We start from the raw sequence: 115,343 nt of genomic DNA on the forward strand, positions 1-115,343 counted from the left end.
CCGCACGGACCTGGTCGCCCAGCGTCGGCATGCCCAGCTCGGCCATTTGCCCGCCGAACATCTCGCGGATGTCTTGGCTAATGCGCATGGAGCAGAACTTCGGCCCACACATGGAACAAAAGTGTGCGGTCTTTGCTGGCTCAGCAGGCAACGTTTCATCGTGATAGGCCTGCGCGGTCTCTGGGTCGAGGGAGAGCGCAAATTGGTCATTCCAGCGAAATTCAAAGCGGGCCTTGCTCATGGCATCGTCCCAAGCGCGGGCGCCTGGATGTCCCTTGGCCACGTCCGCTGAATGCGCCGCAATCTTATAGGTAATGACGCCAGTTTTTACATCATCGCGGTTGGGCAGTCCCAAGTGCTCCTTCGGCGTGACATAGCACAACATGGCTGTACCACCCATTGCGATATGGGCGGCACCGATGGCGGAAGTGATGTGATCATAGCCAGGGGCGATATCGGTAACTAGAGGGCCGAGGGTATAGAAGGGGGCATCTGAAGCCCAGTCCTGTTCGAGTTCGTTGTTTTCTTGAATCATGTTGAGAGGCACGTGTCCGGGGCCTTCCACCATGACTTGGACGTCATACTCCCAGGCGCGGCGGGTAAGTTCGCCGATAGTCTTTAGCTCTGCAAATTGGGCGGCGTCGTTAGCATCGGCAAGGCTGCCGGGGCGCAGGCCGTCGCCAAGCGAAAATGCAACATCGTATTGAGCGAAAATCTCGCATAGCTCATCGAAGTGCTCGTACAGAAATGACTCTTTGTGGTGAGCAAGGCACCATCCCGCCATGATGGAGCCACCACGGCTGACAATGCCGGTCACGCGATTGCTTGCTAGCGGTACATACGCCAAGAGCACACCGGCGTGAATGGTCATATAGTCCACACCCTGTTCGCATTGCTCGATGACGGTATCGCGGAAGATTTCCCAGGTCAGATCCTCTGCCACGCCATTGACCTTTTCCAATGCTTGGTAAATGGGCACGGTGCCAATGGGAACTGGGGAATTGCGGAGGATCCACTCGCGGGTGGTGTGGATATCGTCACCAGTGGAAAGATCCATCACGGTGTCCGCGCCCCACTGGGTAGCCCAGCGCAGTTTGGACACTTCTTCCTCGATGGAGGAGGTAACCGCGGAGTTACCAATATTGGCGTTGATTTTGGTGAGAAATTTTCGCCCAATGATCATGGGCTCAGACTCGGGGTGGTTGACATTATTAGGGATAATGGCGCGGCCGCGAGCTACCTCAGCGCGAACGAATTCCGGATCGCAGTGCTCACGCAGTGCTACGAATTCCATTTCGCGGGTGATGATTCCTTGGCGAGCGTAGTGCATTTGAGTTACGCGGCGCCCGGGCTGAGCCTTAAGCGGCGGGCGCTTAGAGCCTTTCCACTCTTGGGAAGACGCCCCGCGGCGCTGTGCGGCACGTCCATCGTCAGCCAGCTCGCGGCCGCGACCGGCGTACTCTTTGGTATCTCCGCGCTCGCTAATCCACTCGCTGCGCAGGGCCGGTAGCCCCACTTCAGGTGCGCATTCTGGCCCACGCGTGCGGTAGACGCGGAAGGGCTCATTGGGGCCTTGTGGGGAATCATCCAGTTGGATTTCGGTCTCTGGAACTTCTAGACCGTCGTGGTGAATGGGGGAATAGGAATGCTTAGGGTGGTTTTCTGGGGCAGCCGTCATGGCAAGCGCTCCTCTCTTCCTTCGTAGGTATTAACCAAACAGGTTCGAACGGTCTATGCGCAGCTTTAGCGCACTCTCAGCCCGTGCTCGGGCACCCGTGGGGACGCAGATCACCCTATAACAATCGTCTCGCATAGCGCAGAGCTTTCGCCATTTGGGTGGAGACGTATTTGTCGAGGTGAGGTAGTAGGAGCCTTGGTGGCACAATTCAACAGGAAACTTTCAGGTACCTGACACCCGGATCCAATATCGGCATTCCATACTTAATTCATGCGTTTGAGAGAGCGCATGCGAGAGAGATAGAGAGAACCCCTCCTGTTTCCAGAGGGCGGCTGCATTAGCCGATACATGGAAACACCTTGTAGAGAGACGCCAGCGGCCCTCGGACCAGATTCGGTTCGAGGGCCGTAGGCGTCTTCATGTGTTTAGCAGATGGTGGCGCCGGCAGCGGCTAACTCTTGCAACGCGGCTTCGCCGCGTGCTTCGTCCACTGGGGAGCAATACTCACGCAGCACTCGGACGGTAAAGCCCTCTTTAAGGGCGTCGGCAGCCGTGGCACACACGCAGTGATCGGTGGCAATGCCCACGATATCCACGGCGTCTATGTGGCGCTCGCGCAACCAGTCGGCGAGCAAGGTGCCGTTCGCAGCGCCCTCGAATCCGGAATAGGCGGCGGTGTATTCGCCCTTGCGGAAGTAGGCTTGCGCCGGCCCGATGGCCTCATGCATGGCTGCGCCGTGGGACTCGGCTACGCAGTGCACCGGCCATGAATCGACAAAATCCGGGTCCTTAGAAAAGTGAGAACCCGGATCGATGTGCCAATCCTGCGTGGCTACGACGGTTTCGTAATCCTGTTGCAGGGAAGCGATTTTTACAGCGACCTCATTGCCCCGCTCGGTGCCTAAGGCGCCGCCGGGGCAGAAGTCATGTTGCACGTCAACGATGATTAAAGCAGGCTTCATACTTCTAGGATTCTAAACGCACTAAGCCTGCTGTGGTGCTACTTTAATTCAGCAATCTCGCGCAGGGCGGCAACCACTGTGCGGGTGGGCACGCCGGTGCCCATCTTCGGGGTGTATCCATAAGCGCCCGTGGTGTTGAAGGAAGGGCCAGCCACATCGATATGGGCCCATTCGATTCCCTCGCCCACGAAGTGCTGGAGGTAGGTGCCGGCGTATTCCATGCCACCCTCACGCTTGGCGTTGATATTGCGGATATCGGCGCTGGCAGATTTCACTGATTCTTCGTGTTCTTCCAGGAGCGGCATGGCCCAAGCCTTCTCGCCCACCTCGCGGCCGATCTCGGCCATGCGATCGCGGAATTCTTCCGAGCCCATCACGCCGGCGGTGCGCTCACCCAGGGCGACCATCTGGGCGCCGGTCAAGGTCGCGGTTTCGATGAGGAAATCGGGGTTGTCCTCGCTGGCGCGCGCAATGGCGTCGGCAAGCACGAGGCGTCCCTCCGCGTCAGTGTTGAGTACCTCGGAGGTAATGCCGCCGTAGTGGGTGATGACGTCACCCGGGCGGGTGGCATCGCTGCCCGGCATGTTTTCTGCCAGCGGCAGGGTAGCGGTGATACCTACCTTGAGGTTCAGCTTTGCTGCGGCGATGATGGCTGCGGCCATTGCAGCGGAACCGCCCATGTCAGAAATCATGTCCCACATCTTGGCGCCCGGCTTCAGGGAAATACCGCCGGTATCAAAGGTAATGCCCTTGCCTACTAGGGCGACGTGGCGCTTGGCTTTCTTCGGCTTCCAGCTCAAGCGGACCAAGCGCGGCGGGCGGGCGGATCCGCGGCCGACGGCCATGATGCCACCAAAGCCCTGCTTTTCCAGCGCCTTTTCATCCAAGACCTCTACCTCAAGGCCGGCCTCTGCCGCTTGGGCAGACAGGAACGCCGCGTAGGTTTCTGGATAGAGCAGATTGGAAGGGGTATTGACGAGGTCGCGGGCGATGAGGACGGACTCGGCGGTAATTTTGGCGCTGTCGAACTCCTTTTGAGCGGACTTCTCCGCCACCACGGTGTAGGTGGTGGTCTCCGTTGCCGACTCGGAGCGCAGGCCAGAATACTTATAGCCGCCGAGGATAAGGCCTTCTACCACTGGGGTGATTCCAAAATCGCCCAGGGAGGTGGCTACGGCCCCCACCTTGGTGATAGAGCGGGCGGCTTGGCCGGCAGCGCGGCGCAGCGTCTCATCGTCAACTTCTTCCGCATCGCCCAAGCCAACGGCGATGATGGATGCTACGCCCGCCTTGGATGGGGCCGGCACGCGCGTGACCTCACCGGCCTTGCCAGAGGCCCCTACGGTCACCAGTGCTTCATAAGTGGAGCGCAGCGCCGCGCCCCCAAGCAGATCGGTGCCTGGCAGCTCTAGGCCGCCTTCGCCCTCGAAAGCGGCGATAAGTAGAGCTTCCGCCTTCTTAGGAACCTTCTTTCCCAGCTTTACCTGGGGAAAGTGGCCGCGTGCTGGTAGATCGGACTGTGCCATTTGTCTCCTCCTTTGTGGAAAGGCTTATCAATCTTCCCACCACTGTACCGCGCGGCGATGAACTTATTCCTGCCTCGCTATAGATAAAGGGGTAGATTGTGGGCATGCTTGATTACACGATTACTCGTACCGATAACCCCACGTCCGCGGAAGAATTGAGCGATATCCTCGCCAACCCCGGCTTTGGCAAGCACTTTACAGACCACATGGTCACCATTGACTGGACCGAAGAAAAGGGGTGGCACAATGCTCAGGTGCGTCCGTACGGTCCGATGAGTATGGACCCGGCCAGCAACGTATTCCATTATGGCCAGGCGATCTTTGAGGGCATCAAGGCCTACCGACAGCCGGATGATTCTATCGCTACTTTCCGGCCGGACCACAATGCGCAGCGCTTAATCAACTCCGCTGAGCGCCTGGCTATGCCGGAGCTTCCGCAGGAGGAGTTTATTGAGTCCCTGCGCCAATTGGTTGAGGTGGATCAGGACTGGGTACCAGAAGCCGGCGGGGAAGCAGCGCTGTACCTGCGCCCGTTTATGATCTCCACCGAGGTCTCCTTGGGCGTTCACCCCGCCAATTCCTACCGCTATGTGCTCATTGCCTCCCCAGCGGGTTCCTACTTCAGCGGCGGAATCAAGCCGGTTTCGGTGTGGCTATCCACTGACTACGTGCGCGCAGCCCCTGGCGGCACCGGCGCGGCCAAGTTTGCGGGCAACTATGCAGGCTCGCTCTTGGCGCAGGCCCAGGCAGATGAAAAGGGGTGTGACCAGGTTGTCTGGTTGGATGCCATTGAGCGCCGCTACATCGAGGAGATGGGCGGAATGAACCTGATGTTTGTGTATGGCTCTGGTGATAGCGCGGAGATTGTTACACCAGAACTATCGGGCTCTTTGCTGCCCGGCATTACCCGCGAATCCCTATTGCAGGTAGCACAGGATGTGGGCTACAAGGTCACCGAGCGCCGCATTACTGCCGAAGAGTGGCAGCGCGATGCTGAATCCGGCGCTATGTCAGAGGCCTTTGCTTGTGGCACTGCCGCGGTTATTACGCCGGTGGGTCACGTGTTGGGAGACTCTGCCGACTTCCAGGTCAATGGCAATGAAGCGGGGGAGATCACCATGGCCCTGCGCGAGCGCCTCACCGGTATCCAGCGCGGCGCAGTGGAGGATACCCACGGTTGGCTCCATACCCTAGTGAAGTAGTCCCCGGTTAGGCGTCCGCAGCGATCTCCACTCCGGTCAGCAACATTGGCAGCGCCGCGAGCGCGCCTAGTGCAGGTTGTGGCTCCATTCCCAGTTCAAGCAGGGGGTGGAGCCCTAGCTTTTCCAGTGCCAACTTATGCGCAGGGGCAGCGGACAGGGTTGTGGCGAAGAGCCAGTCTTTCACACCGGGATTATCGCGCTCGGCAAGGAGCGCGGCGGTGGCGGTCAAGGGGGCGTCGATAAGCAGGGGCGTGCGGCGCTCCGCGGCTCGGGCAATGAACCCCACCGTGGCTGCCAGCACCGTGGACTGGCACGATTCAACCAGCTCCATGCCTTCGAGGTTACGGGCGCGAAACATAGCGTCCCGGATAGCGCAGACCTCGCGCTTCCAGTCTTCCACGCTGCGCTGCTTGCCGACGATCACTACCGGCTCCGTCTGCGTCATAGTTGCCATTACCACGGCCGGTACTCGGGCGAGCTCTTCGCCGCCGGGAATCAGTAGGTCAGCCCCGGCATCAATTTCCGCATCCGCTGTTGCGGCTCCAAGGCTGTAGGCTTGGGAATAATCCGTCACGGTGACTACATTCAGCCCGGCCTCGGCGCGACGCGCAGCGGTCTCAGCGGCCGAAAGCGAGGTCTCTTGATCCGCGAAAATCACGGCCCGCACGCGCCGCGGCTCATGGGCAGGTGCCGCGCCTTGGCAAGCAGCCAGCCATTGAGCGGCGTCGGTCAGGCGCCCCCAAGGGGCGAGCTGCGCGTCCTGTGCGGTATGTGCCTGCTTATCGGGCTGCGGAATGGCCATGAGTAGTCCCCCTAAACGTCAGCGCCGAGCTCCACGCGGGGGCGCGGGATGCGCCACTTGCGCGGCTGGCTGGCGCGAGAATACGCATAAAAACCAAGACTAAAGCCGGCTTCGGTGGTGCCAGGGAACTTGGCGCGCACGGCATTATTGCAGCGGCGGGCCAAAATGACGCCCTCGATGGCGAAGATTACGAGGATAACCATCGCTACCGCGTTGATGATTGTTGCAATGCTGGGTACCGCGTAGGTCAAGAACATGACCACGATGAGCACCAAGGCCATCGGCATGACCCAGTTGCTCAGGCTGCGGCGGGCATCCACCCAATCGCGCACATAGGCGCGCACTTCACCCTGGTCGCGGGCGGGGAGGAAGCGCGGATCGCCTTCTGCCATGCGGGCCTGCTGCTCGCGGTTGGCCTGCTGGCGCTCTTGGCGCTCCTTCTTCTTATATTCCTTCCACTCGTCCTTGCTCATGGACTTCTTCATGTCCTTGCGGTGCTGGTAGCGCTGCGCATCGGACATGCCATTGGGATCACGCTTTACGCCGCGCGCAATCTCTTGCTCTGCGCGCTTTGGCGTAGGACGACCCTTCGGTGGGGTGTAGCCCTTGCGCTGGGGCTCTTCCTGAACTTTGGCCTGAGCTTTGTCCTGTACAGGGGCGGGTTCAGTGGAGGTCTTGTCATCTTTTTGCCACGGGAGTTTCACGCTCCTCACACTACAAGGTTTAGGTGTGAATAGGGGAATAGGCCCGGCCCAGATGGTGTTGTAGGTATGGGCTACCTTTTCCCACCTGAACTAACCGGGTAGGGTAGTGGCAACGAATCCAATACTTATTGAGGAGAAGTGATGACCGCTCCAGCTTCCGCAACCGGCGTCATTCTGACTGAAGCAGCAGCCGCAAAGGCAAAGGCGCTGCTTGATCAGGAAGGCCGCGACGATCTCTCTCTGCGCATTGCCGTCCAGCCTGGTGGCTGCGCTGGCCTGCGCTACCAGCTCTACTTTGATGACCGCACCTTGGATGGTGACAAGGTTGACCAGGTAGGCGGCGTAAACCTCGTTGTGGACAAGATGTCCGTTCCCTACCTGACCGGTGCCAAGATTGACTTCGCTGACACCATCGAGTCCCAGGGTTTCACCATTGATAACCCGAATGCCACCGGCTCTTGCGCTTGTGGCGATTCCTTCAACTAAATAGAAGGACAGAAAAGAGGGTGGGTGCCACTGGCACCCACCCTCTTTGTATGTGTGGAAGGCTCTTAGAGCTTGACTGGGTAGTCGCGCTGCTCGATCTGCGGATCGATGCGCTTTTCCACAAAGATGCCGTGCCAGATCATAAAGGACAGCACGGTCCACAAGCGGCGGGAGTGATCGGAAACGCCGTCGCGGTGCTCCTTGAGCATCTCGAGAACTTCCTTCTTATTGAAGATGTCCTCGGTCTGGGATTCATTGATGGTGTCCTGGGCCCAGCCATAAAGCTCATCGCCGGCCAGCCAGTGGCGCATCGGCACTGGGAAACCCAGCTTCTTGCGGTGTAGAACATGCGCCGGCACGATCTGTTCCATGGCCTTGCGCAGGGCGTATTTGGTGGTGCCGTGCGAGATCTTCAGGTCATAAGGGATGGACTCGGCAACCTTGAAGACTTCCTTGTCCAAGAAGGGCACGCGCAGCTCCAGCGAGTTGGCCATATTGATCTTATCGGCCTTGACCAGGATGTCACCGCGCATCCAAGTGAATAGATCCAAGTGCTGCATGCGGGCAACCGGATCAAAGTTCTCGGACTGGGCGTAGATGGGGGCGGTAACCTCACGGTGGTCCCATTCGCGCTTTGCCCACGGGATAACGCGCTGCATCTGCTCAAAGTTGAAGGAACGAGCGTTGCCGTAGTAGCGCTCTTCCATCGTCATCGAGCCGCGATTAAGCAGGGACTTGCCCTTCATGCCCTCGGGCAGAACCTGCGAGAGCTTGCCCAGACCGCGACGCAGTGGGGACGGAATCTTCTCAAATGGGGCGAGGGACAGTGGTTCCTTGTAAATGGTGTAGCCGCCAAAGAGCTCGTCTGCGCCCTCGCCGGAAAGAACTACCTTGACGTGTTTGCGGGCCTCCTGCGCCACAAAGTAGAGCGGTACCAGCGAGGGATCAGCCACCGGATTGTCCAGGTACCACATGATCTTCGGGATGGACTCGGCATATTCTTCAGGGGATACAATCTTGACGATGTGCTCCACACCAATAGCTTCCGCAGACTCTGCCGCGACATCGACCTCAGAATATCCCTCGCGCTCGAAGCCGGTGGTAAAGGTCAGTAGATCTGGGTTGTGGCGCTTGGCCAGTGTGGCAATAGCGGTGGAGTCAATGCCGCCAGATAGGAAGGAACCCACGGTGACGTCGGCACGCATGTGCTTAGCGACGGAATCTTCCAGCGCCTCTGCAATGCGGTTAAATAGCTGCTGCTCCTCGCCTTGCTTTACCTGCTGTACAGGGAAGCGGGGCTTGAAGTAGCGCTCGGCGACAACATCTTCGCCCGGGCGAAGAGTGACAGTGCAGCCGGATTCAACGCGGCGAATATTCGCGTGGAGGGATTCTGGCTCCGGGACGTACTGCAGGTCGACGTAGTGCTCAATGGCGCGTCGGTCAAGGTTGAGCTCTAGACCAATCTCGTCCGCCATTTCAAGGATGCACTTCATCTCCGAAGCGAAAACGGTGCCTGCCTCGGTAGTGGCGTAATACAGCGGCTTGATGCCAAATTGGTCACGAGCAGCAAACATCGTCTTGGTGTGGGTATCCCAGATGACGATGCCAAACATACCGCGCAGGTGGTTGACTACGTCCTTGCCCCAGTGGTGGTAGCCCACCACGATGGGCTCGCCATCGCCTTCGGTGTGGAAGGTGTAGCCGAGGCCCTGGAGCTCCTCGCGCAGCTCCACGTAGTTGTAGATTTCACCATTAAAGGTCATGGCGTAGCGGTCAGGCTGGTCCTCTGGGCCCCAGCGGAGGGGCTGATGGGAATGCTCCAAGTCAATAATGGACAGACGATTGAAGCCGAAGGCGGCATCGCCGTCATGCCACGTGCCGGCCGCGTCTGGACCGCGGTGGCGCATGCAGGGCAGGGATCGTTCCAGTGCATCAACGTACTTATCTACGTTGCCTGTGGCGGCGAGCATGCCAAGAAGTCCGCACATGTAAAGATTGCTCCTTATATATAAGCGTCTATTGCTAGTCACCCACTTTACGGCTAGAGAGCGTGAAACCAGAACACGCCACGGCTTAAGGAAACCTGCCGACTGCCTTGGAATTAGCTTCCCCGATAGGGGTGCGAACTTTCGGATGATGGCTCCATGAGAATCCTGTGAATTGGCGCACACGAAGTCTATGGATACTGGGGGTGCGGTTGGAACATTGTGCAGGTGGGGCGGTAACCTACCAGAAGGAGAATATGAAATGAGCACACTAGGTGCCCTTTTGTGCCTTTAAACAGGCTGGGAATCTGGCAATTATCCTCTATTCTGATTGGGTAAGAGTGCTCTGTGAGTATTCGAGAAGTTTTGTGTGGACAGAAAGGCAGAACACACGTGGGACAGCGTAATAAGCGCACCTTTGCCCGCAAGGCGGGCGTAGCTGGCGCACTTGCCCTGGGTGGACTCGCTCTGGCAGGTTGTGACGTTCAGGCGCCAACTGCTGTAGAGAACCTCCTTGGATTCGGTTGGCCGAAGGGTATTACTCCTGAGGCAGAGGCCATGTACAACTTCTGGATTTGGGTCTGGGTTGCCGCATGGATCGTTGGTTTTATTATGTGGGGCCTGTTCCTCACTGCAATCTTCCGCTGGAGCGCGAAGAAGGCGAAGAAGGATGGCAAGGGCGAGTTCCCGCGCCAGATCCAGTACAACGTTCCGCTGGAGATGGTTCTGACCATCGTCCCGATCCTTATCATTATGGGCCTGTTCTTCTTCACCGTTCAGACTCAGCAGAAGGTCACTGCCTTGGATAAGGATCCGAAGGTTGTCGTCGACGTCACCGCGTTCCAGTGGAACTGGAAGTTTGGTTACGCCGAGAACCATGTCAATGGTGAGAACTACGACGGTGCCGACAAGGAGCGTCAGGCTGAGGCAGAGAAGACTGCTCACGACCCTGAGGGTGTGGACAACCCGAACCCAATCCACGGCAAGTCCATGGGCGACCTTTCCTACCTGAACTACAACAAGATTGAGACCGTCGGTACCACCGAAGAGGTTCCGGTTCTGGTCCTTCCTTCCGATACCGCGATTGAGTTCCGTCTGGCTTCCGGCGACGTTTCCCACGCATTCTGGGTACCGGAGTTCTTGTTCAAGCGCGACGTCTACGCACACCCCGAGGCAAACGCTCAGGAGCGTAGCTTCCAGGTAGAAAAGATTGAGAAGCAGGGCGCATTCGTTGGCCGTTGTGCTGAGATGTGCGGTACCTACCACTCGATGATGAACTTCGAAATCCGCGTTGTCTCTCCGGAGGACTTCAACACCTACCTGAAGTTCCGCGAGGACAACCCAGAAGCCACCAACGCGGAAGCTCTGGAAGAAATCGGTCAGGACCCATACGCGGTAACCACCCAACCGTTCTCCGGCGAGCGTGACACCGCTAAGGGCGATAACTACGTGAACACCGCGGCATAAGAGATAAGGACACAACACAATGCGTGCAACATCGAAAGTCTTTTACTCAATCGCGACGTACCTTCTTGTCTCGCTGATTGTCTACATCTTCGGCGTCACCTTCGTTAAGGACGACGGCTACCTTTACGGTGCCGAGTGGGTTGGCATCGTGGGCATGTTCCTCGCCTTCCTGCTGTGCATGATGCTGGGTGCTTACCTTCACTTCACTGATGACCGCAGTGACGTCCTGCCAGAAGATTGGGAAGAGGCAGAAACTGAAGATGCCGCTGGCATCCTGGGCTTCTTCTCCCCAAGCTCCATCTGGCCGCTGGCTATGACTGGCGCCATTGGCCTCCTTGGCTTGGGTATCATCTTCCTCTACTTCTGGCTGATTGCCCTCGGCGCTGTCTGCCTCATCGCGGCCTGCACCGGCCTGTCCCTGCAGTACGGCCTGCCGAAGGAAAAGCACTAATTCCAAGATGTAAAGGAATCCCTGCCTAAAACTTCTCCGCCCTCCTAGTCATCATGGCTAGGAGGGCTTTGGCGATCCTGCGTCGTCTGTCGCGTCATAAAGTTCCCGAGATTTCTAAAAAGTTTTGCCGGTGGGGGAATGGCACCTGACTGTGTGACGTATTGTCGACTAGTCTTCTTCTGCATTCTGGCACGTAGAAGCCGATTTTAGCGGGGGTCGTTCGAAAGTTGTAAAGCTGGGCGTTTAGGGGGCCCGTGGAATGTGATTTATCTCTCTGGAGGACTGGGATCGGGTGCACTAATTGGCGCATCGACAAGCGTGGGCCGCAGGCGTCTGGGATGCTTAGGAATTTCAGGGTAGGGCCCAGCTGGTGGTGTCACCTGCATCAATGGGGCGTCGGAAAGCGGGGTAAAAAGTTCCCGTTTGGAGGAATATTGTTTTTGGCCCTCACGAGCTGAACGTTCGCTGGATGAAGCATCAAAAACGAATAGAGAAAGCGGGGGGAATCGAGGTGACTTTAGCGCTCAGAACAGCCATAATAGCCACTGTGACGAGCGTAGTTTCTAACCAAGGTATGACAGCACCACGTGCTGCCTCGCTGAACCGACCCAATATGGTCAGCGTGGGCACCATCGTGTTCCTGTCTCAGGAATTGATGTTCTTTGCCGGACTGTTCGCGATGTGGTTTACCTCGCGAGCAAACGGTCAGGAAGGCGATTGGGCGGAGCACACCGCCCATATCAACCTGCCCATGGGTTTCCTCATTACGGCAGTGCTGATTTCTTCTTCTGTGACCTCGCAGTTCGGCGTGTTTGCCGCAGAAAGGGGTGACGTTTACAAGCTTCGACTCTGGTACACCGTGACGCTGGTACTGGGCGTTGTGTTCTTGGGCATCATGGCGTTCGAGTGGGCCGAGTTGATTCACGCAGGTGTGACTGTCCAGGCCAGCGTCTTTGGCTCGGTGTTCTACATCATCACCGGCTTCCACGCCGCGCACGTGACCGCGGGCCTGATTTCTTTTGCAATCATTCTCGCGCGCGTTGCTAAGTCCAAGTTCACGCCGGCACAGGCGACCGCAGCAATGGCAGTGTCCTACTACTGGCACTTCGTTGACGTTGTGTGGATCGGCGTTTTCACCGTTATTTACTTGGTTCAGTAGCACTGGCCAAGATCCCCAAACAGTCCTCCCGTGTTCGAGTTATCTAAAGGAAAATGATGGATAACAATTCGCAGTCCGTGGCAGTGGAGCAGACCACTGCGGCGGCTAAGAAGACCCGCCGTCGCCGCAAGGCGAAGCGCACCCTTGCCGGTGGCTTCGCTTTGGCGATTGGCCTGTCCGGTGCGGGCGTCTTGGCTTCTGCCTTGACCCCGGATGCACAGGTCGCCACGGCGGAAAAAGATGACCAAGCCCTCGTCCAAGAGGGTAAGGACATCTATGACACCGCTTGTATCACCTGCCACGGTGCCAATCTGCAGGGCATCGAAGGTCGCGGTCCGTCCCTCGTTGGTGTCGGTGCTGGTTCCGTGTACTTCCAGGTGCACTCCGGCCGTATGCCGATGATGTCTAACGACGCACAGGCAGAGCGCAAGGCTCCCCGCTACACTGAGCAGCAGACTCTGGCGTTGGCTGCATATGTTGCAGCTAACGGCGGCGGCGCTGACATTGTCTACAACGACGACGGAAGCGTTGCCCAGGAATCGCTGCGTGGTGCTAACTACAACGGCGAAATCCAGGCAGAAGACATAGCGAAGGGCTCCGAGCTCTTCCGCATGAACTGCGCATCCTGCCACAACTTCACCGGCCAGGGCGGCGCACTGTCTTCCGGTAAGTTCGCTCCGGAGCTGGCTCCGGCAAGTGAGCAGGAAATCTACCAGGCAATGCTGACCGGCCCGCAGAACATGCCTAAGTTCTCTGACCGCCAGCTGACCGCAGACGAGAAGAAGGACATCATTGCCTACCTCAAGTCTGCAAAGGAAACTCCTTCCCCAGCAGGTTGGGACCTTGGTGGTCTCGGCCCAGTAGCGGAAGGCCTGGCAATGTGGATCATCGGCATTAGCGCCCTGTGCGCTGCCGCTATGTGGATTGGATCGCGCTCATGAGCAATGTGAAGAAGAATTACACTAACGCTGAGCTCGACAAGATGAGTAACGATGAACTCGCTGCTCTTGGTACCGAGCTCGACGACGTCACCGTTGCGTTCCGTAAGGAGCGCTTCCCAGTCGAAGGTGACCCAGCTGAAAAGCGCGCTGGACGTAACGTTGCTATCTGGTTGTTCCTGTCCGTCATTGGCGGCCTTGGATTCCTCGGCGTTTACCTGTTCTGGCCGTGGCAGTACAAGCAGCTAGGGGAGGAGGGCCACATTTGGCACACTCTTTACACCCCTCTGCTGGGTATTACTGCTGCCCTCGCAATTTGCGGCTTGGGCATTGCCATTGTTCAGTACGTTAAGAAGATTCTCCCAGAGGAGATTTCCGTTCAGCGTCGTCACGACGGTCCGTCCGAAGAGGTTGACCGCCGTACCCTGACCGCTCTACTGAACGACTCTTGGAAGACCTCGACTCTGGGTCGTCGCAAGACCGTTCAGGGTCTGCTGGGCGGCGCCGGCGTTCTGTTTGGTCTAACCGTGATTGCTCCGCTCGGCGGCGCAATCAAAAACCCTTGGAAGGTACGCCACAACATGAATTATGCCGGCGACGGCACCCTGTGGACTTCCGGTTGGACCCTGCACAATGAAGGCGTCAAGCTTTACCTCGCCCGCGACACCGGTACTATTGCCGAGAAGCACTCTGGTGAAACTGGTGAACACTACAGCACCAAGGGTGTAACCCGCTTGGTTCGCGTGCGTCCAGAGGATCTAGCGGCAGGCGGTATGGAAACCGTCTTCCCGCTGGCAGAAGAAGACGTCAACGATGGCGACAAGTACGATGCCGAGCGCGATGTCTACGAGCACCACATGCACTCGATTCACGGCAACCGCAATGCGGTCATGCTGATTCGCCTGCGTCACAACGACGCTCAGAAGGCAATCGAGCGCGAAGGTCAGGAAGACTTCCACCACGGTGATTACTACGCCTACTCCAAGATCTGTACCCACATCGGTTGCCCGACCTCTCTGTATGAGGCTCAGACCAACCGAATCCTGTGCCCGTGCCACCAGTCGCAGTTCGACGCTTTGCAGTACGGTAAGCCGGTCTTCGGCCCGGCTGCCCGCGCACTGCCACAGCTGCCTATCACGGTGGATGACGAGGGCTACCTCGTTGCACAGGGCAACTTCATTGAGCCTGTCGGCCCGGCATTCTGGGAGCGTAAGTCATAATGAGCAATAAACTCGCCCAAATGGGCAACAACATGGATGAGCGCTATAGCGCCGCCGGCGTGTTGAGGACTCAGCTGAACAAGGTCTTTCCGACCCACTGGTCCTTCATGCTTGGTGAGATGGCGCTATACAGCTTCATCATTCTTGTACTGACCGGTATCTACCTGGCGCTGTTCTTCGACCCTTCCATCACCAAGGTCATTTACGACGGCACCTATGCACCGCTTAATGGTGTAGAAATGTCCCGCGCATACGCCACCGCGCTGGATATCTCTTTTGAAGTTCGTGGTGGCTTGTTCGTGCGCCAGATGCACCACTGGGCAGCTCTGCTGTTCATGATGTCCATGGTTGCGCACATGCTGCGTATCTTCTTCACCGGCGCGTTCCGTCGTCCGCGTGAAGCAAACTGGATTATCGGTTGCGCACTTATTCTGCTGGGCATGATCGAGGGCTTCCTTGGTTACTCCCTGCCGGATGACCTGCTTTCCGGTGTTGGTCTGCGAATCATGTCCGCCATCATCCTGGGTCTGCCGATTATCGGCACCTGGCTGCACTGGGCAATCTTTAGCGGTGACTTCCCGTCCGACCTGATGCTGGATCGTTTCTACATCTTGCACGTTCTGGTTATTCCGGGCATCATCCTTGGCCTGATTGCAGCCCACCTGATTATGGTTTGGTTCCAGAAGCACACCCAGTTCCCTGGACCGGGCCGTGCGGAGAACAACGTCGTTGGCGTCCGCATTATGCCGGTCTTCGCCACCAAGGCCATTGGTATGGGCATGATGGTGGCTGGCGTACTGGCGCTGATGTCTGGTCTGCTGACCATTAACGCCATCTGGCTGCTTGGACCTTATAATCCATCCCAAGTTTCTGCTGGTTCCCAGCCAGATATTTACATGCTGTGGACTGACGGTGTTGCCCGTGTCATGCCGGCTTGGGAACTCTACATCGGCAACTACACCATTCCTTCCGCGTTCTGGGTAGCTCTGCTGTGTGGCCTCATGGTCGTCCTGCTAATGGCGTACCCGTTCTTGGAGAAGAAGTTCACCGGTGACGATGCACACCACAACCTGCTGCAGCGTCCGCGCGATGTTCCTACCCGCTCCGCTATCGGCGCTGCTGCCATCGTGTTCTTCCTGCTGGTCACCCTGTCCGGTGGTAACGACCACGTGGCACACTTCTTCCAGATTTCGCTGAACGCTATGACCTGGGTTGGTCGTATCGGCCTCATCGTGCTTCCTCCGATTGCGTACTTCATGACCTACCGCATTTGCGTTGGTTTGCAGCGCTCTGACCGGGAGGTTCTCAAGCACGGTATTGAAACCGGCGTCATTAAGCAGATGCCGAATGGTGCCTTCATCGAGGTTCACCAGCCGCTCGGCCCGGTTGATGCCGAAGGCCACCCGGTTCCGCTCGAGTATGCAGGCGCTCAGGTGCCGAAGCAGCTGAACCACCTCGGACTCGCTGACTCCGAGACCCAGGGCACCTTCAGCCCTGATGATTCGGCCCTCATGCACCGAGTACACGAAATCCACTCGGATAACCACGACGAGGAAGCGGAGATGTTCCGCCGCCTCAACGAGGCTAACCGCCGTGAGGACGAGGAAAACGGCCGCATTTAGCCGCTTTTCCTGAGGATTACTCGAAACGCGCTCACAGAACCGCCCTTGCTCCTGCTGAAGGAGCAAGGGCGGTTTGCGTATGTACAGATAGATTCCGACCCCAGTCCTCATCCTTTTGGCTGCTACAGGAGTTGTTGAAGGGGAGCTGTTGCGTGCCAGTGAGTATTTATGAATCTAGAAGCATCTAAAGAACTGCTGAAGCTTGTTGTGCAGCCGGTTTAGTACATGTTCTGGTGCGCGGATTGTCGATAGTTTGCGGTTTTGTCGCGCTTTACTGTTTCAGGAGCCTAGTGCGTGGGCTCAGGTGGGTGTGAATGCCGAAAGGCTTTATTGTCTAGAGGTACGCTGCGCTCGTCGGTTTAGTGCCTTTGGGGCTTCAAGAAGCGGTTTAGCTAAAACGACCGCAAGGAAAGGTGGCAAAGCGGGGCGCCGTCGTGATGTAAGCGAGACTCTAGAGGTGTGTTAAAGGAGTGACATCGTGGGGGAAGAGGGACTGTCAAAATTGCGTAGTGTTGAAAGTCACAAATTAGAAAAGTGTTAATTGTTAAGCTTCACTCTTAGTGAGGACACTTCTTGGTCGGATGCCCGGCATCCGCTGTCATTTGTGCAGCTTATGGCCTCGAGGCGGTGGATTCTGGCGGGTGCTAGCATCCATATGGAGGTTAAATCTCGGCAAGGTCAACGGAAGGTAACGAAGCGATAACAAACGTTATTTTGGTGTCGCGAATGGACATTGCTTGTGATGATTTCGTAACCTATTCGAGACATTGAGTTACCGCCCGAAAGGTGCTCAATCTAAACAGAAGAATTACAGCGCCGCATCTGGCCCCTCCTACTGAGGGGCCGAGTGGAGGAAATCCTAAAGGAACGGATTCCCAACGAACGCTAGTCCCCCAGGGTCAGAGCTTCCTTTATTAGGGAAGTAGGCGCGCAGGAAGATTTGGAGTTTTACTCATGGCACAGCACCGTCGTCAGGGCATGAAGAACACCCGTCGCATCGCATCTACTGCAGCACTGGCTGCAACCGCAGCCGTCGTCGCTCCGGGCGTCGCACAGGCAGCAGAGGTTGTCGTACCTAATACTGACTACCGCTTTGAGGTAGCAGGTCTGGAAAACGTCCCGAACATTGACCAGGTTCCGAACATTGACCGCTACGTTCCGTCCCTGGGTCAGGTTTCTAACCAGCAGAACACCAACTACGCAGCCGCTGGCCACAAGCAGGCCGCTCCGGCACAACAGACCGTTGGTCAGAAGGCACTGGCAGCAGCCCGCTCCGTCATCGGTTCTCCATACGTATACGGCGCCGCTGGCCCGAACGCTTTCGACTGCTCCGGTCTGACCAGCTGGGCATACGCTCAGGCTGGCAAGCAGATCCCGCGTACCTCTCAGGCACAGGCTGCCGCCGGTACCCCGGTATCCCTGGATCAGCTGCAGCCGGGTGACATCATCGCTTACTACGGTGGCGCTTCCCACGTTGGTATCTACACCGGCCACGGCACCATCATCGACGCCCTTAACTCCGGCGTGCCGGTTCAGGAGCGCGACCTGAACTACATGCCGATTCACTCCGCAGTTCGCTTCTAAGTAGCGGCGGATCTTGCCCTCCCCTTCGCGGGGAGGGCTTTGTCGTGCATCAGGGGGTAAAACCCGCTATAGTTAGTACGATTTTTAAATTTCTTAGTCTAAGGGTCCTTACGTGTCTAAACGAGTACTTCCTGCAGCTGCACTTGCAGCGGCTCTTGCTGTTACGTCGGTTTCTGGGATTTCGCAGGTTGTTGCGCAGGAGGCCGCTCCACAACAGGAGAGTGCCACCGAAAATGTAGACGCCTTGGTGGAGCGCGTAGGAGAAGTTGCGCGCAAAGTTTCTGCCAAGAACGAAGAAGTAAAAGAGCTCGAGGTCAAGCTTGAGGAGAAGCAGGCTGAGGTTGCTGAATCCGAGCAGGCCGCCGCTGAAGCACAAACGCGGGCGGACGATGCGAAGGGGGATGTTTCCACCCAGCAGGACCGTGTCAATGGCATCGCACAGTCGCGCTACCGCGGTGATTCCCGTTCGGCAGTGTCTGGAGCTTTGGCTGCAGAAGATCCCTCCGATGCCGTAGAGCGCATGGGCTACCTCGGCGCGCTTTCCCGCAAGGCCCAACGCACTCTTGATGCAAAGGCTAATGCCGCTTCCATGGCGGAAGAGCAAAAGCATAAGGCTGCCGATGCCGCCGCGAAGGTGCGCGAGGAAAAGAAGGCGCTGGAAGAGCAGCGCGAGGAGCTTCTCAAGGAAAAGGAGGAGTTGGAAAAGCAGCAAAAGGACATCGAGAAGCAGGTGGACGCTCTCGATGAGCAGCAGCGCGAGGCCTGGGAAGGCCAATTCGGCGGATCTGATAAGCCGGATATGGATCTGGGGGAGGTAGCTGATGGTGCTGTCTCGGCTGCCTTGTCGAAGCTGGGCGCCCCATATGGCTGGGGTGCGGCTGGACCCGACCAGTTCGACTGCTCTGGATTGATGTTCTGGGCGTATCAGCAGATTGGTAAGTCCATTCCGCGTACGTCGCAGGCTCAGATTGCAGGTGGCACATCGGTACCGTTGGAAGACCTACAGCCGGGCGATATCGTGGGTTATTACCCTGGCGTAACTCACGTCGGCATGTATATCGGTAATGGTCAGGTAGTCCATGCCTCTACCTATGGCGTGCCCGTTCAGGTGGTGCCGTTGAAATCTATGCCGATTACCGGAACGGCGCGGTACTAAGTGGCCCGCGTTCTGCTGGTAACTAATGACTTTCCGCCCAAGATTGGCGGGATTCAGTCTTACCTGCGCGATTTCGTAGCAACCTTAGATCCGCGCGATGTCGTAGTCTTTGCCTCAACCCAGGAATCACCGGCGGAATTCGATGCCGCGGTGGACTACAAGGTCATCCGCTGGCCTCGCCGGGTGATGTTGCCGACGCTTGCCACGGTTCGTCGGATGCAGGAGATCATCCGCACAGAAAATATTGACATCGTCTGGTTTGGTGCAGCCGCGCCCCTTGCTTTGATGGGCAAGGCTGCAAAAGAGGCGGGGGCGACCCGTGTAGTAGCTACGACGCACGGGCACGAAGTGGGGTGGTCAATGGTGCCCGTTGCTCGGCAGTGCCTGCGCCGCATTGGTGACTATGCTGATGTGATTACCTATATCTCCGACTACACCCTGCGTCGGTTGCGTCGACCATTTGGACCGAACCCGTGCTGGGAGCACCTGCCTTCCGGAGTGAGTGTGGAGGGCCTTTCTCCAGCCACGCCGGAGCAACGTGCAGCGGCAAAGGCAGAGTTCGGAGTCAGCGGGCCGACCATCGTCTGCATTTCGCGGTTCGTTCCACGCAAGGGGCAGGATCAGCTTCTACGCGCTATGCCTCTCGTGCGTGAAGAATTTCCGGATGCACAGCTCCTACTTATTGGGCGCGGACGCTACCGCGCGGCTTTAGAACAATTGGCGGAAATCTACTGTCCAGACTCAGTGATTCAGGAAGCGGAAAGCATTGAGACTGCTTTGCACGCAGCGGATGTTTTTGCCATGCCGGCACGCACCCGTGGCGGAGGGCTAGACGTCGAGGGCTTGGGCATCGTCTATTTGGAGGCGCAGGCGTGCGGCTTGCCAGTTGTTGCCGGAGACTCCGGTGGTGCACCAGAGACGGTGACAGGGGAGACGGGGGTCGTCGTCAAGGGCGGATCTGTGCCGGAACTAGCTGGAGCGTTGAAAGCTCTCTTGGCCGACCCGCAGCGTAGGCTTCACATGGGGCAGGCGGGGCGTCGCCATGTAGAAGAGAATTGGACGTGGCGGATAATGGGGCAGCGATTGCGGCAGCTGATGTCTTGATGTGACCCTAACCCGGTTGTCGGTATATTCTGTTATGCATGCTTAAGAAGAACTCCGCCGATCTGACTATCGGCTTCGACGTCGGTGGCACCAACGTGCGCGGCGGAGTGATCACTCGGGAGGGTGAGATCCTCGCGAGCCGCACGGTTCCCACTTCCATGGACGTCGAGCAGCTGGAAGCGGACATTGTGGGCATCGTCGATGAGCTGCGCGCCGACTATGAGGTGGACGCCGTCGGCCTCGCCTTGGCGGGATTTTTGGATCCTACGTGTGAGGTAGTGCGCTTCGCCCCGCACCTTCCCTGGCGGCACGCCAACGTCCGAGAATCGCTTTCGCAGAAGCTCGGTATGCACGTGCGTTTGGAGCATGATGCCAATTCCGCCGCGTGGGGTGAGTGGTGCTTTGGAGCTGGCCGCGGAGCAGAGGATTGGGTTTTCTTTGCGGTAGGAACAGGAATTGGCGCGACGTTGATGACGCATGACACCATCTACCGCGGTGCGTTTGGTACCGCCCCAGAATTTGGGCATATCGTGGTGGTCCCCAATGGTCGGCAGTGCTCCTGCGGCAAGCGAGGCTGCTTGGAACGTTATGCCTCCGGTACCGCGTTGCCGGATACCTGCGCTGATCTGCGTGGAAGCTATGAGACCTCGCTGCCGGCTGATCCCACAGGCAAGGAAATTACCCAGGCGGCGCGGCGCGGAGATCCACTTGCCGTCGCGGTGATGGAAGACTTCAGCCGGTGGCTGGGCCAGGGCCTATCCATTGTCGCTGATGTATTGGATCCGGAACTTATTGTGCTTGGAGGCGGCGTATCTCAAGATGCGGACCTGTACCTCGAGGGCGCTGCCCAAGCCATGGGACAGGATATTGTCGGGGCAGGGCACCGTCCCCTCGCACGTGTGGCCACCGCAGAATTAGGGTCGGCAGCGGGTATGATTGGCGTAGCCGATTTGGCCCGCAGCGGCCGTTAAAACTAACAAAGGACGACCTGGCGATGAAAAACAAGTGGTACTGGGCTTTTAAGCACATCTTTTTCGGACCTGCCCTGCGAGTATGGAATCGCCCGTGGAGTGAGGGCATCGAGAAAATCCCCGCTGAAGGCCCTGCGATTTTGGTGTCGAATCACCAGGCTGTCATGGATTCCTTCTTCTTTCCTTTGGTATGCCCACGTCAGATCACTTTCCCGGCTAAGTCGGAGTACTTCACCACTCCTGGCCTTGTTGGCAGCCTGCAAAAGTGGTTCTTTACCTCGGTAGGGCAAGTCCCTATCGAGCGCGATAGCGAGGACGCTGGCGACGCCATTGTGGAAACCGCAGAAGGTATTTTGTCCCGCGGCGATCTCTTCGGTATCTATCCGGAAGGAACTCGTTCCCCAGACGGCCGGGTGTACAAGGGTCGCACCGGTATGGGTCGCATCGCGATGGAGACTAATCAGCCAGTATTTCCCATCGCGATGATCAATTCGCGCAAGGCAAATCCCATTGGCTCGTGGATTCCCCGTCCTTTCAAGGTTGGCGTGCGGGTAGGAGACCCCATCTGGCCGCATGAGTGGGCCAAGGAGCGCGGGATGAATCCGGCCGAGCACGAGACTGTCCGCGCCTTCACGGATTTTGTGATGCGCAATTTGGCCGAGCTGAGCGATAAGCCTTATGTTGATGTGTACGCCTCCGATGTGAAGGCTTCGCTCAAGGCCGGCCATGGTTACCCCGCCGGCGCTGAATACAAGGGGAGGTAATCACTATTCCCAAGGCCCGCTTAGCTTGGCCAGATACCGCTAAAGGCGTATCCATTATCGGCGTCGTGCTCTTGCACGTCACGCTGGTGGTTCCGGAAGGTGAGCTAACGTGGTTGGCTGACCTAAACGTGTGGCTGGACCCGCTCCGCCTGCCCTTGTTTTTCCTCGTATCCGGCTATTTCTCTACCAAGATCTTCCGCTATTCATTCAGCGAGCTCTTTACCCGCCGCCTGTGGTTTTTCCTCGTGCCCTATACGGTGTGGATGACCGTTGAGCTGTGGACTAAGCGCATCGAGTACCACTGGGTATTTGGTGATCCGTATCTGCAGCTTTCTGATCTGCTCTATAACCTGCTGTTGGGCCATACCATGGCGTGGTTCATTCACGCGCTTATCTTTTTCAATATATTTTTGTGGGCTGTACGGAAGTTGCCCGCGTGGGCAGGCATTGGCCTGAGCTTTGCGCCACTGCTGTTTATCGCGTGGCAGCATCATTATTACTTTATTGGCAAGGCAATCATGTTCTTGCCCATCTTCGTCGGTGCGGCCTATTTGCGCGGGCCTATTACGCGGTTTGCCGACGCCGCCGAAGCACCCTTCAAGGGCACCTTCCGCAAGGGCTCTCTGTGGGCGTATAGCGCGGCAATCATTAGCTACATCGCGGGGCTAACCATCCGGCACACCTGGAATGCCGTCGAAGGCGAGGTAGCGGTGCAGTGGCCACTTCCAGGCGGGGACATTCTTGGCCGAGGCGATCTAGACCTGTTGATCCGCTTTGCGGAGCAGACGCTTGAAACCCCAGCGGGCATCATTGGTGCTGTCCTTATTAGTCATGTTCCGGCGCTGTCTACTTTTGTAAAGTTCGTGGGCCGGCATACCCTGCCCATTTACTTGGCCCATCCAATCGGCATGACGCTGGGGTACGGCTTCTTCATGGCCCACCGCGATTATGTGGTGAGCCTTGCTGGCCAGTGGCCGATGGAAAATACCTGGTTCTGGATCGGAATGTGTTTCTTCTATTCCGCTGCGGCATCGGTAGCGCTTTGGGCCCTCGGGAAGGTTCCTATCCTTGGTTGGACGCTGGTTCCGCCGCGGATTGATAAGCGCCGGCCCGTCGTAGAGCCAATGGTAGCGAGCAAAGAACCAGCAGAGCGGTAACGATGGCGTAGTCGTTGCCCACGATGTGCTGCCACCAGGCCCAGTCCAGCTCTTGGTCATTGGCGTGGGGGACGAGCCAATGACCGCGGGCTAAAAGCGCCAGCCACGTCAGCGCACCGAGTGCCCAGTGGCGCTGCGCCACTAGCAATACGCCCGCCAATACCAACCAGGTGAAGTGATGCGACCATGACACTGGCGAGCACAGGAGCGATACTGAAGCGGCCAGCAGCATGAGTACCGCCTGGTTCCCGTGAGAGAGGCGCTCCATGGCAAACCACACGATGGCGACGACGAGGACAACGGCCACGAGCCACAGCTTTTCAGCGTGTTCGGGGACTAGGCGGCTAAACAAACCGCGCAGAGATTGGTTGGAGCTATAGGCAAGTCCACCGATGCGGTTGGAATCGCGCAGTGTTTCGCTCCAGTACTGGATGGAGCTATGTGGATTACAGGCGAAGGCGATAAGTCCAGCTGCCAGAAAGGAACCCAGGGCGCTGAAAAATGCGCGCCATTCGCGGCGGACGAAAAATACGGCAAGGAATACCGCAGGGGTGAGCTTGATCGCCATAGCGATACCGGTGAGCACGCCCCTGCCGCGTCCGGGGCGCAGCCAGAGAATATCGACCACGACGAGTGCGGTGAGCAGGATGTTGACCTGCCCGAAGCTAAAGGTCTCCGTAATCGGTTCAGTAAGCATCGCCGCTAGAAGCGCCCAGCCTGCCCAGCCAGGGCAGCCAAGAGAGCGCAGGACCAGGGCAACGCAGACCCACAGGGCAAGTAAGGAGGCGACAGATACGAGGATGCTCGCGGCGGTGAGGGGAATCCAGCTCAGTGGGGCAAAAAGCAGCGCCGCAAAGGGCGGATAGGTGAAGGGAAGAGAGACATCGCGATTGCTGCCGACGAGATAGTCCTTGGCGTAGAGGTCGCTGCCAAAGCCGGCCCCGCCTTCGCGGTAAACGTCCAGGTCAATGTGGTAATACGTGGAAAAATGGCCGGAGAAAAGCGCCGGGATATCGATGAGCCACCAGAGGGCCACGAGGACAGAGAGGCACAAGGGCAAAGCAGTAAACCACAAAGATTTCTTCACGCCAGAAGTGTACAACCGTCTCTTTAAGGGGCCAATTTATCGCTGCAGATTAGGCGGCGCTAGGCTTGGGAGACGTGCGCTACTTCTATGACACCGAATTTATCGAAGATGGACAAACCATTGAATTGGTCTCCATCGGCATCGTCGGTGAGAATGGCAGCGAGTACTACGCCGTGTCTACAGATTTCGATCCGTCCAAGGCCAATTCTTGGGTCAAAGACAATGTATTGGCCAAGCTGCCTAGCCCGCGGGACCCAGTATGGAAACCTCTGGCGACCATTCGCACGGAGGTCTTCGAGTTTCTTACCCAGAGCTCAACCCCGGTAGAGCTGTGGGCGTGGGTGGGCGCTTATGATCATGTGGTTTTGGCGCAGCTCTGGGGCGATATGGCTGGACTGCCTAAACGCATGCCCCGCTATACCCGCGAGCTGAAGCAGTACTGGGAGTTTGCGGGGCGTCCCAGCCTGCCGGCTGTCCCTAAGGGCAATCACGATGCGCTTGTCGACGCCCGCCATAACCTCGCCAAGTTCCGTGCCTGCGCCCAAGTTCTTCCGCTCTCTAAAGGCAATAGAATTAATATCTAGAATTTAACTAACGCGCGATAGGCGCTTGATGGTTAAATAGCAGTGTGAGTTGGACAGTAGATATTCCGCAAGGCGTTCTCCCAGACCTCCCGCCATTGCCCGCCGGCATCGAAGAGGTTTTCCAGGACGTCATCAAGCGTGACGCAAAGCAGCAGCCCAGCTGGGATACTTCCCAGGCCGATAACGTGCGCAAGATTCTCGAGTCCGTGCCGCCCATCGTGGTTGCGCCCGAGATCGAGGCGCTCAAGAAGAAGCTGGCAGACGTTGCCTTGGGTAACGCATTTTTGCTGCAGGGTGGAGATTGCGCGGAAACCTTTGAGTCCAATACTGAGCCGCATATCCGTGGCAATGTGAAAACGCTGCTGCAGATGGCCGTGGTGTTGACCTACGGCGCATCCGTGCCCGTGGTTAAACTCGGACGCATCGCCGGCCAGTACGCCAAGCCACGTTCTTCCGATACGGACTCCAATGGTTTGTTGAATTACCGCGGTGACATTGTCAATGGCGTGGAGCCGACCGATGAGGCTCGTCGCCACGACCCGGCCCGAATGATCCGCGCTTACGCGAACTCTTCGGCGGCAATGAACCTGGTGCGTTCTTTGACCTCTTCCGGCACTGCGGATCTTTACCGCCTGCATGAGTGGAACCGCGAGTTCGTGCGCAAATCCCGCGCTGGTGCCCGCTACCAGGACTTGGCCCGGGAGATCGAAAACGGTTTGAACTTCATGAATGCCTGCGGCGTGCACGATGACACCCTGCGCTCGGCCGATATCTACTGCTCGCACGAGGCATTGCTGAAAGATTACGAGCGCTCCATGCTGCGCTTGGGCCAGGACAATAACGGCGATACCAAGCTCTACGATCTCTCTGCGCACCAGGTATGGATTGGTGAGCGCACTCGTGGCATCGAAGATTTCCACGTGAACTTTGCGGCGATGATCGGTAACCCAGTGGGCATCAAGCTGGGACCGGGCGTCACCCCGGAGCAGGCCGTGGAGTACGCGGAAAGGCTGGACCCGAACCGCGAGCCGGGGCGCCTGACCATGATCTCGCGCATGGGCCACGATAAGGTGCGCACGGTTCTGCCTGCCATTGTCAAGGCAGTGGAAGACTCCGGCCACAAGGTGGTATGGCAGTCCGACCCGATGCACGGCAATACCTTCACCGCCTCCAATGGCTACAAGACTCGCCACTTTGACAAGATTGTGGATGAGGTCCAAGGCTTCTTCGAGGTTCACCGCGAACTGGGCACCCACCCGGGTGGCGTACACCTTGAGTTCACCGGTGAAGACGTCACCGAGTGCTTGGGCGGCGCCGAGGACATTACCGACGTGGATCTGCCGGGCCGCTACGAGTCGGCCGTGGATCCGCGCCTTAATACGCAGCAGTCGCTCGAGCTGTCCTTCCTCATCGCGGAGATGCTACGTAACTAAATCCACAGGTTCGGCGTCATGCCGTAGAGCGAGGAGCCGAACCACCACCCGCCGATAGCCACCGCGCCCACAGCAATCGCGACCACTACTAGGTAGAGCACTAGTGACAGTGGATTGCGGTTGGTCAGCGGACGCTCGGCGGGTTCTTCATGCGCGCTCTGGACCGGTTGCTCGGGGACAGAAGCAGGTCCCGGAGCAGGCGCAGAGGCAGCTGCTGGGGCAAATGGTTCGAGTGGGGGCTCGGGTGCGGAAAACGGCTGTACCTGGGGGCGTGACAATGATTGCGGCTCCGCTTCTGGAGCGGCCCCGGCCTGTGGCAAATCCAGTTTCGTCTCAAAGCTAAGTCGCTGCGGTGGGATGACTTCTGTCGGGCCACCGTCGAGATGCTCCGTTTCACCCTGTGGAATGCTGCGGGTAGGTTCGAAAATCTCTGTGGCTCCAGTGCCCGAAAAATCCGTAGGTGCTTGTGCTGTGCGCGCTGCGGCAGCGTTTCTTGGCACAGGGATGGTCACGTCCGGGAGATCGAGCTCCCGGCAGACATCATCGAGCGCCTCGAGGAATTCTCCGGCGTCGGTGAAGCGCTCGCGGGGATCGCGGGCGGTGGCGGTGGCCACGAGGGCGTCGACAAGCTTGGGCACCCCAGAAATCCGCGAGGACGGCGCGGGGACATCGGAATCCAAACGGGCCGTGGCATGTGCTAGGGGAGTATCCCCCGAGAAAGGAACGGTGCCGGTAAGAAGCTCGAAGAGGACAATGCCGGCTGAATAGACATCAGAGGCCGGCGTAATTTCTTCGCCCGTGACCTGCTCCGGCGCGAGATAGGACACGGTGCCCACGATCATGTCCGAGGTAGCTTCGGCATTGGTGGCACGCACCAGACCAAAATCGCCTACCTTTACCCGGTGGTGGGAGGTAATAAGCACATTATCGGGCTTGATGTCGCGGTGGATGAGCCCGGTCGAGTGCACTTCTTCCAAGCCGCGCAAAACATTGCGCAGGGTAGAGGCGGCCGCCTGCACAGGAAAGGGGCCACCTTCAGCCAATAGCTCGCGTAGCGTACCGCCATCGATGAGCTCCATGATGAGATAGATGGGCTCGCCGTCAGCGGAAAAATCGTGAATAGCCACGAGATTGGGATGCTGCAGACGGGCCATGGCGCGAGCCTCGCGAGAAAAACGCTTGATAAAGACCGGGTCATCGGAATAGCGCTCGTCCATGACCTTGGCCGCGACCGCTCGTCCCAGCCGCATGTCCACGCAGCGATAGACGGTAGACATGCCACCGCGGGCAATGGGGCGATCGATCCGGTAACGATTCTCCAGAACGTCACCAATTTCCAACCTAGTCATGCTTCCCAGTATGGCTGATCATCTAGCCCGCGTTAAAGTAGAGAACGTGACTAACCAAGAAAAATCCCTCGATTCCTTGCTCGCTAACGAAGAACTGCTCAGCATGCAGCAGGTGGCAGAAAAGCTAGACTTGCCCATCACCCGCGCTTATGACCTGCTGCAGGACCGAAAGTTCATTGCCTGGGATTCCCCAGAAGGAAAGCGCGTGCCGCTGGCCTTCTTCAACGATAAGGGCGTCATTGCCAAGCATGTAACTGCGGCAATTACCGTGCTGACAGACGGCGGCTATAAGGACGACGAAATCTTCAAGCATCTCTTTACCGAGGATTACTCCCTGCCGGGCCGCCCGATCGATGCTTTGCACGGTCACCTTGCCCGCGAGGTTATTCGGCGCGCGCAGGCTGCCGCTTTTTAGGCACGTCTTCAAAGACCCACTGGGTGGCAAACCATGCCACCACAATCATGCCGATGACCCAGAACCAGTTGTAGAGCTGGTGATTGCCATCGCCGGAGAACGAGACGCCAATAAACAGGGCCACGCCGGTGGTGAATTTGATTAGCCAGAGCGGCGGCCGGAAGGTGCCCATCAGGGTGAAGATTGAGGCGTAGTACCACGGTAGGGTCACCGCATTGAAAACAAAGGCAACTTGGTATGCGGCCGCGGTGCCCATAATGGCGTCGCGGTTGTCCTTGCGGCAAAGCCACCACACCGTCACCAGCCCAATGAGCATGCAGGCCATGGCGATGCTGCGCAGGACGGCCAGGATGGCGTTATAGGAGGCATCCGGCATAAATATTTGTACCGCTGGGAAGATAACATCGGTGGCCAAGGTGGGGCCGGCCAGCGGGTTAATTACCTTAGAATTGCCGCTTACCTGCGATAGCCAGCCCCACGATGTGCCGGAAACCCACGTGATGAGGGCTACTGCGGCGATAATTTCGGCCACTGCGGCGATGCCAGATAGCACAAAGACAGCAAGTTGTCGCCACTTACTGGAGCCTTTGGGGGCGTAGTGGTGGAGCATCATCCATACGATAAACGGTGCCGCAATAACCGCAGTTGCTTTCATAGCCACGGCCGTGCCCACGAGGATGAGGGCGGCGTGGAAGCGCTTATGCAATGCCGCTAGCAAGCCGATAGACACGAGCCCCACCATGAGTGATTCATTATGCATGCCACCGATGAGGTGCAAGATAATAACTGGATTAGCTACACCAAGCCACAGTGCTACCGCTGGATCCGCACCGAGTTTGCGGGCGATGAGTGGTATTGACCAGGCGATGGTAATAAACCCGAGCAGAGAAAGAACCTTATAGATCACCACGCCTGCAGTGACGTTATCTCCTACTAGGCTGGTGACCAGTTCTCCTATCCATAGGTGAAGGGGACCATAAGGTGTGGTGGTATTGCGCCAATCTTGTGATACCTCAAGGAGGAAGGGGCCGGGGTTAACGGCGGCACCTTCGGTATAAGGATCGAAGCCATCGCGAACCATAGCACCTTGCATGAGGTAGGAATACACATCGCGTGAGGCCAATGGCCCGGCTAATAAAAGGGGAGCTACCCAGGCGATGAGGATGCGCTGGATGTCGCGCAAGCCGCCCTCGGGGTGAGGATTTTTGAGCTGCGGGCGAATGATGGTGCGCCCAGCTAGCACCCACGCTGCGGCTAAGAGGAAAATACCCACCCAGTACAGCGCGAGGCCGAGATTGCGCCCGTGTCCATAGGACAAGAAGCCGATATTTAATGCTTCGAGGAGTCCTCCACGGTTGCGGGTGGCGCCGCCAGAGAAGGACGCGAGCAGCAAAATGCAGGAGGCAGATAGCCCTAGCGGCAGCGCGCGCGGAATGGGAAAAGAGTACGTCTTTGCCACGGCACAACCTACTTGCGGCGAGCAGTGGCCTTGATAGCCAGCTGCTCTAGGGTTTCGGTGACCGCGGGATCTACCTGTGCGGAGTGCAGGTGTTGCAGTCCCGATTGCGTTAGGGAATCGATGCGGCGCTCAATCTCTTCTGGTGCTCCCGAATCAGCGATGATCTGGGCCAGACGCGATAGCTCTTGGGGATCTGAGGTGTGGCCGATGTGCTTGCGCAACGTAGCAGCAGCCTGTGGATCAGATTCATCCGCGCGTTGGAGAGCTAGCGCTAGAAGTTCGGTTCGCTTGCCTTCGCGCAGGTCATCACCGGCAGGTTTGCCGGTCACCGCGGGATCGCCAAAAACACCCAGTTGATCGTCGCGCAACTGGTAGGCAATGCCAATATCGTGCCCATAGCCGCGGAAGGCTGCGATAAGTTCCTCGCTAGCGCCGGCGATGGCGGCGCCCAAGTGCAGCGGGCGTTCAATGGTATAAGCAGCCGTCTTATAGCGGTTGACCGAATTGGCAAGCTCTACCGATTCGGAACCTGCCGCCTCCAAAGAGATATCCAAGAGCTGCCCGCCGATAACCTCAGTGCGCATGCCGCGCCAGGGGCTGCGAGCACGGTGCAAAGCGGCCGCACTCAGGCCGGAATCTTGGAACATGTCCTCTGCATACACCAGCGCTAAATCGCCCACCAAGATTGCTACGGAGGTGCCGAAGAACTCAGGGTCCCCCAAGTATTCCGATTCGCGGTGCAGCTTTTCGACGCCCCGGTGCACCGTAGGATTGCCGCGACGGGTATTTGAAGCATCGATAATGTCATCGTGTATAAGGGCGCAGGCCTGGATAAATTCCAAAGAGGCGGCCGCGCGGAGCATAGCCGCGGGATCTTCTTCTCCTCGACCTGCAGCAAGGTAGCCCGCCCAAGCATAGGTAGGGCGCACTCGTTTGCCGCCGTCAAGCACGAAGGATTCCAAAAAGCTCACGGCCTTGGTTACCGGGGCACCAATTTCCGCCACCTGCTCTCGGCGTTGATCAAGGAAGGTGGCGAGCTCCTCGCGCACCGCACCGGGGATTTCCGCAAGCTCAGGAATATTCTGCATAGTCACACCCCACACGATACCGGCTAGGCTGCGCAAGAAATAACAGAGGTTTACAGCGGCAGGCTCGCGCCCAATATGGCAAAGGGGCGGGCATCGGCGGGGTAGAGATGATCACGGAGTACATCGAAGAAGCCGGCGGCTCTATAGAGACGGAAGGCACCGTTATCCTCGTTCGGCACCTCGGGTGTGGACAACAGTGCGTAGCGCGCCGGCGCATTCCATAGCAATCCCTCTAATAGTTTTCTGCCTAGGCCGTGCCCCTGGTACTGCGGCAAGACGTGGATCTCTGCCAACTCAAAGTAGTTGCGCACAATGTCCCACTGCTCTTCGGTGGGCCCGCCTTGTATTCGGAGCCCCCGGCGAAGCTCAGCGTCCCACCAGCTGTCCGGGGAGCCTAAGAACCCATAGGCCACGCCGACGACGCCATTGTCATGGGTGACAATTTGCGCGCTGAATCCGGGGCGGGTCACGTCATTTCGCCAGCTTGAAATGCGGCTATGCAAAATCGCGGGATTGTAGTGCATTGCCTCGATGTAGATTTCAACCAACTGCGGGGCTAATAGGGAGAATTCCGGCGGGGTTAGGCGGCGAATTTCAAAGCTCACACTTCCTATGACACCAGATGTCTGTAGCGGAAGGAAAGCGAGGCCCACTCTGTCCTTTGGAAGCCGCAAGAGCGAATCGAACAAGAGGGCTGCAGTTAATTTGTGGCCTGCAATTAGCATTGATCGAATCGAACACGTGAACTATTATTAACAGTGAAATGTCTGGCGGCTTGCTTAGGGTCGGGGACAGTTCAACGACGTTATTTATTTAGCTAAGGACAAAACAATGGCACAGATTATTTCGGCAACGCGTACCCGTTCTCTTGGGCGAGAAAGTGGCAAGCGGGCACGATTTCTCTTCCAAGCACGAGAATTATTAGACGCTGCGCGCGGTTATGCGGCTGAGGGGCGATTCGATCAAGCCTTAGAGGTGGCGTACCAATCGGCTCTACGTACTGCTGGCGCACGAGTAGCTGCATCTGTAGTGGCTCGGCGCCGCCGCCTTCCCTCCAGTGCATGGGATCGGTTAGCGCTCGTTGGTGTGGAAGACAAGCGGTGGGCTGAATCCTTTAAAGGATATTCGCGGACTCGTGCACGCGTGTCTTCGGGGCTGGATGAAGCGCCGAGCGAGGAATATGTTTATGGCCTCATGCAGCATGCCGCACAATTTTTGGATGAAAGTGAGGCAGGGACTACTTTCGGCTCTTTTGCTGCGTAGTCACTCCGTGGGGGCGCTCACTACCTTTTGGGGAACATACTGATTATTCTGGGCGTTAGTATAGATAGAACTATTACCGCCCGAAGCTCAATCCCTAGTTGGAGGAACAGTGTCTCTTTCTGAGCAGGAGCAGCGCACGCTCCGTGAAATTGAGGAATCGTTACTTGCTGACGATCCTAAGTTTGGCGCTTCCGTTTCTGAGCCTACGTCGTTCGGCGGATCTGGCGGTGCGGTAACCCTCCGAGGTATAGCGCTCGTCGTCGTTGGGCTGTGCATGCTTATTGGTGGAGTTGCTCTCGCGCAGCAAAGCCTGTGGTTTATTGCGCTTTCTATCGCGGGCTTTTTGGTGATGTTTGCCGCTGGTGTGTGGATGCTGCGCGGAGATGGCTCCAGTCACTCTGTACAGAGCCATTACTCCGGTGCCCGTGCAAAGAAGCCCGCGTCTCGCGGTGGTGGAGTCAGCGGCAAGTTGGAGGAAAACTTCCGTCGCCGCTTTGAGGAGCGTTAACGCTTTATTGATGTGGTTCACCCCGGTTGGCCCAGTGAGGGTCAACCGGGGATTTTTGTGTCGCACCAAAATTCCCCACTTTGCCCCACGGAAGGGGTGCTAGGTGGGGACTGGTGGGGTAACTGCCTCATGGGCTTAGTTAAAAGTCCTCGATAACACAGCATATGGGGTTGGTGTGTGGATTGAGGCTCATTATGTTGGTGTTGCGGGTGGGGTGAGTGGGGTGATTGTAGCGGGCTGTCAAGGCCTTTTGTGGGATTTCTTCCCACTGGGAAAACCATCATCTAGCTGCAAGTAATCAGGATCAATCCGAGGGACACGCCGCTTTAAGTGGGTTAGGTGGGGGAAAGTGGGGTAGAGTGGGGCGCAGCGGAGGAAAGAGGGGCTCAAGGGCCTCGATTCTGAAGTAAGAGAATCCGGAGTTTTCGAGTAAGGAAGGTGGACGCCGGGATGTTTCTCGGAACCTACACTCCGAAGCTCGATGACAAGGGACGTCTTACGCTTCCGGCAAAGTTTCGCGATGAACTCGCAGGTGGCCTCATGGTCACCAAGGGGCAGGACCACTCGCTGGCCGTGTACCCGCGGGAGGAATTTGCGGCACGCGCACGGAAGGCTGCGGCGGTTTCTCGAACCAACCCAGAAGCACGTGCTTTTATCCGTAACTTGGCAGCAAGTGCGGACGAACAACGGCCGGACGGGCATGGGCGCATTACGTTGTCCGCGGGGCATCGGGAATATGCCAACTTGTCTAAGGAGTGCGTTGTGGTTGGCTCTGTGGACTTTCTCGAAATTTGGGACGCAGCCGCGTGGGCTGAGTACCAGTCGCAAACTGAAGATGCTTATTCGGCAGCAGATGCCGATGACGTACTGGCGGGCTTGCTCTAAGCCTGCACAAGAGTGCGTGTAAGGACTCTGTCCGAGGCGGATGATTCTGGTGTACTTCCCCGATATCAGAAACCTGCCTCGGACAGGGCCCTATACGCACTCGCATGCTTTCCACCACTGGAAGTCAGGGAATTTGAGAAAGGGGGTTGCGGGGAGACATGGCTACCAAAGACCTAAATTATGATGTGGCCGAAAACCACGGCCACGTGCCGGTCATGCGCGAGCGCATGGCTGATCTCCTACGCCCCCAGGTAGAAGCGGCGGGGGATAAGGCAGTGCTTGTCGACGCCACCTTGGGTGCCGGTGGCCACACTCGCTACTTCCTGGAATCTTTCCCCAAGGCTCGAGTCATTGGCGTTGACCGCGATAAGCAGGCGCTGCGCAATGCAACCGAACGTCTTGCGCCCTACGGCGATCGCTTCGTTGGCGTTAATGCACGATTCGATGAGCTGGGCAGCGCCATCGCGGAAGGGGAGGGCGATATCTTTGATTCGGCTCGCTCTGTAGGCATTGCCGGCGCCCTTTTTGACCTTGGTGTTTCCTCAATGCAGCTAGACCAGGCTGACCGCGGATTCGCTTATAAGGCGGATGCACCGCTGGATATGCGCATGGACCCTTCGCAGGGGATTACTGCGGCGGATGTGCTTAATACCTATACGCACGGTGACTTGGCTCGCGTCCTCAAAACCTATGGTGATGAGCGTTTCGCGGGAAAAATTGCCTCCGCCGTGTTGAAAGAGCGCGACAAGGAGCCTTTCGAGAACTCCGCGCGGCTCGTTGAGCTGCTGTATGATGTCATTCCCGCTGCGACCCGCCGTACCGGAGGGCACCCCGCCAAGCGCACCTTCCAGGCGCTGCGGGTTGAGGTCAACCGCGAGTTGGAAGCTATCGAAAATGTCCTGCCGGTCATAACCCAGGCGCTTTCAGAAGGCGGCCGTGCCGTATTCATGAGCTACCAATCTTTGGAAGACCGCATCGTTAAAGCAGCCTTCAAAGAACTGACTACGTCCAAGACGCCGGCTGGGTTGCCGATGGATCTTCCGGGCACCGCGCCGAAGTTCAAGATCGTTACGCGCGGGGCGGAAAAGGCCTCTGAAGAGGAGGTCGCGGAAAATTCGCGAGCCGCGTCGGTGCGTGTTCGTGCCATCGAAAGACTCGAGGGAATGCCAGAATTTCTACCGCCGGGAGGCAGGCAATGAGCACCATCCCACGCCGCAACCACCTAAAGACTGACAGCCGCGACAGAGAGGCCACTCGCACCATGGGCGCCAGCCGAGACTTCACCACCGGAATCGATACCGGAGCCCCGACGGCGCTGCGCGAGCGTCCTAGCACCAAGCGTGCTCCGAGCCGCACTCGCGTGCCGCACCGCAGCACGAAGCGCCTGGGTTCGAAGCAGGTAGTGAGCTTCCGTGGCCGTCAGCTGCAGCCGCAGACGAAGAAGAACGGGCTCCTTACCCGGTTGGGCGTCATTTCCCTCACGCTGCTTATCGTCGGCGTGGCTTTGGCCATGTGGCTGTCGGGTCTGTCTACCAAGCAAACCTTTGCCATCCAGCAGCTGACCGTGCAGGATTCCCAACTGGATAACCAGATTGAGACCCTCAACCGCGATGCGGAGAATCTCAGCTCTTCTGCTGATATTGCGCGCCGCGCGGATGAAATGGGAATGGCTATTCCCAAGCAGCCGGGTATTGCGGAAGTTGGCGGCGATGGAAAGATCGTCGACAAGCGCGAAGGCACCCCGGATACCGAAAAGCTCATTGATGTCAACGGTGAACCAATCCGCCCGGGCCAGGCTTCTAGCGACCCAAAGGATACGGAGGGGATGTCGGATTCCCTCAATGCCGTGCCACAGGGACAGCAGCGCACCAGCAATGGTGGCGATGCCGGCGACCGCAACTCGGACCGTGAGACCAGCGATGCCGGTGCCGCCCAGGAGAATGCGCGACCTAACCTTCCGGCCCGTGCGCCGTATGCCAGCCGCGCCGAGTAGCTAGGGAAGAATAATCGGTGAAAAAGATGATGCTCGCGCGTGGTGGCGCGGGCATTCTCACTTTTGTAGGGCACAATCAATACACGCAAGAAATTGTGGCGGAAATAGGGAAGGTGACACTGGACTGTGACTACGCCAAGTAAGGCTAGGCGCCGCCCGCGCCGCTCGACCAGCTCCGCGGTGCCGCAAAAGAAGATGATGCGCAAACGCCTGCGCATCATCGTATCCGTGGTGCTCGTGGCGATGGTTGTCCTCGCTGGCCGCTTGGCCTGGGTACAGCTCGTGTGGGGCCCGGACCTTTCCGCCAAGGCCGTAACGCAGCGCGAGCGCGTTTATATCGAGCCGGCCCGCAGGGGAGAAATCTTAGACCGCGATGGCCAGCGCTTGGCCTACACGATGAAGTCTCGTTCCTTGACCGTCTCACCGACCCGCCTGCGCGATGAGCTAAAGGACAAGGCCGAGATCGAGGCCCAGAAAGATGGCTCGACAGAGGGCATGGATGATAAGAAGCTGGATAGCTTCCTCACCAAGAAGATGGAGGAGACCCTCAAGGACATGTCTGAGGGAATCCCGAAGCTGATTGAGGATTCCGGCGCCTCTACCTCCAAGGTGGATAAGGACGACATCCTCAATAAGCTGAAAGCCGATACCCAGTATGAGGTACTGGTGCGCAACGTCGATCCGGATGTTGCCGTGGAGATCGCCAATAAGTACCACGGAGTGGCAGCGGACCGCCAAGACATTCGCCAGTACCCCAACGGCGCCATTGGTGAAAACGTTGTGGGCAAGGTGTCGATGGACGGCCATGGCCAGTTCGGTTTCGAGGCCGCGCGCGATACGGAGCTTACTGGCATTGACGGCCAGTCCACCGAGGACGTCTCCGCAGATGGCCAGGTGATTCCAGGCACTCTGCGTGACGTCGTGGATACCGTTGATGGTCGCGACGTCACCCTCACTTTGGATCTGGACCTGCAGACCTACGTTCAGCAGAAGCTGGAAAAGGCCAAGGCCAACTCCAAGGCTTCTGGTGCGGAAGCAGTAGTTCTCGATGCTGCCACCGGTCAGGTGCTTGCCATGGCCAATACCGATACCGTGGATCCCAATAAGAATGTTGAGGATCAGCTTGATGAGGGTAAGGACTTTGAAAACCGCAGCGTTTCCCATCCTTATGAGCCGGGTTCTGTAGCCAAGGTGGTTACCGCGGCTGCTGCACTGCAGGAGGGCGTGACCACCCCGGATGAGGTGCACCAGGTCCCCGGTTCCATCGATATGGCGGGCGTGACGGTCAATGATGCCTGGGAACACGGCACCGAGCCGTATACCACCACCGGCATCTTTGGTAAGTCCTCCAACGTCGGTACCTTGATGATCGCCGATAAGTTGGGCCAAGAAAAGTACGCCGAGTACCTCAAGAAGTTTGGGTTGGGCAATACCACCGGTATTGAGCTGCCGAACGAATCGGCCGGCAGCGTCCCAGACTTGGAGCAATGGTCCGGCGGCACCTTCGCTAACCTGCCTATTGGCCAGGGCCAGTCGTGGACCACCTTGCAGATGGCCAGCGTCTACCAAGCGTTGGCCAATGGCGGCGAGCGTATCGAGCCGCGCATCATTGACTCGGTCAAGGGCCCAGACGGCAAGGACGAAAAGCTAGAGGAACCGGAAAAGAACCAGGTGGTAAGCCCGGAGACTGCCAAAACCACGGTGGATATGTTCCGCGCCGTCTCCCAGGACGATGATGCCGGCCTGCAAAATGGTACGGCCGGCAATGCGCAGCTTAAGGGCTATCAGCTTTCCGGCAAGACCGGTACGGCCCAGAAGGTGGACCCAAATACCTGGGCGTATTCGAATTCCGCCTATTGGATCACCTTTGCCGGCATTGCGCCGGCCGATGATCCGCGCTTCGTTGTTGCCGTCATGCTGGATGAGCCTAAGTCCGGCGTGGAGGACAATGGAGGCGGCGGCCAGTCGGCGGCACCTATCTTCCGCGATATCGCCTCGTGGCTACTTAATCGTGACAATATTCCGACTTCGAAACCAGCACCGCGGCTGACCCTGCGGGCACAATAGGAGCTTAGTATGACCGTTTCTTTGGATACTCTCGCCCAGCTTTCTGGCGGGCGCGTCATTGGTGATGCCACCGTGGAGGTTTCCGCGTGCGGGCTGGATTCTTCCCGTTTGCCGGAAGGCGCGCTCTTTGCCGCCCTGCCGGGCACGCGCGTACACGGCGCGCAGTTCGCTCGCGATACCAAGGCGGGAGCTGTGCTTACCGACGCCGCCGGACTCGACCTGCTTACCAAGGCCCAAGAGACCCGCCCCATTGTGGTGGTGGAGGATATTCGAGCCGTGCTCGGTCCAATCTCCGCCGAGATTTATGGCCACCCCACCCGCGACCTGACGGTTATCGGCGTTACCGGCACCTCCGGCAAGACCACCACCAGCTACCTGCTGGAGGCTGGCCTGCTCCACGCCGGGCATTCTGTGGGCCTTATCGGAACCACCGGTACCCGTATCAACCGCACGCCGGTTCCCACCTCGCTCACCACGCCTGAGGCGCCGACCCTACAAGAGCTTTTCGCGCGCATGAAGAACGAGGGCGTTACCCACGTGGTGATGGAAGTGTCCTCGCATGCGCTGGAGCTGGGACGCGTGCGCGGAACTCGGTTTGCGGTAGGCGGGTTTACAAACCTGAGCCAGGACCACCTTGATTTTCACCCCACCATGGAGGACTACTTCCAGGCAAAAGCGAAGCTCTTCGCCGGGGAGCAGGCGGCCGAACGAGCCGTCCTCTGCATCGATGATGAGTGGGGCGAGCGCATGCGCGGCGTCGCCAAGAGCGCCGGCCACCCAGTGACTACGGTGGCCACCCAGGGCGCTGCGGCCACGATTAGCGCGCGCCAAACCGCCACTGAGGCCACCGGTGCCCAGGAGGTGGCCTTGAACTATGACGGTGCCGATTTCACCTTCCGGCTGCCGCTGCCTGGCGAGTTCAATATCGCCAATGCCTGCTTGGCGCTCGGCATGGCCACCGCGGTAGGAGAGGACCCAGCGGAGTTCCTATCGGGAGTGGAGAAGGTCGCAGTCCCCGGCCGCATGGAGCGCATCGACCGCGGCCAAGACTTTGTGGCCGTGGTGGACTACGCGCATAAGCCCGCGGCCATCGCTGCGGTGCTCGACACCCTGCGCGGCCAGCTGGAGGGAACCACGGGCCGCGTCGGCATCGTCGTCGGCGCCGGCGGAGACCGCGATAGCACTAAGCGCCCCATCATGGGCGCAGCCGCAGCCAGCCGCGCAGACCTTACCGTGGTTACCGATGACAACCCGCGCTCCGAGGACCCCGCCACCATTCGCGCGGCGGTGATGGCTGGCGCACGTGACGCCGCCCCAGAAGGCGATATCCGCGAGGTAGGCTCCCGCGCCCGTGCCATCGATGAGGTCGTCGATTGGGCCGAGCCGGGCGATGCCGTCATCGTCGTGGGCAAGGGCCACGAGGTGGGACAGCTCGTGAACGGAAAGACGTTGCACTTTGATGACCGCGAGGAAATGGCCCGCGCTATCGAGGAAAAGCTGGCCGGAACCCCGCACCGCGATACCCTTGGGGATGCGAAGGAGTAGACATGATTCCACTTTCTATTGCCGATATTGCCGAAATCACCGGGGGCAGCCTCGATTGCGTGTCTGACCCAGACCAGCGCGTTACCGGGTTCATCGAATTCGATTCCCGCAAGGTAACCAAGGGCGGGCTCTTCCTTGCCTTGCCCGGCGCCCGTGTGGATGGCCACGACTATGCCGAAAAGGCCATCGAGCAGGGCGCAGTGGCGGTGTTGGCTGCGCGGCCGGTGGGGGTTCCGGCGGTCGTCGTCAAGCCCCAAGGCCGCGTAACCGGTGATGCCGCCAACGCGGATATCTATGCCCACGACGAGGACGGCTCGGCTGCCGCGGTGGTGCAGGCGCTATCCGATATCGCGAGAGAAGTCACGCGCCGCCTGACCGCCGAGCAGGGCCTAGACATCGTCGGCGTAACCGGCTCGGCCGGAAAGACCTCCACCAAGGACCTACTGGCCACGATTTTCCGCGCTGAGGGCGACACCGTGGCTCCTCCCGGCTCCTTTAATAACGAGGTCGGCCTGCCGTATACCGCGTTGCGCTGCGATGAGCATACCCGCTTCCTGGTTGCCGAAATGTCTGCCCGCGGCATCGGTCATATCCGCCACTTGACCACCATCACCGCGCCCACGGTCGGCGTGGTACTCAATGTTGGTACCGCGCACTTGGGTGAGTTTGGCTCCCGCGAGAATATTGCCCAGGCCAAGGGCGAGCTCGTGGAAGCCTTGCCCTCGGCCGCTGAGGGCGGCGTCGCTGTGCTCAATGCCGATGATCCCTTCGTCGCCGGCATGGCGCCGCGCACTTCGGCCAAGGTCGTCTACTACTCGGCCAATAAGCCGCCGGCTTCCGACGCCCAGTACTACGCCAGCGATATCCAGCTCGATGACGTTGCCCGCCCCTCGTTTGTGCTGCATGCGCCGGGAACGGACCCGCTTCCGGTGAAGCTGCAGGTCTTTGGCAAGCATCAGGTCTCTAACGCGTTGGCAGCGGCCGCTGCGGCCATCGAATCGGGCATGGACCCGCAGGTGGTAGCCAACGCGCTATCCGGGCACCAGAATGCCTCGGAACACCGCATGGACGTGCGTACCCGCCGCGATGGAGTAACCACCATCGATGATTCCTATAACGCCAACCCCGATTCCATGCATGCGGCCATTGCCGCGCTGGCCTATACCTCGGCCGCCCGACCGGATGCCCGCGCCATCGCCGTGCTCGGTGAGATGGGCGAGCTCGGCGGAGAAGCAGTGGCCGCCCACCGCGCATTGGGAGAGGTGCTTTCCAAGTACCACGTTGACCACCTCGTGGCCGTGGGAGACAACGATAATATGAGGGCCATGGTTGAGGCCGCACAGGCGCGGGGTATAAATACTACTATCAGCCCGGATGTTGACGCCGCTGCGGCGGCGGTCGAAGACATCATTAGGGTAGCGCCTGCCGGCATCGAAGATTGGACGGGGCGCGAGGCCAAAGATGTAGTCCTCATCAAGTCATCGAATGCCCAGCGCCTGTGGCGCGTGGCAGAACAGCTCAATCGCCATTAGTCCTCAGTACAAGGAGAAAGACCTCTAGCAATGACTCAGATCATTATCGCGGGCATCCTCAGCTTCCTCGTCGCGATCTTTACCACTCCCATGTTGGTCCGCTACTTTTCCGGGGTAGGCAAGGGGCAAGAAATTCGCGAGGACGGGCCGCAACTGCACTTGCGCAAGCGCGGCACGCCCACCATGGGCGGTCTCGCGATTTTGCTGGCTATCACCGTGGCCTACCTCGTGGTGGGAACTTATGCCCGCGTGACCGGTAACGGTGGTTTTAGCCCCTCTGGTCTCTTGGTTTATTTCCTCACGATGGGCCTTGGCGGCTTGGGTTTTGCCGATGACTTCATCAAGCTGTTCAAAAAGCGCAACCTCGGCCTGAACAAGACCGCCAAGCTGGTAGGTCAGCTGGCCGTGGCGCTCATCTTCGGAATCCTGGCGCTGCAGTTCCCAGACGAGCACGGATTGACCCCAGCGTCTACTAACCTTTCCTTCGTTCGCGATTTTGAAACCTTCGACATCGCCGTGGGTGGCGCCATCATCGGCACCATCGTTTTCCTGGTCTTTCTCTATCTACTCATTGCTGCGTGGTCGAACGCCGTGAACCTCACCGACGGACTCGACGGCTTGGCCGCCGGCACCACCGCGATGGTGATGGGCGCCTACGCACTGATTTCCTTCTGGCAATTCCGCAACTCTTGCGCCGTCTCGCCAGCGGCAGGGTGCTATGAAGTTCGCGATCCGCTCGATTTGGCTGTGCTGGCTGCAGCCGGCCTGGGCGGTTGCTTGGGCTTTTTGTGGTGGAATGCCGCACCGGCAAAGATCTTCATGGGCGATACCGGTTCGCTTGCGCTCGGCGGCCTCGTCGCCGGCCTCTCGGTGACGACTCGCACCGAACTGCTCATGATCATCATCGGCGCCATCTTCGTGATTGAGACGGTCTCCGTAGTTATCCAGATCATCGTCTTCCGCAGCACCGGCAAGCGCTTCTTCCGCATGGCGCCCATCCACCACCACTTTGAAAATGGTGGCTGGGCCGAGACCGCCGTGGTCACCCGCTTCTGGCTGCTAAGCGCCATGGCCGCTATCGCCGGCGTATGCATCTTCTACGGCGACTGGCTGTCCGCCGTCGGCTTTGCTTCCTAAGACTCACGCCTTTTTAGCTTTATCGAGGAAAGAGGAATAGAGATGACCGAGTTGCCATCCTCGTTGCGCGGGCGAGTGCTCGTGGCCGGGGCGGGAGTATCGGGGCGCGGTTGCGTCGCTATGCTGGCAAGCCTCGGGGTGGATACCACCGTTGCAGATTCCAACGAGACCGCGCTGGCGGAATTGGCGGAGGAATTCGGGGTAGCAACCGTCTCCGTCGATTCTGCCGCCCAGGGCGATTTTGACCTTGTGGTTACTTCGCCGGGCTGGCGTCCCGATTCGCCTTTGTTGGTTGCTTTCCAGGACGCTGGGGTAGAGGTCATCGGTGACGTGGAGCTGGCCTACCGCCTGGATCGTGCGGGCGTCTTCGGCGCGCCGCGTACCTGGCTGGTAGTTACCGGAACCAACGGCAAAACCACGACTACCGGTATGTTGGCCCAGATTATGCAGGCAGATGCAGAGCGCACCGGCAAGCGCGCACTGGCGGTGGGCAATATCGGCGTTTCGCTTTTCGACGCCCTCACGGCCACCCCCCGCGTCGACGTTCTCTGCGCCGAGCTATCTTCTTTCCAGTTGCATTGGTCCAGCCATGTGCGCCCGGATGTGGGCGTGCTACTGAATTTGGCTGATGACCACCTGGATTGGCACGGATCGTTTGATGCCTATGCCCGCGCGAAGGCCAAGGTGCTCTCCGGTGAAATCGCTGTGGTGGGCAAGGATGACGCCGAGGCGGTCCACTACGCCGCGGATACCGCAGACCTCTTCGGCTTTACTGCTGCTGAACCTATACAGGGAGAGGTGGGCGTAAGTGCCGGCCGTCTTGTCTCGCGGCTTAGCGAGAAGCGCGAGGATCTCGCGTCCGCAGAGGGCATTGAGCCCGCCGGTCTGGCAGGAGTTCTAGACGCTGCGGCCGCAGCCAGCGTCGCGCGTCTGGCAGGCGCCACCCCAGAGTCCATTGCGCAGGGGCTGGCCGCATATACCGTCGCCGGGCACCGCGGCGCTGTGGTCCATGAGCATTCCGGCATCACGTTCATCGATAATTCCAAGGCCACCAACCCGCATGCGGCGGATGCGGCGCTCAAGGGGCTCAATTCCGTGGTCTGGATTGCCGGCGGGCAGTTGAAAGGCGCGGAGGTGGACGGGCTCGTCGCCAAGCACGCCGCCCACATCAAAGCCGCGGTAGTCCTGGGCGTGGATAGGAAAGAGGTCGCCCGGGCCCTCGCCGCCCACGCGCCGCATGCCCCGGTGGACGTCATCGAAACGCAGGAGCCTTTCGCAGCCATGAATGCTGCGGTGGAGGCTGCACTGCAACACGCCGGTGCCGGGGATACCGTTCTTTTGGCGCCGGCTGCGGCATCGTTAGACATGTATACCGGCATGGCTCAACGCGGTGATGTATTCGCCGCGGCCGCGCGGGAGCTTACCCGCAATTAGAGCTATAGATTTAAGGATCAGGAGAACACATGACGGCCACCTCCCAGCAGCGCCCGCGCTCCAAGAGTTTTGGCGACCGCGTTCGCGAGCTGCGCGAGCGAGCCCGCCAGGAAGCAGGCCTTGATTACCAGCTGCTGCGCTTTATCATCTTCTTCCTCGTGGGCATCGGCGTGCTCATGGTCTTTTCTTCCTCCATGGCTACTTCCCTGACCGAGGACGGCGGAGTATGGAACCAAGCATTGCGCCAGTGCGTGATGGTGTTCTTGGGTCTCGTTGCCTTTTGGTTTGGTCTCAAGGTCTCGCCGCATACCCTGCGCAAATGCGTGCCGTGGATTGTGGGTTTGTCCATCATTTTGCTCATCGCGGTGCTGATCCCTGGCATCGGTACCGGCCGTGAAGAGGTAGGTTCCCAGTCCTGGATTTACTTGGGGCCGTTCTCCCTGCAGCCCTCGGAGCTTGCCCGCGTCGCCGTAGGCATGTTTGGTGCGACCGTATTGGCGGATAAGGAGCACAAATCCATGAAGGTGACGGATCCCTTCATGATGTACTCCCTCATTGCCGGCGTTATGTTCTTGCTCATCGTCCTTCAGGGTGACTTCGGTATGGCTTTGTCCTTGGCCCTCGTGGTTGTCTTCACCCTGATTTTCGCGGGTGTCGACTGGCGCGTTCCGGCGACCATCGGCGTCGCAGCCGTGTGTGGTTTGCTGTTTATCTTCCTTTCTGGCGGCTTCCGGTCCAACCGCTTCCACACCTATTTCGACGCCCTCGTGGGCAATATCTCCGATACTCAAGGTACGGGTTTCCAGTCCTATCAGGGCTTTCTCTCGCTTGCCGACGGCGGCTTCTGGGGCGTTGGCATTGGCCAATCCCGTGCCAAGTGGTTCTACCTGCCCGAGGCGAAAAATGACTTTATTTTCGCCATCGTGGGTGAGGAACTCGGCTGGTGGGGCGGTGCGCTCGTCATCGTGCTCTTCGCCGCACTGGGCTATGTGGGCCTGCGCACCGCGATGCGCGCACAGAACCAGTTCCAGTCCCTGCTGGCCGCAACGCTGACCATCGGTGTGGTCACGCAGGCCTTCGTGAATATTGGCTACGTCATTGGCCTGCTGCCGGTAACCGGTATTCAGTTGCCCATGATTTCGGCCGGCGGTACCGCGGCGATCATCACGATCGGCTCGATGGGCATCTTGTGCAACGTGGCGCGTCATGAGCCGATGCAGATTTCCGCCATGCAGAATTTCGGTCGCCCGCTGTTCGACCGTCTCCTTTTCATCGGCGAGCCACAGCCGGTGCCGCAGCCGAAAAAGAAGCAGCAGGGCCGTCACGCTCGACCGCAGGAGCCGCGGTTCCGCGTGCGCGAGGAGCGCTTTGGTCGCCCCGTGACCGGAAGCGGCCGCCGCTATCCGCGCGCCGAGCGCCGCTATCGATAGGTGGCGCTGGTAGCCTTTAGGCTATGAATTCCACGCCTATTTCCGTCGTCATCGCAGGTGGCGGCACCGCCGGACACATTGAACCCGCCCTCGCCGTAGGCGAAGCTTTGCGCGAGCGCCACGGCGCACGCATCACCGCCCTCGGTACCGAAAAGGGCCTCGAGCGCGATATCATTCCCGCCCGCGGCGTGGACCTTAGCCTGATTACCCCCGTGCCAATCCCGCGCAAGGTCAACGCGCAGCTCTTCAAGCTACCGTTTAACCTCTCTCGCGCGGTGGGGGAGGCCAAGCAGGTGCTCAAAGACGTCGCGGCGGATGTCGTCTTTGGTACCGGCGGCTACGTGGCCGGCCCGGCTTATATCGCTGCGCGTTCGCTTGGCATCCCGTTCTATGTTCTTGAAACCAATGCTTTGGCTGGAATGGCCAATAAGCTCGGCGTGAAGATGGGCGGAATTGGACTCAATGCACACCCCGATTCCGGCATGCCGGGCGAGGTCGTCGGCATTCCCGTTCGCCCGAGCCTAGCGGAGGACCCGGATGGCAACCTGGCCGCAGACGCGCGCACCAAGTGGAACTTGGCCGAGCTTCCCACCGTCCTCATCACCGGTGGGTCCCAAGGCGCGGTCAGCATCAACCGCGCTGTTGCTGGAGCGGTGGAGGACCTGGCACAGGACTTCCAGCTACTGCACGCCTATGGCAAGAAGAATGATCCGCCCGCAGAACACCCGAACTACGCCGCACTGCCGTATATCGAGGACATGGGCTCCGCACTTGCGGTAGCCGACCTCGTCGTGTGCCGCTCCGGCGCCATGACCGTTGCCGAAGTATCCGCCGCAGGCCTTCCGGCCATTTACGTTCCGCTGCCGCACGGCAATGGCGAACAGGCGCTCAATTCCCGCGACGTGGTCGAGGCAGGCGCTGCCATCCAGATTCCGGATGCGGAGCTGACCGCAGAGCGACTCATCTCCGAGGTACGCGGCATTCTCGATGACCCGCAACGCCTCGAGTCGATGACGCACGCCGCCGCCCATGCCAGCGCCGGAGACGTGGCAAATTCCATCGCAGACCGCATCGCCGCCCGCGTATCCGAGGCCGAAGACGCCGCTGGAAGGAAGGATAAGTAAATGACTGATCCCGCACACTACGATCTGCGCCGCGTCCACCTCATCGGCATTGGTGGTTCCGGCATGTCAGGGCTCGCACGAATCCTCGCCGCTCGCGGCGGAGTAGTCACAGGCTCCGATGTCAAAGACTCCACCCCGGTTGAGGTGCTGCGCACCATGGGTGCCAAGGTCGCCATCGGCCACGCCGCGGATAACCTGCGACTGTCTGGTGAACTGCCCACCGTCGTCGTTACTTCTTTTGCCGCCATCCCCCAAGACAACCCCGAGCTGGTAGCCGCAAAGGACAACGATATCCCGGTAATTCGCCGCTCCGATCTGCTCGCCGCCTTGATGGAAGGCCACAAGCAGGTGTTGCTGGCTGGCACCCATGGCAAAACCTCCACCACGTCGATGGCCGTGAGCGCGATGCAACATGCGGGTCTTGATCCCTCCTTCGCCATCGGCGGCCAGCTCAACCGCGCGGGCACCAATGCCCACGGTGGCTCCGGGGAAGCTTTCGTCGCCGAGGCCGATGAATCTGATGCCTCCCTGCTGCGCTATAGCCCTGACATCGCGGTGCTCACGACTATCGAGCCCGATCACCTCGACTTTTTCCACAGCGAGGAAGCCTATTTCCAAGTCTTCGATGACTTTGCTGACTTGGTCACCCCGGAGACCGGCTACCTCGTTGTGTGCGCCGAAGACGAGCACGCTGCCCGGGCTGGCGAGCGGGCGCTGGAGCGCGGCATCAACGTCGTGGCCTACGGCTCGCCGGAGAAGTCTTTTACCTCTACTGTGCCACTGGCCGCCGAGTTGGTCCGCGAAGAGACCACCGCGGAAGGCATGGAGACCATCGTCAAGCTCGACCTTCCTGGCGTTTCTGAAACCGTGCGCTACGAGCTGCAGATCCCAGGCCACCACATGGTGCTCAATTCCATGGGTGCCTTGATCGCCGGCGTGCTCTCCGGCGGCACCCCGGCCGCTATCGCCGAGGGATTGGCTGATTTTGGCGGTGTGCGCCGGCGCTTTGAGTACCGGGGGAGCGTCGACAAGCAGGGCAAACCCGTGCGCGTCTTTGATGATTATGCCCACCATCCCACCGAGGTTGCGGCGGTGCTGCGGGCCGCGCGCGCCAAGGTTGAGGCGGAAGGCCACGGCGGGCGCGTCATTGCCTGCTTCCAGCCGCACCTGTACTCGCGCACCATGGAATTCGACGCCGAGTTTGCCCAGGCACTCTCGCTTGCCGACGCCGCCGTGGTACTCGACATCTACGGCGCTCGCGAACAGCCGGTGGAGGGAATTACCTCTCGCATCATTACCGATAAGATGCCCGCTGATATGCAGGTCATCTTCGAGCCGGATTTTTCCGCCGCTGCCCGCGACGTCGTGTCGGTGGTGGAGCCGGGCGATGTGGTGCTGACCATTGGTGCTGGCTCGGTAACCATGGTGGCAGCAGAAATCCTCGATGAATTGCGGGCAAGCTAGTGCGTGTATCCGCAAAGCTCATCGCTGGGGTCATCGCCGCAATTGTCGCTGTGGCCCTCATAGCGGCCGCCGTGATGTGGACAGTTCCCGTCCTGAAGGTACGCAATTTTCAGGTGGAAGGTGTCCACCAGCTTGATCCCGCACAGGTGGAGGAGGCCTCTGGGGTTCCCAAGGGCGAAAATTTGCTACGCGTTAACGCGCGTGAGGCAGCTTCCGGCGTTGCTGGATTGGACTGGGTCGATTCGGCGACAGTCTCCCGCGATTTCCCTTCGACCTTGACCATCAACGTGTCCGAGCACAAGGCCGTGGCGTTTGTAAAGCGCGATAATAAGCCCTACCTGATCGATGATAAGGGCGAGGGATTTACCTCCGCTGAGCCTCCCGCGGGCGCGGTTGAGGTTACGGGCTCCGTCGATAGTGGCTCGCCGCAAACCCAGGATGCCGTGCGAGCGATCGCAGCGCTTTCCGACGACGTCCGCAACCAAGTAGCAAAGCTCGAAGTAGTGGACGAGTACTCGCTGACTTTCACCACTAAAGATGACCGGCGCGTCTTCTGGGGTGCCAGCGATTCTAACGATGAGGACAAGGCGCATGCCTTTGCCACAGTGTTGAAGATGGAAGGCCGCGAGTGGAATATTTCCAACCCTGAGTTGGTCACCACCCGCGGATAGGGCGACGGGTGCCCCCGCAAGTGCCTTTATCGCTCTTGTGGGCCCGTGCAGCACCGCTTAGGCGTGTGCGCTGCACGGGCTCTTTTTAGTGCCTGAACCATGGGGCGGATGATGCGGGTGTGACTTATAAAACCGCAGGTGAGAAACCCTAAAGTGGAACTTGAGGGTCTCGACACGCGGAAAATGTGCGTGAAAATTACACCGCTGTCGTTAAAGATGGAAAGGAACGCGATTCGCCCTCGGCGGACCGCATTACATTCCTCGTTTAATGCACGTGCAGACTTAAAGTAGCGAAAGGTGAGACCAACTCACATGATCTCTTCCAATAACAATCTCGCGGATATCAAGGTCGTCGGCGTCGGCGGTGGCGGCGTCAACGCCGTGAACCGCATGATCGAAGAAGGCCTCAAGGGCGTGCAGTTCGTCGCCATCAACACGGACTCCCAGGCCCTCATCTTCTCTGACGCAGATACCAAGCTCGACATTGGCCGTGAGGCCACCCGCGGCCTCGGTGCCGGCGCTAACCCTGAGGTAGGCAAGACCTCCGCAGAAGACCACAAGTCCGAAATTGAAGACGCCCTCGAGGGCTCCGATATGGTCTTCGTGACTGCCGGCGAGGGTGGCGGCACCGGCACCGGTGCTGCTCCAGTCGTGGCGTCTATCGCGAAGAAAATGGGTGCGCTGACCGTCGGTGTTGTCACCCGCCCGTTTAAGTTCGAAGGCGCTCGCCGTACCCGCCAGGCCATGGCCGGTATTGAGGAGCTGCGCGAGGTCTGCGATACCCTCATCGTCATCCCGAACGATCGCCTGATGCAGCTCGGTGGGGAAGAGCTTTCCATCGTTGAGGCTTTCCGCGCTGCCGATGAGGTGCTGCACAATGGTGTGCAGGGTATTACCAACCTGATCACCATCCCGGGCATGATCAACGTCGACTTTGCGGACGTTCGCTCCGTCATGTCTGACGCTGGCTCCGCGCTCATGGGTATCGGTTCCGCCCGCGGTGATAACCGCGCCATGACCGCTGCTGAGCAAGCCATTAACTCCCCGCTGTTGGAATCCACGATGGAAGGCGCCAAGGGCGTGCTGCTGTCCATCGCCGGCGGCTCCGATCTTGGCCTGCACGAAGTAAACGCCGCTGCCTCCATGGTGGAAGAGCGCGCTGACGAAGACGTCAACCTCATCTTCGGTACCATCATCGATGACACCCTGGGTGATGAAATCCGCATCACCATTATTGCCACCGGTTTCGATGCCGAGGCCAATATGACCCAGGCCGCTGCGCAGCAGCCGCAGCAGGAACAGCGCAAGCCCGGCTCCCTTTTTGACAATCGCCAGCGCGAGACCGCAGAGCCCGTCACCCCGGCACCGGCGCAGCCTGCTGCTTCTCAGCCAGTACAGGATGACTACTCCCCGCGCCACTCCTACGAGCCGCGCGCCGGCCAGGAGCGAGAGCGCTACACCCCGCAGCGTCCTGCCGAGGAGCGTCGCCCAGAATCTAGCGGTCTGTTCACCAACTCTGACCGTTTCTCCCGCGAGGAGCGCCGCGATGACTACCGTTTGTCCCGCCCGTCGCAGCGTCGTGACGATGACGGCGACGACGATCTGGACGTGCCTTCCTTCATGCGCTAAGCGCAAAGCGCTACGCTGGTGTGCATGCCAGTAAACGAGGAACATCGCACCACACGCCCCGTCCGCATGGTTTTTACTAGCCGTGCTGGCGGGGCGTCTGCTATTCCATACGACTCCTTCAACTTGGGGCACCACGTCGGCGATGACCCGGCCGCGGTTGCCGCTAATCGCGAGCGCCTGAAGCGCGTGACCGGTCTGGACGACATCGTGTGGATGGAACAGCTGCACACAAATACCGTCACCGTCGTCGATGGTCCACAGGACGAGCCCGTGCCAGCCACAGACGCAATTGTTACCACCCAGCGACGCCTCGGGCTAGGCGTTCTCGTTGCGGATTGCACGCCGGTGCTGCTTGTCGACGTCGCCGCTGGCGTCATTGCTGCCGCCCACGCCGGCCGCTTGGGCGCCCGCAACGGCATTGTGGTCAATACCGTGCGCGAAATGCAGAAGCTTGGCGCACAGCCCGAGCGCATTCAGGTGGTTATGGGGCCGGCTGCTTCGGGAAAGAACTACGAAGTGCCTGAGGAAATGGCCACTGACGTCGAGCGCCGCTTGCCCGGCTCCAAGACTCGGACGTCGAAGGGCACGTGGGGCATCGATGTGCGCGCAGGGCTGATTCGCCAGCTCATGGGGCTAGGTATCACCGCGATTGAATCCGACCCGCGCTGCACCATCGAAGACGAAGACTTCTTTTCCTATCGGCGCGAAGGAACCACCGGCCGCCAGGCTGGACTAATTTGGTTGGAGGCTAAGTAATGTCAGACCGAAAGGCACAGCTAGAACACAACCTATCGGACACCCGTGCCGAGATTGAAAGGCTAGCAGCGCAGTCAGGGCGGAAACCGCCGCAGCTGTTGCCGGTGACGAAATTTCACCCAGCTGCGGATATTTCCCTGCTGGCAGATCTAGGAGTTACCGACGTCGCCGAAAACCGGGAACAAGAGGCCCGTGCCAAGGCCGCTGAGCTGCCGCAGCTGCGTTTCCACATGATTGGCCAAATCCAGACCAAGAAAGCCAACCATGTAGCCCGATGGGCGGCCAGCGTGCATTCGCTTGATTCCCTCAAACTCGCCCACGCACTGGAGCGAGGCGTTTCCTTAGCCAAGGAACGAGGCGAGCGCGAAGGTAATCTGCCAGTTTTCATCCAAGTCTCCGTCGACGGCGATGGGGCTCGTGGTGGTGTAACTCCAGACGTACTCGATGAGGTCGTGCGTGCCGTAGAAGACGCGCAGCACTTGGAACTTGCCGGACTCATGGTAGTTCCGCCTCTTGATGCCGATGCTGGTGAGGTATTCCGAAACGTCAGCGGAGAGGTAGATCGCTTATCGTCTGAGCTTAATCGACCGCTGAAGTTCTCTGCTGGCATGAGTGCGGACATGGCCGAGGCAATTGCTGCGGGCAGTGATATCGTGCGTGTCGGAACCAGTATCATGGGGCCGCGGCCAGTAGGTTAAAAACATCGCAAAAGCGCATTTCACAGCGTAAATAACATGAGTCACACCAGACACATTTTACGCGTTTAGACTTGTACAAATTTAGGTCAGAGGGAGACCCAAAAATGTCATTCATTGATAAGACGAAGGATTTCTTCGGGCTGGGCCCGGTGGACATCGAAGAGGACGATGCCTACTACAACGAGGAGCCGCGTTACTCCGAAAATAGCTCCTCGGCCTACGCACCTCGCCGCGCCCCGCAGTCCTATGAGCCGGCCCCAGTACAGGAGGAATTCGTTCCGACCATCGTGGCTATTTCGCTGACGTCTTTCAATGATGCCGCCAAGGTAGGCGAGCCTTTCCGCGACGGTGATGCTGTGGTCTTCGAGTTGACTGACGCCGAAAAGGCCACCGCCAAGCGTTTCATCGACTTCGCTGCCGGCCTCTGCTTCGGCCTGGAGGGCCGTATGCTCAACCTCACCAAGGGCATGGACACTGAGCGCAAGGTCTTTTCCATCGTGCCTAAGTCTGCAGACATTGCAAAGCACGAACTCGAGCGTGCCGCAGGCCTGCGCTAAAGCGGCACGGTTCATTTAGCCCCCGCGGGGTGCCGATTGGGCACCCGCGGGGGTTTATTCGATAGGCTCGGTCATTGTGACACAACTCGGAATTATTCTTATCCTGCTCGTGCGGATCTACACGTGGGTGCTCATCGCCCGCATCATTATTGAGATGATCCAGTCCTTCTCGCGGCAGTTCAACCCTCCACGCTGGTTCATGGTTATAGCGGAGCCTTTGTTTGTGATTACGGACCCGCCGGTCAAGGCGTTGCGGCGCCTGATCCCGCCCCTGCAAATGGGTGGCGTAGCGCTTGATGTGTCGGTGCTTGTGCTGTTCGTCTTGCTCTCGATACTCACAATGATCTTGCGGATGATTTTTCTGACTTAGCACCCCCGTCGCCTCGAAACCTGTGGTAAACGTTGAGACTCGACGGGGCGTCGATTATTGTGGGCGTTTGGTTACGATAAATCGCGATAACCCGTATTATGAACCACATGTACCTTTGTGGGGAAGGTTTAGTTAGACCTGAACCGCACTCCTAAGGCCCTGGAAGCTCCGGGGTTGTACCAACCTGAAGGGGAAGAGAAGACATGCCACTGTCACCAGCTGATGTTCACAACGTCGCGTTCAGCAAGCCGCCGATTGGCAAGCGCGGCTACAACGAAGACGAGGTGGATCAGTTCCTCGACCTCGTAGAGGACGCCCTTGCCCAGCTGCAGGATGAGAACGAAGATCTGCAGGCTCAGGTCAGCGATTTGAGCTCCCAGTCTAAGACGGGTGCTGGTGCTGCTGGTACCGCAACTGCGGCTTCCACCCGCACCGATGAGGCTGCGCTGCGCAAGGAGATTGAGGCCAAGCTGCGCGCGGAGTACGAAACCAAGCTGGCGGACTCCAAGTCCGAGGTTTCCCGTGCTAAGGAGGAGACCAAGAAGGCACAGGAGCAGGTTAAGGCAGCTCAGGCTGAGGCTTCCAAGGCACAGGCGTCTGGCTCCGCTGCTGCTTCCTCTTCCGCAGACCTGAAGGCGGCCCGCGATGAGGCGGCTCAGGCCAAGAAGGACGCCGAGGCAGCTCGCGCGGAGGCAGCCCAGGCAAAGAAGGACCTCGAGGCTTCCAAGAAGGAAAACGAAGAGCTGAAGAAGTCCGTTTCCGCAGCTGGTTCCTCGAAGGCTGGTGCAGCGGCTGCGGGTATCGCAGGCGCTGGTGCTGCTCAGACCGCCGATGGCCTGGCTACCCCAGAAACCCACATGCAGGCTGCCCGCGTTCTGGGTCTAGCACAGGAGATGGCAGACCGCCTGACCTCCGAGGCTCGTGCGGAGTCCGAGTCCATGCTGTCCGAGGCACGCACTGCCGCTGAGAAGCAGCTGAGCGATGCAGATTCCCGCTCCAAGGCGCAGCTTGCCGACGCCCAGAAGAAGTACGACGCCCAGCTGCAGGATGCAGATTCCCGCTCCAAGAAGCTGGTATCTGACGCTGAGGCTAAGGCAAAGCAGACCGAGTCTGATGCTTCCTCCCGCGCTGAGGCACAAATCCGCCAGGCAGAGGAGAAGGCCGCTTCGCTGCAGGCCGATGCCGAGCGCAAGCACACCGAGGTTATGAACACCGTCAAGCAGCAGCAGACCGCACTGGAGGCTCGCATCTCCGAGCTGCGCACCTTCGAGCGTGAGTACCGCACTCGCCTGAAGACCCTGCTTGAGTCTCAGCTGGAAGAGCTGGCTACCCGCGGCACCGCCGCACCGAACGGCGAGGCTGGCAACAACTAAGCCACCCCGTTCTTCGTAGCGCCTCCGCCACCGCGGCGGGGGCGCTATTGTTGTTTTAGACCGTCGTGCTTTAGCCCGCTCCTACCGAAAGGAACCACTGTGCTCGTTGCCGCTTTAGTTCTCGCCCTCGTGGCATTCGTGGCCTTGGTCAACTTCGTTATCTCGGGAGCCGACTGGTCGTTGTATATCGTTTTTGCCGCTGCTGGACTCGGACTTGTGTGTTTCATCCTGGACTGGGCGCATAAGCATCGCGCTGACAAAGCCCAGGCAACTGAATCACCTGAGCAGGAGGCTCTGCGCGCAGCCTTTCGCGAGGACTAACGCCGCGAGACCCCAAGCCTCCGGTAGCAGGCATGCCAATAAGGCGCACTAGGCGCCTCATTTCGCGGTCGGGCTCTAGCAATCGGGCGGTTGCCACCGAATCTGTCCATTCGTTCGGGTCAGCCGCCCGCGCAGCGGAGGGGCATTGGGATCGTCATCGTTGGCGCCATTGTGGTACGCGCAAGCTGTGGATAAGTTCGCGATATTGGTCAATCCACCGTGCAACCACGGCTCCAGATGGTGAATTTGGCATTCATCGGCAGGCTTAGCGCACCGCGGCCATGGGCATACCGGATTTTCCGCGCCCGCCATCAACCGCTGCTTGGCATTGGCGAAGCGCTCCGTGCGGTACAGGTTCACCGCGCCTTCATAGGGGCTCATTAGGGTTATGAGCCCATGCTCCTTGAGCGTGCGTTGCAAGTATTGCGCCCCCGTAAGCGTCGCTCCGTTGGTCATCTGCAAAGTGATTTCTTCACCATCACCGTTGACGATGCGCACGTAGTCTTCCAGCCGCACGATGACATTGGTTACCACCGTGCTTCGTTGCGCCGTATCTCCTCCGAAAAACGTATCTTCCACTACATCTAACGGCTTCCTATCCTGGTTTTCCACCGCCGCGTGAAGATCCGCAATAAACGAAGACGAGCCGTCGATCGCTAGCGTCCACGGCGCATCCTTGCGTCTGATGATGCGTATACCAGGCTTCACCTTGCGCTTTTTCTTCGGAACCTTGGATTGCGCCAGCTTTTCTAGTGCCGCTGCTGTGGCCTTGGTGGTGCACAGTTGTTCGCGGAGAACCCAGGCGTCGAAAAGCGTGGGCATCTTGCGCGCATACTTTTCAATGATGGATAGAGCAACAATGGAATGCCCATTGTGCTGAGCACCTTCGATAGCACGACGACGCTTCCTCGTGAACTTGGTCGTGCCGCAGTACGCCTCTTTTAGCAATGCCAACTCGCGGGCCGTCTTTTCAGCGGCACCTCGCGCGCAGAGGTCCTCCTCGGACATGCCTGCGCACCCGAGGACGATGTCCATCCCGGGTGCCATGGCTGCGAGGTAAGTATCTAGCGCGTTCACGACTCACAATTTATTTCCCCGCGCAAGCCCTCACAAGGGAAAATTTTTAGCCTGTGGATAACTTATTGTGCACGAAGATTCAGGGGCGCTATACTGTGGCCTACACGCAGTGATCCGGCCATCACCGGGGAGCAATTCAGAAGAACAGCCAGTGTGGCCCAGTAGAACTGAACGGGTGGGACCGTCAACTCCTTCACCGAAACGAAGCGGAGCCTGCGGGCTCAAGCAGGGTGGTACCGCGAGCCATATTGGCGCGTCCCTGCACCGTGTTAAGAGTGAAGGATAATTATGGCGAAAAAGATTTACCCCAAGGTCGACATGACGGGTGGCTCCAGCCGCTTCCCAGATATGGAAGAGGAAGTCCAGAAGTACTGGAAGCAGGATGATACCTTCCAGGCTTCGCTAGAAAAGACCAAGGACTGCCCAGAGTACATCTTCTATGATGGTCCTCCATTTGCCAATGGTTTGCCGCACTATGGCCACCTGCTGACCGGTTATGTGAAGGATATCGTCCCGCGCTACCGCACGATGGCTGGCAATTTCGTTCCTCGCGTCTTCGGCTGGGATACCCACGGTCTGCCCGCTGAGCTGGAGGCGGAAAAGCAGCTGGGTATCACTGAAAAGGCGCAGATCGAGGACATGGGCTTGGAAAAGTTCAATGAATACTGCGCTAAATCCGTGCTGGAGTACACCGACGAGTGGGAAGAGTACGTCAACCGCCAGGCCCGCTGGGTGGACTTTGAAAACGGCTACAAGACCATGGATATCAACTACATGGAATCGGTCATGTGGGCGTTCAAGGAGCTTTATGACAAGGGCCTCATCTACAAGGGCTTCCGAGTTCTTCCGTACTCCTGGGCGGAGCACACTTCTTTGTCCAACCAGGAGACCCGCCTGGATGATTCTTATAAGATGCGCCAGGATCCGACCCTGACGGTTACCTTCCCCGTGGAGGGCGCGCGCGAGGGAAGCGCGGCAGAAAAGACGTTGGCGGAGCACCCTGCGCTTGCCGACGCCTCCTTCCTCGCCTGGACCACCACCCCCTGGACCTTGCCTTCGAACGAGGCCTTGGCGGTTCATCCAGAGGTTTCTTACGTGCTCTTTAAAGCTACGGAGGGCGATTTCGCTGGCCGTACCTTCATCATGGCGGAAAACCTGCTGTCCACCTTGGAGAAGGAACTGGGTGAGGCCGAGGTACTGGAGTCCTTTACCGGCGCGCAACTCGAGGGCTTTACCTATGAGCCTATCTTCGGCTTCGTCCCGGATCTGCGCAATGCCTACCAGGTCTTGATCGCTGATTACGTCACCACAGAGGACGGCACCGGTGTGGTACACCAGGCTCCTGCGTTTGGTGAAGACGATATGAATACCACCAACCAGTACGACATCGAGCTGGTTATCCCGGTGGATGAGGATGGCAAGTTCACCTCGCAGGTTCCGCCGTATGAAGGCCAGCTGGTCTTTGATGCAAATAAGGACATCATCAAGGACTTGAAAGCCGCTGGGCGAGTGGTGCGACACGTAACCATCGAGCACTCTTATCCGCACTCATGGCGCTCGGGCGAGCCACTTATCTACATGGCACTGCCGGCCTGGTTTGTGAAGGTAACCGAGTTCCGCGATCGCATGGTGGAGCTTAACCACAAGGAGATTGAGTGGCTGCCGGAGCATATCCGGGATGGCCAGTTTGGCAAGTGGCTCGAGGGTGCACGCGATTGGAATATCTCTCGTACCCGCTACTGGGGTGCGCCTATCCCGGTGTGGATGTCTGATGATGACAATTACCCGCGCATGGATGTCTACGGCTCCTTGGATGAGCTGGAGCGCGATTTCGGAGTTCGTCCGGAGTCGCTGCACCGTCCGCACATCGACGAGTTGGTGCGCCCGAACCCGGATGATCCGACTGGTAAGTCGATGATGCGCCGCGTGCCAGACGTGCTGGATTGCTGGTTTGAGTCCGGCTCGATGCCGTTTGCGCAAAAGCACTACCCATTCGAGAATAAGGAATGGTTTGAAACCCATTCGCCGTCCGACTTCATTGTGGAGTACTCCGGTCAGACGCGTGGTTGGTTCTATGTGATGCACGCACTGTCCACCGCGCTTTTTGATCGCCCGGCGTATAAGAAGGTCGTGGCCCATGGCATCGTGCTGGGCAACGATGGCCTTAAGATGTCTAAGTCCAAGGGCAACTATCCAAACGTCAACGAGGTCTTTGATCGCGATGGTTCGGATGCCATGCGCTGGTTCCTGATGTCTTCGCCTATCCTGCGCGGAGGCAACCTCATCGTGACCGAGCAGGGCATTCGCGAGGGCGTGCGCCAGGCTATCCTGCCTATCTGGAATGCCTATACCTTCCTGCAGCTCTACGCAGAGAAGGAAGCAACGTTCGACACCAGCTCCACGCATGTTCTGGACCGCTATATCTTGGCCAAGACCCACGATGTGGTGGCCAATGTCAACGCGGCGCTTGCCGATACCGATATCGCCACGGCAACCGAAGAGGTGCGCCTGTTTGCCGACGTCCTGACCAACTGGTACGTCCGTCGCTCGCGCGATCGTTTCTGGGAGGGCGAGGACGCCCATCCTGAGGCGTTTAATACCTTGTACACCGTGCTGGAGACCGTGACTCGCGTGGTGGCACCGCTGCTGCCGCACGTGGCAGAGGTTATCTACCGCGGGCTTACCGGTGAGCGTTCGGTGCACCTGGCAGACTACCCGCAGGCCGCGGATTACCCGTCTGATGCAGGTCTCGTCTCTGCGATGGATGCGACCCGTGCGGTGGCCTCGGCCGCGTCTTCGGTGCGCAAGTCCAATAAGCTGCGCAACCGCTTGCCGCTGCCGAAGCTGACGGTGGCCCTCGATGGGGCGCAGCGCCTGGCGGACTTTGCCGATATCATCCGCGACGAGGTCAATGTCAAGGAAGTAGAGCTTACTGACGACGTCGATTCGGTAGGTACCTTCCAGGTGGTCTGCAACGCGAAGGTCGCCGGCCCGCGCTTGGGCAAGGACGTGCAGCGCGCCATCAAGAACCTCAAGGCTGGCAACTATGAGCGCCGCGGGGAAGAGGTTGTAGTGGACGGCGATATTGTGCTTGGCCCGGATGAGTACACCGAGCGCCTGCAGGCAGCGAATCCGAAGTCGACCGCGCGTATCGAAGGCCTTGACGGCCTGGTAGTACTCGATACCGAGGTGACCGAAGAGCTTGAAGCCGAAGGCTGGGCGGCGGACGTTATCCGCGGTCTTCAGGATGCCCGCAAGGCTTCTGGGTTCGAGGTCTCGGACCGCATCGCGGCCGTACTTTCTGTCCCTGAGGAGAAGAAGGCCTGGGCGGAGCGTCACGCCGACCACATCGCCGGTGAAGTGCTCGCCACCGATTTCCAGGTGACCACCGAGGCGCTCGATGGTGCGGAAGTGCACGAGGTGGTGAAGGGGGTTAGCGCTACTGTCGTTAAGCAGTAGCGCCTAAGCCGCCACCTAAAAGTAATTGCCCAGCCAGTGCGGCTGGGCAATTTTTTATGAGTGATAGGACTTAACGGACCGGGCCGGGCAGGTGAGCGCGCCAGCCGAGGACGACGTTAACGAGGCAGCACAGTGCGAGCACGGCGCCAATGAGGAATAGGGTGGTAAAGCCGAGCAGCGGGGCAAGTGCGCTGAAGGCCATGGGGATGAAGAAGCCGGTATAGGAGACTGAGTAGTAGACGGCGGTGAGGCCGGCGAGTTCTTCGGCACGGGCGATGCGCTGGACTTCGGAGAGACCGGCGACAAGGGCGAGGCCGTAGCCTGCGCCCATGACCGCTGCGCCGGCGATTCCGAGCGGCAGGGAGCGAGTATGGGAGGCAACCGCGCCGAGGATGGTGCCCACAGTGATAACGCCCATGGCAACTGCGGAAGCGCGGGCGGAGCGGCTGGTATCGATGACCTTGCCGAGCATCTGGATGCCAACGCCGCAGCCCAAGGTGATAACGGTCATGAGGCCCGAGAAAGCGATGGGGGCATCGCCGGCGGACTTGGACAAAAGCTGGGGCAGGAGGGCATAGGCGGCGCCAGCGCAGCCGAAGACCCACGGTGCGACCGGCAGGACAATGCGCACGAAGCGGCGGTGCGCTGCGGAGGGAATGTGCAGCATGCGCAGCATGTCGCGGATGCTCAAGTCAAGGAAGGTGTCTTTTACCGTAGCGCCTCGCGGTGGGCGGGTTTCCGGGGTCTTCATCAGCCAGATAGCGGTGGCGACGGTGAGGAGGATGTGCAGGATATACGCCAAGTGGGTCGGCCACGGACCCCATTGGGCCAGCACCGAAGCGAGGCCGGCACCGATGAGGAAGCCTAAGGTCAGGCACAGGGAAGCGTGGCGCGGGCCGGCAGCAGGATCACCGCCAGCGCGGGTAATGAGCTCTGCCACCCACGTGGAGCCGACCGCCATGACGATGCCCAATGCCAAGCCACACATGATGCGGCCCACGGCGATGACGAGCGGCTCGTTCGGCGCGATGGATAAGAGGAACGAACCCAACAGTGACAGCGGTGCGGCAGGCAGCATAGTGGGGCGGCGGCCAATGTAGTCCGAAAGCGGGCCAGAAATGAGCAACGCCGGCACGATGCCGAGCACATAGGCGGCCAAGAGACCATTGACGGTAACCTGCGAGAAGTGCGACTCCTCGCGGTACATCACTAGGAGAGGGGTGAACTCATTGCCGCCCCACGCGACAGCGACCATGCTGCCAGCGACGGGAAACCATGAGTGTTTGGCAAACTTTTCGGTCATAGTTGATTCCTCGAGTTGGTTAGGTGGGTGTCCAATGCGGAAAGGTAGGCGTCGAGGTCGCCGGTGCGGAGGGCATCGGCAAGCGTGCGGTGCTGATCTACGAAGGTGCGGGCGCGGGCTACGTTGCGGCCAATGGCCGTGGCGGTAAAACGCTGCTGGCGTTCGCGCAGCTGGTGTCCCAGCCCGGCCAGCAGGGTATTGGCACCGCCATCCATGATGATCTGGTGGAAACGCGCATCAAGATGTGTATAGGTATGCAGGTCCGCGCTATCCAACGCAGTATCTTGCTCCGCGATGGTCGCATCTAGCTGATCAGCGATGTCCGCGCGCTCGGTGTCAGGCATGGCGCAGATTTTCTCAGCGCAGTGCCTATCTACGAGCAAGCGTGCTTCATAGACCTCGCGAATTTCCTGCGGGCTGATCGGCACGATGAGCGCACCACGCCTGGGGTAGAGCTGTAGAAAGCCTTCGACCTCTAGGCGCAGGAACGCCTCGTGCATTGGGGTGCGGCTAATTCCCATTTCGGTAGCCAGGGAGGCCTCGGAAAGCATCTGCGAGGGCTCGAAGGAGCCATCAATGATCTTCTCTTTGACGAAGTCATAGGCGCGCTCCGCGGCGGGCTGCATTCGTTCATTGGACATGCATCCATCCTGCATGCAAGCTTGTATGCAAGCAAAAATATGAGTGGGATTTGTGGGGAACGAATCTAGTAATGTAAACGTGTGACGTGGCACGTATCAGGGTCGAAGAGTAAGCCGTGGCTCATGCCGACCCAGCCGATGAAGGGGGTGTCGGCAAGCGTGTGCGGGGTGTGGACGTGCCCAAGGACCCAGGCATCGGCCTCGGAGGCCTGTAGCTCAGCCACGGAAAGCGGCAGGCAGGTGCCTTTAGAAAACTCACCGGTGACGGAAGAATGTAGGAGGCCGAGGACGGGCCGGTTGCTGCGGCGGGGAGGAAGCTGGAGGTGGCGCGGGTCCGGATCGGTGGCCACCGCTGCGGTTAGAACCGTGGTATTTCCTATGTGAAAGGTATGCACCTGCGTGCCGTGGACTGTGACCTCGGGCGGGAAGTTCAGGTTGTGGTGGGTGTCGTGGTTGCCGGAAATGAAGTGGACTTCGCTGAACAGAGTGACAGCATGGGTCATAACGGTGTGGACCTGAGGCACAAACTCGGCCGAGTTAGCGTTGCGGTCAATGATATCGCCCAAGCACACGCACGCCGTGGCCCCTCTATTGGCGGCAACCTCGAGTGCCTGCAGGGCCCAGTCCAGCCCAGGAGCGCCAGGGAGACCTAAGTGGAGATCTGAAAAGACGAAGATGCTAGCGGGCATGTGCGGCCTTTCGGTTGTGCTGCCAAGACGAGGGGAAATACGTGCAATGGCGATTGTTTCCTCAGGGCTGTGGTGTCGATATCTTCGGCTCGGACAGTAAGGAGTGAGGCGAGTTGTGGACTCCGTGTGCAACTATGGAGGCTTCATAGGCTGAGGGTTACTTTCTAGAGAAAGTGTCTTTGAAAACCTAAAAAGATGACTTTGCGAGCGGGTGGCGATGAGATGGAAAGAAATAAAAGCTTTAATTAACGGCGCACAAACACCCAGGAGTGCGCCCGTGAGCGCGCCTATTAAACTGGGCCCCATGCAACGCTGGGTTTTACATATCGACATGGACGCGTTTTTCGCCTCCGTCGAGCAGCTGACCCGGCCTACGCTGCAGGGGCGTCCCGTCCTGGTGGGAGGTACCAGCGGGCGCGGCGTGGTGGCTGGCGCCTCCTATGAGGCGCGCGTGTACGGTGCGCATTCGGCTATGCCGATGTACCGCGCGCAGCAGCTTGTTGGACTTCGCGCGGTGGTGGTGCAGCCGCGCCGGGCGGTGTATGCGGCGGCCTCGCGGCGCGTTTTTAACATCATCGCGCAACACGTGGAGGTCATCGAGCAGCTTTCTATCGATGAAGCCTTTATGGAACCCGCCGCCCTGGAAGGGGCGAGCGCGGAGGAGGTCAAGCGCTGGGCGGATGAGCTGCGCGCGCTCATTCGGGAAGAAACGGGTCTGCCGTGCTCCATTGGGGCGGGCTCGGGCAAACAATTTGCCAAGATTGGCTCCGGCGAGGCGAAGCCCGACGGCACCTTTGTTATTCCGGCGGAGCGCCAGCTAGAAATGCTGCACCCCCTTGCGGTGAACAAGCTGTGGGGAGTCGGCCCGGTGACCGGCGCGAAGCTCAAGTCCATCGGCGTCGAGACCATTGGGCAGCTGGCGGCGATGACGCGCAAGGAAGTAGAGATTTCCATCGGCAGCGTGGTTGGGCTGCAGCTGTGGCAGCTGGCCCGCGGCATTGATGACCGTGAGGTGGCACCGCGCGCTATCTCTAAACAGATTTCTACCGAGCACACCTACCCGAAGGATCTGCAGACCACCCCCGAGGTCGATGCGGCCATCGCCCGGGCTGCGGAGGGTGCGCACCGCCGGCTGCTTAAGGATGGGCGCGGCGCACGGACGGTAACAGTAAAGCTGCGCATGGCAGATTTTCATATCGAATCGCGCTCGACCACCTTGCCCTACGCGACTGACGACGCCGCCGTGCTCACCGCTGCCGCCTTCAAGCTCGCCCGCTATCCCGATGAGCTGGGGCCCATCCGCCTGGTAGGGGTGAGCTATTCCGGGCTGGAGACCGCTCGCCAAGACGTGCTTTTTCCGGAGCTAGATCGCGAAATCGTGCGCCCTGCACCGGCAGACACGGACTATGAAACTGGGGTGAGCGACGACGCAACACCGGCTATTCCAGCGACTACGGTGACGGTGGAGGAAGAAACCGATAACCAGTGGCACGCAACGCAAGACGTCTTCCACCCCGATTACGGCCACGGTTGGATTCAAGGTGCCGGCCACGGGGTAGTCAGCGTGCGCTTTGAAACCCGCGCCACGGGTCCCGGCCGCACCAAATCCTTCGCGGCTAATGATCCCGCGCTCGTGCCAGCAGACCCGCTCGACTCACTGGATTGGCAGGACTGGCTGACCAACGAGGACTAGCCCTCCTGGGCAAAAAGCTCCGCCGGATCGGTGCCGGTGGCCAACGCCGCCGCGAGCAGGATTCGCGCTTGGCTCGGTCGGAACCATCCGGCGTTGATGGCGCCACGTTTCCCCAGGCTTGCGCCACCACCGTCTCCACCGTAAGCCAGCGCCGTCGGGCCATAGGGTGTGCGGGTAGAAATGATGACAGGGAGGCCGGCGTAGAGGGCGTCGGCAAGCGCGCGGCCCATGTCCTCGCCCATATTTCCCGAGCCCATGGCCTCCACAATGAGACCGGAAGTGGGGGAGTTTACGGCGGCGTCGACCAGCAAGCGCCCCGCTCCCGGATAGGCGGGGATGATCTCGATACGCTGCGACGCCAGCGGGGCAGGATGCAAACGTGGGGTGGTGCCAGGAACGGGCAGTGACTCAAACCCGCGCAGGTCACTGGTGTGCCGCTTGCGCGCACCGCGCGCCGGGATGGTCTCGCCGCCGAAGCAGAGGAAAACCCCAGGGCGCCCGCTGGCCGCTAGCTCGCGGGCAGCGCGCAGATTGGTGGGGCCGTCGGCCGCGGGGTGATCGAAGGCGCGCTGCGCTCCAGTGAGCACGATGGGTTTTGCCCCTGCACAGAAAATCTCCAACGCCAGCGCGGTTTCCTCCATGGAGTCGGTGCCATGGGTGATGATCACGCCGCTGATATCCTCCCGCGCCGTGTGCTCATTGACCACCGCAATGAGCTCATCGAGGTCTGCCAAAGTAATAGAGGAGGAGTCCAGCTGGCGAAACTCCACTACCTCGGCGTCGATTTCAGCGGCGAGGTCTGCGCCGGAGATGGTGGGAACCAGGGAACCATCGGCCACGGTGGTGCACGCGATCGTGCCGCCGGTGGCGATCAAAGCAAGTTGGGTCATGCACTCAAGGTTAAAGAAATCTCCGCCCACGCGGCGGGCGCAGCCCGGAAAAAGCTGGTGCAGCTGTAAACTGATGGGAGTTTAGAACCCAGACGTGAGGAGTTAGAAGTGAAATTCCGCAAGTTTAGCGCCGCGTGCCTCGCACTGACCGCGGCCACCGCCCTGGCCGCCTGCTCTTCCGATGACGAGCAGGACGATACCGCCGCCGCCAACACCGAGGCGCAGGAATCTGCCTCTTCTGACGGCGATTCCGCTGCCCCAGCGCTGCCGTCCCCGGCGGATCTCAACGCCATCTTGGCCAAGGCCACGGATCCGAACGCTTCTGAGCAGGAAAAGACCGCCACCGTGCAGGGCGGCGAGACCGCACCGGAAATCTTTGACACCATGGCACAGTCCAAGCAGGAATCCGGCGCCGAGTTCGAGGTCGTCGATCCTGTGCTTCCGGGCTATGACCCGCAGTCCGTGCTGACCACCGTGAACTTCACCACCGCTGATGGCCAGCAGCAGACCGCTGACCAGGTGGAGTTCGTGTACGAAGATGGCACCTGGAAGCTTTCCAAGGCGTGGGCTTGCACGCTCATCCAAAACACCGTGCCGCCGGAGCAGGTTCCAGAAATGTGTGCAGATACCGGCGCCGGTGCCTCCGCACCCGCCCCGGCACCGGCCGAGGGCGACGCTGCCCCGGCTGAAGGCGACGCCCCGGCTGCCGGCGCCGAGCAGGCGCCAGCTGAGGCCCCAGTAGAAGCCCCGGCCGAGTAACTAGGAAAAGTTCAGCTCCGTCAGGCTCGACTGCACCACGCGCAGCTCCGAGCCGGCGGCGCCATAAATGACCTTCGTGTCGAAAGACACGTTACCGCCCACGGGCAGCGGCTTGCTCAGGTCTACCGTGATGTTGCCCTTGGATTGGGTGCTGGAGTCCACAACCTTGAGCTCCTTGTCCTCCAACTCCGTGCCCTGGGCCTGGCCCTCAAAGGACAGTGCGCCTAGCGACGGCCGCTGTTCTACCTCTACGTTGAGCTTGACCTGGTCGCCCTCGATGGAAGCGACCGTATAGCGCGTGGTCTGCAGCAGGGTGGACTCGCCGGTAACGCGCGAATCCACCGTCCAGCTCGCTCCCTTGCCTACCTCCTCGGTGGGGAAAACCACGGGTAGGGCCGTCAGCTTCATAATCGCCTGTTCGACAGAGCCACGGGCTTCATCCGTGGCGTCCTGGGGCGCGGCCAAGCGCAGCGAATTCATCTGGCCATTGTCTTGGCCACGCCAGCCAAATTGGAATCCCTCGGCCGAAGAGACGTCGGTGTCGCCAGAAGTTTCCGGCGCACCGGCAGTGACAAAGGCATTGCGGGTGGCGGGCAGCTGATCTTCGACATCCTCGCTGGCCTTATCTACCTTGGCCGATAGCGGCAGGGTAGTGGTGGTGGATTCGACGTCGGAAGCCTGAAACTTCTCGGCCGCTGACTTTTTGAGCAGGTCCTGCGAAAAGCCCTCGGTAACGCGGTAGTTCACGTCCTGCGTGGAGTCGATATCGCGGTATTTCAGGAGCTTTTTCTCCCCGGTGCCGGGATTGTCCACGGTGACGCGTGGGGCGTCGATAGTCAGGCCAACGGGCTGTTCTACCGCGGGTCCAGGCTTTTCATAGGAACACGCCGTAAGCGCTACGGCGGCTGTGGTCAGGGCTGCAAAAACTTTGACTCGAAACACGCTTACCAAAATACCGGACGCTCCCGTTTAGAATAGAGCGGGTGAGTCAAAAACGAAGGAGCAAGACAGGACTTATCGCCGCGGTCGTCATCGCCGTGGCGCTGGTGGACCAAGCCGTGAAGCAAGTAATGCTCTCCATCCTTACAGAGGGCGAGCCCCTGCCGGTCATGGGGGATTGGTTCCGGTTTACCCTGCTTTTTAACCCTGGCGCCGCCTTTTCCATGGGCGGGGAGGGATCGACGTGGCTTTTTACCACCATCCAGCTGGTCTTTGTGCTCGGCGTGGCCGTTGCCGCCCCGCGCATTACCCACTCCGGCCAGGCGGTGGGCCTAGCGCTTATCGCCGGTGGCGCGTTGGGTAATTTCGCTGACCGCATCTTCCGAGCCCCCGGCTTCTGGTTTGGGCACGTGGTGGACTATATTTCGGTCGGCTCTTTCGCCGTGTTCAATATTGCGGACGCGGCCATTACCTGCGGCGTGGTGCTGTTCATCATCGCCATGGTGCTGGAGGAAAGGAAGGCCGAGCATGAATAGGCAGATGCGTAGCTTTCCCATTCCTGAAGGCCTAGAAGGCATGCGTGCCGACGCCGCCCTAGCCAAGCTCCTTGGCCTTTCCCGGAGCGCCACCGCGCAGCTGTGCGCCGAGGGCAACGTGACCATCGATTCCCAAGAGCTGGGCAAGTCCGAGCGGTTGACCTCCGGCAACGTGGTCTCGGTGCTTTTGCCGGAGCCAGAAAAGCCGTTGCTGCCGCGCGAAGAGCTGGTCGAGGGCATGGACGTGCTCTATAGCGATGCCGATATCATCTGCGTGCATAAGCCGGTGGGCGTGGCCGCACACCCCAGCGTGGGTTGGGACGGGCCGACGGTGATTGGCGGGCTGCGCGCGGCCGGCTATACCGTCGCTTCGTCTGGGCCGACCGAGCGCCAGGGCATCGTGCACCGCCTCGATGTGGGCACGTCTGGCGTGATGGTCGTGGCTTCCTCGGAGCGCGCTTATTCCGCGCTCAAGCATGCTTTTAAGTACCGCAGCGTAAAAAAGACCTACCACGCCGTGGTGCAGGGCCTGCCGGATCCCATCGAGGGCACCGTCGATGCGCCCATCGGCCGCCACCCCAAGTCGGGCTGGAAATTCGCCGTGCTTGACGACGGCAAAGCGGCCGTCACCCATTACAGCCTCATCGAGGCCTTCCGCGAGGCCAGCCTCATCGAGGTGCACCTAGAGACCGGCCGCACCCACCAGATCCGCGTGCACATGTCCGCCACCGGCCACCCGTGCGTGGGCGATCCGATGTACGGCTCGGATCCGAACCTGGCTAAGCGCCTTGGGCTCCAGCGCCAGTGGCTGCACGCGGTAAAACTCGGCTTTACTCACCCCGGCACCAGCAAGTGGTTCGAGATTGCGGCGCCGTACCCGGCAGATCTCGAGCACGCCTTGGAGGTTTTGCGGGGATGAGGAAGGTCTACCGGCGGCGTCGGCTAGCGGCCTTGGCGGTGCTGACGGTGCTTTTCCTTGCCGCCCTTGCGCTCTTCGGTGCCTTGGGGACCCAGGATTCTTCGCAGGTGCAAGGCGATCAGCTCGGCCCGGATGGCGAATCGCGAGCGGAGTATATTGCGCGCGTGGCAGGCAATGACATTCCAGACGCGCCTGCCTACGCCCTTGTCACGTTCGACGAGGACTTACCACCCGTAGCAGCCGCGGCCGCCGTTGCCGCAGCCCCGCGCATGGACGCTATCCTTATCGGCTCCACCGCCCCCATCGACGTCCCCGAACCGACCGCCGGCGAAGACCGCGCCGCCGTTATCCAGCGCGCTTTCGACCGCATCGGTGCCTCCTATGGGCAGCGTCCCACCGCGGTGAGCGCGGCCGTGGTGTGGGGGTCGGGCGCCCAGCTTGCCGACGTCGCCTCCACCCCCTCCGTCGCCGCCGTCGAGCCCGCACCTGCCGACGCCGCCTGGGGCAGCTTCGCCATCCGCCCTCCCAGCTAATATCGCCCTCCTGGACCCTGTGGCGCGCGGTGGCCGCCCAGCGCTTTTAGCATCTAGGGCATGGAACACATTCGGGCCTATATTGCGGCACTCAACTCGGCGATGGATATCCTCGCCGAGGCGGCTCATGCCTCCGCCGCGGACCTTAACGCCGCCGGCATGCCCGATGCCGAAGCAGAATCCATTGCGCAGCTAGCACAGGTCTATTTCGGGCCCACACGCTTTCGCCGCCGCCAACGACGTGCGGTAGATGGGGCCCGCCGCAACCGGCATTCGCTGCCGACGCTGGAGGTCATCGAAAAGCATGCCCGGCGCGCGCCCACCCAAGCCCGCGCCTGGGCCCTGCGCGCCGAACTCACCCACATTGCCTGCGATACGCGGGAGATGGAAAGGCGTGCCCGCAAGAAGCTGCGTGAGATGCGCGCGCCGCGCGAACCCAAGCCGGGGGTGCGGTTGCGGCGCCGCGCTGCCGGAAAGCCGTGGACGCTGTCTGTCACCGGGCCTTCCGCGCTGATTGCAGAACTCCACCAGCGTGCCGGCTCGCTTGCCGACGTCGCCTCTTTATTCCGCACCGGCGCCTCTACCTCTACCGTGCGCACTAATGTTGTGGTGCCACTAGATAAGTTGGTCGGCGTGGCCCATGGCAGCGACGATGTGGTGCTGACCATGACCAACGGCGCGCAGATAACCGGTGCCGAATTGGCCCAGCGCGCGCTCGCCGAGGAGGGATTTGTCACCCTGCTCCACCCCGTAGAGGGCCCAGTGAACCTGTACCGCATGCGCCGTGGGGCCACTTGGAAGCAGTTCATGATGGCTGCGGCGGAAAATCCCACTTGTCCGGTCAAGGGATGTAATAAGCCCGCCGATGAGTGCCAGGTCCACCACATCTTCAGCTGGGCCGGCGGAGGATGGACCAATGCGAAAAACCTCACCACCGCCTGTGCCTATCACAATGGCCGCAACGATGACCACCGCACCGGCCCGCCGCGCAATGGCCGCTTCGAGCGCACCTCCCGCGGGGTGCGCTGGGTCAACCCCTGGGATCCGCCCCCACCCGACCTCGTAGAAACCGGGCCCACCACGTGATTTTCGCGGCGTCACTGAGGCGTCGCGCGTTGTGGCGATCCTAAGCTAGGACCATGGCCTCAAAACAGCCCTTTTCGCAGTGGATGCCCAATTACAAGTTTGCCTATATCGCCGCGTGGGTCGCGGTGGTGGTATCCGGCATCGCGCTTTTTATCGGTCTTTTCACCGGCGGCACGTCGATGACGCTGGTGTTTTCCGGGATCGTGTGTGTCTATGGCATCTTTCTCGTCGTGGTAATGCCGCGCTGGGCGCTGCGGGCAGAAGAGGAACAGGCGGCGCGTCGCCGCGCCCGCGCTGCTCGCGAAGAACTTAAGCGCTCCTAGCCATGCGCACCAAGTCGGCGACGTAACTCGCAACGGCCACGCCGATAATCCCGAAGCCGATCCAGCGGTGCGTCGAAAAGTGCTCGTGGGTGACAAAGAGCGCCCACAGCATCTGCATGATGGGGGTGAGGTATTGGAGCATCCCGATCGTCGATAAGCGCAGCGTCCGGGCCCCCTCCGCAAAGCAGAGAAGCGGCAGCGCGGTAATCAAGCCGGCGCTGACCAAAAGCAGCGCGTGGCCGACGCCCTCGCTGGCGAAAGTGCCCTGGCCACTTGTTTCTAGCCACAGGATGTAGCCCACCGCCAGCGGCGACATCACGAGGGCTTCTGCTGCGACCGAGACGGCCGAGGACACCCGAACCCGCTTTTTGAGCAGCCCATAAAAGCCGAAGCTGAACGCCAATAGCAGCGAAATATACGGCGCCTGGCCGGTAAAGAACGTCAAATACAGCACCGCGATGGCCGCAACGCCCACCGCGCCGGCCTGCCACGGCCGCAATCGTTCCTTCAAAAACACCATGCCAAGGGCGACCGACACCAGGGGATTGATGAAGTACCCCAGCGCCGCATCGGCCACGTGGTTGCTATTAATCGCCACCACGTAGGTACCCCAATTGACCGTGATGAATACACCCGCGGCCGCAAGCCAACCCCACGTGCGCTTGTCCATGCGCGCCATTTCGCGCCACCGGCCGCTGAGGAATAAAAATCCCGTAACCAACACCGCGGTCCACAACACGCGATGAGCCAAGATTTCCAGCGGCGATGCCGGCAGCAACAGAGGGAAGAACGCGGGGAAAAATCCCCACATGATGTAGGCGGCGAGCGTGTAGAGCATCACAAAATAATAGCCCATTTTGACCGCCCCGCTATGATGAGCCGCATGGCCAAAAACTCCTCCTTCGTCCACCTGCACAACCACACCGAGTTTTCCATGCTGGACGGTATGGCCAAGGTCGATATGCTGGCCGACGAGGTGGTCCGCCAAGAAATGCCGGCCGTCGGCATGACCGACCACGGCAATATGTATGGCTCTGATGCCTTCTACCGCCGCATGACCGGCGCCGGCGTCAAACCCATCATCGGCATCGAGGCATATATGGCGCCCGAATCCCGCTTCAACAAAAAGCGCGTGCTGTGGGGCACGCCGGACCAAAAGCGCGACGACGTCTCCGCCTCTGGTGCCTACCTCCACCAAACGATGATCGCGGAGAACGCCACCGGCCTGCGCAACCTTTTTACCTTGTCTTCGCTGGCTTCCTACGAAGGTCAGTTGGGCAAATGGCCGCGCATGGACGCCGAGCTCATCGCCGAGCACGCAGACGGCATCATTGCCACCACCGGTTGTCCCTCTGGCGACGTCCAGACCCGCCTGCGCCTCGGCCAGTTCAACGAGGCGCTGGAGGCCGCGGCCATGTGGCAGGACATCTACGGCAAGGACAACTTCTTTTTGGAGTTGATGGACCATGGGCTGGACATCGAAAAGCGCACGCGCGATGGCCTGCTAGAAATCGGCCGCAAGCTAGACCTGCCCCCGCTGGTGACCAATGACTGCCACTACGTGCTGGAGTCCCAGGCGCCGGCGCACGAGGCGATGCTGTGCGTGCAGACCGGCAAGACTTTCATGGACCCGGACCGCTTCAAGTTCGGCGGCACCGGCTACTACATTAAGTCGGCCGCGCAGATGCGCGAGACCTGGGACGATATGATTCCAGATGGCTGCGATAACACCCTGTGGATTGCTGAGCGCGTGCAAGACTACGGCGAGATTTGGGAAGAACACACCCACGATCGCATGCCTATTGCCGACGTCCCCGAGGGCCACACCCCAACTTCCTGGCTCACCCATGAGGTGATGGAGGGCCTGCAAAAGCGCTTCCCCGGCCAGGATGTTCCGGAGGAGTATATCGAGCGCGCTAAGTATGAGATCTCCGTTATTGAGATGAAGGGCTACCCGTCCTACTTTCTCATCGTGGCCGAGCTCATTAAGCACGCACGCTCCGTGGGCATTCGTGTGGGGCCGGGCCGTGGTTCGGCGGCCGGCGCGCTTGTCGCCTACGCGCTGACCATTACCAATATCGACCCGCTGGAGCACGATCTCCTTTTCGAGCGATTCTTGAACCCTGAGCGCCCGTCCGCACCCGATATCGATATCGACTTCGATGACCGCCGTCGCGGCGAAATGATTACCTATGCGGCCGAGCGCTGGGGTGAAGACAAGGTGGCGCAGGTGATTACCTTCGGCACGGTGAAGACCAAGCAGGCCATTAAGGACTCGGCCAAGGTGCACTTTGGTCAGCCCGGCTTCCAGATGGCCGACCGCATCAACGGCGCGCTGCCGCCGGCGATCATGGCCAAGGACATTCCGCTCAAGGGCATCACGGACCCGGACCACGAGCGCTACTCCGAGGCCGCCGAGGTCCGCCAGATGGTGGAATCCGACCCGGATGTGAAGAAGATTTATGACACGGCGCGGGGTTTGGAGGGCGTCGTCAGGCAGGCGGGCGTACACGCCTGTGCGGTGATTATGGCTTCGGTCCGGCTCATGGACCACATTCCTATGTGGAAGCGCCCGGCCGACGGCGCTTATATCACCGGCTGGGACTACCCGGCGTGCGAGGCCATTGGCCTGCTGAAAATGGACTTTCTGGGCCTGCGCAACCTCACCGTTATCGGCGATGCGATTGAAAACATCAAGCGCAACCGCGGCGAAGAAGTCCACCTAGAGCAGCTGCATGCCGACGACCCCAAGGTCTCCAAAGTATATGACCTGCTCTCACGCGGCGATACGCTGGGCGTCTTCCAGCTCGACTCCGGCGGCATGCAAGAGCTGCTCAAGCGCATGAAGCCGACCGGCTTTAAGGATATTGTGGCCTCCCTTGCGCTCTACCGCCCCGGTCCGATGGGTGTCAACGCCCACTGGGACTACGCGGATCGTAAAAATGGCCGTAAGGAAATCACTCCAATTCACCCGGAGTTGGAAGAGCCGCTCAAGGAAATCCTGGATGAGACCTACGGCCTCATCGTCTACCAGGAGCAGATCATGCGTATCTCGCAGAAGGTCGCCAACTACACGGCCGGCGAGGCAGATGGCTTCCGTAAGGCAATGGGTAAGAAGAAGCCCGAAGTGCTGGCCCAGCAGTACGACAAGTTCTGGGGCGGCATGCAAGAAAATGGCTACTCCAAGTCCGCCATGGATGCGCTCTGGGGCACCATCGAGCCCTTCGCGTCCTACGCGTTTAACAAGTCCCACGCCGCGGGCTACGGCTTGGTGTCCTTCTGGACGGCCTACCTCAAGGCCTACTACGCACCGGAATATATGGCCGCGCTGTTGACCTCGGTGGGCGATAAGAAGGATAAGTCCGCCATTTACCTTTCGGACTGCCGCCACTTGGGCATTAAGGTGCTGCCGCCGTCCGTCAACGAGTCCGAAGAGGATTTCCAAGCGGTGGGAGAGGATATCCGCTTCGGCATGGGCGCTATCCGCAATGTCGGCTCGGAAGTGGTGGAATCCATCATCAAATCGCGCCACGACAAGGGCGCGTTTACCTCGTTTAGTGATTACCTGGACAAGATCGAGCTCGCCGCCTGCACCAAGCGCGTGACAGAGGCGCTCATTAAGGCCGGCGCCTTCGATGACTTGAACCACCCGCGCAAGGGCCTCATGCTCATTCACGAGGACGCGGTGGATGCGGTGCAAACCACCAAGAAGGCCGCGGATAAGGGCCAGTTCGATCTCTTCGCTGGAATCGGCGGGGGAGAGGACGACGCGGCTTCCAACGCCTTTGCCTTGGATATCCCGGAAGACAACTGGGATCGCAAACACGAACTTGCCCTCGAGCGCGAGATGCTGGGCCTATATGTTTCCGGCCACCCTCTCGATGGCTTCGAGGAGGCGCTGGCCGCGCAGACGGATACGCCGCTGACCAAGATCCTCAACGACGAGGTGCATAACGGCCAAGAGCTCATCATCGGCGGCATCATTTCGGGCGTGGACCGTCGCTTTTCCAAGCGCGATGGCTCGCCGTGGGCCATTGTCACGGTGGAAGACCACAACGGCGCGCAGGTGGAAATCCTGGTATTCAACAAGGTGTACTCGCTCGTCGCGCCGCAGATTGTCGAGGACAATATCATCCTCGCGCGAGTGAACGTCAAGGTGCGCGATGAGCGCCGCTCGCTGTTCTGCTCCGATATCCGCGTGCCGGAGCTGGGCCCTGGCGGTGGCGCCGGCCTGCCGCTGCGCCTGACCATGCGCACGGATCAGTGCACCATGGAAAACATTGCCCGCCTCAAGCAGGTCCTGCTCAAAAACCAGGGCGAGTCGGATGTCTATCTCGAGCTTGTCGATGGCTCCGAGTCCACCACCATGATCCTCGGCGACCACCTGCGTGTGGAGCGATCAGGAAACCTCATGGGCGACCTCAAGGCCACCATGGGCGCGGGCATATTAGGCTGAATTTAAACTCGGCGGCGGCAGGCGCCCTCCACTAATCTAGACAGCACAGTCTATATTGATGGAGAAAACCTGATGGTTAACAAGATTCGCACCACCCACGTCGGCTCACTGCCGCGCACCCCGGAGCTGCTGGAAGCCAACCTGCAGCGCGGGGAGCTGCCGGTCGCGGAGTTTCAGGGGATTTTGGAGTCTGCGGTGGCGGACGTCGTCAAGCGGCAGCTCGATCTCGGACTCGATATCATTAACGAGGGCGAGTACGGCCATATCACCTCTGGCGCGGTGGATTATGGCGCGTGGTGGAATTATTCGTTTAGCCGCTTGGGCGGGCTGACGATGACGGATACCGACCGCTGGGAATCGGCCGAGGTGGTGCGCTCCAAGCCGGGTGAGCCGCGGCTGACGTCGTTTATTGATCGCCGCGACCGCGCGTTGTTCTCGGAGGCCTATAATGATCCGGATTCTGGCATCTTCACCGGCCGCGCCAAGGTGGCGAACCCAGAGTTCACCGGACCGGTAACCTACATCGGCCAGGACGAGGTCGCCGCCGATGTGAGCCTGCTTGCCGACGCCCTCCCAACCGGCACCCCTGGCTTCATCGCCGCCCTTTCGCCCGGCTCGGCCGCACGCCTGACCAACCGCTACTACGACGATGAGCATGAGCTGCTTGCCGACGTCGGCCGCGCCATGCGCACCGAATACCAGGCCATCACCGATGCTGGGCTTACTGTGCAATTCGACGCGCCCGACCTGGCCGAGGCTTGGGACCAAATCAATCCGGAGCCGTCGGTCGAGGACTTCCGCGGTTTTATTCGCGAGCGCATCGACGTCCTCAATGATTCCATCTCTGGCCTGCCCAAGGAACAAACGCGCCTGCATATCTGCTGGGGCTCCTGGCACGGCCCGCACGTTACCGACGTGCCCTTTGCGGATATTGTCGAGGAAATCCTGCGTGCCGAGGTCGGCGGATTCTCCTTCGAGGCCGCTTCGCCGCGCCACGCGCATGAGTGGCGCGTGTGGCAGGACCACGCGCTGCCGGAGGGTACCGTGATTTACCCGGGCGTGGTCTCGCACTCCACCAACGCGGTAGAGCATCCGCGCCTCGTGGCCGATCGCATCATCCAATTCGCTGAAGTAGTCGGCCCAGAAAACGTCATCGCGTCGACCGATTGCGGCTTGGGCGGCCGCCTGCACCCCCAGATTGCTTGGGCGAAGCTGCAGTCCTTGGTCGAGGGCGCGGAGATTGCTACCCGAGAACTCTTCTAAAACGCATAAAGCCGCTCCGGAGTTCCGGAGCGGCTAGATTATTCAGTGCTTAGAAGCGCACGCCCAGCTGCTTGAGGGCATTCTTCATCGGCTCCAGCACAGCCGGGTTCACCTTGGCAACCATGGTGAAGGCCTGCAGCAGCGCAGCAACGAGGCTGGCGGCCACGGTAACCCAGCTCATGACCTCGAGGAACTTTTCTGGGGTGGAAGAGCCCCAGATGGGAAGCTTCTCGAGTGCCTCGATCTGGCGCTGTTCCGCCTCCTTGGCTACGCAGTCCGGCTCCTTGGGCATTCCGGAAGAACCGTAGCCATTGGCAATGCCCTGCATGAGCTCCTGCGGGGTGCGGGCGGAAGATCCGAGCTCGCCGTTCTCGATCTTCTTGAGGTGTTCTTTCTTCGCCTTATCGACCTCGGCCTGGCATTCAGCCGAGATGTGCTTCGGCTGCTCTTCAGCGGCAGAAGCGGTTGCTGGTGCAACAAGGCCCGCTGCCACGGCGGTGGCGGCGACGAGCGAAGTGCTGAGACGGTTGCGCATGGTTCTCCTTTAGAGTGAGAGGTATTAGCCTCAAATAATTTAGCAGGTAAATTCCAGAAGATCTATGGCAAAAGCTTGCGCACCTGCGCCGGCAACAGCGCATAGAACTCGTCGACGGTCTTCGGCAGGAAGCCCAGCGCCCCGCCGATCAGGGCACCAAGACCTACCAAACCGGCCACGATGCCCACGCCGGCAGCGACGCTGCTGCCACTGCTGCCGCTGCTGGAACCAGTGGAACCCGCGGACGTGGAGGCGGAATCGGTGTTATCGGAGGCGTCGGCAAGCAGGTCCTTGACGGAGAACACGGTGGTGGTGCCGGAGACCTCGTTGCCGGCGATGAGGAGTGCGTTATCGGTAGGGGAATCTGCGGCGGGAACGAAGGCTAGGCCCTCTGGTCCGAGGTCGCCGGCCTGGGTGGTGGCAGCAACATCGTCCTCGTCGTAGCCAACGGAGAAATCGCGATTGTTGACGTAGGTGACAAACTTTGCCTCGGCAGGGGTGGTTACGTCGTAGACAAAGATGCCGCCCACGCGCTCTGCGCCGATGAAGGCGTAGGTGCGATCGCCAACCTTGCCGATGGTCAAGGCTTCCGGCTCTGGTCCCTTATTATCGGAGCGGTCATCGAAATCCGGATCCTCGTTATCGGCGTTGAAGTTAAGGCCGGGCATATCCTTGGTGACTTTCTCGAAGTCCGCACCGGAGTCGAAGACGACGTTGCCCTCGGCGTCGTAGATACTAAAGGAGCGCGAGCCATAGGAATACAGGCCGTCGAAGCATTCCTTTTCTTCGTTCCAGCCAGAAGCGTTGGTGAGCTTGAGGTTGCCGGCGACCTTCTTGTCCTCGATGCCCTCGGGAAGCTCGAGGTCATCACAGACCTTGCCGTCCTTTACCAGGTCCTTGAGCTCTACTTCGTCGGTATAGCCTCCCCACTCGCGGGCATCGCCCTCGTTGGCGGTGGCGAAATAGGTCTGACCTTCTGCCTCGAAAGCGCCGATGGAGTCCGGCATGGACAGGCCCTTGACCGGGATGGTGCGCAGCTCCGCCACGTCATCCTTATTGGACGGATCCACCGGCACTTGGGAGTGGTCTGCAATATGAGCGGGGATTACCTTTTCCACGGTGGCGGACTCGATATCGATGATCGCGATGGCGTTGTTTTCCTGCAGCGTGGCATAGGCCTTGCCGCCCGCGGAAGAAATATATTCCGGCTCGAAGTCGCGCGAAGGCTGGTTATGGTGCTCGGAGGGGCCAAAGACACGGATCGAGGGGTCGAGGTCGGCGGTGTCAAAGGCGGTGAAGTCGGCAGTGCGGACGTCGCTAAGCGCGGGCGCCGCGACGTCCTCGGGCAGGCTGATGACGGAAATGGAGCCCTCTGGGTCCTTGAGGTAGGCGGTGCCCTCGGCGTTGAGTGCGTCGGAAGGCTCGCCTTCGTTGGCAACCAGTGCGTGGCGGCCGTCGGCAGTGAGGTGCACGTTATCGGGCAGGGCGCCAACGCCTACGCGTCCAAGCTCCTCGCCGGTTTCGGCATTGAAGAACAGCGCCTCGCCGTTGTCGGTTTTGTCCGCCTGCTGTACCGCGGCGACGGCCAAGCCATCGGGGCGCACGGCCACGGAGTTGATTTCCTTGTCCCCGCCGGCGGATATGGCGCCGATCTTGCGCGGCTGGGTGGGATCGGAGGCGTCGAGGATATCGACCTCGCCGGAGCGCGCATTGACGGTGAGGATGCGCTGGGACGCAGCGTGGTAGGCGACGATTTCGGCGGCGGATTTGCCCAGGACGCCGGATTCATGGGAACCGATGGGGGTCAGCTGTAGTGCGGCGTTGGGGGCGGAGTGTTCCAGCACGTTATCCACGATGTGGGCGTGGGCGGCCGGGGCACAGGCGAGGACGAGGGAGGAGGTAACGCAGAGAGAGATGCGCTTGAGCATAGATATTCCTTTCTTGTGGTTATGTCCACTATTGCTGATGGAGGTAACGGTGCAACTAAAGGACAGTGAATTTCCAGTGAATGGGTAGACTGTCAAGACATGACTGATTCGACCATCCATGCATCCGATATCCAGCAGGCGCAGGCGCGGATTAGCTCGGAAATCGCCCCGACTCCGCTGCAGTACTGCGCCCGGCTGTCGGCCGAGACGGGCTGCGAGGTCTATCTCAAGCGCGAGGATCTGCAGGACGTGCGCTCCTATAAGATTCGCGGCGCGTTAAACGGTATGTCGAATGTTCCCCAGGAAGAGCGCGGCCGGGGAATTGTTACGGCGTCGGCCGGCAATCATGCGCAGGGCGTGGCTTATGCCTGCCGCACGATGGGCATAGCCGGCAAGATTTTCGTGCCGGAGCCCACGCCGATGCAAAAGCGCGACCGCATCCTGGTCCATGGCGGCGACCAGGTGGAGCTGGTGGTGGTCGGCGCCAACTTCGATGAAGCAGCCGCGGCCGCGCATGCCGACGCCGCCGAGCGCGACGCCACCTTCATCGAGCCGTTCGACGCCCGCGATACCATCACCGGACAAGGCACGGTCGCGGCGGAGGTTCTGGCGCAGCTTTCGGCCAAGGGCAAGTCTCTCGATACCATCGTCGTTCCTGTGGGAGGCGGTGGCCTGATTTCCGGCATCACCTCTTACGTGGCGGATATGGCACCGCACACCCGGGTGGTGGGCATGGAGCCGGAAGGGGCGGCGTCGCTAAGAGCGGCGTTTGACCACGGCGGCCCGGTCACGCTGGAGGAGGTCGACCCCTTCGTCGATGGCGCGGCCGTAAAGCGCTTGGGCGCGCTGCCCTATGAGATTTTGGACGCCAATCGCGAGCGCCTGAGCTTTGACACCGTGTCCGAGGGTGCGGTGTGTACGGACCTGCTCAATCTGTATCAAAATGAGGGCATCATTGCGGAGCCGGCCGGTGCCCTGTCGGTAGCAGGCCTGCACCAGTTGGACCTGGAGCCCGGTTCGACGGTGGTGTGCGTGATTTCTGGCGGCAATAATGACGTGCTGCGTTACGCCGAGATCATGGAGCGCTCCTTGGTCCACCGCGGCTTGAAGCATTATTTCTTGGTGAATTTCCCGCAGGAGCCGGGCCAGTTGCGCCACTTCTTGCAGGAGATTTTGGGCCCGACCGATGACATCACGCTCTTTGAATACTTAAAGCGCAATAACCGCGAGACGGGCGCCGCGCTGGTGGGCCTGCAGCTTAGCCGCGCCGAGGACCTCGACGGCCTGCTAGAGCGCATGGGAGAATCCAAGATTTCGGTGCAGTACCTCAAGCCCGGCACCCCAGAGTACGAATTCCTCGTGGCCTAATGCAGGATTCTTATCGTCGCCCCGTGGGCCAGGTTGAACACGAAATTGAAATTAAGCGATCCCGGTTCATTACCTTGATCGGCCGCGTGACCAACGAGGAAGAAGCTCGCGCGTTTATCGACGCCGCCCGCAGCCGCTTTCCCGATGCCCGCCACCACTGCTCCGCCTACGTCTTTCACGTCGACGGCGCGAACCCGGTGGAGCGCTCTTCCGATGACGGCGAGCCCTCCGGAACGGCCGGAAAGCCGATGCTGGACGTGGTGAAGGGCTCCGGCATGCTCGATGTGTGCGCGGTAGTCGTGCGCTACTTCGGCGGCATCAAGTTGGGGGCCGGCGGGTTGGTGCATGCCTATGGTGGTGCGGTGAGTGAGGCCATGGAGAAGGTGCGCGCGGTAACCAGGGCGCGCCGGGAGCTTTATGCGGTGGAGTGCCCACACGCGACGGCCGGGCGAGTAGAGGCGGACCTGCGTGGGCGCGGTTATGAGATAACCGATACCGCCTATGCGGCCGCGGTCACCTTTACCGTGGCCGTGCACCCAGGCGGGCTGGACGAGCTGGAAGCAACGCTGGCAGCGATCTCGCAGGGCCAGCTCGAAGCGGCAGAGGCCGGCAGCGCGTGGGTTGAGGTAGGATCCTGACCATGAGTATGCAGCAACGACCGAATAACCCCATTGCGCAGCGCAAGCAGCAGGTGCGCAAGCACTCCCGCAACGCCGTCGTATGCGTGGCCGGCGGCATCGGTGTGGGCGTAGTGCTCGGCGTGCTTTCGGCTAACTTCTGGGCTTGGATGCTACTTGGTGCCATCGTTGCCGTCGCAGGTGGCGGCTATAACTGGCTGAAGATCCAGAAAATCGTCAACGAGAACCACAACCAGTACTAAATGCCGGCACCGCAACCTAGCGGCCGCCCCGTCAGGATTGATGCCTGGGTGTGGGCCGTTCGTATGTTTAAAACCCGGTCCGCGGCCGCGACCGCCGTGCGCGCCGGACACGTGAAGATCAATGGCGAGGCCGTCAAGCCTTCCCAACAGGTGGTGCCGGGCGACCGCGTGCGCGTATGGCGCAACCACCACGAGCATGACCTCGAGGTTTTAGCGACCGTCGCTAAGCGCGTGGGCGCGCCCGTCGCGCGCACCTGCTATACGGACCATGCGCCACCGCCGCCGCCCAAGGAGTTTATGCCGTCGGTTCCGGTGCGCCCGCGCGGTGCCGGTCGGCCGACGAAGAAGGAACGCCGCGACATGGAGAAATTCCGTGGCGGTTTCCGGTAAGTGGCCGAAAATCCTGAGCAGCTAGTGGGCAGCGCGCAGCGCTTTCAGGCGCGCAGTAAGCCGCCGCTTGCGGCCTGGGCGGTCGCCGGATTCGGCGGTGGCCTCGATGTGTTGTTTGCCAAACTTGTTGAGCAGGAGGTCGTCGATAAGCCGCACTTGGCCGGGGCGGAAACGGTAGCGCATGGCGTCGTGGACGTGGGCAATGGCGGTGTCATCCAGCAGCTGCTCAAGCTGGCCCAAGTGGCGCACGCCGTTTTGCTCCAGCAGCTCCGCCAAGAAGCGGTAGTGCTCCGAACGCGAGAGCGGGAAGCGGTTGCCCAAAACGATGGCGAGCACGCCCGGCAAGGTCTCGGCGGTAAGCTCGACGTCCTTGTCGGTTTCTGTATCGGGGGCCTTGAGGGCGGCGATCTCATCGAATTGCTGGTCGGCGAGCTCGATGAGCCCCGCGGCCAAGGTAAAGAGACGGTCCACCTCCGGCGAGGGCGGGTTCGGTCCCTGCTTATAGCGGATATCGTGCTCAAACTCCGCCCACGCGTGCTGCAGGACGGTGCGAATCTGCACCTCAAAGGTCCAGCCGACATAGTTCGCCAGTTCTTCCATCGCGACGGCGCTATCCTCGGTCACGGTGAGCACCAAGTGGTGGGAACCATAGCCGAAACCTCCCGAAATGCGAGTTTCGGCCGCCTTGTCTACGGAGCGTTCCACGTGGAAAGACTCCCCAAAGACGTTGAGCGCTTGGGGGATGGCAGTGGAGTGATACACCGTCACGCGCACGCCCATCACATCGTGGATCTCTTGCCAGGGCTGGGGATAGACGAAATCGCCATTCTCGCGGCGCTTTTTGGCCTTCGCCTTCAGCGAGGGCCAGGTTTTTACGCGGGTAGAGACGCGGTCGAAGATGATGCCGGCGTCATTGAGGAGGTCCTCGATGGCGGTCCGGAAGTCGACCGCGGCGGTGGGGTGGCTGCGCGTCCAGTCGTGGTACTGGTTGCTCAGCCGTGACATCCTACTTTCCGGCATAGTGCTCCTTTCATAACTCCCGCGGGAATCCGTTAGACCATACTAGCGGGCGTGGGTGGAGCACGGTGCGATGGCGGGGCACGCGCGCGACGGCATCGGCGGCCAGCTGGCGGGCATAGGTGTCCGGCAGGTGGGCAAAGGCAAAGAGCGTGGCGGAGTCCGGAACCAGGTATGTCAGGGAGTGCGATCGCAGGAGGCGGCGCATGTGCTTGTCCAGCACGGTAAAGGTCTCTGGGTGGGCAATCCAAGAGGAAATGGGCGCGCCGTGCGAGCGGACCTGCAAGCCACCGAAACGGGCGGCGGAAGGAAGCTCGCAGGCCGCAGGGCGGGTCCAAAAGCGCAGCCCTTGCGAATCGAGGGCGGCGCGCTGCAGGTTATGGGAAGCATGGTTCCATGCTCGGCGCGCGGAGATATCCATGTCTGCGAGGCCGCGGTGGCTGAGCCGGCGAAAGGTCTGCTTGCCGGGAAATACCAGCGCCATGGACAGGCTGGGGGAGAGCTGGATGGTGGCGAGGGAGTCGCAGAAGCCGTCGTCAGAAAGCCGCTGTTCTTTCAGCCAGGAGCGGGCAAAGAGCGCAGGCAGCAGGTTTGCGGTGGTGGGACGAGGCGGGCGCAGGGCGACGGTCACGGCGGGTTCTCCAGTGTGGCGGTAGGGTGTGGTCGCCTTTATTGGACTGGAGAAACCGCCGTTTGGTTCCCCGGTTGGGCCTAGAAGGGCGGCTCGGCGTCGAGTTGCAGCTCGGCAAAGAGCTTATCGGCCGGCCAGATGGCGATTTCTTGGCCCTTGGCCTGCAGCTCCTCCGCGCGCTTTTCCTTGGAGGTTTTCTTGGCCCATTCGCCCACGATGAGCAGGGTGGACTTTTTGGTGACGTTCTTTGCCACTTGGCCGCCGCGCTCGGCGATGCCCTGCCACAGCACACCCTTATCATAGGGCTCGAAATCGCCGGTGAGGGTGACGTGCTGTCCGTAGAGTGCGCCTTCCGGGTCGGCGTCGGGGTTCGGCTCTGGGATTGTGTCCGGGGTGGCTACGGACTGCCACGGGGCGGGCCCGCGAGACTTCTTCTGTGCGGAGCCGGCCGCACGGGTTTGGTCGCGGAAGTCGGTCCCAGCGCCGAGATCCGCGCCGGAGGTGGGGGCGGTGTGGGCACGCAGGACGGGCAGAATGGCCTCGGCATCGAGACGGCCCAAGGTGAATTCGCGTGCGGTGAATAGGTCGCGGATGCTGCCGGTGTGCCCGAAGCGCTCGGCCAAGCGGGCGATGATTTCGCCGGCCGCACGGGCATCCTCGGTGGCGTCGTGGTGGCTGAAGTCCGGCGCGGACAGGTGGGCGGCGACGGTGGGCAGCTTGTGGTTGCGCACCGAAATAACCTTGGCCTTGGAAGCATCGCGGGACAGCGCGAGGGAGCAGGCCAGCGGCACGGTGGGCACCTCGGCGCCGGCGGAAAGCAGGCCGGAGCGCAGGGCGGTGGAATCGAACTGGGCGTTGTGCGCGACAAGCACGTCGCCGCCGAGGAATGCGAAGAGCTCCTTGGCGGCATCGGCAAATGCCGGCGCCCCTTGCACATCGTCCGCGGTAATGCCGTGGATGGAGACGTTAATATCCGCGAAGTGCTCGAGGCCTGGTGGAGGGGTGCACAGCCAGGACCGGGAGGCGGTCTCTTGGCCGTCGCGGAAGCGCACCGCGCCGATTTGGCAGATAGAGCCCCAGTTATCGTTGGCCGTTTCCACGTCCACGGCGGTGAAATCGAGGCCGGGGATGGTGGCGGCGGAGGAGGGTGCTTCGCCGCGCTGTGCGGCGGAAATGGCGCGGGCGACGGCTTGCGGGTCTTGGTGTGGGGCGAAGGCTATCGTGCCGGCGTTGCCCAAGTCGAGGGTGCCGAAGCCGGTGGGGGTCGGTTCACTCACACGCACGGTGTCGATGGACTCGAGCGGGATATCCTGCGTGGCGGGGGCGCCGAGGCTGGTGGCCAGCAGGGTGCGGTGAAGCACGAGTTTATCCGCTGTGACATCGATGAGTGCGCCGTGCGCGGGAAATGACACGAGGGGCCTTTCTTTAGGAATCGAAGATGGGCGGTTCAATCTGACGCAGAATCAGCGTTGAACGCGGCTGCACCGTGATCGTACCCTCTGCCTCAATGAGGGTTTCCTCCGCGGGGTAGCCACCGGAATCGGCGGTATCGACCATCAGCCGCCACGTAGCGCCGAGATCCTTGGTGGGCAGGGTGAACTCGATTTCACCGTCGTGGGAGTTGAAGATCATGATGAAAGAATCATCGGTGATGCGCTCGCCGCGGGCGGTGGTTTCCGTGATGGCATTGCCATTGAGGTAGACCATGAGGGCGCGGCCGAAGTCGTGGTCCCAGTCGTCCTGGGTCATCAGGCGGCCCGAAGGAACCAGCCAGGCGATATCGCGTTCCTGGACATCCGCGCCGAGCGGGCCGCCGGCGAGGAAGCGCTTGCGGCGGAAGACGGGGTGGTGGTTGCGAATGGACAGCACGCGCTTGGTAAAGCCCAGCATCGCGGCGGATTTTTCTTCCTCCAGCATGGACCAGTCCATCCACGACAGCTCGTTATCTTGGCAGTAGACGTTATTATTTCCGTCCTGCGTGCGGCCGAATTCATCGCCATGCGAGAGCATAGGAGTGCCCTGGGAAAGCAGGAGAGTGGTCAGGAAGTTGCGCACTTGGCGGCGGCGTAGCTTGCGGATTTCATCATTATCGGTGGGGCCTTCTTCACCGCAGTTCCAGGAGCGGTTGAAGGATTCGCCGTCGCGGTTATCTTCGCCATTGGCCTCGTTGTGCTTGTCGTTATAGGAAACGAGGTCGCGCAGTGTAAAACCATCGTGGGCGGTGATGAAATTGATGGAGGCAGTAGGGCGGCGATCATTATCGGCATAAAGATCCGAAGAGCCGGTCAGACGGGAGGCGAATTCACCTAGGGTAGCGGGCTCGCCGCGCCAGAAATCGCGCACGGTATCGCGGTACTTGCCGTTCCATTCGCTCCAAATGGGCGGGAAGTTGCCCACCTGGTAACCATCGTGGCCGATGTCCCAAGGCTCGGCAATGAGCTTAACCTGGCTGACAATGGGGTCTTGCTGGACTAGGTCGAAGAAGGTGGCGAGCTTGTCGACGTCGTCAAGCTCCCGCGCCAACGTTGCCGCCAGGTCGAAGCGGAAACCATCGACGCGCATCTCCGTAACCCAGTAACGCAGCGAATCCATAATGAGCTGCAGCGAGTGCGGGTGGCGGACATTGAGGGAATTGCCGGTGCCGGTGTAATCCATGTAATGGGCCTCATCGCCCTCGACGAGGCGATAGTACGCGCCATTGTCGATGCCGCGGAAAGCAATGGTGGGGCCCATGTGATTACCCTCGGCGGTGTGGTTATAAACCACATCGAGGATGACCTCGATTCCAGCCTCGTGGAAGGCGCGGACCATGGCCTTGAACTCGGAGACCACCTCGCCCGGCTTCTTGGCAAAGGCATAGTCATGGTGTGGGGCGAAAAAGCCGAAGGTGTTATAACCCCAGTAATTGCGCAGGCCTAGGTTGCGCAGGCGATCGTCTTGCAGGAATTGGTGGACGGGCATGAGCTCCACGGTGGTAACGCCAAGCTCTTTAAAGTAGTTAATGACGGCAGGGTGGGCCATGCCGGCGTACGTGCCGCGGAGCTCTTCCGGTACGTCCGGATGGGTCATGGTCATGCCCTTGACATGGGTTTCATAGATGACCTTTTGATTATCGGGAATGTGGGGGCGGTGGTCGCTGCGCCAGTCAAAGAAGGGGTTAATCACCACCGACAACATGGTGTGGCCTAGCGAGTCTTCTTCGTTGCGGCCGGTGCCGGGTTCCTCGGCGTGGATGTCATAGGAGTAGAGGGAGGCATCGCCGTCGAATTCGCCGTCGAACGCCCGGGCATAGGGGTCTACAAGGAGCTTGGAAGGGTCGCAGCGCAGACCGTTTTCTGGTTCATAGGGGCCATAGACGCGGTAGCCGTAGCGCTGGCCAGGGGTGACGTTGGGGAGGTAAATATGCCACACATGGGCGGTGACCTCCGACATTTCGATGCGTTCCTCGTTGCCTTCTTTGTCGATGAGGCAGAGCTCGATCTTGTCTGCTACCTCGGAAAACAGAGCAAAGTTGGTGCCGGATCCGTCAAAGGTGGATCCCAGTGGGGTGGGTTTGCCGGGCCAGATTTGGCGGCCGTAGCGCTCGGTGGGTGTGGGGACTGCGTCCATGGCGGGAGTGTTCATGCCCACGAGCATAACCGCTTTTTAGGCGCCGGCGCCGTGCGTAAGTCCAGCGTTAATAATGCGCACGCCGCGTATAAGATCTGCGCGATAATCTGTGACCGGAGACTCACCGGTGGTTTCTGCAAGCTGGCGTTGGGATTGTTCCATTAAGGTGGCGCCGAGCACGAGGTGAATGGCGGAGAGCGCGGCGGCGCGGTGGGCGCTGGTGGTAGCGAGGGTGCTGCGCGTGGCTGCAGCGGTGAAGGCCACCAAGAGGCGGTCCCAGGCAGGGGCCTGCGGGAGGGAGAGGCCGGCAATGACTACCTCGGCGCCGTCGCGGCGGGCGAGCAGCAAATCACGGAGGTTGAGGCTGATGTCTTCGAGAGACTCCCCAGAAACGGGGGAGATAATCTCCTCTGCTAGGGCTGCAATGAGCGCTTGCTTATTGGCAATGTGCCAGTAGAGTGCGCCGGGGGCAACGCCGAGGGAGGAAGCAACGCGGCGCATGGTGACGTCGCCAAGCCCGTAGGCATCAAGCAGGGAAAGAGCGGCGTCGATAATACTCTCGCGGTTTATGTGCACCTTGGCAATTGTACGGACTTGGCCGGGGACGGTAGTTCACAGGTTCTTTTAACGGAGTATCAATGTCATTTCCATCGTCGGGTTGTTAGTATTGCGAAGACAAATAAGAGGCCGCCCTTGGGGTGGCTTCACATTCGCAAGATTGATTCAGGAGCTTTCCCTTGTCCTTTTTGACCCCTGCAAAGAAGACCCTCATCGCAGTTGCGCTGGTCACCCCGCTGGCGCTAGCTGCGTGTGGTTCGGATGACAATGACGACTCCAAGAAGGCTTCCGCCACCACGGCATCCAAGTCTTCTGAGGATAAGTCTGCAGATAAGTCCGAGGACAAAGACGCCGATAAGTCCAAGGACAAGGACAAAGACAAAGAAAAGGATCAGAATAAGGACGGCGAAAAGAAGGCCGCTGCTGCGGGTGCAGAAGGCCAAGAAGGCGAGGACGGCGCTGCCGAGGGGCCCGATCAGCTGGCTAACCCGCTGAACAATGGTGAGGATCCTTTCGCTGGCGCGAAGGATATCAAGCCGATCGAAGGCGGCCAGGCCGCTAATGATGGCGATAAGCAGGCCATCGAGCAGCTGGTTCGCGGCCAGCACGAGATCGATAATGTGAAGGAATACTTCAACTACATGCCGCAGCACGCCTGCCAGGCAGTCCGCGATGAGCAAGCCCAGGAGTTCAGCCAGTACCAACAGTACGTCGATAGCTTGCCGAACCAGTCCTTTGCCGAGTACGCCAACACCATGCGCCAGCAGGGCGGTGGCAACGCCGAGGTAGAGAAGTTCGCTAGCCAGTTGGAGTCCATCCCGCAGTCGACCAAGCTGCAGTCCGTCAACGACGTTGTGGTCAATGGCGATGATGCTTCTGCAACCGTGAGCGTGTCCAACTCTGAGGGCACCGAGACCTCCACGGTCCGCTTCCGCCGCGAGAATGGCAACTGGACCTTCTGTAACTAAGTTGTCTCTGTTAAAGCTCCGGTTACCCCGCACCCTAGGTTTTGGTGCGGGGTTACTCGCGTGTGCGCTTCTGGTTTATGGCGTGGCCGGTGCGCTGTGGGGGCTTTTCCGCCCGACGCTTACCGGCCATGAGGTAGACGATGGTGGCTATGCCATCGATGCGATGGGAAGCGTTCAGTTCATCGCCTTTATTACCTTTGCCCTCATTACCGGCCTGCTTGGTTTGTTCTTGGGGTTGGGCGCGTACCTGCGCCGGCAAGGGCGGGGCTTGTCGATGCTCCTGTGGGTCGGCGTGTGTGCCCTGGCTGGGGCAGCGTCCTTTTATGTCTTTGGCGGGGTTACCGCCACGCATCCGCCAGAAAACCCAGGGGAAGTCGTAGAGTTCGCCCCGAATTTTTCCCCAGCCATCTCGTGGGCGGTGGCGCCCTTTATGGCGATGTTTGCCTATTGGTCCACGGCCTTTGTCAGCGCCGATGAAGATTGGTGATATGCGCGTCTAAGGCCATTCGACGGGCGAGGCGCCGGTTACTTCGTGTGCGATGTCATCGATGCCGTGCAGGATGTGCTTGAGCCCGCGGCCGATGGCGCTAAATAGTTGCGGCCGGGTAAGTCCCGCGGCGGTAATGGTGGCGGCATCCATCCGCACTTGCAGGCCCTCGGCGGTGTGGTGGCAAAATGCTACGGCGCCGTGGTGGGCGCGATTCCAGTCATTGCAAATGAGGAATAGCCGGGTAAATTCCGCCTCGTCCAGGCTGGGGTCCCAATGCCCCTTGATAATGAGGCTGGGCCCGTTGTCCAGTGCGAAGGCGAAAAGAACGTCATTGACCCACGCGTAGATCGCCGTGGCGCCGTCGCTTTGGAAGCGCTGGATGCCAATAAGCGGCAGGATCTCGGACAGGCTATCGAGGGTGAAGGGTTCCAAGGGGGCGTCGGCAAGCGGGGCAAGCTCCGGTGAGGCTTCGCGCACGAGGCCGGGATGGGATTGGGCGAGCAGATCCATGAGGACCTCCGCATTGCGCAGCGCCGGTAGGAGGAATGCCGCGAGCTGTTCGCGGCTGGGGGAGGTATCGGCCGGCAGATAGCTATGACCGGAAACGCTCACGCAGTCAGGCTGGTCATAATCAACCACGACGGCCGGGGAGAGGCAATCGTGGTTCCACTCGTTGGCTAGGTGTGCGAGCTCGGAGATCTCGCTGAGATCGACGCCGCCGCGGGGGCTGGTGTGCAGGTGGAGCACCGGTTCTTCCAGCTGGTCTATAAAGATGAAGGTGGAGCCACCGGCCGCATGAGGAACGAGAAGCTCGCCAGTAGGCAGAGCCCAGCAGGACACGTCATTATCGCGGGCAATGGTGTGGGCATGCGCGAGCAGAAGAGAGGGCTCAATCTCGCTCATCGCTGCCACCACCTTAAAGCTGTGTTGACACCGAGTCTATAGCCCAAACCGGCCCCCTCGCTGGCGTTTGACCATTAGGATATTGGTTTAATAACAGAAATCCGATAGGGAGAAGAGGAGTCGGGAATGCTTCGCACCATCGATCTGCGCGGCCAAGAGCTGCGCCCCGCCCAGCTGCGGCGAGTTTTGCCGCGCGGTGGCACCGACGTCGCCGCCGTGGTGGACAAGGTGGCGCCGCTGGTTCATCGAGTACGTCAAGAAGGCGCTGCGGCCGCCTTGGACTATGGCGAGCAATTCGATGGCGTGCGCCCAACCCACCTGCGGGTGCCCCAAGCGGAGCTGGAGAAGGCCGCCTCCGGACTAGACCCGCAGGTGCGCCAAGCGATTGCGGCCTCCATTGAGCGGGTCCGCAAGGTTCACGCCGAGCAGAAACCGGCCGCGCACGCCACCGAGCTGGCGCCAGGTGCCACGGTGACCGAGGTCTTTCGCCCCGTCGAGCGCGTTGGACTATACGTGCCGGGAGGCAAGGCGGTCTATCCGTCCTCGGTAATCATGAACGCCGTGCCAGCGCAGGCGGCCGGCGCGGAAAGCTTGGTGGTAGCCTCACCGCCACAAAAAGAGTGCGGCGGCCTGCCGCACCCCACGGTGCTAGCCGTGTGCCAGATGCTGGGCGTGGATGAGGTCTGGGCGGTAGGAGGCGGCCAGGCCATCGCGCTGATGGCCTACGGCGATGATGACGCCGAACTAGCCCCTGTGGACATGATTACCGGCCCTGGAAATATCTTCGTCACCGCGACCAAACGGCTGGTGCGCGGCGTGGTGGGCACGGATGCCGAGGCTGGGCCGACCGAAATCGCCATTATCGCTGATGACACCGCGAATCCGGTGTATGTGGCCTATGACCTTATCTCCCAGGCCGAGCATGATCCGATGGCCGCGAGCGTGCTCATTACGGCATCGCCAAGCCTGGCTCAGCGTGTGAAAGCAGAAGTAGAGGCGCGCTACGGCGCCACCGCTAATGCGGAGCGAGCGGCCGAAGCTCTAGGCGGCGAGCAATCCGGAATTGTGTTGGTCGATTCCCTGGATGCGGCGGTGGCGGTGGCCAATGCCTACGCTGCTGAGCACCTGGAGATCCACACCGCAGAGCCCGGCGCGGTGGCCGAGCGGATTAAGCACGCCGGTGCCATCTTTGTAGGGGACTTTGCTCCAGTGCCGCTCGGAGATTATGCGGCTGGTTCCAATCACGTATTGCCCACCTCCGGTACGGCGCGCTTTTCTGCCGGCCTTTCTACCCATACCTTTATGCGGCCGGTCAACCTTATTGATTATGACCGAGCTGCGTTGGAAGAGATTGCCCCGCACGTTATCGCTTTTGCGGAAGCCGAGGGGCTGCCCGCCCACGGTGAGGCTATCCGTGCCCGATTCGAGGAGAATTAAATGACGCACTTGAATGATCTTCCCCTGCGCGAGGAGCTGCGCGGCAAGTCTGCCTATGGGGCGCCGCAGCTCCACGTGGCCTACCAGCTCAATACCAACGAAAATCCTTATCCTCCCTCGCAGGCGCTAGTGGATGACTTGGTGGCGGAGACCCGGCGCCTTGCCACCACACTCAATCGCTATCCGGAGCGCGACGCGGTGGAGTTGCGTCAGGCCTTGGCGGACTACGTTTCTGCACAAACCGGCGTGCGCGTGGGCTATGCGCAGGTGTGGGCGGCCAATGGCTCGAATGAGATTTTGCAGCAGCTGTTGCAGGCATTCGGCGGTCCAGGCCGCAGCGTGCTCGGTTTCACCCCGTCTTATTCCATGCACCCTATCCTCGCGGATGGGACCCATACGCAGTTTGTGGAGTGCCCGCGCGATGAGAATTTCCGCATCGATATGGACCGGGCGCTGGCAGCCGTGGCGCAGCACCAGCCGGATATCATCTTTGTGACTACGCCGAATAACCCCACTGGCGGGGTGACCAGCGTGGACGATATTGCTGCGCTTGCCGACGCCGCCCCGGGCATCCTCATCGTCGATGAAGCTTATGGCGAATTTTCTTCCTCGCCTTCTGCGGTGACGCTGCTGGATAAATACCCCACGAAGCTGGTGGTCTCGCGCACCATGTCTAAGGCCTTCGATTTTGCCGGCGGCCGTCTCGGATACTTTGTGGCGGACCCGGCCTTTGTGGAGGCCGTGATGTTGGTGCGCTTGCCGTACCACCTGTCCGTGCTTTCCCAAGCAGCGGCGACGGTGGCGCTGCGCCATAGTGCGGATACGCTCGCCACCGTGGAAAAGATTGCCACCGAACGCGAGCGGGTGGCCGCTCGCTTGCGCGAATTGGGTTATACCGTCCTGCCGAGTGAATCCAACTTCCTCTTCTTCGGGCGCTTTGCTGATCAACACCGCGTGTGGCAACAGTTCTTGGATAAGGAAGTGCTCATTCGCGATGTTGGCATCGCAGGCCACCTGCGCATGACGGTGGGGCTGCCAGAAGAAAATTCGGCCTTTTTGGCCGTAGCTGAGGACCTTGCGGATACAGTAGTGGCGGATTCCCCGCTCGCAGGAGAAAGGAGCGAAGCATGAGCAACCGCGTAGGACGCGCCCACCGGGCAACGTCGGAATCGCAGATTTCTGTGGACATTGACCTCGATGGCACGGGACGCAGCGATATTTCCACCGGACTGCCTTTCTTTGACCACATGCTCACGGCCTTTGCTACTCATGGCAGCTTTGATCTCACCGTGCAAGCTGAGGGCGATGTGGAGGTAGATGCCCACCACACTGTGGAAGATACCGCCATCGTGCTCGGCACCGCGCTGCGTAAGGCGGTGGGGGATAAGGCCGGCATTCGCCGCTTTGGCTCCCAGCTTTTGCCCATGGATGAGGCCTTGGTGGAAGCGGTGGTGGATTTTTCCGGTCGTGCCTATTTTGTCATGAACGGCGAACCAGAGCACCTGCAGTGGCAGACCATCGGTGGGCATTACGCCACGGTGATCAACCGCCACTTCTTTGAAACGCTTGCCACCCACGCTGCGGTAACGCTCCACCTCAACGTGCGTTATGGTCGCGATCCGCATCACATTACGGAGGCGGAGTATAAAGCGGTAGCGCGTGCGTTGCGCGGTGCGGTGGAATTCGACCCCCGCCAGACTGGAATTCCGTCGACGAAGGGAGCACTCTAGAACGCATGCACTTTATGATCTTGGTTCTCTTCCTCGTAGCCGGCATGTTGGTAGGAGGCGCATGGTCTGCCTACCAACAGGGGTCGAAGGCGATGACAGTCGTAGCCTCACTTTTGGCCGCAATCACTGTGGTAGCAGCTATCTCGTGGATGGTAGGAGCGTTTGGTAAATGAGTACAACCCAAGAAACCAATATCTGGAAGATCCCGGGCTACACCGCCACCATGGTGGCCATTGCCGCGGCCTTCGGTGCTTGGTCCATCCTCCTTCCCGTAGTGCCGCTAGCGGTCATTGACTCCGGCGGTTCAGCTACCTTGGCGGGATCATCCACGGGCATCTTCATGGCCTTTACCGTGCTGACCCAGATCATTTCCCCGTGGCTCTTGCGCCGGTGGGGCTACCGCCGCGTGATGGCGCTTTCTGCCTTTACCTTGGGTGTACCTGCCTTCGGCCACCTCTTGGGCACCGATGCTTGGGTTGTCCTGCTCTTTTCCGCTCTGCGCGGCGTGGGCTTTGGTGCGCTGACCGTTTCTGAGTCTGCGCTCATTGCGGAACTAGCGCCCGTACGCCTGCTGGGTAAGGCTACCGGCATGATTGGTGTCTTTACTGGCCTGGGCCAGATGGTCTTTTTGCCCTTGGGATTGATCATGGCGGAAAAGCTGGGTTATGCCTCGACGTATATCACCGCCGGCATCATTGGTTTCGTGGGTTTTGGCATGTGTTTGCGCATTCCCAAGATCAAGGTCACGCTCGCCTCCGATACCGAAGAGGAGCCGAACCTTATCCGCGTTCCTACGTGGAAGCTGGTGCTCGTCCCTGCGTTGGCGCTGACGACGTTTTCTATGAGCTATGGCGCCGTATCATCCTTCCTGCCGCCGGCGGTGCAAGAACTTGATGCCGAGCGCGGCGCCAGCTTGGCCGGCATCATGTTATCCATCGTGGGCGGCGCCGCCATGATTTTCCGCTACTTTGCCGGCATGGTGGCAGACCGCGTGGGCACTCCTGGCCGGCTCTACATCCCCAGCCAGATCATGGCCATCGTGGGTGTGCTTGCCATTGCCGTTCCTCTCTATCTCGACGGCTCTGTATGGTGGCTCGTGTTGGGCGCCTTCCTCTTCGGCGGTGCCTTTGGTATTGCGCAAAATGAGGCCTTGCTGTCGATGTTTGATCGCCTGCCGCGTGAGCGAGTTTCGGAGGCTTCGGCCATCTGGAATATCTTCTATGACGGCGGCACCGGTTTGGGCTCGACCCTTTTGGGCGCCTTGGTCGCCGGCTACGGCTATGCGGGGGCGTTTGGGGCCGGCGTGGCCATCCTCGTTGCTGGTTTGCTTATGACGGTGGCAGACTTCGTACTCGGGCGCACCCGGGTGAGCGAAACCAACGATATCCGGACGCGTCTGCGCCGTATGCGTAAGGTGTAGCCCATGGCAAAGACGGTCGCATTATTGGATTATGGAGCGGGCAACGTGCGCTCGGCACAGCGCGCACTAGAACGAGTGGGCGCGGACGTCACCGTTACCGCGGACCCCAAGGAAGCGGTGGAAGCGGACGGTCTGCTTGTCCCCGGCGTGGGTGCCTTTGCTGCCTGCATGCGCGGGCTGCGGGCGGTGCAAGGCCCGAGGGTCATCGGTCAGCGCTTGGCGGGGGAGCGTCCGGTGTTGGGCATTTGCGTAGGCATGCAGGTGCTTTTCGACGCCGGAGTAGAACACAACATCAACTCCACCGGTTGCGGCGAGTGGCCCGGTACCGTCGAAAAGCTGCACTCTACGGTGTTGCCGCATATGGGGTGGAATACCGTAGAGGTACCCGTCGGCAGCGATATGTTTGCCGGACTACCGGAAGACGAACGTTTCTACTTCGTACATTCCTACGGCGTTCGCCGTTGGGAATTGGAAACGGAAATTACCCGTCCGCCGCAGGTGAGCTGGGCGGAGCACGCGGGCGATAGGTTCGTCGCGGCGGTAGAAAACGGTGCCCTGTGGGCGACTCAATTCCACCCTGAGAAATCCGGGGACGCCGGTGCTCAGCTTTTGGAAAACTGGATGCGCACGCTCTAGGTAGGATGAAGAATATGACTTTTACGCTTTTGCCAGCAGTCGATGTATCTCAAGGCCAAGCCGTGCGCTTGGATAAAGGCGAAGCAGGCACCGAAACCTCGTATGGTTCCCCGCGCGATGCCGCACAAAAGTGGCAGTCCCAGGGTGCGCACTGGCTGCATTTTGTGGATTTGGATGCGGCCTTCGGCCGGGGCTCCAACCACGAAGAAACGGCGATGATTACTCGCGATCTGGGGGTAAATGTGGAGCTTAGCGGTGGCATTCGGGACGATGCCGCGGTGGAGCGCGCGCTGGCTACCGGTGCGCAGCGCATTAGCATCGGCACGGCTGCTCTAGAGCGGCCGGAATGGATCGAGGATATCCTCGCGCGCTACGGAGATAAGGTCGCCGTGGACCTTGCCGTGCGCGAAGATGGCGGCGAGTGGCGTACCGCTGGCAATGGCTGGGTCTCCGATGGCGGCGATCTGTGGGAGGTACTCGAGCGCCTCGATGCCGCCGGATGCCAGCGCTTTGTGGTGACAGACGTATCTAAAGACGGCACGCTCACCGGACCTAATATTGAGCTCCTGCGCGAGGTAGCGATGGCGACGGAGGCAAAAATCACCGCCTCCGGTGGCATTTCTAGCGTGGAAGACCTGCGCGAGCTCGCGCTTTATGTAAATGAGGGCATCGATTCCGCCATTATTGGCAAGGCCCTGTACGAGGGGAAATTCACCCTCGACGAAGCACTTGCTGCGGTGTCCGAGGTAGAGCCGCTGCCGGCGGAAGAAACCATTGACCCTTTCGACCCTGAGGACAACTAAGTCATGATGGAACCCCGCGAGTTGGTGGCCTTCGCGGAGGCGGCCGTAGACCAAGTAGAACCCATTTTTCGCTCCGGCCTCGGAGCTGCGCCCGCCCGATTTAAGGGGCAGGGAGATTTTGCCACCGAGGTAGATCTCGTCATCGAGCAGCAGCTGCGCGATATCTTGACCCAGATGACCGGCATCCCGGTCTATGGAGAAGAATCAGGCGGCAGCGTGCTCGATACCGTGTGGGTGGTAGATCCGATCGATGGCACCGCAAACTACTCTGCCGGAAACCCCATGGCCGGCATCTTGGTGGCACTCATTCATGAGGGTGCGCCTGTTGCCGCGGTATCTGACTTCCCGCTCCTGGGGCGCCGTTTGGTCACCTGCGATGGCGCCCCACTGCGCTCGGTAGGTGGGCCAACCACTGGCTTCGGCGGAGGGGACGATGCGATGGGTTTTGATGAGGCGCGCGGTCACGTGGGGTGCTCTTCGCACCTGCCCACCGAAATTTTCCACGAGCTGCGCGAGACCGGACTGCGCCCGCGAATGACCGGTTCTGTGGGCCTTGATAATGCCTTCGTCGCGCAGGGAGTGTTCGATGGCGCGATTAACTTCTCTCCGCACCCATGGGATAACGCCGCGGGAGCACTGCAAATTCAGGCCGCTGGAGGCGTTGTTACCGATCCGGAAGGCAATCCGTGGACTGCGCAGTCGCGCGGCATGGTGGCAGGCACCCCGCAGGTTCATGCCACCATCCTTGATATCTTGTCTCGTCATACCGGTTCATTTCACCGTTAAGAATAAATACCCGAAAAGGAGGCGGCCGCCATGGCTGTAGCCGTACGCGTGATCCCCTGCCTAGACGTGGACCAAGGCCGCGTGGTCAAGGGGATCAACTTTGACAACCTGCGTGATGCCGGCGATCCAGTGGAGCTGGCCGCGCGTTATGACGCCCTAGGAGCCGATGAACTTACCTTCTTGGATGTCTCTGCTTCTAAGCAAGGCCGCTCCACCATGCTCGAGGTCGTGCGCCGCACTGCGGACCAGGTATTCATCCCATTGACGGTGGGTGGCGGAGTTCGCAGCGTTGATGACGTCCGAGAATTATTGCGCGCCGGGGCAGATAAGGTCTCTGTAAATACCGCGGCCATTAAGAATCCGGAACTGCTGCGCGAAATGGCTGAGATTTTCGGGGCCCAATGCATCGTGCTGTCCGTTGATGCCCGCCGGTGCCACGAAGAGTATGCGCCATCCGGCTTTGAGGTCACCACGCACGGCGGTACGGAATCGGCCGGGATCGACGCCATTGAATGGGCACGCCGCGGCGAAGAACTCGGCGTAGGGGAGATCCTCCTTAACTCGATGGATGGCGACGGCACAAAGGAAGGGTTTGACCTTGAATTGCTGCGCGCCGTGCGCGCAGCGGTGACCATTCCCGTTATCGCCTCTGGCGGCGCGGGAAACGCCGCAGACTTCCCACCGGCAGTTGCAGCAGGCGCCGATGCCGTCTTGGCAGCAAGCATTTTTCACTTCGGTGAGGTAGAAATCAGCGATGTGAAAGAGGCTCTAGACGCTGCGGGCTACGAGGTGCGCCGATGAGTAGCCCGGGCGACTTTGAACTTAACGGGGACATCGCCAAGCAGCTCAAGCGCAATGACCAAGGCTTGGTGCCGGCCATTGCCCAGGCTGAGTCTGGTGAGGTGCTGATGCTGGCCTGGATGGATGACCACGCTTTGGCCCATACCCTCGCTACCCGCAAGGCAACGTATTTTTCGCGCTCGCGCAATGAATATTGGGTCAAGGGAGAAACTTCTGGAAATACCCAAGAGGTGCTGGGCGTTCGCCTTGACTGCGATGGAGATACTATTCTGCTGACCGTGCGGCAGCGCGGCGGCGCTTGCCATACCGGTGACCGCACGTGCTTTGACGCCACCGATCTCCTAGGAGGGCAATCGTGAAGGCTAGACGCCTTGGACCACTACTTATCGCTGTAGGAGCCATCGTAGTGTGGCTGTCCTCCCGTGCTACGTGGGTGGTAGCCTCCAGCGAGGACGACAAGGCCGGCTCCGCGGCCAATGACATCATCGGCTCGGCCTGGTCGCTGGAAATCATGGCCTTGACCCTAGTTCTGGTAGCCGGTGCCGTCGCGGGGATGGCGCTGCGGCGCGTCGGTAGGCGAGTGGTGGGCATTGTGTGCGCCCTCGCGGCCGCGGCTAGTGCATGGACCCCGGTGAGCCTGTTGACTGCGGGCGCGGACGTCGAGCGCGCCCAGAAGATCCTGCAGGGAGCCTCAGCCAATGAAAACGCCGTAGACTCTGCCCAGATTTCTGACTGGGCCACGGTCGTTTCCACCGAGGTGCATTCCCTGGGACCAATTCTGGACCTAATAGGTGCGGCAGCGGCCCTATTCGGTGCAGTCATGCTTGCGCGCAATCCAGGCGTGGATAAGGCGAAGGCGTCTAGCAAATACGAAACCCCGGCGGCACGACAAGCAAAGCTGGAAGAGGATTTGGAAACCTCCTCCGACTCTGGCCGTGTGATGTGGGACGCGCTTGATAGTGATATCGACCCCACTGATATGGGCAAAAATTAGCCCCGTTTCCTGTGTAATTTCCGGAACGGCACGCTAGCGGGTTAACCTAAGTGTGATTTTAATCGCCCGTGGAGGGAGGTGCTGATGCCTACGCCCATTGCCGTTGACCACCTAGTTGCAGGAGTCTTGGAGGACGTCGCTGCGCGGGAGGCTCGCGTGTCTTTCAAAGAGGTGAAGGCCCGCTCGCGTGACATGGAGCCTCCCCGGGATGCCCGCGCGGCTTTGCTGCGCACAGGCTGCTCGGTTATCACAGAGCTCAAGCGCGCCGTACCCTACGGTGGCGAAATCGCACATGTTGGCTCTGCAGAACAGATGGCGGAATGGGCCCGCACCTTTGAACACTGCGGCGTACATCTCATGGCATGCCAGACCGATTTCCGCCGCTTTCATGGTTCTTTGGAAGACATGGCAGCAGCCCGCGCTGCGATTGATATTCCCATGATGTCGCGCGATCTCATCGTGGATCCTTATCAAATTCACGAAGCCCGGTGCTTTGGGGCCGATGCTATTCCGTTGCAGGTTGAACTCTTAGAGCAAGCTCGCCTGGAGGCACTTTTGGATCGGGTGGAATCGCTCGGGATGGCCGCTATCGTTGAGGTGCGCAACTGCGCCGAGGTCGACCGCGCAATCAAGGCGGGAAGTAGCATCATCGCCATTAATGCATGGTCGTTGGCTTCGGATGCCATTAACCGCGAGGCGTTTAACGATATCGCCCCGGGCTTACCCGAATCCATCCTGCGCATCGCAGTGGGCGGGGTTAATAACGCGCGCAACCTGTTTCACTATGCTTCACGCGGCGCCGATGCAGTTTTGGTGGGCGAATCAGTCATGGCTGCCCAGGATCCTACGGCGCTGGCGCGCTCTTTGGTGGCTGCCGGGCAGCATCCAGCGTGCCCCGCGCGCAAGATAGAATAAGGCCCCAACTAGCTGGTGGGGTGGGGGATAAGGCACACTGGGTACGTGCACACAGAAATTCTTGCAAATATTCCGTCTCCGCCGCAGGGCGTGTGGCAGTTGGGGCCCATTCCCATTCGTGCCTATGCGCTGTGCATCATTGTAGGTATTATCGTCGCCTTGCGAATGACCTTACGCCGCTACACCGCACGCGGCGGTAACCCAGACACAGTATGGGATGCCGCCATCGTGGTCATCCCAGCCGGCATCATTGGCGGGCGGCTCTACCACGTCATTACCGATAACCAGAAGTACTTCTGCGATAGCTGCAATCCCGCTGACGCGCTGAAGGTTACCAATGGCGGCCTGGGCATTTGGGGAGCCGTAGCCTTGGGCGCACTAGCTTTGTGGGTGCTTTTCAAAGTGAAGAAGGTGCCGCTCGGCCCCTTTGCTGACGCGGTGGCGCCAGGCCTCGTCCTCGCGCAGGCGATTGGACGCCTGGGTAACTGGTTTAACCAAGAGCTCTATGGGCGCCCGACCGACGTTCCGTGGGCTTTAGATATCTATTACCGTGTCAATGAAAACGGCGGCTATGCTCCCGTTTCTGGGCATTCCACGGGTGAGGTCATGACCTCGGTGCACCCGACCTTCCTGTACGAGCTCGTGTGGAATGTTCTAGTATGCCTTTTCCTCTTGTGGGCTCACAAGGCCTGGAAGTTGGGGCACGGGCGCGTCTTTGCCCTCTATGTCATGGGCTATACATTGGGGCGCTTCTTTATTGAAGGGATGCGTTCCGATGAGGCGACCCATATCTTTGGGGTCCGCGTGAATCTCATCGTGTCGCTTGTGATTTTTATCATTGCCGCGATTGTCTTCTTTGTGCTTGATAGGCACCGGCAGGGCCCAGAGTCCCCCGAAGAGGTGGATCCTAAGTATTGGGCAGAGCACCGCGCACATGATGCGCACCGCGATGAGCACGCGGTATCTGACGGGCAGCAAACGGGTTCTTTATCGACGTAAACACTGCCCAAGTGTGTCCGGTTGGTTTTGGTTTTGTGGGAAATGGGACGTTTTGGGGTGCCCGTTCAGAAAATGAAACCGAGAAATTGTGGCCTCAATCCTTTCGAAGGAGTAGGTTGGGGAGTGTTCAGTTTCCCCCGACGGAATAGGCCAATAATGCTGGATAGAAGAACGAAGATTGTTTGTACTCTCGGCCCTGCCGTTGCTAGCGAGGATGGCATCTTGCGCCTCGTACAGGATGGCATGGACGTTGCCCGCCTGAATATGTCTCACGGCGAGCATGCAGACCATGAGGCGAATTACAACTGGGTGCGCCAGGCCACCGATAAGACCGGCCGCGCCGTAGGTATCTTGGCGGACCTCCAGGGCCCTAAGATTCGCCTTGGCCGCTTTATCAACGGTGAGGAGCAGTGGGATGACGGCCAGATCGTCCGCATTACCGTGGACGATATCGAAGGCACCCATGACCGCGTCTCCACCACCTACAAGGGCCTGGCCAAGGACGCCAAGCCAGGTGACCGCCTGCTGATCGACGACGGCAAGGTTGCCGTTGTTTGTAAGGAAGTCGACGGTAACGACGTCGTCTGTGAGGTCACCGAAGGGGGACCGGTTTCCAATAACAAGGGCGTTTCCCTCCCCGGTATGGATATCTCCGTGCCGGCTTTGTCGGAAAAGGATATCGCTGACCTGCGCTTCGCTTTGAAGTTGGGCGTTGACCTCGTGGCACTGTCCTTTGTCCGCTCCCCAGCAGATGTGGATAAGGTCCATGAGATTATGGACGAAGAGGGTCGCCGCGTTCCGGTCATTGCCAAGCTGGAAAAGCCTGAGGCAGTAGACGCGCTCGAGTCTATCGTGCTGGCATTCGATGCCATCATGATTGCCCGTGGTGACCTCGGTGTTGAGGTGCCGCTGGAGCGCGTCCCGCTGTTCCAGAAGCGCGCTATCCAGATCGCTCGCGAGAACGCTAAGCCGGTCATCGTGGCTACCCAGATGCTGGATTCCATGATTTCTAACCTGCGCCCGACCCGTGCAGAGGCTTCCGACGTGGCTAACGCCGTTCTCGATGGCGCTGACGCCGTTATGCTCTCTGGTGAGACTTCCGTGGGTATTGACCCGCAGAACGTCGTGCGCACCATGTCCAAGATCGTGGCTAATGCTGAAGATGGCGGCAAGGTTCCACCGCTGACTCACGTTCCGCGCACCAAGCGTGGTGTGGTGTCCTATTCCGCCCGCGATATTGCCGAGCGCCTCAATGCAAAGGCTATCGTAGCCTTTACTACCTCCGGCGATACCGCTAAGCGAGTGGCTCGCCTGCACTCCCAGCTTCCGCTGTTGGCGTTTACGCCGGATCCAGCGGTTCGTTCCCAGCTGGCTCTGACGTGGGGTGCTGAGACCTTCTTAAGCCCGGACGTTAAGTCCACCGATGACATGATGGAAGCCATCGATGATGCATTGCTGGAGATGGACAGGTACGAGGAAGGCGACATGATTGTCGTCATTGCTGGTACCCCTCCAGGAATCGCTGGTAACACCAACATGATTCAGTGCCATCTGTTGGGTGAGACCAAGAAGTAATTTCTTTCGGTACAAGCGCCGCGACCCTCCTTTAACACGTTCCACGGGTCGCGGCGCTTTTCTATATACATTTATACAAATGTAGATTTATATTATATACCTCGAGTACACTCAGCGGTTGCTTTCCTGACATGCGGCTGCAGTACTTTTTGGTTGTGCTTGTTTCAGCTTCTCTACAGATTCGAAGGACAACTGCACAATGACCTAAGTCAGGCCGATTTGGTCTCAGTGGCTGCGCTTACCGCCATCCGTTTTCATTTAATTGTCAATAAGCGTCGACGGGGGTAGGCTGAGTGCATGGCACACGAGCACCACGACCACGATCACTCCAGCATGCCGCTGCGCGCACTCTTGATTGCGCTAGGCATTACCGGCACCGTCTTCTTCGCGGAGTTGATCGGCGGCTGGTTGGCGGGTTCGATGGCGCTGATGGCGGATGCGATGCACATGCTTTCCGACGCTGCGGGGTTGATCATCGCGGTGTTAGCGGTGTTGGTTGGGCGCCGACAAGCATCGGCTCAGGCCACGTACGGCTACCGACGAGTGGAGGTGCTTGCTGCACTGGCGAACGCAGTGATGGTGCTGGCGATCTCGGTGTGGATTGTCGTCGAGGCGGTGCGCCGCCTGCAGAGCCCGGCCGAAGTGCAGGGAAAAACGATGCTGATCATCGCGGTGATCGGCCTGGTGGCGAATGCGCTATCGGCGTGGGTTCTGCACCGGCACCGCAAATCCTCGATCAACGTGGAGGGCGCGTTCTTGCACGTGTTAGTGGATATGCTCGGCTCGGTCGCAGTAATCGTGGCCGGCATCGTGGTACTGACCACGGGGTTTGTGGCGGCGGACGTGATCGCCTCCCTAGCGATCGCGGCGATGGTGCTGCCGCGCGCCTGGCAGCTCATGCGGCTTTCGGCGAGCGTGCTGCTCGAGCAAGTCCCGGCGGACTTCGACGCCAGTGCGATCGAGCCCGCGCTGCGGCAGGTCGAGGGCGTTGCTGACATCCACGACCTGCACCTGTGGAGCCTGGACGGCGTGAACGTGCTCACGACCGTGCATATCGTGCGCGACGGCACCGTCGGCACCGGCCCGCTGTTGGATGCCGCTCAGCAGGCCCTGCGCGAACACGGTATCGAGCACTCCACCATCCAGATTGAGCACCCAGAGCACGAATCCCACGAGACGGTGTGCTGATTCCCTTCTAACCTGACTTAGGCCAATTTTGTGCGGAAGTTCGCGGCCGGTGATTACTTGGATGGTGGCAGTGAGGTCGGGCGGGAATGGTACGGCGGCGTGAATGGTTTCGCCGCCAACGACGAGTTGAAAGCTGCGGTATTTCTTGAGTGTTCTCACGAGGCGTTTGATGAAGTGACCACTGCGGGTCTCCATCAGGTGGGTCACGGCTAGTGCTGCCATCACAATATTGAGATGTGCTGTGATCGAGTTTTGTTTCCTCGCATAGATTGGGCGTGCTTTCAGGTCTGATTTCGACATCCGATACGACATTTTCAATGTGGAATAGCCTGCGGTAATGCCCGATAACCTCCTGGGCGGGAAGAGCGGTCAGGTCGGTTTCATAGCCTTTAATTCCGGCTAGGGCTCGGTGTTTGGCAGCAAGAGCGTAGTTGACCTTCTTGTTCGGGGTGGAAAGATCGAAATAGCGGTTGCGCTTAATGGCGATTTCTCCGTCAACAGCGCGTTTGGCTTTTGCGACTTGCTCTTTGCTTCCGCGCAGGCCGCGTCTGGCCCGATCATAGGAGTACTGGAAGTGGGTCACCGTATTCGGGGTTGTGTGTTTGCGCGCATCGCTTGCCGAGGCTTGTGTCCAGATCTGGCCGTGGGCGTAGGCTTCACCAGGGATTTCCCGCCGCCAGGTTTCAATCACCTCAGGCACGGTGGGGTTTCACCGACAAAATGTAGTGCAGACCTGCATCTATCAATGCTTGCTTGTTCGGAGGGTGATGCTCCTATGTTGTGTCAAGCTGATTTGAGAAGTTCTTCATAAGCCAACCTCAACTCCGGCAAAGGGCGCTTGCCGGTTTCGATATCACTGATTCTCGCCGGGGCACACCCGAGTTTTTCAGCAACCTGGGCTTGCGATAACTGCCTCTCGATCCGTCGAGCTTTGAGTTCATCAACCTCTACCTGGCCCGTTGGAAGAACGGCCTGACCCAAGCACAACACCCGGTAGACCTCCCTGACAATGGCGCGTTTCAGACACCGTAAGATCTCCTTTTTCGACAATCCTTCCTTGGTGCGTTTGGCTACGTAGTCCCTGGTGCGTTGGTCATGATGCATCCGCACCAACGCGATCCGATGCAACGCAGAATTCGCCCGACGATCACCACCCCGGTTGAGACGGTGCCGATGAGTCCGTCCAGAACTAGCCGGAATCGGTGCGGCCCCGCACAGATGAGCTAATGCTGCCTCGGAGTGAATCCGGCCTGGATTATCCCCCACACTGACAATCAGATCAGCAGCCACCACGGAACCACACCCAAATATCGAGGTCACATGCGGATTGATCATCTCAACCAGGATACTGATGTGTTTTTCCAGCTGCGTACCCTGTTTCTGTAAATCACGATAGGTGGTGGCTAATGTCTTCAACGCGAGGAGCACCCCATTTCTGGGGTCGGCCAGGTCAGCTGATGGTCGGCACCGGGACAAGGCCTCCACCATGACCAATGTGGACATCGCACTATAGCGGCGTCGAATCTCATCGGGTGCTGTGACCAGCAACGATTTGATCGTTGTCATCAGTTTCGCTGCTGTCATCACGAGCTGACGGCGGGTGATCTGCAACCCACGGAGGGATTCCACTGGCCCGGAAGTGTCTTTCGGGATGCTTAAGGCTTCCCCGGTGAGCACCTGGCGGGCGGCAGCGACAGCATCAACGGGGTCTGATTTGCCGTCCCGGCGTCGAACGGCCCGGGTAGGGCGTAAGACTTCTACGACTGAGTATTTCTGGGTGCGAAGGTGGCGTGTCAGGCCTGCTCCATAGGAGCTGGTTCCTTCCACACCGACGGTGGTGACACCGTAGGTTGCCATGAACTCTGAAATCGCCACGTAGCCAGGGTTGGTGGCGGGGAAGGTGTCGGTGGCGATGTGCCGGCCGGTGTCCGAAATAACGGCAACAGTGTGGGTATCGGTGTGGGTGTCGATTCCGGCAACGGGGCCGGTGGGGCAGTCGAAAGTGGTAGACATTGGGGATCAGGTCCTGTCTGTGAGCAAACGTGCGGGTGACCCGCGATCCGGGGTTTCCGGGCAGACAAGACGCTGATGGGACGACTACACTAGACACCTGCCGGGGTGGTCACGGTGGAGACGTCACGCTCCTATAAGGTCATGGGCGGATTCACCAGATTGCGGTACAGGGTCGGAACTAACATGGAAGACAGATCACGCTGAAGGCACATGAGGAGATCATGGCCAGTCAAGAAGTGGGTCATTCCACGTGGTTCCGATCCTGTATTCCCATTATCAGCGTCAAGTTGTTTGTGTGTGGGGTTAGGTTTATAGGTATTTGTCGAAGCTGTCGGGAAAGGCCACGGCCATTTGGTTGATGGCTTGTTTCCAGCCGGAAACTCGGGCTCCTTCCATGAGTCTGCCGGCTGTCGCTGAGACTCGTTTGCCTTGCTTTGCTCTCTTGGCGGCTCGTTTGTCTTCGATGTTGCAGATCATCAACCACAGCGTCTTTATCGCTGATTCATCGTTGGTGAACTGCATCCTGTTGCGGGTAGCTTTGCGCAGTTCATTGTTAAACGATTCAATGGAGTTCGTCGTATAGATTACCTTTCTGGCTGCTGGTGGGAACTGCAGAAACGGTACGAAACGCGCCCACGCATCACGCCAGACCTTGACTGAGCGGGGGTATTTTTCTCCCAATTCAGAGGCTTCAAATTCGTCTAAAGCAGCCTGAGCTGTGGACTCGTCCGTGGCGGTGTAAATCTTTTTCAACGCGGCTGATACGCCCCGGCGATCCCCGTAGGCTACCCACCGGTTAGCGGCGCGAATCAGGTGCACGATACAGGTTTGCACCATAGAGTTCGGCCACGTTGCTTCAACTGCTTCTGGCAGGCCTTTCAGCCCGTCACAGCAGACGATAAAGACGTCTTTGACCCCACGGTTAGAAAGATTGGCGCATACCTGCGCCCAAAATGAAGCGCCTTCTTCTTTGGCAATCCACAATCCTAAAATGTGTTTGATACCGTCCAGGTCCACGCCGATTGCCATGTACGCACTCTTGTTGACTACTCGGCCGCCGTCGCGGACTTTAATGCGCAACGCGTCCAGGAAAACCACGGGGTAGAACTCATCTCACTGGCGGTTTTGCCAGACCATGACCTCATCGAGCACGGCGTCAGTAACCGCTGAAATCGTCTCATGGGAAATATCGACACGCATCGCCGTTGCCATATGGTGCTGGATGTCCCTAATTGTCATCCCACCGGCGTACAAGCTGACGATCATGTCATCAACGTCGGTCAAGCGCCTAGAACCTTTAGGGACCATAGTCGGAAAGAATGTTCCAGCCCGATCTCTTGGCACATCAACGGTGACTGGCCCGTAGTAAGAATCCACAGTCTCTGGATACGACCCGTTGCGGTGATTGTCTGTTCTAGCTGCAGCTTTGCCGCTCCTGTCGCCAGACTCGTAGCCCAGGTGGGCATCCATTTCAGCGTTGAGGCCTCTGGTAATCGAGGCCTGTAACATGCCGCGAACCAGGTCATTAGCATCCGTTGTGGACGTGCCTAGGTCGTCAATCAGCTTCGCGATGTCAGGGTTAGCAAGCAGTTTCTTTTCAATCGCATCAATCTTGGCCTTATCAGCCGGATCTCGTCTCGCCACAGTAGTCAATCTGGTCGATCTCCTCATGCAGGTTAGGTACCCACACACAAACCATCAGACACTCTCTATTCCGAGGCCACTCCGGCCGCATGGGCCGCGCACAACAAGGACCGCGATAAGCTGCAGGACATTAGCCGTGAGATGCTCGGCAGCGCCCTCGACTTGGTCATGGCAGCTGGTCATCCGTTCTACGACAATGACCACCAAAAGGTCGATACTCCGGATTACAGCTTCATGTATGAGGAGGACTACGGCAAGCTTTCCGCTGGCGAGACCGACTGGAACTACTTTGAGTCCAACGATGACTTCAAGAAGATGGCGGAAGGCGACGTCAAGCCGGATCAGAAGTACTGGGGTATCGCACAGGTAGGATCCACCTTGCAGAACTCCCGCTCTGGCGAGGCGAAGGAGCCGTACTCTGATCCGCTTAACGACGTCGTGGATCTCCCCACCATGACCACCGGCGCACTCAACGCACTGGGTCAGGATGAGGATGGATTCTCCGTCATGATCGAGGGCGGTGCCATCGACTGGGCCGGACACGGCAATAACCCGGTGCGCGACATCGAAGAGACCCAGGACTTCAACAAATCGGTCGATGCCGCCATCAAGTGGGTCGAGGAGAATTCTTCGTGGGAGGAGACCCTGCTGGTTGTTACTGCAGACCACGAAACCGGCTATCTCTCCGGTGCGAACGAGGCTCCGACTGAGGATAACCCTGAGGCGGATAACCGCTTCAACGCTATGGAAGGTGAGAAGGGCAAGGTTGCTCGCCACGGTTGGTACTCCGGTCAGCACACCAACCAGTTGGTGCCGTTCTTCTTCAAGGGCGCCGGCTCCGAGGACATCATGGCCCGTATCTCTGGGACCGATTTGGTCCGCGGTGACTACATTGACAACACCCTGGTAGCCAACTTGACCTTTGATGAGTGGTGGAACGATGGCACCGGCCAAGCAGGCGATCCAGAGCAGCCAGAAGACGCTGCCAACCCGTCCGATGACGCCGGCAAGGAAGGCAGCAGCAAGGGTTTTGCTGCCGGTCTAGCTACGGGTCTGGGACTTCTGGGCGCAGTTGTCGGCGGCCTCGGCTTCCTAGCTACGCAGATGGGCGTGCTTAACATTGACTTGAAGCCCATTTATGAGCAGCTCAAGCGCGTGGGCCTGCGCTAAACAGAATCAGGCACACCGCCTTACCTAAAGGTCCTGCCCTTCGCTGTGGAAGCGAAGGGCAGGACCTTTTCTTAGCGCTGGGAAATCGGGGTCGGTTGGATCTTCCACACCTCGTTCGCGTAGTCCGCGATGGTTCGGTCCGAGGAGAAACGGCCGGAATAGCAGATATTCAGCCATGCCTTCTTTGCCCACGCAAGCTCATTCTCTTCATACTCCGCGGCCATGCGGTCGCGGGTCTCGCGGTAGTCGGCGAAGTCACCGAGGACGTAGTACTGGTCTTGGGCGTGCTCCCCGAAGCCGTCGAGAAGCGAGGAACGCAAATCGCCGAAGATGCCGGCATTGTCGGCGCCCAGGGTGCCGTCGACAAGCGCATCCAGCACGCGGGCCAAGCCTGGCACGCTCTGGTAAAGCTCGCCCGGGTTGTACTCGGCGCGCAGCTGCGGCAGCTCCTCATTGCGGGCGCCGAAGATATAAGCGTTGTCCTCGCCGACCGCCTCGACGATTTCCACGTTTGCTCCATCCATGGTGCCCAAGGTCAGCGCGCCATTCATCATGAACTTCATATTGGACGTGCCGGAGGCTTCCTTGCCAGCCACAGAAATTTGCTCGGAAATATCAGCGGCCGGGATGATGTGCTCTGCGGGGGAGACGTTGTAATTCTCTACGAAGACGACGCGGATGATGTCCTTGGTGGCCGGATCGTTATTGACTAGGTCTGCGATGGTGTTGATGAGCTTAATAATCGCCTTGGCGCGGTCGTAGCCCGGCGCGGCCTTGGCACCAAAGATGAAAGTACGCTTCGGCACGGTTTCGCCCTCGTCCTTGATGCGGAAGTAGAGGTCAAGGACGTAGAGGGCGTTCAACAGCTGGCGCTTGTACTCGTGCAGGCGCTTAATCTGCACGTCAAAGATGGAATCAGGGTCGATTTCAGCGCCTTGGTGGACGTTTACCCACTGCGCAAAGTCGCGCTTATTGGCCTGCTTGATGGCGATCAGTTCTCGTAGTAGGTCAGCATCGTCGGCCTTATCGGCGAGTCTGGCCAGCTGGGTGAGGTCAGTAACCCACGCATCGGAACCAGCCTGCCGGGTGAGCAGTTCTGCCAAGCGGGGGTTGCACATCTTCAGCCAGCGGCGCGGGGTGACGCCATTGGTCTTATTGTTGAATTTTTCTGGCCAGAGCTCATGCCATTCGGACAGCGTATCGGCCTTGATAATTTCGGTATGCAGGGCGGCGACACCGTTAATGGAGTAAGCGGCGTAGCAGGCGATCCAGGCCATGTGAACCTGTCCGTTGGACACCGGCGCCATGTAGTCAATGCGACCCTGATCCAGGCCGCGACGGGCCATATCTTCGCGGAAGCGGCGATCGATTTCTTCCACCAACTGCCAGATGCGCCAGAACAGCTTTTGGAAGATGGACACTTCCCAGCTCTCCAGTGCCTCCGCGAGCACGGTGTGGTTGGTGTAGGCGAAGGTCTCGGTGACGATCTTCCACGCCGCATCCCAGCTCAGACCATGGTCATCGAGCAATATGCGCAGAAGCTCTGGGATGGCGAGCACTGGGTGAGTGTCATTGAGCTGGATGGAGTTGTACTGCGCAAAACCGGTGAGGTCCTCGCCGTGCTGGGCAATGTAGTTATCCACCATGGTTTGCAGGGAGGCGGAGACAAAGAAGTACTGTTGGCGAACGCGCAGTACCTTGCCCTCGTAGGTGGTGTCGTTGGGGTAGAGCACGCGGCAGATATCCATGACGCGCTCGCGATCGACAATGGCCTCCGTAAAACGCTGGGAGTTGAATGCGTCGTAATCGAATTCATCGATGGGCTCGGACTTCCACAGGCGTAGCGTGCCTACGTTATCGGTTCCATAGCCGGTGATAGGCATGTCATAGGGAATGGCGCGCACATCCATGTCATCGAAGTGGACGCGGCGTTGCTCGGAGGCGCGGCGGATGATGAAGTCATAGCCGTTTTCCATCCATGCATCAGGCTGTTCCTTCTGGAAGCCATTCTCAAAGGACTGGCGGAAAAGGCCGTAACGGTAGAGCAGGCCATAACCGGTGACGGGGTAGTCCTGGGTGACAGCGGAATCGAGGAAGCAGGCGGCAAGGCGGCCGAGGCCACCGTTGCCGAGAGCGGCATCGTGCTCGGCGTCGAGAACATCGCTCAGCTCGTGATCGGCAGCGGTGGCCGCTGCCTTGGCATCGTCGACCAAGCCCAGGTTGGTGAGGTTATTGAGCAGCGCGCGGCCCTGCAGGAACTCCGCGGAGAAGTAGTGCTGCTGGCGGGTGGCAGCGTAAGCCGAACGGGTGCGCTCCCAATTATCGGCAATCTGCTCCATGACGGCGCCGGATAGGCCCGACCAGAACTTGCGGTAGGAAGCGCTGTGCGGGCTCACACCGGAGGCCGCACGAACATGGGAGGGAACGGTGGATTCGAAAACAGAGTGCCGTGGCTGGCTCATGTGAAACCTTAAGTTAGTGGGAAGTCACGAAACGCCTGCCAGCTTAATAGGATTAGCGCAGCCTCGCAGGGGGAATAGGGAAAGGCGCGCCGGGTACCTAGAACTTAGCCAAGTAGGTCAATGCCGCACCATATGCTGCCCGGGTGGAGGCATAGACAGTCGGGGCATAGTCTGGAAGGAAGGTCGCCTGGTGGTTGACAGGTGGATCCTCTAACTCATTTTCCGGGGTGCAGCCGATGTGCCAAAAGACATAAGGTACGCCCCATGCCTGTGGTAGATAGCAAAAGTCCTCAGAGGCGGTAGAAGGCGAGGCGATGACCGAATCGGAGCCGAAGACGGCATCGAAAACCTCGGCCACTGGTGCGTGGGCCGTGGCGTCGTTATCGGTGACCTCGCCGTGAGCGTAGTACTCAAAGGTCGGGTCCTGCTCGCTTCCGGACGCCACACACTCGGCCTTGACCATGCGCTCGAGGGAGGCATAGACCTTTTCCGCGAGTGCGGGATCGTAATAGCGCGTATTGAGTACGAGCTCGGCGGATTCGGGAATGATGTTGTTTTTATCGCCGGAGTGTAGCTCTCCTACAGAGATGACAAAGAACTCGTGTGGGGCAACTTCGCGGCCCACGATAGCTTGGAGGCGGGTGACGATCATGGCCGCGATATAGGTGGGGTCGATGGAGTTATGGGGCATGGAGGCGTGGGCCGATTTTCCAAAGACGCGAATGCGCAGGGAATCGCAGCCGGCCATGATGGGGCCGGCGGTGTGGCGCACAGTACCGGCGCGGCCGGGCATGATGTGTTGTCCTAGGCAAATATTGGGACGAGGCACACGCTCGATGAGGTTATCGGCCAACATGTCCTTAGCCCCCACGGAGGATTCTTCGGCCGGTTGGAAAAGGGCGAGGAAGGTGCCGGACCAGGAGCTCCGAGAGGCGTCGAGAAGCGCGCAGGCACCCAGCAGCGCCGTGGTGTGCATATCGTGCCCGCAGGCGTGCATCTTTCCATTAGTGGCGGAATAGGACACGCCGGTGGCTTCCTCGACAGGTAACCCATCGAAGTCTGCGCGCAGCAAAGCAGTGGGCCCATCGCCGTTGCGGAAGATAGCGACCATACCAAAGCCGCCGATGTGTTCTACTACTTCGCAGTCAAAATCGGCGAGCTTGGCGCGGATGCGAGCGGCGGTGCGCTCCTCTTCATGCGAAAGCTCGGGGTGGCGGTGCAGGTCTTCGTAAAAGCCCTGCTGCCACCCCAGATCGGCTTCTTGGGAAGTGACAAGTTGGGCGATGCGGGCAGAATCAGACATGGTTTCACACCTTAGGGATTGGGTAGGGTTGGCGCTATGCCGGTTATTCAATTTGATGTTTTGGTTCCCAACGCGCAAGCAGAGCGCGTCGCGGAAATCTTTACCACCGCCACGGACAAGCTGGTGGAGAGTGGTTCGCTTTCCTCAGCTGACGTTACCCGCCCAGAGGCACCGCAGTTTCCAGAGGGGTTGGAGGAGCAGCTGCGGCAAAATTATCGCGACGAGCATGAGGACCGCGACCTTGAGGACGCGAGCGTGCACCGCTACGACATTGCGGTGGCGGGCGTGAGTGGCTCGGTCAACCAGCTGGGCATGGTGCTCTCGCGCCTTCTCACCCCGCATGCAGTGCTGCCCAAGGACCACGTATTGCTTGAAGACGAGCTGGCACATGAGCGGCCCGCTATCTTCCCGTGGTCACTGTCCATTCGGCCTTAGAGCTGCTTGACGATGTCCCCGGCGGCCGCCGCTAGCTGCTGGGCCAACGAGCCTTCTTGGCTAAGGGGAGCGCAGTAGGCGTCGGTGTCGTGTTCGAAGGAGCCGGCGATAATGACCACGGGAGTTCCGGCTTGTCGGGCGAGATCCGTGATGGTTCCGACTGCCTTGCCGGTCAGAGACTGTTCATCAAAGCGGCCCTCGCCGGTAATGACGAGATCGGCAGCGGCGATCTTTTCCGGAAGGCCCAGTGCTGCGGCCACGTGCGTGCCGCCGGATAGGACGCGCACGTGTTCGTCTGAGCCCCAGAGGGTGCGCGAGAGCCAGGACAAGCCAATGGGAAGGCCACCCGCGGCGCCATAATATTCGGAGTCTGCATCGGTGTCGGTAACCTCGCATGCTTGGAGCATGGCGCCGGCCAGCAGCGCTACTTCTTCGCCTTTAGCTCCCTTTTGGGGGCCGTACATAGTTGCCGCTTGCACTGGGGTAGCGCGGGTATCTGCCAGCAGTGTGAAGTCGAGCATGCCGGCCTTGATATTGAGCTGCGCGGTATCGATGTGGTCCAGTTGAACGAGGGGAGCGCCGCCTTTGGGTAGGGCATAGCCGCGGGCGTCGTGCGCGGCGGCGCCGAGTGCGGTGAGGATGCCCATCCCGGCGTCAATGCTGGCGGTGCCGCCTAATCCCAGCACGATCGAGGTAGCGCCTCGTGTTTCTGCGTCCGCGATCAGCACGCCGGTGCCATAGGAATCGGCGTGGAGCGGATCAAGGCTGCCCTGCACGGCGGGCAGCCCGGTGGCAGAGGCGACGTCAATGAACGCAGTGGTTCCGGCAAGAACATAGCTTGCCTGAGTCAAGCGGCCAATGGCGTCGGTAGTGGGCAGGGTAATGGTCTCGGCGGATTGTCCGCCGGCCGCTGCTGCCTGCGCAAGGACGGCAGCGGTGCCCTCGCCGCCATCGGCCATGGGCAGGGTGGTCACTGTGGCGTCGGGAAGCACCTGGCGCACCCCCATAGCAATGCTGGCTGCGGCCTCGGGCGCGGAGGCGGTGCCTTTAAACGAGTCTGGGGCGACGACAATATGCATGCCCGCAATTATAAAGCCCGTGTGCAATGGGGCACTGCGCGACTTAAGTTTCGAACGGTCTACAGAAAATATCTATCTTTATTGTGGCTGGTAAAAGGTGTTGTGTATCTCCCTAAACCCTCGAACCTGCTTGCATTATCGGTAGTGTGATAGGAAACTGGTATCTGTTCTTACAAGTCCACAGAATGGAATGCACACCATGTCAGTAGATAGCCAAATCTCTGAGTACTACGACAAATTGCTCAAGCGCAATGCGGGAGAACCAGAATTCCACCAAGCGGTTTCTGAGGTCCTGGATTCGCTGAAAATTGTCCTAGAAAAAGACCCGCAATACGCGGACTACGGACTGGTGGAGCGTCTGTGCGAGCCTGAGCGCCAGCTCATCTTCCGCGTGCCATGGATCGACGATAATGGCGAAATCCAGGTCAATCGCGGCTTCCGCGTTCAGTTCAACTCCGCGCTCGGCCCCTACAAGGGAGGTCTCCGATTCCACCCCTCGGTCAACCTGGGCATCATCAAGTTCCTCGGCTTTGAGCAGATCTTCAAAAACTCCCTTACCGGCCTGCCCATCGGCGGCGGCAAGGGCGGTTCTGACTTTGACCCCAAGGGCAAGTCCGAGGTAGAGGTCATGCGCTTTTGTCAGTCCTTTATGACGGAGCTGCACCGCCACATTGGCGAATACCGCGACGTGCCAGCCGGTGACATCGGCGTCGGCGGCCGCGAAGTCGGGTTCCTCTTTGGCCAGTACCGCCGCCTGACCACGCAGCACGAATCTGGCGTCCTTACCGGCAAGGGATTGACCTGGGGTGGTTCCCTGGTTCGTACCGAGGCCACGGGCTTTGGCACGGTCTACCTCACCAATGAGATGATGAAGACGCACGGCGAGTCTTTCGACGGCGCCAAGGTTATCGTCTCCGGTTCTGGCAATGTGGCCATCTACGCCGCAGCTAAGGCCCAAGAGCTCGGAGCCACCGTAGTTGCGATGTCTGATTCTTCCGGCTACATCACCACCCCTAATGGCGTGGACATTGAACTGCTCAAGGACGTCAAAGAAACCCGCCGTGAACGTATTTCCACCTATGCCGAAGAAGCTGGAAACGGCGTGGAATTCCACCAGGGAGGAAATATCTGGGAAGTACAGGCAGACGTGGCTTTGCCGTGCGCAACGCAAAATGAGCTCGATGGTGAATCCGCAAAGAAGCTCGTCGACGGCGGCGTTCGCTACGTAGCCGAAGGCGCCAATATGCCGTCTACCCCAGAGGCGGTCCATGTCTTCCAGGAATCTAAGATCAACTTCGCGCCGGGCAAGGCTGCCAACGCTGGTGGCGTTGCTACCTCTGCGCTAGAAATGCAGCAAAACGCATCCCGTGACTCCTGGTCCTTTGAATACACCGATGATCGCCTCCATTCGATCATGTCCAATATCTTTAAAAACATCGATAGCACGGCTAAAGAATATGACCGTGAAGGCGATTACGTCGCCGGTGCAAATATTGCTGGCTTCAAGAAGGTAGCGGACGCCATGCTGGCACAGGGCGTCATTTAGTAGCTCGCTTTTACTTTTAAGCTCCCCCTCTGCGCTGCCTTTGTATAGAGGAGAAGGGGAGCTTGTGGCTTTTTAGAAGCGCCATTAATTCCGTGCGCGGGCCGATAGTTGGAGATGATCGGCTCTGGAAGTGAAATCTGCAGTATACACTCGGTGCGTGGCCTCCACGTCTGGCACGTGAGGGCATGTAAAATTCGCAGCATGTACCGTGTCTTTGAGTCCCTAGATGAACTAGTCCAGCACTTGGAAGAGGCCCATAGCCTCCCCATGACCTCTAATTGCATGGTTCCGCGCCATGAAATGCTCGCGCTTCTCGACGATCTCCGAAACGCCCTGCCCGTTGAAATTGATGACGCGCAGGATGTCTTGGATAAGCAGGATGAAATCCTGCACGGCGCCGAAGAGCGTGCGGACCAGACCATCAATGACGCTAATGCGCAGGCCGATGACATCGTGGGCCATGCTCGCGAGGAGGCGGATGCTACGGTCTCCCACGCAGAACAGCATGCCGCCAAGCTAGTGGCTGATGCTGAAGCTCGCGCTCAGTCCATGGTGGAACAGGCCCGCGCGGAGGCTGACCGCACCATTGCTCAGGCCAATGATGAATATGAACGTTCCGTTGCAGAAGGTCGTGCTGAGCAAGAGCGTATGGTTTCGGAATCGGAAGTTGTCCGCCGCGCTGATGAGGAAGCACACCGCATTGTGGAGTCCGCCCACACCGAGTCCAACCGTCTGCGCAGTGAATGTGATGAGTTTGTAGACGGCAAGCTAAGTGAATTTGAAACCACCCTCAATGGGCTGCTGCGCACCGTAAGCTCTGACCGCTCTGCACTGCGCGGCGGTGCCGGCGTCCGTTCCCGCGGCGGCGACTACCAGCCCTCGGGTCGTGCCGGTGGCGTTGCGGGAGGCCCCCGTTACGCAGAAGGCGAGGCATACGAGCGTCGCTATAACGAGCGCTAAACCTTTAAATTCTTTCTGCCCTTTAAGCTTCATTTCCTGGATGGAACTGGGCTCTGGAGCTTGAGGGGTGAGGGATGGTTTGGTCCCTTATATCAGGCACGGCTAAAGGCTCTGGTGGGTGGGCAGACGGTTTGTCGTACACCGTCTGCCCACCCACCAGAGCCTTAATGCTTTCCTACCAGCGCGGGTAGTTCAGGAGGTTGTGCGGGAGCGCGGCAGTGTGGTGGGCACTGCCGTATTTGCTGCATGGGGAGTAGCTGTTAACGGCGTGTGTGTGGACGTGGCGCTGCCTTCTTCCCTCGAGGTGAGATGCGCAGGCGCGGCGGATTGGACGGCCATACATGCTGCAATGATTGTGGTCACTAAGCCGGGGAAAAGGAATGCAACGAGTGCGGTAAAGAAATAGGAAGACAGTGACGTCAAAGAACTATCCCTAAAGTTTTGCGGAAAGCACACGGCGCACATACTCACTAACGCACCTGTGGCAACTAGCATGGTGCCTACAGAAATAAGCGCGGTAGGAATGGTCTCCCGTGAGAACCAAGTAATGGCGCCTGCGCTCAGGGAAAAGATGAGTGCGCCGGTAAGCACCGAAAGGTCCATGCCAGTGGGCAATACCAGGATGGTGCCAGCTACCAAACCGGCAACGATGCTGCAGATGAGTGCAGTAAAAAGGCGAATCCCACTAGCACCATAGATTCCTGAACGGTCCGGCTGTGGAGTGGCGTGCACGAGCGTGCCGGCAATGGTTAATACCGCGGCAGGAAGGCAGCTAAACATGGCGAATCCGAGTGCGATGCTGCGTGGATCCGGGGAGGCTAGCGCCAAGTGGTAAGTCATGTATCCACACTAAAGACGGCTTTGGCTTGGGAAAAGGCTATTCCGGAAAGGCATAGGCCCTTTTACTTTAAACGACAGACTCTTGACAGAAAGTTTGCCTGTGCTGGCCGCTAGGCGGAGTTTGCGGGGCAAGGTAGACTACCTAGTGTTATGACATCACCATTGAAGTTCGATGTGGGCGAATTGTTGAACGCCCAAGGCGCTGACGCACTGCCGGAGCAACGCACCCAGACCGGCCCCGCACCTGAGAGGATCGGCGTCGAAATGATCGCTATTCCGAAGGGCGAGGAGCTCACTGTAGACGCCACCTTGACCCCTCTAGGTGCAGGTGTCTTGGTGGATGCCAACGTATCTGGACGGCTGACAGGGGAATGCTCCCGGTGCTTGAAGGAACTGCACCCAGAGCTGGACTTGCACGTCACGCAGGTTTTTGCTGCCGATGAATCTTTCGTCTCTGGCGATGACCCTGCAGCCGATGATGAAGGCTCCGGAGATGAGATTCCGGAGATCGAGGATGATGAGTTGGACCTTTTGCAGGCCGTGATCGATGAGGCAGGCCTCAACCTTCCCTTCGCGCCGGTGTGTGAGGACGGCTGTGAGATTGACACGCCTGAAGGGGTGACCACCGGTATTTCTGGTGAAGAAGAGGAAGATAAGGTCGATCCCCGCTGGGCTGGTTTGGAGAAGTTCCTATGAGCCGCAAAAAGAAGCTAACCGGGGAAGAGGCACTGGCAGCTGAATTTGCTGCAGTAGACCACAGCCCATTGTTGGAATCGCTCGGCGTGGAATTGCAGCCAGAACACCTGCGTTTGGCGCTTACTCACCGGTCGTTTGCCAATGAGAATGGGCATTTGCCTAATAACGAGCGCTTGGAGTTTTTGGGCGATGCGGTGCTGGGCCTGTCGGTGGCCTCTCAGCTCTACATCACTTATCCCTCTCGTCCTGAATCGGATATTTCCAAGATGCGTGCTTCGATCGTCTCGCGCTACGGACTATCGGATATTGCTCGTGAGATAAACCTCGGCCCGCACATATTGTTGGGTAAGGGCGAGCAATCCACTGGTGGCCGCGATAAGGATTCCATCCTTGCCGATACCACCGAGGCTATCTTTGGCGCTATCTACCGCGAGCATGGATTCGAAACTGCGCGAGATGTCATCCTGCGCTTATTTGCGGAAAAAATCGAAAATGCCACTGTGAGCGGCCGCCACTTGGATTGGAAGACTACTTTGCAGGAGCTGTGCGCCGAGCTTAAGGCACCGATGCCGGTCTACTCGGCTACCTCCACCGGCCCAGAACATGACCAAACCTTTAACGCGGTAGCTACCGTAGCTGGTCTAACCGTGGGCAATGGAGTGGGACACAATAAGAAGCTAGCCGAGCAGCAAGCGGCTCAGGAGGCGTGCCAGACTTTGCGTGAGACTCCTCTCTTGGTGCAGGGCACTGCGCATAAAGAAGGCTAAGCATGCCGGAACTGCCGGAAGTCGAATCCGTCCGCCGGGGTCTTGAGCCCCACGTGGTGGGGCGGACTTTTGAGTCTGTGTACGTCCTTCACCCGCGTGCCAACCGTGGCCAAGATGAGCCACTTTCCGGTCTTCTTGTCGGTAAAGAGATCGCCGCTGTGGCCCGGCGAGGCAAGTTTATGTGGCTGGAA

Annotated in this window: 108 protein-coding genes, 1 pseudogene and 1 riboswitch (2 of these 110 cut by a window edge); of the genes and pseudogenes, 76 read left to right on the forward strand and 33 right to left on the reverse strand. The window is 59.7% G+C overall.

Going from position 1 to position 115,343, the window contains the following annotated elements; all coding sequences use genetic code 11:
• The 3 genes from thiC to LG376_RS07425 all read right to left on the reverse strand — a co-directional run.
• A protein-coding gene (gene thiC, locus LG376_RS07415) for a phosphomethylpyrimidine synthase ThiC (protein ID WP_225746693.1) crosses the window boundary here: on the reverse strand, positions 1–1,678 show its 5' portion. The gene continues 104 nt to the left of window position 1, outside the view; 1,678 of the gene's 1,782 nt are visible here — the first part of the coding sequence; it begins with the start codon at positions 1,676–1,678; the stop codon falls past the left edge of the window.
• Positions 1,677–1,787: riboswitch (TPP riboswitch) on the reverse strand. (Overlaps the previous gene by 2 nt.)
• A 316-nt stretch (positions 1,788–2,103) precedes the next feature.
• Positions 2,104–2,640, reverse strand: a complete 537-nt coding sequence (locus LG376_RS07420) for an isochorismatase family protein (protein ID WP_225746694.1) — start codon at positions 2,638–2,640, stop codon at positions 2,104–2,106.
• Between the two features lie 38 nt (positions 2,641–2,678).
• Positions 2,679–4,166: a leucyl aminopeptidase gene (locus tag LG376_RS07425; RefSeq protein ID WP_225746695.1), complete on the reverse strand. Its 1,488-nt coding sequence runs from the start codon at positions 4,164–4,166 to the stop codon at positions 2,679–2,681.
• A gap of 104 nt (positions 4,167–4,270) precedes the next feature.
• Between LG376_RS07425 and LG376_RS07430 the strand changes: the two genes are divergently transcribed.
• A complete protein-coding gene (locus tag LG376_RS07430) occupies positions 4,271–5,368 on the forward strand; it encodes a branched-chain amino acid aminotransferase (RefSeq protein WP_225746696.1) in 1,098 nt (365 codons plus the stop codon).
• Positions 5,369–5,375: 7 nt separating this feature from the next.
• On the opposite strand, the gene LG376_RS07435 is transcribed toward LG376_RS07430, so the two are convergent.
• Both LG376_RS07435 and LG376_RS07440 read right to left on the reverse strand, forming a co-directional pair.
• Positions 5,376–6,170 (reverse strand): nicotinate-nucleotide--dimethylbenzimidazole phosphoribosyltransferase, encoded by a 795-nt coding sequence (locus LG376_RS07435; RefSeq protein WP_225746697.1) that lies wholly within the window; start codon positions 6,168–6,170, stop codon positions 5,376–5,378.
• Between the two features lie 11 nt (positions 6,171–6,181).
• A complete protein-coding gene (locus LG376_RS07440) occupies positions 6,182–6,874 on the reverse strand; it encodes a DUF3043 domain-containing protein (RefSeq protein ID WP_225746698.1) in 693 nt (230 codons plus the stop codon).
• 141 nt (positions 6,875–7,015) lie between these two features.
• On the opposite strand from LG376_RS07440, the gene LG376_RS07445 reads away from it, so the two are divergent.
• Positions 7,016–7,360 (forward strand): iron-sulfur cluster assembly accessory protein, encoded by a 345-nt coding sequence (locus LG376_RS07445; RefSeq protein ID WP_005324455.1) that lies wholly within the window; start codon positions 7,016–7,018, stop codon positions 7,358–7,360.
• Between the two features lie 65 nt (positions 7,361–7,425).
• Here LG376_RS07445 and asnB read toward each other — a convergent pair whose 3' ends face one another.
• A complete protein-coding gene (asnB, locus tag LG376_RS07450) occupies positions 7,426–9,348 on the reverse strand; it encodes an asparagine synthase (glutamine-hydrolyzing) (RefSeq protein ID WP_225746699.1) in 1,923 nt (640 codons plus the stop codon).
• 390 nt (positions 9,349–9,738) lie between these two features.
• Between asnB and LG376_RS07455 the strand changes: the two genes are divergently transcribed.
• The 12 genes from LG376_RS07455 (at position 9,739) to LG376_RS07510 (ending at position 22,938) form a co-directional block, all read left to right on the forward strand.
• Positions 9,739–10,812, forward strand: a complete 1,074-nt coding sequence (locus LG376_RS07455; protein ID WP_225746700.1) for a cytochrome c oxidase subunit II — start codon at positions 9,739–9,741, stop codon at positions 10,810–10,812.
• Between the two features lie 19 nt (positions 10,813–10,831).
• Entirely contained in the window at positions 10,832–11,263 is a 432-nt protein-coding gene (locus tag LG376_RS07460) for a cytochrome c oxidase subunit 4 (protein WP_225746701.1), read from the forward strand.
• Between the two features lie 574 nt (positions 11,264–11,837).
• Positions 11,838–12,422: a heme-copper oxidase subunit III gene (locus LG376_RS07465; RefSeq protein WP_225746702.1), complete on the forward strand. Its 585-nt coding sequence runs from the start codon at positions 11,838–11,840 to the stop codon at positions 12,420–12,422.
• A 53-nt stretch (positions 12,423–12,475) separates the two neighbouring features.
• Positions 12,476–13,363, forward strand: a complete 888-nt coding sequence (locus LG376_RS07470) for a c-type cytochrome (protein WP_225746703.1) — start codon at positions 12,476–12,478, stop codon at positions 13,361–13,363.
• Entirely contained in the window at positions 13,360–14,580 is a 1,221-nt protein-coding gene (locus tag LG376_RS07475; RefSeq protein WP_198491715.1) for a ubiquinol-cytochrome c reductase iron-sulfur subunit, read from the forward strand. Before LG376_RS07470 ends, LG376_RS07475 begins: the two co-directional genes overlap by 4 nt.
• Entirely contained in the window at positions 14,580–16,202 is a 1,623-nt protein-coding gene (locus LG376_RS07480) for a cytochrome bc complex cytochrome b subunit (protein WP_225746704.1), read from the forward strand. Before LG376_RS07475 ends, LG376_RS07480 begins: the two co-directional genes overlap by 1 nt.
• 954 nt (positions 16,203–17,156) lie before the next feature.
• Positions 17,157–17,786, forward strand: coding sequence for a C40 family peptidase (locus LG376_RS07485; protein WP_198491713.1), 630 nt, complete (start codon positions 17,157–17,159; stop codon positions 17,784–17,786).
• A gap of 112 nt (positions 17,787–17,898) precedes the next feature.
• Entirely contained in the window at positions 17,899–18,942 is a 1,044-nt protein-coding gene (locus tag LG376_RS07490) for a C40 family peptidase (RefSeq protein WP_225746705.1), read from the forward strand.
• Positions 18,943–20,046, forward strand: a complete 1,104-nt coding sequence (locus tag LG376_RS07495) for a glycosyltransferase family 4 protein (protein ID WP_225746706.1) — start codon at positions 18,943–18,945, stop codon at positions 20,044–20,046.
• 38 nt (positions 20,047–20,084) lie between these two features.
• The gene (locus tag LG376_RS07500; RefSeq protein ID WP_225746707.1) at positions 20,085–21,017 is read left to right on the forward strand and encodes an ROK family protein; all 933 of its coding nucleotides are present in this window, start codon (positions 20,085–20,087) and stop codon (positions 21,015–21,017) included.
• Positions 21,018–21,040: 23 nt separating this feature from the next.
• Positions 21,041–21,781 carry a 1-acyl-sn-glycerol-3-phosphate acyltransferase gene (locus tag LG376_RS07505; protein WP_225746708.1) on the forward strand — a complete coding sequence of 247 codons (741 nt, stop codon included), beginning with the start codon at positions 21,041–21,043 and terminating at the stop codon, positions 21,779–21,781.
• Positions 21,782–21,846: 65 nt separating this feature from the next.
• Complete coding sequence (locus LG376_RS07510; protein WP_225746709.1) at positions 21,847–22,938, forward strand: hypothetical protein; 1,092 nt, start codon at positions 21,847–21,849, stop codon at positions 22,936–22,938.
• On the opposite strand, the gene LG376_RS07515 is transcribed toward LG376_RS07510, so the two are convergent.
• Positions 22,844–24,025, reverse strand: coding sequence for a glycosyltransferase 87 family protein (locus LG376_RS07515; RefSeq protein ID WP_225746710.1), 1,182 nt, complete (start codon positions 24,023–24,025; stop codon positions 22,844–22,846). The genes LG376_RS07510 and LG376_RS07515 overlap by 95 nt on opposite strands.
• A gap of 74 nt (positions 24,026–24,099) precedes the next feature.
• Between LG376_RS07515 and LG376_RS07520 the strand changes: the two genes are divergently transcribed.
• On the forward strand, positions 24,100–24,609 hold the full coding sequence (locus LG376_RS07520; protein ID WP_225746711.1) for a polyadenylate-specific 3'-exoribonuclease AS: 510 nt from the start codon (positions 24,100–24,102) through the stop codon (positions 24,607–24,609).
• 44 nt (positions 24,610–24,653) lie between these two features.
• Entirely contained in the window at positions 24,654–26,042 is a 1,389-nt protein-coding gene (locus LG376_RS07525) for a class II 3-deoxy-7-phosphoheptulonate synthase (protein WP_225746712.1), read from the forward strand.
• Here the strand turns inward: LG376_RS07525 and LG376_RS07530 are convergent.
• Entirely contained in the window at positions 26,039–27,391 is a 1,353-nt protein-coding gene (locus LG376_RS07530; protein WP_225746713.1) for a serine/threonine-protein kinase, read from the reverse strand. The two genes, LG376_RS07525 and LG376_RS07530, sit on opposite strands and share 4 nt — an antisense overlap.
• A 10-nt stretch (positions 27,392–27,401) precedes the next feature.
• On the opposite strand from LG376_RS07530, the gene LG376_RS07535 reads away from it, so the two are divergent.
• Positions 27,402–27,806, forward strand: a complete 405-nt coding sequence (locus LG376_RS07535) for an Rv2175c family DNA-binding protein (protein ID WP_225746714.1) — start codon at positions 27,402–27,404, stop codon at positions 27,804–27,806.
• Here the strand turns inward: LG376_RS07535 and LG376_RS07540 are convergent.
• The 3 genes from LG376_RS07540 to LG376_RS07550 are packed head-to-tail and all read right to left on the reverse strand — an operon-like array spanning position 27,775 to position 30,958.
• Positions 27,775–29,265 (reverse strand): alpha-(1->6)-mannopyranosyltransferase A, encoded by a 1,491-nt coding sequence (locus tag LG376_RS07540; RefSeq protein ID WP_225746715.1) that lies wholly within the window; start codon positions 29,263–29,265, stop codon positions 27,775–27,777. The two genes, LG376_RS07535 and LG376_RS07540, sit on opposite strands and share 32 nt — an antisense overlap.
• 8 nt (positions 29,266–29,273) lie before the next feature.
• On the reverse strand, positions 29,274–30,353 hold the full coding sequence (locus tag LG376_RS07545; RefSeq protein ID WP_225747368.1) for a polyprenyl synthetase family protein: 1,080 nt from the start codon (positions 30,351–30,353) through the stop codon (positions 29,274–29,276).
• 50 nt (positions 30,354–30,403) lie between these two features.
• The gene (locus tag LG376_RS07550; protein ID WP_225746716.1) at positions 30,404–30,958 is read right to left on the reverse strand and encodes a GNAT family N-acetyltransferase; all 555 of its coding nucleotides are present in this window, start codon (positions 30,956–30,958) and stop codon (positions 30,404–30,406) included.
• A 226-nt stretch (positions 30,959–31,184) separates the two neighbouring features.
• Here LG376_RS07550 and LG376_RS07555 point away from each other — a divergent pair, with 226 nt between their 5' ends.
• The 21 genes from LG376_RS07555 (at position 31,185) to LG376_RS07655 (ending at position 53,110) form a co-directional block, all read left to right on the forward strand.
• Positions 31,185–31,616: an SAV_6107 family HEPN domain-containing protein gene (locus tag LG376_RS07555; protein WP_225746717.1), complete on the forward strand. Its 432-nt coding sequence runs from the start codon at positions 31,185–31,187 to the stop codon at positions 31,614–31,616.
• Between the two features lie 109 nt (positions 31,617–31,725).
• The gene (locus tag LG376_RS07560) at positions 31,726–32,124 is read left to right on the forward strand and encodes a DUF3040 domain-containing protein (protein WP_198491702.1); all 399 of its coding nucleotides are present in this window, start codon (positions 31,726–31,728) and stop codon (positions 32,122–32,124) included.
• Positions 32,125–32,574: 450 nt separating this feature from the next.
• Positions 32,575–33,009 (forward strand): division/cell wall cluster transcriptional repressor MraZ, encoded by a 435-nt coding sequence (mraZ, locus tag LG376_RS07565; protein WP_005324499.1) that lies wholly within the window; start codon positions 32,575–32,577, stop codon positions 33,007–33,009.
• 158 nt (positions 33,010–33,167) lie between these two features.
• Complete coding sequence (gene rsmH / locus LG376_RS07570) at positions 33,168–34,208, forward strand: 16S rRNA (cytosine(1402)-N(4))-methyltransferase RsmH (protein WP_225746718.1); 1,041 nt, start codon at positions 33,168–33,170, stop codon at positions 34,206–34,208.
• Positions 34,205–35,002, forward strand: coding sequence for a hypothetical protein (locus tag LG376_RS07575; RefSeq protein ID WP_225746719.1), 798 nt, complete (start codon positions 34,205–34,207; stop codon positions 35,000–35,002). The genes rsmH and LG376_RS07575 overlap by 4 nt, the downstream gene beginning before the upstream one ends.
• A 195-nt stretch (positions 35,003–35,197) precedes the next feature.
• Entirely contained in the window at positions 35,198–37,069 is a 1,872-nt protein-coding gene (locus tag LG376_RS07580) for a peptidoglycan D,D-transpeptidase FtsI family protein (protein WP_370633402.1), read from the forward strand.
• A 9-nt stretch (positions 37,070–37,078) separates the two neighbouring features.
• Positions 37,079–38,614, forward strand: a complete 1,536-nt coding sequence (locus tag LG376_RS07585) for a UDP-N-acetylmuramoyl-L-alanyl-D-glutamate--2,6-diaminopimelate ligase (RefSeq protein WP_225746720.1) — start codon at positions 37,079–37,081, stop codon at positions 38,612–38,614.
• A gap of 2 nt (positions 38,615–38,616) precedes the next feature.
• Entirely contained in the window at positions 38,617–40,146 is a 1,530-nt protein-coding gene (gene murF / locus LG376_RS07590; protein WP_225746721.1) for a UDP-N-acetylmuramoyl-tripeptide--D-alanyl-D-alanine ligase, read from the forward strand.
• Positions 40,147–40,176: 30 nt separating this feature from the next.
• Positions 40,177–41,283: a phospho-N-acetylmuramoyl-pentapeptide-transferase gene (gene mraY, locus LG376_RS07595; protein ID WP_005324508.1), complete on the forward strand. Its 1,107-nt coding sequence runs from the start codon at positions 40,177–40,179 to the stop codon at positions 41,281–41,283.
• A gap of 42 nt (positions 41,284–41,325) precedes the next feature.
• On the forward strand, positions 41,326–42,717 hold the full coding sequence (gene murD / locus LG376_RS07600; protein ID WP_225746722.1) for a UDP-N-acetylmuramoyl-L-alanine--D-glutamate ligase: 1,392 nt from the start codon (positions 41,326–41,328) through the stop codon (positions 42,715–42,717).
• Between the two features lie 29 nt (positions 42,718–42,746).
• The gene (locus LG376_RS07605; RefSeq protein WP_225746723.1) at positions 42,747–44,147 is read left to right on the forward strand and encodes an FtsW/RodA/SpoVE family cell cycle protein; all 1,401 of its coding nucleotides are present in this window, start codon (positions 42,747–42,749) and stop codon (positions 44,145–44,147) included.
• 23 nt (positions 44,148–44,170) lie between these two features.
• The gene (murG, locus tag LG376_RS07610) at positions 44,171–45,271 is read left to right on the forward strand and encodes an undecaprenyldiphospho-muramoylpentapeptide beta-N-acetylglucosaminyltransferase (RefSeq protein ID WP_225746724.1); all 1,101 of its coding nucleotides are present in this window, start codon (positions 44,171–44,173) and stop codon (positions 45,269–45,271) included.
• Positions 45,272–46,735, forward strand: coding sequence for a UDP-N-acetylmuramate--L-alanine ligase (murC, locus tag LG376_RS07615; RefSeq protein WP_225746725.1), 1,464 nt, complete (start codon positions 45,272–45,274; stop codon positions 46,733–46,735).
• Positions 46,735–47,406, forward strand: coding sequence for a cell division protein FtsQ/DivIB (locus LG376_RS07620; RefSeq protein ID WP_225746726.1), 672 nt, complete (start codon positions 46,735–46,737; stop codon positions 47,404–47,406). The genes murC and LG376_RS07620 overlap by 1 nt, the downstream gene beginning before the upstream one ends.
• Positions 47,407–47,718: 312 nt before the next feature.
• On the forward strand, positions 47,719–49,035 hold the full coding sequence (gene ftsZ / locus LG376_RS07625) for a cell division protein FtsZ (protein ID WP_005328909.1): 1,317 nt from the start codon (positions 47,719–47,721) through the stop codon (positions 49,033–49,035).
• A gap of 24 nt (positions 49,036–49,059) precedes the next feature.
• On the forward strand, positions 49,060–49,791 hold the full coding sequence (gene pgeF, locus LG376_RS07630) for a peptidoglycan editing factor PgeF (RefSeq protein ID WP_150850919.1): 732 nt from the start codon (positions 49,060–49,062) through the stop codon (positions 49,789–49,791).
• On the forward strand, positions 49,791–50,489 hold the full coding sequence (locus LG376_RS07635) for a YggS family pyridoxal phosphate-dependent enzyme (RefSeq protein ID WP_225746727.1): 699 nt from the start codon (positions 49,791–49,793) through the stop codon (positions 50,487–50,489). Before pgeF ends, LG376_RS07635 begins: the two co-directional genes overlap by 1 nt.
• Before the next feature lie 104 nt (positions 50,490–50,593).
• The gene (locus LG376_RS07640; RefSeq protein WP_005324522.1) at positions 50,594–51,046 is read left to right on the forward strand and encodes a cell division protein SepF; all 453 of its coding nucleotides are present in this window, start codon (positions 50,594–50,596) and stop codon (positions 51,044–51,046) included.
• A gap of 76 nt (positions 51,047–51,122) precedes the next feature.
• Positions 51,123–51,416, forward strand: coding sequence for a YggT family protein (locus LG376_RS07645; protein ID WP_225746728.1), 294 nt, complete (start codon positions 51,123–51,125; stop codon positions 51,414–51,416).
• Between the two features lie 203 nt (positions 51,417–51,619).
• The gene (locus LG376_RS07650; RefSeq protein ID WP_225746729.1) at positions 51,620–52,789 is read left to right on the forward strand and encodes a DivIVA domain-containing protein; all 1,170 of its coding nucleotides are present in this window, start codon (positions 51,620–51,622) and stop codon (positions 52,787–52,789) included.
• Between the two features lie 99 nt (positions 52,790–52,888).
• Complete coding sequence (locus LG376_RS07655; protein WP_049377639.1) at positions 52,889–53,110, forward strand: hypothetical protein; 222 nt, start codon at positions 52,889–52,891, stop codon at positions 53,108–53,110.
• A 75-nt stretch (positions 53,111–53,185) separates the two neighbouring features.
• On the opposite strand, the gene LG376_RS07660 is transcribed toward LG376_RS07655, so the two are convergent.
• Positions 53,186–54,187, reverse strand: coding sequence for an HNH endonuclease signature motif containing protein (locus LG376_RS07660; RefSeq protein WP_225746730.1), 1,002 nt, complete (start codon positions 54,185–54,187; stop codon positions 53,186–53,188).
• Positions 54,188–54,475: 288 nt separating this feature from the next.
• Here LG376_RS07660 and ileS point away from each other — a divergent pair, with 288 nt between their 5' ends.
• The gene (gene ileS, locus LG376_RS07665) at positions 54,476–57,646 is read left to right on the forward strand and encodes an isoleucine--tRNA ligase (RefSeq protein WP_225746731.1); all 3,171 of its coding nucleotides are present in this window, start codon (positions 54,476–54,478) and stop codon (positions 57,644–57,646) included.
• A 70-nt stretch (positions 57,647–57,716) separates the two neighbouring features.
• Here ileS and LG376_RS07670 read toward each other — a convergent pair whose 3' ends face one another.
• From LG376_RS07670 to LG376_RS07680, 3 genes are all read right to left on the reverse strand, one after another.
• Positions 57,717–58,949, reverse strand: a complete 1,233-nt coding sequence (locus tag LG376_RS07670) for an MFS transporter (protein WP_225746732.1) — start codon at positions 58,947–58,949, stop codon at positions 57,717–57,719.
• Complete coding sequence (locus LG376_RS07675; RefSeq protein WP_225746733.1) at positions 58,946–59,590, reverse strand: GntR family transcriptional regulator; 645 nt, start codon at positions 59,588–59,590, stop codon at positions 58,946–58,948. Before LG376_RS07675 ends, LG376_RS07670 begins: the two co-directional genes overlap by 4 nt.
• 65 nt (positions 59,591–59,655) lie before the next feature.
• On the reverse strand, positions 59,656–60,279 hold the full coding sequence (locus LG376_RS07680) for a metallophosphoesterase (protein WP_225746734.1): 624 nt from the start codon (positions 60,277–60,279) through the stop codon (positions 59,656–59,658).
• Positions 60,280–60,583: 304 nt separating this feature from the next.
• On the opposite strand from LG376_RS07680, the gene LG376_RS07685 reads away from it, so the two are divergent.
• The gene (locus tag LG376_RS07685; RefSeq protein ID WP_225746735.1) at positions 60,584–61,972 is read left to right on the forward strand and encodes a DNA polymerase IV; all 1,389 of its coding nucleotides are present in this window, start codon (positions 60,584–60,586) and stop codon (positions 61,970–61,972) included.
• On the opposite strand, the gene LG376_RS07690 is transcribed toward LG376_RS07685, so the two are convergent.
• Positions 61,969–62,862: an asparaginase gene (locus tag LG376_RS07690; protein WP_225746736.1), complete on the reverse strand. Its 894-nt coding sequence runs from the start codon at positions 62,860–62,862 to the stop codon at positions 61,969–61,971. The two genes, LG376_RS07685 and LG376_RS07690, sit on opposite strands and share 4 nt — an antisense overlap.
• Before the next feature lie 108 nt (positions 62,863–62,970).
• Here LG376_RS07690 and LG376_RS07695 point away from each other — a divergent pair, with 108 nt between their 5' ends.
• Positions 62,971–63,621, forward strand: coding sequence for a hypothetical protein (locus LG376_RS07695; RefSeq protein ID WP_225746737.1), 651 nt, complete (start codon positions 62,971–62,973; stop codon positions 63,619–63,621).
• Here the strand turns inward: LG376_RS07695 and LG376_RS07700 are convergent, their stop codons facing one another.
• A complete protein-coding gene (locus LG376_RS07700) occupies positions 63,622–64,563 on the reverse strand; it encodes a hypothetical protein (protein WP_225746738.1) in 942 nt (313 codons plus the stop codon).
• Positions 64,564–64,604: 41 nt separating this feature from the next.
• On the opposite strand from LG376_RS07700, the gene lspA reads away from it, so the two are divergent.
• Genes lspA through LG376_RS07725 form a run of 5 tightly spaced genes read left to right on the forward strand, consistent with a single transcriptional unit; the run spans position 64,605 to position 67,957 of the window.
• Complete coding sequence (gene lspA, locus LG376_RS07705; protein WP_370633366.1) at positions 64,605–65,096, forward strand: signal peptidase II; 492 nt, start codon at positions 64,605–64,607, stop codon at positions 65,094–65,096.
• Positions 65,089–66,015, forward strand: a complete 927-nt coding sequence (locus tag LG376_RS07710; protein ID WP_225746739.1) for an RluA family pseudouridine synthase — start codon at positions 65,089–65,091, stop codon at positions 66,013–66,015. Before lspA ends, LG376_RS07710 begins: the two co-directional genes overlap by 8 nt.
• The gene (locus LG376_RS07715; protein ID WP_225746740.1) at positions 66,012–66,548 is read left to right on the forward strand and encodes a hypothetical protein; all 537 of its coding nucleotides are present in this window, start codon (positions 66,012–66,014) and stop codon (positions 66,546–66,548) included. The genes LG376_RS07710 and LG376_RS07715 overlap by 4 nt, the downstream gene beginning before the upstream one ends.
• Before the next feature lie 60 nt (positions 66,549–66,608).
• Positions 66,609–67,634 (forward strand): HNH endonuclease signature motif containing protein, encoded by a 1,026-nt coding sequence (locus LG376_RS07720; RefSeq protein ID WP_225746741.1) that lies wholly within the window; start codon positions 66,609–66,611, stop codon positions 67,632–67,634.
• A gap of 53 nt (positions 67,635–67,687) precedes the next feature.
• Positions 67,688–67,957, forward strand: coding sequence for a hypothetical protein (locus LG376_RS07725; protein ID WP_049377616.1), 270 nt, complete (start codon positions 67,688–67,690; stop codon positions 67,955–67,957).
• Here the strand turns inward: LG376_RS07725 and rarD are convergent.
• Positions 67,944–68,795 (reverse strand): EamA family transporter RarD, encoded by an 852-nt coding sequence (rarD, locus tag LG376_RS07730; RefSeq protein ID WP_225747371.1) that lies wholly within the window; start codon positions 68,793–68,795, stop codon positions 67,944–67,946. The genes LG376_RS07725 and rarD overlap by 14 nt on opposite strands.
• Positions 68,796–68,840: 45 nt before the next feature.
• Between rarD and dnaE the strand changes: the two genes are divergently transcribed.
• The gene (gene dnaE, locus LG376_RS07735) at positions 68,841–72,413 is read left to right on the forward strand and encodes a DNA polymerase III subunit alpha (protein ID WP_198491678.1); all 3,573 of its coding nucleotides are present in this window, start codon (positions 68,841–68,843) and stop codon (positions 72,411–72,413) included.
• A 72-nt stretch (positions 72,414–72,485) separates the two neighbouring features.
• Positions 72,486–73,676, forward strand: coding sequence for a cobalamin-independent methionine synthase II family protein (locus tag LG376_RS07740; protein WP_225746742.1), 1,191 nt, complete (start codon positions 72,486–72,488; stop codon positions 73,674–73,676).
• A gap of 49 nt (positions 73,677–73,725) precedes the next feature.
• On the opposite strand, the gene LG376_RS07745 is transcribed toward LG376_RS07740, so the two are convergent.
• Together LG376_RS07745 and LG376_RS07750 are read right to left on the reverse strand one after the other, a co-directional pair.
• Complete coding sequence (locus LG376_RS07745) at positions 73,726–74,211, reverse strand: hypothetical protein (RefSeq protein ID WP_225746743.1); 486 nt, start codon at positions 74,209–74,211, stop codon at positions 73,726–73,728.
• 62 nt (positions 74,212–74,273) lie between these two features.
• Positions 74,274–76,139, reverse strand: coding sequence for a choice-of-anchor I family protein (locus LG376_RS07750; RefSeq protein WP_225746744.1), 1,866 nt, complete (start codon positions 76,137–76,139; stop codon positions 74,274–74,276).
• Positions 76,140–76,238: 99 nt separating this feature from the next.
• Between LG376_RS07750 and ilvA the strand changes: the two genes are divergently transcribed.
• Genes ilvA through LG376_RS07770 form a run of 4 tightly spaced genes read left to right on the forward strand, consistent with a single transcriptional unit; the run spans position 76,239 to position 78,777 of the window.
• Positions 76,239–77,507 carry a threonine ammonia-lyase IlvA gene (gene ilvA / locus LG376_RS07755; RefSeq protein WP_049377608.1) on the forward strand — a complete coding sequence of 423 codons (1,269 nt, stop codon included), beginning with the start codon at positions 76,239–76,241 and terminating at the stop codon, positions 77,505–77,507.
• Entirely contained in the window at positions 77,507–78,145 is a 639-nt protein-coding gene (locus tag LG376_RS07760; protein WP_225746745.1) for a YigZ family protein, read from the forward strand. The genes ilvA and LG376_RS07760 overlap by 1 nt, the downstream gene beginning before the upstream one ends.
• 2 nt (positions 78,146–78,147) lie before the next feature.
• Positions 78,148–78,387 (forward strand): hypothetical protein, encoded by a 240-nt coding sequence (locus LG376_RS07765; protein ID WP_225746746.1) that lies wholly within the window; start codon positions 78,148–78,150, stop codon positions 78,385–78,387.
• Complete coding sequence (locus LG376_RS07770; RefSeq protein ID WP_023021235.1) at positions 78,388–78,777, forward strand: RNA-binding S4 domain-containing protein; 390 nt, start codon at positions 78,388–78,390, stop codon at positions 78,775–78,777.
• Positions 78,778–78,798: 21 nt separating this feature from the next.
• Here the strand turns inward: LG376_RS07770 and LG376_RS07775 are convergent, their stop codons facing one another.
• The 5 genes from LG376_RS07775 to LG376_RS07795 form a co-directional block, all read right to left on the reverse strand.
• Complete coding sequence (locus LG376_RS07775) at positions 78,799–79,797, reverse strand: GTP pyrophosphokinase family protein (RefSeq protein ID WP_225746747.1); 999 nt, start codon at positions 79,795–79,797, stop codon at positions 78,799–78,801.
• A 10-nt stretch (positions 79,798–79,807) separates the two neighbouring features.
• Positions 79,808–80,425 (reverse strand): hypothetical protein, encoded by a 618-nt coding sequence (locus LG376_RS07780; protein WP_005328828.1) that lies wholly within the window; start codon positions 80,423–80,425, stop codon positions 79,808–79,810.
• A gap of 80 nt (positions 80,426–80,505) precedes the next feature.
• Positions 80,506–81,837 carry an exonuclease domain-containing protein gene (locus LG376_RS07785; RefSeq protein WP_225746748.1) on the reverse strand — a complete coding sequence of 444 codons (1,332 nt, stop codon included), beginning with the start codon at positions 81,835–81,837 and terminating at the stop codon, positions 80,506–80,508.
• 13 nt (positions 81,838–81,850) lie between these two features.
• On the reverse strand, positions 81,851–84,049 hold the full coding sequence (gene glgX, locus LG376_RS07790; RefSeq protein ID WP_225746749.1) for a glycogen debranching protein GlgX: 2,199 nt from the start codon (positions 84,047–84,049) through the stop codon (positions 81,851–81,853).
• Positions 84,050–84,070: 21 nt separating this feature from the next.
• Positions 84,071–84,610, reverse strand: coding sequence for a TetR family transcriptional regulator (locus LG376_RS07795; protein WP_225746750.1), 540 nt, complete (start codon positions 84,608–84,610; stop codon positions 84,071–84,073).
• Positions 84,611–84,771: 161 nt separating this feature from the next.
• Here LG376_RS07795 and LG376_RS07800 point away from each other — a divergent pair, with 161 nt between their 5' ends.
• A complete protein-coding gene (locus LG376_RS07800) occupies positions 84,772–85,560 on the forward strand; it encodes a hypothetical protein (protein ID WP_225746751.1) in 789 nt (262 codons plus the stop codon).
• A gap of 82 nt (positions 85,561–85,642) precedes the next feature.
• The gene (locus LG376_RS07805) at positions 85,643–86,047 is read left to right on the forward strand and encodes a hypothetical protein (protein WP_225746752.1); all 405 of its coding nucleotides are present in this window, start codon (positions 85,643–85,645) and stop codon (positions 86,045–86,047) included.
• 9 nt (positions 86,048–86,056) lie between these two features.
• Here the strand turns inward: LG376_RS07805 and LG376_RS07810 are convergent, their stop codons facing one another.
• Positions 86,057–86,953: a YbjN domain-containing protein gene (locus tag LG376_RS07810; protein ID WP_225746753.1), complete on the reverse strand. Its 897-nt coding sequence runs from the start codon at positions 86,951–86,953 to the stop codon at positions 86,057–86,059.
• A 126-nt stretch (positions 86,954–87,079) separates the two neighbouring features.
• Between LG376_RS07810 and hisD the strand changes: the two genes are divergently transcribed.
• The 15 genes from hisD (at position 87,080) to LG376_RS07885 (ending at position 100,237) form a co-directional block, all read left to right on the forward strand.
• Positions 87,080–88,390 carry a histidinol dehydrogenase gene (gene hisD / locus LG376_RS07815; RefSeq protein WP_225746754.1) on the forward strand — a complete coding sequence of 437 codons (1,311 nt, stop codon included), beginning with the start codon at positions 87,080–87,082 and terminating at the stop codon, positions 88,388–88,390.
• On the forward strand, positions 88,391–89,521 hold the full coding sequence (locus LG376_RS07820) for a histidinol-phosphate transaminase (RefSeq protein ID WP_225746755.1): 1,131 nt from the start codon (positions 88,391–88,393) through the stop codon (positions 89,519–89,521). It begins immediately after the preceding gene.
• Positions 89,518–90,120 carry an imidazoleglycerol-phosphate dehydratase HisB gene (gene hisB, locus LG376_RS07825; RefSeq protein WP_225746756.1) on the forward strand — a complete coding sequence of 201 codons (603 nt, stop codon included), beginning with the start codon at positions 89,518–89,520 and terminating at the stop codon, positions 90,118–90,120. The genes LG376_RS07820 and hisB overlap by 4 nt, the downstream gene beginning before the upstream one ends.
• Before the next feature lie 5 nt (positions 90,121–90,125).
• Positions 90,126–90,293, forward strand: coding sequence for a hypothetical protein (locus tag LG376_RS07830; RefSeq protein WP_005324605.1), 168 nt, complete (start codon positions 90,126–90,128; stop codon positions 90,291–90,293).
• Positions 90,290–91,540, forward strand: a complete 1,251-nt coding sequence (locus LG376_RS07835) for an MFS transporter (protein WP_225746757.1) — start codon at positions 90,290–90,292, stop codon at positions 91,538–91,540. Before LG376_RS07830 ends, LG376_RS07835 begins: the two co-directional genes overlap by 4 nt.
• A gap of 3 nt (positions 91,541–91,543) precedes the next feature.
• Positions 91,544–92,176 (forward strand): imidazole glycerol phosphate synthase subunit HisH, encoded by a 633-nt coding sequence (gene hisH / locus LG376_RS07840; protein ID WP_225746758.1) that lies wholly within the window; start codon positions 91,544–91,546, stop codon positions 92,174–92,176.
• A gap of 14 nt (positions 92,177–92,190) precedes the next feature.
• The gene (gene priA / locus LG376_RS07845; protein ID WP_225746759.1) at positions 92,191–92,979 is read left to right on the forward strand and encodes a bifunctional 1-(5-phosphoribosyl)-5-((5-phosphoribosylamino)methylideneamino)imidazole-4-carboxamide isomerase/phosphoribosylanthranilate isomerase PriA; all 789 of its coding nucleotides are present in this window, start codon (positions 92,191–92,193) and stop codon (positions 92,977–92,979) included.
• Positions 92,980–92,982: 3 nt separating this feature from the next.
• A complete protein-coding gene (locus LG376_RS07850; protein ID WP_049377590.1) occupies positions 92,983–93,765 on the forward strand; it encodes an inositol monophosphatase in 783 nt (260 codons plus the stop codon).
• A gap of 30 nt (positions 93,766–93,795) precedes the next feature.
• Positions 93,796–94,566, forward strand: coding sequence for an imidazole glycerol phosphate synthase subunit HisF (gene hisF, locus LG376_RS07855; RefSeq protein ID WP_225746760.1), 771 nt, complete (start codon positions 93,796–93,798; stop codon positions 94,564–94,566).
• On the forward strand, positions 94,563–94,925 hold the full coding sequence (gene hisI / locus LG376_RS07860; RefSeq protein WP_198491661.1) for a phosphoribosyl-AMP cyclohydrolase: 363 nt from the start codon (positions 94,563–94,565) through the stop codon (positions 94,923–94,925). Before hisF ends, hisI begins: the two co-directional genes overlap by 4 nt.
• Positions 94,922–95,560, forward strand: a complete 639-nt coding sequence (locus LG376_RS07865; RefSeq protein WP_225746761.1) for a TIGR02234 family membrane protein — start codon at positions 94,922–94,924, stop codon at positions 95,558–95,560. Before hisI ends, LG376_RS07865 begins: the two co-directional genes overlap by 4 nt.
• Positions 95,561–95,644: 84 nt before the next feature.
• Positions 95,645–96,475: an indole-3-glycerol-phosphate synthase gene (locus LG376_RS07870; protein WP_198491659.1), complete on the forward strand. Its 831-nt coding sequence runs from the start codon at positions 95,645–95,647 to the stop codon at positions 96,473–96,475.
• 45 nt (positions 96,476–96,520) lie between these two features.
• Positions 96,521–97,474 (forward strand): prolipoprotein diacylglyceryl transferase, encoded by a 954-nt coding sequence (gene lgt / locus LG376_RS07875; RefSeq protein WP_225746762.1) that lies wholly within the window; start codon positions 96,521–96,523, stop codon positions 97,472–97,474.
• A gap of 159 nt (positions 97,475–97,633) precedes the next feature.
• Positions 97,634–99,049, forward strand: a complete 1,416-nt coding sequence (gene pyk, locus LG376_RS07880) for a pyruvate kinase (protein ID WP_198493275.1) — start codon at positions 97,634–97,636, stop codon at positions 99,047–99,049.
• A 297-nt stretch (positions 99,050–99,346) separates the two neighbouring features.
• Entirely contained in the window at positions 99,347–100,237 is an 891-nt protein-coding gene (locus LG376_RS07885) for a cation diffusion facilitator family transporter (RefSeq protein ID WP_225746763.1), read from the forward strand.
• Between the two features lie 7 nt (positions 100,238–100,244).
• Here the strand turns inward: LG376_RS07885 and LG376_RS07890 are convergent, their stop codons facing one another.
• The 3 genes and pseudogenes from LG376_RS07890 to LG376_RS07900 form a co-directional block, all read right to left on the reverse strand.
• Positions 100,245–100,937 carry a hypothetical protein gene (locus LG376_RS07890; RefSeq protein ID WP_225746764.1) on the reverse strand — a complete coding sequence of 231 codons (693 nt, stop codon included), beginning with the start codon at positions 100,935–100,937 and terminating at the stop codon, positions 100,245–100,247.
• An 83-nt stretch (positions 100,938–101,020) separates the two neighbouring features.
• Positions 101,021–102,250 (reverse strand): IS110 family transposase, encoded by a 1,230-nt coding sequence (locus LG376_RS07895; RefSeq protein WP_005324630.1) that lies wholly within the window; start codon positions 102,248–102,250, stop codon positions 101,021–101,023.
• 309 nt (positions 102,251–102,559) lie between these two features.
• Positions 102,560–103,921, reverse strand: a pseudogene (locus LG376_RS07900) (IS256 family transposase).
• A 114-nt stretch (positions 103,922–104,035) separates the two neighbouring features.
• Between LG376_RS07900 and LG376_RS07905 the strand changes: the two are divergent.
• Positions 104,036–105,064: an alkaline phosphatase gene (locus tag LG376_RS07905; RefSeq protein WP_225746765.1), complete on the forward strand. Its 1,029-nt coding sequence runs from the start codon at positions 104,036–104,038 to the stop codon at positions 105,062–105,064.
• Between the two features lie 71 nt (positions 105,065–105,135).
• Here LG376_RS07905 and LG376_RS07910 read toward each other — a convergent pair whose 3' ends face one another.
• On the reverse strand, positions 105,136–107,526 hold the full coding sequence (locus tag LG376_RS07910) for a glycogen/starch/alpha-glucan phosphorylase (protein ID WP_225746766.1): 2,391 nt from the start codon (positions 107,524–107,526) through the stop codon (positions 105,136–105,138).
• Positions 107,527–107,623: 97 nt separating this feature from the next.
• A complete protein-coding gene (locus LG376_RS07915) occupies positions 107,624–108,829 on the reverse strand; it encodes an amidohydrolase (protein ID WP_225746767.1) in 1,206 nt (401 codons plus the stop codon).
• Between the two features lie 36 nt (positions 108,830–108,865).
• Between LG376_RS07915 and LG376_RS07920 the strand changes: the two genes are divergently transcribed.
• The gene (locus LG376_RS07920) at positions 108,866–109,264 is read left to right on the forward strand and encodes a hypothetical protein (RefSeq protein ID WP_049378311.1); all 399 of its coding nucleotides are present in this window, start codon (positions 108,866–108,868) and stop codon (positions 109,262–109,264) included.
• Here the strand turns inward: LG376_RS07920 and LG376_RS07925 are convergent.
• A complete protein-coding gene (locus LG376_RS07925) occupies positions 109,261–110,343 on the reverse strand; it encodes a glycerate kinase (protein ID WP_225746768.1) in 1,083 nt (360 codons plus the stop codon). The two genes, LG376_RS07920 and LG376_RS07925, sit on opposite strands and share 4 nt — an antisense overlap.
• A 199-nt stretch (positions 110,344–110,542) precedes the next feature.
• Here LG376_RS07925 and gdhA point away from each other — a divergent pair, with 199 nt between their 5' ends.
• Positions 110,543–111,889 carry an NADP-specific glutamate dehydrogenase gene (gene gdhA / locus LG376_RS07930; protein WP_049378309.1) on the forward strand — a complete coding sequence of 449 codons (1,347 nt, stop codon included), beginning with the start codon at positions 110,543–110,545 and terminating at the stop codon, positions 111,887–111,889.
• Positions 111,890–112,090: 201 nt separating this feature from the next.
• Positions 112,091–112,849, forward strand: a complete 759-nt coding sequence (locus LG376_RS07935) for a DivIVA domain-containing protein (RefSeq protein WP_049378308.1) — start codon at positions 112,091–112,093, stop codon at positions 112,847–112,849.
• A 192-nt stretch (positions 112,850–113,041) separates the two neighbouring features.
• Here the strand turns inward: LG376_RS07935 and LG376_RS07940 are convergent, their stop codons facing one another.
• Positions 113,042–113,689 carry a hypothetical protein gene (locus LG376_RS07940; RefSeq protein ID WP_198491653.1) on the reverse strand — a complete coding sequence of 216 codons (648 nt, stop codon included), beginning with the start codon at positions 113,687–113,689 and terminating at the stop codon, positions 113,042–113,044.
• Between the two features lie 150 nt (positions 113,690–113,839).
• Between LG376_RS07940 and LG376_RS07945 the strand changes: the two genes are divergently transcribed.
• The 3 genes in view from LG376_RS07945 to mutM are tightly spaced (at most 2 nt apart) and all read left to right on the forward strand, a layout consistent with a single transcriptional unit that may run on beyond the window.
• On the forward strand, positions 113,840–114,385 hold the full coding sequence (locus tag LG376_RS07945; protein ID WP_049378306.1) for a DUF177 domain-containing protein: 546 nt from the start codon (positions 113,840–113,842) through the stop codon (positions 114,383–114,385).
• Positions 114,382–115,152, forward strand: coding sequence for a ribonuclease III (gene rnc / locus LG376_RS07950; RefSeq protein WP_049378305.1), 771 nt, complete (start codon positions 114,382–114,384; stop codon positions 115,150–115,152). Before LG376_RS07945 ends, rnc begins: the two co-directional genes overlap by 4 nt.
• 2 nt (positions 115,153–115,154) lie before the next feature.
• A protein-coding gene (gene mutM, locus LG376_RS07955; protein ID WP_225746769.1) for a bifunctional DNA-formamidopyrimidine glycosylase/DNA-(apurinic or apyrimidinic site) lyase crosses the window boundary here: on the forward strand, positions 115,155–115,343 show its beginning. 627 nt of this gene lie beyond the right edge of the window; the window shows 189 of its 816 coding nt (coding positions 1–189); its start codon is at positions 115,155–115,157; its stop codon lies beyond the right edge, outside the window.

It is taken from the genome of Corynebacterium sp. Marseille-P4611 (genome assembly GCF_916618765.1).
Lineage (GTDB): Bacteria > Actinomycetota > Actinomycetes > Mycobacteriales > Mycobacteriaceae > Corynebacterium > Corynebacterium marquesiae.

Coding starts and splice junctions, on each gene's coding strand:
- LG376_RS07935 (WP_049378308.1), top strand. CDS start 112,091: ATGTACCGTGTCTTTGAGTCCCTAGATGAACTAGTCCAGCACTTGGAA.
- LG376_RS07670 (WP_225746732.1), bottom strand. CDS start 58,949: ATGACCGAAAAGTTTGCCAAACACTCATGGTTTCCCGTCGCTGGCAGC.
- priA (WP_225746759.1), top strand. CDS start 92,191: ATGACTTTTACGCTTTTGCCAGCAGTCGATGTATCTCAAGGCCAAGCC.
- LG376_RS07445 (WP_005324455.1), top strand. CDS start 7,016: ATGACCGCTCCAGCTTCCGCAACCGGCGTCATTCTGACTGAAGCAGCA.
- LG376_RS07430 (WP_225746696.1), top strand. CDS start 4,271: ATGCTTGATTACACGATTACTCGTACCGATAACCCCACGTCCGCGGAA.
- rarD (WP_225747371.1), bottom strand. CDS start 68,795: ATGCTCTACACGCTCGCCGCCTACATCATGTGGGGATTTTTCCCCGCG.
- LG376_RS07760 (WP_225746745.1), top strand. CDS start 77,507: ATGCAGGATTCTTATCGTCGCCCCGTGGGCCAGGTTGAACACGAAATT.
- gdhA (WP_049378309.1), top strand. CDS start 110,543: ATGTCAGTAGATAGCCAAATCTCTGAGTACTACGACAAATTGCTCAAG.
- LG376_RS07530 (WP_225746713.1), bottom strand. CDS start 27,391: ATGACTAGGTTGGAAATTGGTGACGTTCTGGAGAATCGTTACCGGATC.
- LG376_RS07435 (WP_225746697.1), bottom strand. CDS start 6,170: ATGGCCATTCCGCAGCCCGATAAGCAGGCACATACCGCACAGGACGCG.
- LG376_RS07650 (WP_225746729.1), top strand. CDS start 51,620: ATGCCACTGTCACCAGCTGATGTTCACAACGTCGCGTTCAGCAAGCCG.
- LG376_RS07940 (WP_198491653.1), bottom strand. CDS start 113,689: ATGACTTACCACTTGGCGCTAGCCTCCCCGGATCCACGCAGCATCGCA.
- LG376_RS07465 (WP_225746702.1), top strand. CDS start 11,838: ATGACAGCACCACGTGCTGCCTCGCTGAACCGACCCAATATGGTCAGC.
- hisD (WP_225746754.1), top strand. CDS start 87,080: ATGCTTCGCACCATCGATCTGCGCGGCCAAGAGCTGCGCCCCGCCCAG.
- glgX (WP_225746749.1), bottom strand. CDS start 84,049: ATGAACACTCCCGCCATGGACGCAGTCCCCACACCCACCGAGCGCTAC.
- LG376_RS07835 (WP_225746757.1), top strand. CDS start 90,290: ATGAGTACAACCCAAGAAACCAATATCTGGAAGATCCCGGGCTACACC.
- LG376_RS07715 (WP_225746740.1), top strand. CDS start 66,012: ATGAGGAAGGTCTACCGGCGGCGTCGGCTAGCGGCCTTGGCGGTGCTG.
- LG376_RS07680 (WP_225746734.1), bottom strand. CDS start 60,279: ATGCCCGCTAGCATCTTCGTCTTTTCAGATCTCCACTTAGGTCTCCCT.
- LG376_RS07420 (WP_225746694.1), bottom strand. CDS start 2,640: ATGAAGCCTGCTTTAATCATCGTTGACGTGCAACATGACTTCTGCCCC.
- LG376_RS07770 (WP_023021235.1), top strand. CDS start 78,388: ATGCCGGCACCGCAACCTAGCGGCCGCCCCGTCAGGATTGATGCCTGG.
- dnaE (WP_198491678.1), top strand. CDS start 68,841: ATGGCCAAAAACTCCTCCTTCGTCCACCTGCACAACCACACCGAGTTT.
- LG376_RS07480 (WP_225746704.1), top strand. CDS start 14,580: ATGAGCAATAAACTCGCCCAAATGGGCAACAACATGGATGAGCGCTAT.
- murG (WP_225746724.1), top strand. CDS start 44,171: ATGAATTCCACGCCTATTTCCGTCGTCATCGCAGGTGGCGGCACCGCC.
- LG376_RS07740 (WP_225746742.1), top strand. CDS start 72,486: ATGGTTAACAAGATTCGCACCACCCACGTCGGCTCACTGCCGCGCACC.
- LG376_RS07765 (WP_225746746.1), top strand. CDS start 78,148: ATGAGTATGCAGCAACGACCGAATAACCCCATTGCGCAGCGCAAGCAG.
- LG376_RS07725 (WP_049377616.1), top strand. CDS start 67,688: ATGGCCTCAAAACAGCCCTTTTCGCAGTGGATGCCCAATTACAAGTTT.
- murD (WP_225746722.1), top strand. CDS start 41,326: ATGACCGAGTTGCCATCCTCGTTGCGCGGGCGAGTGCTCGTGGCCGGG.
- LG376_RS07945 (WP_049378306.1), top strand. CDS start 113,840: ATGACATCACCATTGAAGTTCGATGTGGGCGAATTGTTGAACGCCCAA.
- ilvA (WP_049377608.1), top strand. CDS start 76,239: ATGACTGATTCGACCATCCATGCATCCGATATCCAGCAGGCGCAGGCG.
- LG376_RS07870 (WP_198491659.1), top strand. CDS start 95,645: ATGCCTACGCCCATTGCCGTTGACCACCTAGTTGCAGGAGTCTTGGAG.
- LG376_RS07580 (WP_370633402.1), top strand. CDS start 35,198: ATGATGCGCAAACGCCTGCGCATCATCGTATCCGTGGTGCTCGTGGCG.
- LG376_RS07810 (WP_225746753.1), bottom strand. CDS start 86,953: ATGAGCGAGATTGAGCCCTCTCTTCTGCTCGCGCATGCCCACACCATT.
- LG376_RS07485 (WP_198491713.1), top strand. CDS start 17,157: ATGGCACAGCACCGTCGTCAGGGCATGAAGAACACCCGTCGCATCGCA.
- LG376_RS07675 (WP_225746733.1), bottom strand. CDS start 59,590: ATGTCCAATGAACGAATGCAGCCCGCCGCGGAGCGCGCCTATGACTTC.
- LG376_RS07690 (WP_225746736.1), bottom strand. CDS start 62,862: ATGACCCAACTTGCTTTGATCGCCACCGGCGGCACGATCGCGTGCACC.
- LG376_RS07545 (WP_225747368.1), bottom strand. CDS start 30,353: ATGCAGAATATTCCTGAGCTTGCGGAAATCCCCGGTGCGGTGCGCGAG.
- LG376_RS07635 (WP_225746727.1), top strand. CDS start 49,791: ATGTCAGACCGAAAGGCACAGCTAGAACACAACCTATCGGACACCCGT.
- LG376_RS07475 (WP_198491715.1), top strand. CDS start 13,360: ATGAGCAATGTGAAGAAGAATTACACTAACGCTGAGCTCGACAAGATG.
- hisI (WP_198491661.1), top strand. CDS start 94,563: ATGAGTAGCCCGGGCGACTTTGAACTTAACGGGGACATCGCCAAGCAG.
- rnc (WP_049378305.1), top strand. CDS start 114,382: ATGAGCCGCAAAAAGAAGCTAACCGGGGAAGAGGCACTGGCAGCTGAA.
- LG376_RS07640 (WP_005324522.1), top strand. CDS start 50,594: ATGTCATTCATTGATAAGACGAAGGATTTCTTCGGGCTGGGCCCGGTG.
- murF (WP_225746721.1), top strand. CDS start 38,617: ATGATTCCACTTTCTATTGCCGATATTGCCGAAATCACCGGGGGCAGC.
- LG376_RS07745 (WP_225746743.1), bottom strand. CDS start 74,211: ATGCGCAACCGTCTCAGCACTTCGCTCGTCGCCGCCACCGCCGTGGCA.
- LG376_RS07425 (WP_225746695.1), bottom strand. CDS start 4,166: ATGGCACAGTCCGATCTACCAGCACGCGGCCACTTTCCCCAGGTAAAG.
- LG376_RS07470 (WP_225746703.1), top strand. CDS start 12,476: ATGATGGATAACAATTCGCAGTCCGTGGCAGTGGAGCAGACCACTGCG.
- murC (WP_225746725.1), top strand. CDS start 45,272: ATGACTGATCCCGCACACTACGATCTGCGCCGCGTCCACCTCATCGGC.
- LG376_RS07910 (WP_225746766.1), bottom strand. CDS start 107,526: ATGAGCCAGCCACGGCACTCTGTTTTCGAATCCACCGTTCCCTCCCAT.
- mraZ (WP_005324499.1), top strand. CDS start 32,575: ATGTTTCTCGGAACCTACACTCCGAAGCTCGATGACAAGGGACGTCTT.
- hisH (WP_225746758.1), top strand. CDS start 91,544: ATGGCAAAGACGGTCGCATTATTGGATTATGGAGCGGGCAACGTGCGC.
- LG376_RS07915 (WP_225746767.1), bottom strand. CDS start 108,829: ATGTCTGATTCTGCCCGCATCGCCCAACTTGTCACTTCCCAAGAAGCC.
- LG376_RS07830 (WP_005324605.1), top strand. CDS start 90,126: ATGCACTTTATGATCTTGGTTCTCTTCCTCGTAGCCGGCATGTTGGTA.
- asnB (WP_225746699.1), bottom strand. CDS start 9,348: ATGTGCGGACTTCTTGGCATGCTCGCCGCCACAGGCAACGTAGATAAG.
- LG376_RS07500 (WP_225746707.1), top strand. CDS start 20,085: ATGCTTAAGAAGAACTCCGCCGATCTGACTATCGGCTTCGACGTCGGT.
- LG376_RS07885 (WP_225746763.1), top strand. CDS start 99,347: ATGGCACACGAGCACCACGACCACGATCACTCCAGCATGCCGCTGCGC.
- LG376_RS07585 (WP_225746720.1), top strand. CDS start 37,079: ATGACCGTTTCTTTGGATACTCTCGCCCAGCTTTCTGGCGGGCGCGTC.
- LG376_RS07575 (WP_225746719.1), top strand. CDS start 34,205: ATGAGCACCATCCCACGCCGCAACCACCTAAAGACTGACAGCCGCGAC.
- pgeF (WP_150850919.1), top strand. CDS start 49,060: ATGCCAGTAAACGAGGAACATCGCACCACACGCCCCGTCCGCATGGTT.
- LG376_RS07535 (WP_225746714.1), top strand. CDS start 27,402: ATGGCTGATCATCTAGCCCGCGTTAAAGTAGAGAACGTGACTAACCAA.
- LG376_RS07925 (WP_225746768.1), bottom strand. CDS start 110,343: ATGCATATTGTCGTCGCCCCAGACTCGTTTAAAGGCACCGCCTCCGCG.
- LG376_RS07920 (WP_049378311.1), top strand. CDS start 108,866: ATGCCGGTTATTCAATTTGATGTTTTGGTTCCCAACGCGCAAGCAGAG.
- hisF (WP_225746760.1), top strand. CDS start 93,796: ATGGCTGTAGCCGTACGCGTGATCCCCTGCCTAGACGTGGACCAAGGC.
- mraY (WP_005324508.1), top strand. CDS start 40,177: ATGACTCAGATCATTATCGCGGGCATCCTCAGCTTCCTCGTCGCGATC.
- ftsZ (WP_005328909.1), top strand. CDS start 47,719: ATGATCTCTTCCAATAACAATCTCGCGGATATCAAGGTCGTCGGCGTC.
- LG376_RS07820 (WP_225746755.1), top strand. CDS start 88,391: ATGACGCACTTGAATGATCTTCCCCTGCGCGAGGAGCTGCGCGGCAAG.
- LG376_RS07710 (WP_225746739.1), top strand. CDS start 65,089: ATGAATAGGCAGATGCGTAGCTTTCCCATTCCTGAAGGCCTAGAAGGC.
- LG376_RS07720 (WP_225746741.1), top strand. CDS start 66,609: ATGGAACACATTCGGGCCTATATTGCGGCACTCAACTCGGCGATGGAT.
- rsmH (WP_225746718.1), top strand. CDS start 33,168: ATGGCTACCAAAGACCTAAATTATGATGTGGCCGAAAACCACGGCCAC.
- LG376_RS07555 (WP_225746717.1), top strand. CDS start 31,185: ATGGCACAGATTATTTCGGCAACGCGTACCCGTTCTCTTGGGCGAGAA.
- LG376_RS07605 (WP_225746723.1), top strand. CDS start 42,747: ATGACGGCCACCTCCCAGCAGCGCCCGCGCTCCAAGAGTTTTGGCGAC.
- LG376_RS07750 (WP_225746744.1), bottom strand. CDS start 76,139: ATGCTCAAGCGCATCTCTCTCTGCGTTACCTCCTCCCTCGTCCTCGCC.
- LG376_RS07905 (WP_225746765.1), top strand. CDS start 104,036: ATGCTCGGCAGCGCCCTCGACTTGGTCATGGCAGCTGGTCATCCGTTC.
- LG376_RS07685 (WP_225746735.1), top strand. CDS start 60,584: ATGCAACGCTGGGTTTTACATATCGACATGGACGCGTTTTTCGCCTCC.
- hisB (WP_225746756.1), top strand. CDS start 89,518: ATGAGCAACCGCGTAGGACGCGCCCACCGGGCAACGTCGGAATCGCAG.
- ileS (WP_225746731.1), top strand. CDS start 54,476: ATGGCGAAAAAGATTTACCCCAAGGTCGACATGACGGGTGGCTCCAGC.
- LG376_RS07505 (WP_225746708.1), top strand. CDS start 21,041: ATGAAAAACAAGTGGTACTGGGCTTTTAAGCACATCTTTTTCGGACCT.
- LG376_RS07895 (WP_005324630.1), bottom strand. CDS start 102,250: ATGTCTACCACTTTCGACTGCCCCACCGGCCCCGTTGCCGGAATCGAC.
- LG376_RS07850 (WP_049377590.1), top strand. CDS start 92,983: ATGATGGAACCCCGCGAGTTGGTGGCCTTCGCGGAGGCGGCCGTAGAC.
- LG376_RS07460 (WP_225746701.1), top strand. CDS start 10,832: ATGCGTGCAACATCGAAAGTCTTTTACTCAATCGCGACGTACCTTCTT.
- LG376_RS07775 (WP_225746747.1), bottom strand. CDS start 79,797: ATGCCGGAAAGTAGGATGTCACGGCTGAGCAACCAGTACCACGACTGG.